Genomic DNA, 111081 nt, shown 5'->3' with positions numbered 1-111081 from the left:
ATTGCAGGAAGCTTGCAAAATACGCCGTCAAAAGCCCCACATCCCGCAACCGCTCCTGCGACAGAATGAACCCATCATCAAACAGGAACATCAGCACCAGGCGCGAACGGCCGATGTTGAACATCAGCGAACAGTATTGGCGGCTGGCGCCATCAGGCGCGTCCGCCGTATCCGGCAGGAGGGCGAAGTGCGGCTGGAAGAGCAGCATGCATTTTTCGAGTTCCGTCGCACGGGCGAAGCCGCCGACGAAGGCATGCGCCAGGTTGGTGACGAGATCGAACGGCCAGTCCGAGGAGACGACGAAGTCGAGGCCAGCCTCCTGCACCAGGTCTGCTCGCGCCAAGAGATAGTGCGACGCGCCAACATAGTCCGTCAGTGCGCGCAGCCCGGGTTGCAACCGTCCCGTGTTCGATATCTCGCAGAGTTGTGCGATCAGTTCGTCGCGTGAAGAGAGGTTTGTCGCTGCTATACCAACGAAGTTTGCCTTGTGCGTGTCGCTCTTGAGAGCCTGCAATATATGCATGTCCATTGGCAAAACCCCGCGGCTGTAAACCACCTACGACAGAAGCTTGATCCGCATGCTCCCGAACAAATTACGACCTCTCCGCGAATCATCCAAGATTACGATAGGTGGCACAATTCACCATCTCCGAGTTCTTGGGATTTACATTTTCTGCATTTCGTGCCCTGATTCGCGCACAAATTCCGCTTGTTAAGGAATTATTAAATTAAAGTGATTCGGGGAACTCTGACAATACGATTCGCGTAAAACGCGTGGTCATATCAGCCCTCTGTCAAGTTCTATCCTCAGAAATCTTCATGCCCGCATTCGAGCGATGGTAAAATATGACTGGATAGCTGTGCAGCGCATGGGCAAAAGAAAAAGGCCGGTTGCCCGGCCTTTCTTTATGCGGCGGCGTTGTCGACCGCCCATTTTCTAAGGATTTTCGCGGCGCGTTCCTCGTTGATCTCGACCATACGCGCCAATTTGCGTTCCGGGCCTTCCTTGACGCGACGATTGAAGTTGCCGTCGTCGTCGCCGAGGCTGAGCAGGTCCTCGGTGCTGTCGAAACCGAAGTCCGAACCGAAGCCATCCATGAGCGCACCACCGGTGCCCACGCCTCCTGCCGGAGCGAAATCCGGAAGTTCGAGACCCGCGCTTTCCGGCGAGGTGTCGCCGATGACCGCCGTACCATTGCCCGTTACGCTGCGGATCATCGGGCGGACGCCCATCCAGATCACCAGGAAAGCGACTGCGACGAAGGCGAGAGAGTTGATGATGCCCGCAAGGTTGCGGCTCAGCATATCCATGACCCGGACGCCGCTGCCGGTCTCCTCGAGAAGCTGGTTCTCCAGGAAGTCCATAGCCGTGACGGTCACGACATCGCCACGGTTGGCGCTGATGCCGGCAGCCGATGCCACGATCTTCTGCATCTCTGCGAGATAGGCGTCGACCTTCGCCTGATCCGCGGGCTCACCGACCATCTGGGCAATACGGCCCTTGTTGACGACGACGGCGATAGAGAGTTTTTCGATCTTGTAGCTATTGCGCGTCGTAGCAGTCGTCTTGCTGTTGATTTCGTAGTTGGTCTGTTCTTCTTTCTTGTCGGACTTGTCTTGCGATTCCGGACCGGTGGCGCCGCCGGAGTCGGGCGCTGCCTGCGGAATGTTCTGCTCGACGGTGGTCGCGTTGTCGGACTGCTTCTGCTGCGACTGAGAGGCTTCCTTCGTCGTCCGGATGGAGCGCTCGACCTTCGATTCCGGATCGTAGGTCGTTTCCTGGATCTGCTGGCTGTCGGTGTTCAGTTCGGCCGTAACGCTGGAGCGGAAGTTATCCATACCCAGGAAAGGTGCGAGCGCCTTGTCGATATTGGTTTCAACTTCGCCCTGGACGTTCTGAACGATGTTCAGCGAACGGTTCAGCGAACTGTTGCTGGCTTCGTCACCGGAAGCGAGCAGTTGCCCAGCCGAATCGAGGATCGTGACATCACCGACATCGAGGCCGGGAACGGCTGACGCAACAAGGTGGCGGATCGACGTTGCTGCATTCCGGCCGGCGGCAGCGCTTGCGCGGATCATGACGGACGCTGTCGGCTTCTGTTCGGCTTTGCGGAAGTTGCCGACCTCGGGCATGACGATGTGAACACGAGCAGCTGTGATGCCGGAGATCGACTGGATCGTGCGACCAATTTCACCTTCGAGCGCGCGAACCCGCGTGACTTCCTGCATGAATGAGGTTAGGCCGAGCGAGCCGACATTGTCGAAGAGTTCGTAGCCTGCATTGGCGCTGTTCGGGAGACCCCGCTCGGCGAGCAGGAGACGCGCCTTGCCGGTCGTGCCGGCGGGAACCGTAATGCTGGAGCCGTCGGTTCCGACCTGGAACCCAATATTCGCTTCGGCGAGTGCTATGCTGATCTGATTCAGATCAGGGGTATCAAGCCCGACATAAAGCGTTTCCTGGGCGGGTTTGTTGACCAAAAAGGCTGCCGCCAGGATCAGCGCGACTGAAACGACGCCCACGCCGGCCAGCGCCAGCAGGCGATTCCGCCCTAGCGAACTGAAGTTCTTAAAGATTTGAACTAATTGATTTAACAGATTCATTCTGTTCTCGCACGACCGTCACAGACAAAGCGGGCTTATTGCCTCATCTCGACGATAAATGCCGAAACTTGTGCGAGCGTTTCGTGGGGAGGTGCGGAGTAGAACCCGGATTAGAAGAAGTCGAAGTCTCCGGCTGCCTTCGCCAGAGGCTGAACGTTGCCATGATACATGGAGCCGCCTAGCGCCCGCTGCATTTCGCTGAGTTTCACCAGGCTCAATGCCGTCGCGACATCGACCGCCCAGTCCTGCGGGATTTCGCCGGTGATGGTGTCGATGAACTCTGCAAGACCGCGCGTCTTCTGCACGGCAAGATCGATTCCCTGCATGACCTTCATACTCTCCGGCGAGTTCAGCAGTTCGGCACCGCCCCCGACTTCGAGGAGCTGCGGCTCGATCCGCTCGATCAGATAGGCGACGTCATGCAATTCCGAGACGATACGCATCAGGACATCAGGCAGGGCTTCAGCGGGCGACGGCTGCTCTGTCATTGCATTCACAGTCATTAATAGGTCCTCGCCCTCAGAAGAATTCGATGCTGGTTTCGACAGGTTTCTGCGGAGCGGCCGGACGCTGCTCAAGCGCAACAGTTCTCTGCGTTTCCGCACCGGTGAGCGGATACTGTCGAGCCCGCCCGGAGACCGGCCAGTATTCGAGCTTGCGCCCGTGCTCACCACCAGTGCTGGAGCTGATGACGGGAATGCCTTCATCCTTCAGGAACTGCACAGCAAAGGCGGCGTTCTGTTCGCCGACATTCGAGAATGTCGAGATCGTCTTCGCTCCACCGAAGATCTTGGCCTCCAGGCGGTCGCGGCGCGCGCCCTGCTTCAGGAGGCCGTTGATCAGCAATTCCATCAGATGGACACCGTAACGCGTGGCGTCTCCGCCCGTCATCGGCGTGTTTCCTGTCCCCGGCAGGAGGAAATGATTCATTCCTCCAATGCCTGCCACGGGATCTCGCAGGCATGCAGCCACACACGATCCAAGGATGGTCGTCAGTACCGCATTCGGATCATTCAGGACCTTCCATTCGCCCTGGATGATATTAACGCGGCGGGCTGCTACGTCGAGATTCATTTCAATGCTCCAAATACGGCTTCGATCGCCGCCTTCATCTTCTCGATCGTGAAGGGCTTGGCGAGAACGTTGTTGGCGCCGAGCTGCGCCGCCTTTGTGACCAGCGCACGATCGCCCTGCGCCGTCAGGATGATGAAGGCCGCCTTCTTGGTCGCCGGGTTGGCGCGAACAGCCTGCAGGAAGCCGAGGCCATCCATCTTCGGCATATTGAAGTCGGAGATGACAAGATGATGCGGCTGCTGGGTCATGATCTTCAAGCCCTGCTCGCCATCGCCGGCAGCGGTGATCTGCTTGAAGCCGAGCTGGGTCAGCGCGTCGCTGAGCAGCAGTCGACTGGTGACCTGATCGTCGACGATCAGAACTTTGATTTTCTCTGCGATTGACATTAGTCTGTTCCTTCCTTTCGGGCGGCTGTCATTTTCAAGATTTCTTCGCCGATGCCATTCAGCGGCAACTGTTGTTCGACGGCACCGAGCTCGTAAGCAACCCTCGGCATGCCGTAGACCACGCTTGTCTTTTCGTTCTGACCGAGCGTGCGCGCGCCGGCATGGCGCATCTTCAATAGACCGGCGGCACCGTCACGTCCCATGCCGGTCAGAATCACGCCGACAGCATTGCGGCCAGCCAGTTCGGCAACCGAATCGAATAGCACATCAACGGACGGCCTGTGGCCGTTCACGGGATCACGTTCGATGAGGCGGCAACAAGGCGCATGGGCGTTGGCAACCTGCAGGTGGCGTTCGCCACCGGGTGCGAGGTAGATTCTGCCTATCTCCAGACGCGCGCCGTCGGTCGCTTCCTGCACGACCGGCGCACAGAGCCGGTTGAGGCGTTCGGCAAAGCTCTTGGTGAAGGTTGGCGGCATATGCTGCGTGATCACCGTCGGAGGGCAGTTCGCCGGGAATTTCTGAAGCACCGCAATCAACGCCTCGACGCCACCGGTCGACGAACCGATCGCAACGATCTTGCGGCCAACGCGGAAGTCGGCAACAGCAGGCGGCGGTGCAGCCGGTGCCGGCTGGGTGTATTGGCGCCGCTGCGAACGAGCGGCCGCCTTCACCTTTTCGGCAAGGTCGCCGAAAGGGCGTGCGTCGCCCGGAAGCGGCTTGCCGACACAGTCGAACGCGCCGATCTCAAGTGCCGCCAGCGAGGCATCGGCGCCGCGATGGGTCAGCGTCGAGACCATGATGACCGGCATCGGACGCAGCCGCATGATCTTCTCGAGAAAGTCGAGGCCGTTCATGTTCGGCATCTCGATATCGAGCGTCACAACGTCGGGATTGAGCTTCTTGATCGCCTCGCGCGCCTCGAGCGCGTCGCCTGCCTGGCCGATGACGCTAACCTCCGGATCGGCGCTCAGCACGGCAGTGATCAGGCCGCGCATCGTGGCAGAGTCGTCGACGACGAGAACTTTAGCTGGTGCGCTCATGCCTTCCTCCCCACGCCCTTGGTCGTGTAGCGGTAGGTGGTGATGCCGATGTTGTCGAAGACGTGCTTGGCGTCGCCGGAAACGCGCTCGGAATGGCCGATATAGAGATGACCGCCTTCCGGCAGCAATTCGGCAAAGCGTGACCAGATCTTCATCTGCGTCGGTTCGTCGAAGTAGATCACCACATTCCGACAGAAGATGACATCGAACTTGCCCTTGAACGGCCACTGCGCCATCAGGTTCAACTCATTGTAGGTGATCAGACGCTTGACGCGGTCATCGACCTGGAACTTGCGCCGTCCCTGGACCTCGACCTCGCTGAACCACTGCTTGCGCATGGCAGGCGAGACGGTTTCGAGGGCATTTTCGTCATACGCGCCGGCACGGGCGATCGCCAGAATCTTCGGATCGATATCGGTCGCCAGAATCTTGAAGTCGTAGTCGGCAACGTTCGGCATCATCGACAGAACGGTCAGCGCGATCGAATAGGGCTCCTGACCATCCGAGGAGGCTGCCGACCAGATGCGGACCCGGCCGCCCATCTTTGCACGATGCAGCAGGTCCGGCAGAACATGATCGCGCAGGTGCTCGAAGTGATGGTTCTCGCGGAAGAAGCGTGTGAAGTTCGTCGTCAGATGCGACAGCATTTCACGACGAGGGGCAGCACCTGCCGGCGACGAAACGAGCGCGCAATATTCGCGAAAGCCCGACAGGCCGAGATTGCGAATGTGCTTCGATAGACGCGAGTAGACGAGCGATGCCTTCGTCTCGTTCAGGTAGATCCCCGCATCCGAGTAGATCATCGCGGCAATTTCCATGAGGTCGCGGCGGGTCAGCGGGTATTCGCCGCTCGCCAGCACCTCGTCGGGGCTTCCCTGCCGCGTGTCTCTTGCACTCAGGACATTCATGCAGCTTCGCTTTCCGTCTCGGGGAAAATGGCTTCTAGTTCGAGCAGGCAGATCATGCGCTTGTCGATCGCCAGGATGCCGCGGGCGAACTGGCGCTGCAGTTCCGATGCGATCTCCGGTGTCGGCCGCACGTTGTCTTCGGTAACGGTCAGAATGTCGGACACAGCATCGACCAGCAGGCCGACGACCTTCCGGTGAACCTGCGCAACGATGATGACGTGGCGTTGCGTGGGCACCGCCGGCTTCATGCCGAGACGGGCGGATAGGTCGATGATCGGCAACACCGCACCGCGCAGGTTGATCACGCCCCTCATGTAGGATGGCGAGTGCGGCATCGCCGTTGCCGGCGTCCAACCGCGAATCTCGCGAACCGACATGATATTCACGCAAAACTCCTGATCCCCGACGCGGAACGCGATCAATTCGCGGTCCCCCTCGTGCAGATTTTTCACGGCGTACGACATAACCTTATCCCACCGCTGCCAGCGATACTTCCTGCTTCAATGCTTGGCCGCGGGATGCACCCACGACGGCATCGACGTCCAGGATGAGCGCGACACGGCCGTCACCGAGGATAGTTGCAGCAGCGATGCCCGGAACGTGCGTGTAGTTCGCTTCGAGGCTCTTGATGACGACTTGGCGCTGGCCCTGGATGGCATCGACCATGAGGGCGCGCTGACCGCCGCCTTCGGATTCGACGAGAAGCGCAACGCCTTCCACCGGATTGGCCTGGGTAGCACGGAAGTTCAGAATGCGACCGACATCGACCAGTGGGCAGAAGCTGTTGCGGATCGAGATCAGGCGGTGGCTGGCGCCGAAGGAGTGGATCGCGGAGGCTTCCGGCTGCAGCGTTTCGACGATCGCCGTCAGCGGCACGACCAGCGTCTGGCCAGCAACGGTGACGACCATGCCGTCGAGAACCGCAAGCGTCAGCGGCAAGCTCATGGTGAAGACGGAGCCCTGCCCCGGCCTGGAGGTGATGTTGATGCGGCCGCCGAGCGCCTGGATCGAGCGCTTGACGACGTCCATGCCGACGCCGCGGCCGGAAATGTCGGAGATCTTGTCTGCCGTGGAGAAGCCCGGCAGGAAGATCAGGTTGTCGATTTCCTCGTCCGTTAGGTTGGCATCGGCCGGAATCAGCTCGTTGGCGATCGCCTTCTGCTTCACCTTCTCGCGATTGATGCCTGCGCCATCGTCGGCAAGCTCGATAAGGATGCGACCCGAGCGGTGCTTTGCCGTTAGGCGAACCGTACCCTCGACATTCTTACCGTTGGCGGCCCGCTTCTCCGGCGTCTCAATGCCGTGGTCGACGGCGTTGCGGATCATGTGCGTCAGCGGCTCGGCCAGCTTGTCGATGACCGTCTTGTCAACTTCGGTGTTCTCGCCTTCGGTGATCAGGCGGATCGTCTTGCCGGTCATGTCGGCGATTTCGCGGACGATACGCGACATGCGCTGGAAGACCGGCTTTACCGGTTGCGCGCGGATCGCCATGACGGAGTCCTGGATCTCGCGGGTGAGCTGCTGCAGCTCTTCGAGGCCCATGTTGATCGAGGACGTCCCGGTCGTATCGTTTTCGATGACGCTCTGTGAGAGCATCGCCTGATTGATGACGAGCTCGCCGACGAGGTTGATGAGGCGGTCGACGCGGTCGAGATCGACGCGGATCGTCTGGCCGGCGCTTGCTGCAGCGGCATTGTTGTTCTGGGCGGCGGCAGCCGCGCTTGCAGCGGCGGCGGCAGCAGATTCCTTCTTCTCGACACGGGCAGCGGCGGCAGCCATCTGCGTGACGTTGGTAGCCGTCTCGGCGGCAGCAACGGCAGCGGCGGTATCGGATTTCGGCTGTGCGGCCGGCACTTCGGCAGCACCGTCATCGAGGATGGAGAGGTCGAAGGGAACCGGGATCATCGGCAATTCTTCGACCTCGGCGGCGGCGGCCTTTGCCTCGATAGGTGTGATCTGCAGATCGCAATCCCACTCGGCGAATTCGAAGACGGTACGGATCGCGTCTTCGCCCTTTTCCGTCTTGAGCGTCACGTTCCAGTAGAAATAGGCCGCTTCCGGATCGAGATCATCGAGACCGGGCAGCGCATCCATGTTGCAGTAGCAGCTCATCTCGCCGAGACGGGAGAGGTCACGCAGCAGCAGGGTCGCGTCATTGCCTTTGGAATAGAGGTCCGAACGCGGCTTGAACGTGATTTCGTAGGCAGGCAGATCGGAGCCGGCTTCTTCCTCGCCGCCAAAATCATCGAAAGAGAAGGGAATCGGCTGGAAGCCGCTATCGTCGGTCGGCTTCGGCGCCGGAGCAGCGGCAACAGGTGCGGCGACGGGCGCCAGCTTCGCAGCCGGGGCTTCCACGGCAGCAGACGGCGTCGGCAGCTCGCCGTTGGCGAGCGCTTCCAGTTCCTTCACCAGGCCGCGGCTGCGGCTCTCATCGACGCTGCCGCCGTCGCGGGCAGCGTTGGTCAGATCGGCCAAGACGTCTGCCGACTTCAGCATGACCTTCAGGACATCCTGTGTCGGCTCAAGCTTGTTGGAACGAACGCAATCAAGTGTGGTCTCGAAGACATGCGCGAAGGCGACGAGATCATCCAGACCAAAGGCGCCAGCGCCGCCCTTGATCGAATGGACAGCACGGAACACCGCGTTGACGGTTTCCGGATCGCGATCGCCATCATTCATTTTCAGAAGACCGGATTCCAGTTCGGCGAGCTGTTCCTCGCACTCCTGGAAAAAGATCTCTTTGATTTCGTTCATATCCATAGGCGAAAATCCTAGGTTTAAGCAGTTACGCGCTCAATGGCGTCGATCAGCTTGGCAGGGTCGAAAGGCTTGACGATCCAGCCGGTGGCACCGGCCTGGCGCGCGCGGTTCTTCTTTTCCGCATCGCTTTCGGTCGTCAGGACCAGAATTGGGATCGCACGATACTTGTCGTTGCGGCGTACGCCCTCGATGAAGCCGAAACCGTCAAGGCGCGGCATGTTGATGTCGGTGACGATGACATCAGGATTGGATTCTTCCAGGACCTCGAGGCCCTCGACGCCGTCTTCGGCCTGGATCGTCTCGAAGCCCGCGTTGTTGAGGGTCACGAGAAGCATGTTCCGAATGGTCCGTGAATCATCCACGGTAAGCACTTTTTTCTTCATTGCCGGATCTCCTTGGCGAGCAGATGGTGGATATCGACACCAATCAGCTGCATGGTTTTCTGAAATGCGTCCGAAACCTTGCTGAATGTGAAGGCGAGCTTGTCCTGGTCCCAGGTCTTTGCCGCGGCCATCAGGACCTGCGCGCTCAATGCACCGACGCGTTCGACTGCAGAGGCGTCGATGGCCAGCTCGTTGCCGCGCAACGAAGCAAGCTTGTCACGAAGCGAGGTCGCTTCGTTTAGATCAAGCACCGCTGACAGGTTCAGCGTCTTCCCAGTTTTCCTTGCCGCCATCAGCTCTTCCTTGTCTCCTGGTTCCCGCTCAACGAATGCGAGCAGGGCTCATATACCGGTCTGTTAGTAAACAATCCGCCCTCCGACCGAGGCGACGGGCTGCACAAATCCGAAGTCCTCGTCGTCAGCCACGACATCGGCAGAGCGCCTGACATCGACGGCCGGGGATAACAGCGGTGCCGGGCGCGCGGGCTCGGCATTCTGCCGGGCAATGCGAAATTCGCGGATCGCCTGGCCAAGTTCGACGATGACGGTGTGCAGGTAGTCCGCACCGTTAGCGGAACGCGTTGCGCAAGCCGCGTTGTCGGTCATCTGCACGCCAAGGCCCTTCACGTTATCCGTCACGACATCGAGGCCAGCGGCGTGCTCGCTTGCCTGATTTGCGACCGCCGCAATCGCCGTGTTGATCTCACTGACCTGACGAACGATGCTACCGATCGAATCTTGAGTCCGTCCGACCATCTGGACGCCGGCATCCACCTGCGATTTGGTTGTGCTCACAAGGGTCTTGATCTCGCGCGCGGCGTCCGCCGAACGCTGCGCCAACGCGCGCACTTCTTGGGCCACGACAGCAAAGCCACGCCCAGAGTCGCCTGCACGGGCAGCTTCAATGCCGGCATTGAGCGCCAGGAGATTGGTCTGGAAGGCGATTTCGTCGATTGCACCGATAATCTGGCCGATTCTCTCGGCGGACTGTTCGATATCCGCCATAGCAGCAATTGCGCGTCCGACGACTTGGCCGCTTTCCTCGGCTGCCGCGCGTGTCGAAGCCGAAGCCTGCTCGGCGGCGCGACTGCCTGCGGCACCGTGGCGGACGCTTTCCGAGAGATCGGCAAGCGCGGCGGCAGAGAAGAGCAATTGCTGGGCATGAGCCGACGCATTGCCGGCGAATTGCTTCGACGCATCGCCGAGCGTCTGCACGGATGTTCCAGCAACCGCGGTCTTTTCGGCGATCGCCTGAAACTCGGACTGGACGGCATCGAGCGCGCCGTTGAGCGCCAGCGCGATGTCCTGGTGGGTGCCGTCTTCCTCGACGGTTGCTCGAACCGTGAGGTCACGGGCGGCAAGGCCATTGATCACATCGGCGAAAACGCGAGTGATTTCGGCTTTGTCACTGTTGCGCTGATCGGCGAGCGCGCGTTGCTGGGTCGCCCGCAGGGCATTGAAGCGCAGGGATACAGCAATCTCGACGTCTACGATCACGAGGCGAATGATTGCCGACATAAGGTCGGAAATTTCCTTGGCCCGGCGACGGCTGCTCGGCAGGAAGGAACGGCCGGCCAGCTCGGTCGCAAGGCCACCGATGACGTGCTCGAGAACGACGCCGTGGCCTGCGACATGCCAGCGCGGGTCGAGGCCCATCTTGCTTTCGGAATCGGACAGAACCTTCACGCGCTCGGCATAGAGACTGTCGAAGCGTGCATCCGTCAAAACATCCCAATGCGAGGACTGCAGGTCGTGGAGCCGCTCGACCTGGCGCTCACTTTCAAAATTGCGTGCAGCGTCGGGAAAGGACTGAAACCGCTGGAAAAGATCACGCAGTCCGGCGGTCAGGTGTTGCTGAAGATCGACGCGATGGCGCCGAACCAAATCGCAATGCTCGGCATCGAGACCGGCGAAGCGCAGTCGGTCACGCAAGCTGCCTGCCTGCGCGCCCCTAGCCTGATCTGATGGCATTTCCTGCCCCAACGCCTGTCCCCAACCACATGGCGGGCGCGAGCCCGTCATTAACCTGTCGCTCCGGCGGCAGCACTGCTGATTGGTGGCTTGCCTCCGGCGGGCTGCCGGCGGCCTGAAGCCTCCCGATCAGTAGATTCTGCTTCGGAGCTGCTTGATGAGATGGATTCCGGATCGACCGGTACGGCGGTGCGGCGTCATGCCTGGTGGGAACGAGTGAGTTTTCCCATTCCGACGTGTCATGCAATGTTTATGGTTAATTCCTTGCCTGAAGGTTAATGCGTATTTTATGAATGTCGACTTTCCAGCAGGCCCTAATAACCATCCACGAATTACTGGGCTTGCGTTGCATCGCTGCTACAAGTTCGACGCAAGCTTTGTGTTATACGCCCAGAAATAACCGTGACATGACGTCAGAAGGATTGGGCAATGATTGTTCTCGGATTGGGGTCGTGCTTCCTCGCACTTGCTGTTCTCGTAGCCGTTGCGGTGCTTGACCAGATCGAAGCGAGCCGCGGCCAGGTTGCCCTGCGCGTCCTTTGAATTTCCATAACCAGCCAGTACACGCGCCCGGCACGCCGGCGCGCTAAACTTCGCCTCTACCATTGTGTTTGCGTTCAGCGGAACTTCCGTTCATGTCTGCCAGACTTGGCCTCTTTATCATTCTTGGCGTGACGCTCTGGCGAGTGATCACCCTTCATTTCGACACAACCGATCTGTTCGTCGATGAGGCGCAATACTGGTTCTGGTCGCAGCATCTCGATTTCGGCTACTATTCTAAGCCGCCGATGATCGCCTGGGTCATTCGAGCGATGACGGAGCTCGCGGGATCGACCGCGATCTATTGGATCAGGGTGAGCGGACCGCTGATCCATATGGCGACCGCGATTATGCTGATGAAGACAGCCAAGCGCTTTGTCGGCTCTAAAATCGAAGGCTGGACCGGCGCCACCTTCATCACTGTGCCGGGCGTTGCGCTGTCGTCGGTGTTCTTTTCCACCGATGTTGTGCTTCTCTTCTTCCTGACCGCCGCGCTATGGGCCTATTTCGGCCTGACCGAGAAGCGCTCCGTAGGCCTCGCCCTTCTCATGGGATTTGCATTCGGCTGCGCCTTCCTATCGAAATATGCGATCCTCTTTGTCGTTCCCGGCGGGCTAATCGCGCTCATTCTGCTTCCAAGCGCGCGCATAGCCTGGCGTGATTTTTTCTTGTCCGTCATCGTTGCGCTTGCGGTCGCTACGCCGAACCTCTGGTGGAATCTTGCCCACGACGGCACGACCGTCCGTCACACCACGAACATCGCACATTGGAGCAAGCTTGGTATCGATGTCGCCGGCGGCCTCGAATTCTTCGCGGCGCAATTCGGCGTCGTCGGGCCAATCGTTTTCTTCGCGATGCTCTGGGCCGTCGCGCGCGCCTTCAAGGGCAAGAACAATGAGCGAGAAGCGCTGCTGATCTGGCTGTCAATCCCCGTCGTTCTGCTGATCACGCTTCAGGCGCTGGTGGCCAAGGCCTATGCCAATTGGGGCGTCACAGCCTACATCGCGGGAACGATCCTTGCCGTGTGGTTGCTTGACCGCCTCTGGCCGAAAGGCTTACGCCTTTCGCTTGCGATAAATGGTGCGGCCAGCTTCCTGTTTCCTCTGGCTGCGGTCTTTGCGCACCAGCTCGTTCTGCCGAACGGAAACGAGATCATGAAGCGCTATCTCGGTCGCAGCGCGATCAGCCGCGAGGCTGGTGAGCTGGCGCGGCGGTCAGCCATCCCAATCATCGTCAGCGATAACCGCGATCTCCTTGCAGACATGTTCCATACGCTGCGAAACGATCCCGTTCGCATCTACGCCAAGCCGCCTGCCGGCGCACCCGACAACTATTACGAGCAGGCCTTTGCCCTGCCGGGCGAAGTTGCGGACGGCGTCCTCTTCGTGACCACGCATCCGGTAGACTGCGCGCAAACGCCCGAACTAATCCAGAGCTGGCTGCCGGTGGAAGGCTACTATCGCGGGAAAACGATCTTCGCTTACGGGATTTCGCCGACCTGCCTCGCCGGCAAGTAGACCGTCATCTCGGGGCGGACAGGAGGCCAAGACAGGTTCCCATCCCCTCGACCTCCACAAACACGACGCCGCCTTTTTCGAACGCGAGACGCAGCTGCGCCTCGGTTGCACGATGAATTTCGTGGTGTTTTCCTTCATAGTCACGGATGGTACTGCGCGACACGGCCGCATGCTCCGCGAGGTCGAGCTGCGTCCAGTCAAGCAATCCGCGAGCGGCCCGACACAATGCCGGGGTCAGAATTGTTTCCTTTGCGCCTTGACCCATGTTGCCAAACCACCCATATTGGTTGATATAGGTCATATATGTCATGTTTTAGACGGGATTTCCAGTTCGGGAGAAAGTGATGCCGCACGATACGCCTTTGATTTCGACGATCGTCGGAGGCCTCGTGCTTGCGTTCATCCTCGGCGCGCTTGCCAACAGACTCCGCATGCCCCCCTTGGTCGGATACCTCGTCGCCGGCGTGCTCGTCGGTCCGCATACGCCCGGTTACGTTGCCGATCAGAGCCTTGCGCCTGAACTCGCCGAGATTGGCGTCATCCTCCTCATGTTCGGCGTCGGGCTGCACTTCTCCCTCAAGGATCTCCTCTCCGTTCGCGGCATCGCGGTTCCCGGCGCCATCGTGCAGATTGGATTTGCCACGCTGCTCGGCTGGGGACTGGGCGCACTTATGGGATGGCCGACGGGAGGGAGTCTCGTCTTCGGGCTGGCCCTTTCCGTCGCTTCGACAGTCGTCCTCTTGAAGGCGCTGCAGGAGCGACGGCTGGTCGAGACCGATCGCGGCAAGATCGCGGTCGGTTGGCTGATCGTCGAGGACCTCGCAATGGTTCTGGCGCTCGTCCTTATTCCGGCGGCTGCCAGTATCGGCGGCGGGGAGCACGCGACGGCCGAGCCTCTTTCCGCCGCGCTCAGCCGGCTCTTCGGCCTCGATTTCGGCATCGGCGGCATCATTGTCATGACCCTGGTCAAAGTCGCGCTGTTTGTCGGGCTGATGCTGGTTTTCGGACGGCGTGTCATTCCCTGGACGATGCACCGCATCGCGCACACCGGATCCCGTGAACTCTTCCGCCTTGGCGTCCTTGCGATCGCTCTTGGCGTTGCCTTCGGCGCCTCCAAGATGTTCGGCGTATCGCTGGCTCTCGGCGCCTTTTTTGCAGGCATGGTTCTGGCCGAAAGCGAGCTTAGCCATCGCGCCGCGCAGGAAAGCCTGCCACTTCGCGACGCCTTCGCGGTTCTCTTCTTCGTCTCGGTCGGTATGTTGTTCGATCCAAACATCCTAATCGAGAAGCCGCTGCCGCTACTTGCCACCGTCTTCATCATCGTCATCGGCAAATCGATCGCCGCCTTCCTGATCGTCCTGCTGTTCCGCAAGCCCGTCGGCACGGCGCTGACGATTTCGGCGAGTCTCGGGCAGATCGGCGAATTCTCCTTCATCTTGGCAACCCTGGGCGTTTCCCTTGGCCTGCTGCCCGAGGAGGGACGCGACCTCATCCTCGCAGGCGCGATCATCTCGATCATCCTCAATCCGCTGCTCTTCTACGGCTGCGACCATCTGCGTCCCATGCTGGAGCGGACAAGGCGCGAAGAGCCTGTCGCCGAACAGACGGCAGAGAAGCTACCAGAACCGGCTGACGAGACCGCTGCAGAGGAGGACGAGATGCACCCGACGGCGCTTCGGGGGCATGCGATCCTTGTCGGCTATGGCCGTGTGGGCAATATCGTTGGCCAAAACCTGAAATCGTCCGGGACGCCTTTCCTCGTGATCGAGGACTCCGACAAGCGCATCGGTGAACTGCGGGACCAGGGAATGGAAGCAATCAGCGGCAATGCGGTGTCGCGTGAGGTGCTCGACCTTGCCAATATCGCCGGCGCCCGCAGTCTCGTCATCGCCATCCCCAATGCCTTCGAAGCCTGCGGCATCGCCGAGCAGGGCCGCGCCATCAACCCTTCCATCCTGATCGTCGCACGCGCGCATTCGGACGCCGAGGTCGACGAGCTGAAGGAATATGGTGCAGACACCGTCATCATGGGCGAACGGGAAATCGCCATGGGCATGGTTGACCGGCTCGCCCAAGTGCATCATGACAGTGTGCGCTATGAAGACGAAGCCGAGACTGCTACAATTGTAGCTGAGGAAGCGCCTTCTCCCGATAAAGAATGAGAGACTTTTGCGCCGTTGAGCCGGTACGAGGTTGAAAATCCCAACGATTACGAGATGAGGCTCGACGCGCGCCGCATAGGCAGCCGCGTTGCAATTTCTCTCGTCGTTGCCATTTTCGCCTATCTCGGTCTGCTGCTCGGCGGCAACCTCGTCATCGGTTCGACGCGCGGCCCGAATTCAGTTTCTTCGTCCAGCAAGGACAGCCAGCCGCCACAGGTAAGTGCGCGAGACGTTGTTCGCGGCATCTTAACCGCCGAGCGCAAGGCGGCCCCCAAATATATTCCTTTTGACTCCGGCAACGCGGCAGTAAGCGCAGCGCCTGGAATCGCGCTCCTCTCAACCGGGGAGCCCACATATCCCGTCGCCTTCCACCCGCAGCTTCGTGCTGCCGACGGCAAGGCTTACGATTCGCACGGCCCGCCAGCGGCCGCGGCATAAATGCACGCCAATCCGGCGCTTTCCATTGCTTTAAAGACACGCCACCTGCGCGAGGAGCGCAGGCTCAAGCGTTATCAAGGATAAACAACAACATGCGTAATTCACCATGGCTGGTGTTCACCTATTCGGTGATCATTTTCCTCGGCATTCTCATCGCTTTGCCGAACGCACTGCCGCAGTCGACGCTCGACCGCTTGCCTTCGTGGTTGCCACACAACCGAGTTTCGCTCGGTCTCGACCTTCGCGGTGGCTCGCACCTTGTTCTCGAAGTCGACGAAGCGGACCTGACCCGTGAGCGTCTGCAATCGCTCCTGCAGGACGCCCGTCGCGTGCTTCGTGAGAAGAATATCCAGACGAAGTCGATCGTTCGCAACCAGAACCAGATCGTCGTCACGTTGACCGATCCGGCCCAGAGCGACGAAGCCGTCACGCAGCTGAAGACCCTCGGCAACGCGATTGCCACCGGCCTCAGCGCCGGCCAGTCCGATCTCTCGGTGACGACAAATGGCGGTAGCATCATCGTCGCCTTCTCGCCGGCCGGCATCGCCAGCAACGTCGATTCTGCGGTCCAGCAGAGCCTTGAAGTCATTCGGCAGCGCGTCGACCAAGTGGGCGTTGCAGAACCGACGATCCAGCGTATCGGCGGAAACCGCGTGCTGGTGCAGCTTCCTGGCGCACAGGATCCGTCCCGTCTTCGCCAGCTTCTCGGCTCGACGGCGAAGATGTCCTTCCACATGCTCGCCCCGAACAACCAGCCTGGACCGGGCGTGACGATGCTGAAGGACGAGGAGGGCAACAGCTATCAAGTTCTCGATCGCGTCGAGATCTCCGGCGACCGCCTCTCGGATGCCCGCGTCAGCTTCGATCCAAACACGCATGAGCCGGTCGTCAGCTTCCGCTTCGACAGCGCCGGCGCAACCCGCTTCGCAGACATCACCCGCCAGAACGTCGGCAATCCCTTCGCCATCGTTCTCGACGACAAGGTTCTGAGCGCACCTGTCATCCGTGAACCGATCACCGGCGGCTCCGGTCAAATCTCCGGCAACTTCTCGGCTGACAGCGCAACCACGCTTGCCGCCATGCTGCGCGCCGGTGCGCTGCCTGCCAAACTCACCGTCATCGAGGAACGCACCGTCGGTGCCGACCTTGGTGCGGACGCTATCCGCATGGGTATCTACTCCGGCATCGTCGGCTTTGCGCTGGTCGCAGCCTTCATCTTCATCCTGTATGGCACCTGGGGCTTCCTCGCGAACTTCGCGCTGCTCATCCACACCATCTTGACCTTCTCTGCGCTCACGCTTGTCGGAGCGACGTTGACGCTGCCCGGTATCGCCGGTGTCGTCCTCGGTATCGGTCTTGCGGTTGACGCGAACGTTCTCATCAACGAGCGCATCCGCGAAGAAACGCGCAAGGGCAAGAGCGCCTTCGCCGCGATCGACACCGGCTTCCGCCGCGCCTATTCGACCATTATCGACGGCAACATGACGGCGCTGATCGCAGCGGCGATCCTGTTCTGGTTCGGCACTGGTCCGGTCCGCGGCTTTGCCGTGACCATGGCGCTTGGCCTCATCATCTCGATGTTCACGTCAGTCGCGTTCGTTCGGGTGACGATGATCGAGATCACGCGCCGTCGTAAGCTGAAGGTTCTGAACATCAGGCCCCTGATACCGATGATGTTCAACCCTTACGGTCGCCACATCCAGTTCATGAAGGCTCGCTTTTTCGGCGTGACGGTCTCGGCGCTTCTGTCGATTGCCTCGGTCATTCTCTTCATCCATCCCGGCCTCAACTACGGCGTCGACTTCCGCGGCGGCATCCAGATGTCTGTGAAGACGCAGGAGGCCAGTGATCTCGGTCGCTTCCGCGAGGGCTTGAACAGCCTCGGCCTCGGCGAAGTCTCGCTCCAATCCTACGGCGACAACAACACCATGGCGGTGCGCGCGCAGAGGCAGGATGGCGGTGAAGAAGCCCAGACAGCAGCCGTCGAGAAGCTGAAGGCCGAGATCATCAAGATCGACCCGTCGGCAACCGTGACCGGCACAGACGTCATCGGTCCGAAGGTCAGCGGCGAGCTGGCCTGGGCCGGCATCCTGTCGGTCGTCATCGCCAGCCTGGCGATGCTGTTCTACATCTGGTGGCGCTTCGAATGGCCATTCGCTGTGGGCGCCATCGTCACGCTGATCCTCGACGTGACCAAAGCGATCGGCTTCTTTGCGCTGACCGGCCTCGACTTCAACCTGACCGCTATCGCCGCCATCCTGACGCTGGTTGGCTATTCGGTGAACGACAAGGTCGTGGTCTATGACCGCATGCGCGAAAACATGCGGCTCTACAAGTCGATGCCGCTGCGCGAGCTGATCGACCGGTCGATCAATGAGACGCTGGCACGAAGCCTCTACACCAACGCGACGGCGTTCCTGGCCCTGCTGCCGATGGCGATCTGGGGCGGCAGCGCGGTCGAAAGCTTCGCTGTTCCGATGGTCTTCGGCATTCTTGTTGCCGGTGCTTCGTCGGTCTTCATCGCAGCGCCGATCCTGCTTTTCCTCGGCGACTGGCGCCGTCGCCACGGCAAGGCTGTCGCTGCGACAGACACCGCGGCGGAGATCATCCCCCCGGAAGAAGGCCAGCCGCGCAAGACCGTTGGCTAAATACCGTGCTGAAGTGAAACGAAATGAGGGCGCCGGTTGCAAAGCCGGCGCCCTCAGCGCGCCAAGAGTCTCGGTGCAAGCGCCTACATGAACAAGCCGCCGACCCTCCAGCGATTCCCCGAGGTTCTGGACGCACTGGACAGTTTGGATTTGCAGCCGCGTGGAGATAGCCTAATTCTTTAGGCGGAACCTTCAAGGCAAACTCCAATTATGACGCCATGACGTTTATAATCGCACTGATTCTGGCGTTTACATCGCCCTCCAAGCCATCCGGACTGTGCTCAATGGTATCTGGCATTCATCACGTGACCCTTATCACCCGAAAGGTCCAGGCAAACGTGGATTTCTACGCGGGATTTCTCGGCATGCGGCTGGTCAAGCAGACAGCCGGTTTCGAAGACGCCACACAACTTCATCTCTTTTACGGAGACGCCAAAGGCAGTCCCGGTTCGCTGGTGACCTTCCTGGTATGGGAAGACGGATCACCCGGGCGCGTCGGCCACAGCCAGATCGGTGAACTGTCGCTTGCCATCGACCCAGCCAGCATCGGTTATTGGCTGACCCGCTGTATGAGTTTCGGGCTTCGCTCGCAAGGTCCGGCCGATGAGTTTGGTGAACCGGTCCTGCGCCTGAAGGATCCCGACAACATCATCGTCAAGCTCGCAGGAGCCCGCGATCTGAAATCTTCGGCCGTTTGGGATGGCGCGGGCGTGCCGGTGGAGCACGCCGTTCAGCGCGTGCGCGGCGTTACCATGCTGACGGAAACGCCGGCCGAAAGCCGCGACTTCGTGGAGCGCCATTTCGGCTACCGTTTCCAGGCCAACCGCGGCAACATCGATCGGCTTGTGTCAGAATCGGGCGATATCGTCGACATCCGCAATGCGCAGGGCTTCTGGTCCGGCGCTCCGGGTCCTGGGACTGCCGACCACGTCGCGTTCCGTGCCACCAGCGAAGAGCAACTTCACAAAGTGCATGATGCCTTGAAGGAGAGCGGCGCGTCGGCGACGAACCTGCACGATCGCAAATACTTCGAATCGCTCTATGCCCGCGAGCCGGGCGGAACGCTGATCGAACTGGCGACCGACAAGCCCGGCATGACGGTTGACGAGCCGCAGGCCACGCTTGGCACCAAGCTTTTCGTTCCCAAGGACCCGATCACCGATCTCAAGGATCTGAAGGTCGTGCTTCCGCAGTTTTCGATGCCCGGCGAGCCCCGTATCAATTATCGCGATCTGCCCTTCGTCCACCGCTTCTATACGCCGCCAGACCCCGACGGCAGTGTCTTCGTCCTGTTGCACGGCTCGGGCGGCAACGAGACGACACTGATGCCCCTGCTGCACGAGGCGGCCCCGCGAGCCACACTGCTTGGCGTGCGCGGACGGGCGACCGAGGAGGGCATTCCGCGCTGGTATAAGCGCATCACGCCGTTCTCCTTCGACCAGGACGACATCAAGAGCGAAGCCGAAGCCTTCGCCGCCTTCATCGAGGGCGCCGTGTCATCATATGGCCTAGATCCGAAGAAGATCGTCTATGTCGGCTATTCCAATGGTGCGAACTTGCTCAACTCGCTTCTCTATCTGCATCCGAATCTGGTACACAAAGCGGTTCTGTTGCGCTCCATGCCGGTCCTGAAGACGTTTCCGCACGCCGATCTCAAGGGTACGGATCTTCTGGTCATCAGCGGCAAGACGGATGCTTACGGCAAGTATGCCAGCGAGCTCGAAGCGCGACTGAAGCAATCGGGAGCGACCGTCGATTCGGACGTCATCTCCGGCGGACACGACCTCGGCGACGCAGACATTCCGATCATCCAGAAATGGCTGTCACAGCAGAGCAACTAACATGGACAGGCTCGCAGCGCCGGCACGCCGTCTCAGGCGCGGCGAGCCCTTTCCTCAGGTACGTCGCGCGCGGAACCGCCGGCAATTCCGCCCTCTCGCATTGTCCGGAATGCAACGACTGAAAGAAAGCGCGAGCAAGCCTCCGTCAATTCTCGCTGAACGATCGCGAACAAATATCTCTGGTTCCCGACGGTTGCACTTTTCTGCTTCGTGCCGCGTTTGAACGGTGATCGCGGCGCACCGGCGCATTTCGGTTATTTGTAATTCAGGAAAAATCTGACGCTCGTTTCTCCAGGGATCTAGAGCCGCTCGCATCATCTATTGCGAGACACATATGGAAAAGTATTTGTTAAATTAAACTAAGAATTTTATACAATAAATGTCGCTTCAATTACACAACAAAACTCTATTCTCACCCTATGTATATTATTTTTCATACAATTATGAGTTTTTGAGAATTATTGCGACTTGCAATATCCACCGATTTTAAGATTTATCTTTTACATCTATATTTAGATTATCTTATTCTCTACAGACGGCAAGAAATTACCACATTCGTCTGCGAACTGCTCCATCTGTTCTATTTTGCTGCAGCGCAAAATGCTCCTTGCCGAAGCGGGGTCCCAGCCCTATCCTCGCTTCGACATCGATCGCAGAAGGGGAAATTGAATGCCTCCTCGACCCGTGGACATCAGCCTGATCATCTCGTCGAGAAATCGAGCCTATGGACTGACGAACTGCCTGGATGCCGTTTCTGTTGCCACCCGCCAGGCAGACTATCTGAGACTTGAACTCGTCTTCGTGGATAATGGATCCACGGACGAGACGTCGGAAGTCGTGCGCCGGTGGGCGTCGACCGCTCCAATCAAGACCAACTTGATCTATGAAGCGAAGCCGGGCCTTGCTGTCGCCCGCAACACGGGCCTGAACGCCGCGAGAGGCCGCATCCTCGCCTTTACCGACGACGATTGCGAGATCTTCCCCGACTATTTCAGCACGCTTGCGGCGCTTTTCAGCTCGGATACGGAGATGGTCATGCGCGGCGGGCGGATCGAGCTTGGCGATACACGCGACCTGCCGGTGACGATCAAGCCTGAAATGGAACCTGCGGTACTGACCAGCGACCTGCATGCCGGCGGCTTCGTTCATGGCGCCAACATGGCGTTTCCCTATGCGCTGGTCGAGAAGATCGGCCTCTTCGATACTCGCTTCGGGGCCGGGTCGCCGTTCCGCTCCGGCGAGGACACCGATTATGTGCACCGAGCCTTCAATGCCGGTGTGCGTGTCGAATATCTGCCGGATTTTGCCGTCAAACACTTCCATGGGCGTCGCGAGCTCGCGGACATCAAGCGCCTCCAAACCGGCTATGCCTTCGGCAACGGAGCGCTATACGCCAAATATCTCTTCGATCGCCGCTCAAACATGCGCGGCATGCTGCGCTGGGAAATCCGCCAGGCGGTCATGGAAGCCATGGGGCGCCGAAAACCCAACGAGGAACTTGGCCTGACTTACCGCAGCCAGCTTCGTGACAACCTTACCGGCATGCTCGCCTACTGGCGGGCTCCAAAGGCAAAGCAGCCCGCCTGAGGCGCTCTCCTCGCCGCCAGCAGAATCAACGCGCGAACCTTCGCGAGCCAAATTCGATTGGATAATGCATGGCCGATACGGCAATTGCCCACGCCGAGCTTAAGAAGAAAACCGCGCTCTCCGTCCTGTGGTCGGTCATCCGCGTGGCCTGGAGCACGATCGCAACCTTTGTGATCTTCGTCATCCTTGCGCGCATTCTCGGCCCCGGCGACTTCGGTACCTTTGCGCTTGCAAGTCTGTTCGTGGAAATCGGCCGCGTGCTTGCCTATGCGGGCCTCGGCGATGCCGTCACGCGCCAGCTCGATCTCGACGAGGAGCTAGCCGACACGGCCTTCTGGGCGACGATCGCATTCAGCGGCATCGTTGCTTCGCTGGTGTTCTTCTTTGCGCCCTACTACGGCGATCTAGTGCGCGACCCGTCGGTATCAGGCATCCTTCGCTGGCTCGCGCCGCTGCTTCCGATTTCCTCTCTGGCGGTTATCCACAATGCCCGCCTCGCCCGTGAATTCGGCCACAAGAGCCTCGCCGGTCAGGCGATCGCCGCCAGCCTGCTCTCCGGCGTCACCGCCGTCGTCTGCGCCTTTCTCGGCTGGGGTGTCTGGGCGCTGGTCGCGCAGACCGCGGTCAACGCCGCCGTGACCGTCCTGCTTGGGTGGTTCTACTATCCCTGGATGCCGAAGTTCCGCTTCAACGTCTCGATGTTCCGCTCCGTCTTCCTCTTCAGCATCAGCCTCGTCGTCACCCAGCTGATGTGGATGCTGCTTGCCCGCGTGCAGGATATCTTCATTTCGCGCTGGTTCGGCCCGGTTGAAGTCGGCCGCTATCGCATTGCCTGGCGGCTGATCGAGCTGATCGGCCAGGCGGTGCTTGCGCCGATCGGCAGCGTATCGCTCGTCACGCTGTCGCGCCTGCAGAACGATCACACCGCCTTCCGCAGCGCCTATAACAAGATCGTCGGCGCAGCGGCGCTCGGAACCATCCCGCTGTTGCTCGGCTTCGGCGCTCTGTCGAACGACATGATCGCCCTGCTCTTCGGCGACAAGTGGGGCAATGCGGGTGATATCGCCACCGTGCTCGTGCTGATGTCGGTTCCCTTCGTCATGAACTTCTTTGCCTCGTCGGCGCTTTCTGCGGTCAACCGGGCGGAATCGATCCTTTCCGTCGCAGCCCTACAGCTGGTGACGACGCTGATCCTCACCTGGCTGCTCGTCCCCTATGGCGTTGTCGCTGTTGCGGCGGGCTACACATTGCGTGCCTGGCTGACGATGCCCTATCAGCAATATGTGCTGGCGCGATACGCGCATATCGACGCAAAGAGCACGCTGAAGGCCGTCGCCCTGCCCTTCTGCGGCGCGGCGCTCATGGCCGTCTGCGTCTGGTTTGCGCATCCCGTCATCCTGGCGCACGTTCACAACCGCTGGCTGGCGCTCGGCCTTAGCATCGGTCTCGGCGGAGCGATTTACCTTGCCTTCCTGCCGATCTTCGGCCGCTCGGTCATCCGCCCCTACATCGCGCTTGCCATGTCCCTCAACCCATTCCGCAAACAGGCCGAAGCATAGCCGCTTGCATGGACCTCTTGTCCGTAAACAAGGAGCATTTAATGGAATCCAATATTACGATCATCAACCGCCTTCAGGGCGTGATCGCCAATTGCCTTTCCGATCTCTTTGATCCGTCGGAGCGTTTTGCGCTTCTCGACTTTCCGAATCATTACAACATCGGCGACAGCGCCATCTGGCTCGGTGAACTTGCCTATTTCGACCGCAAACGCACGCGGCCAACCTATGTGACCGAAATCCCGACCTACGACGAAGGCCGGATGCTTGGCGCAATCGGTAGCGGCCGCATCTTTCTCCACGGTGGCGGCAATTTCGGCGACATCTGGGCCGGCTACCGCCAGTTCCGCGAAGGTCTGCTCAACAAGCACAAGGGCCGACCGATCGTGCAGATGCCGCAGACCATCCACTTCAAGGAGCAGGCCAACATCGACAGCACTGCGCGGGCGATCGAGCGCCACGGCCAGTTCACGCTTCTCGTCCGCGACCAGCGAAGCCTGGAATTCGCCCAGCGCTGGTTCCCATGCGAAACACGCCTTTGCCCTGATATGGCTTTCTGCATCGGTCCGGTCACTCGCCCGGCGCCGCAGCATGAGCTGCTGCTCAATCTCCGTGAAGACCAGGAGGTCGGCGCCGCACAAGACCTGACCGCTGCAACATTGCGTCCGGGCACGGTGAAATCGGACTGGCCCGATGAGCCTGCCGATTTCCAGCGCCAGACAAAGCATGCCGCAATCTTGAAGGGGCTGCTGACCGGTCGTATCGGCGGTCGCGCGCGGATGACCGAGCTTGCCTATCGCGAGCGGGCGCAACAGCGCTTCGACCGCGGCGTGGCCCTGCTGAGCTCCGCGCGCCAAGTCATCACCGACCGCATGCACGGCCATATCATGTGCGTGCTTCTGGGTGCCGACCATTGCGTTCTCGACAATAGCTACGGCAAGACGAGCAGCTTCATCGAGGCGTGGGGTACCTGCAACAGCGACAAGGCAGAGCTTGCCTCGACGGTCGACGAGGCGCTTGCCATTCTCGATGCGCGTCGGGTCGCCCCGGCCGCGGTCGCCTGATTGAAATCAGCCTCGCCGGGCAACCAAAATCCCGGCGAGCACCACAATGCCGCCGATCGCCTGCATTGGGCCGATCGGCTCGCTGAGCAGCACCCAGGCGAGGATCGCCGCCACGACCGGCTGCAGCAGCAGTGTCAGCGAGGAGAAAGCTGCGGGAAGATAGGCAAGCGCGTAAGCGATGGCCATCTGCCCGCCGGCATGACTGACGAAGGCGAGACCGAAGACGATCGCCCAACCATAGGCCGTCGGCGGCAGCATATGGCCTTCGTAGAAGAAGCCTAACGGAAAGATGCAGACAGCGGCCGATGCGGTGCTCCAGAGCATGATCCGGACCGTATCGAAGCGGCTGCGGAGCTTGCCGATCGCCAGGATGTAACCCGCATAGAACACGGCGGCGATCACCGCCACGCCATCGCCGCGCAGATCGCCATTGCCAAGCGCTGCGGGGCCGCCCTTTAGGATAACCACGCCGGCCAGCGCCAACATGAGGCCGAGAACGAAGACGCGGGTAACGACTGCGCCGAAAAACAGAAAGCCGATCACCGTGACGAAGACGGGGGCAAGATTGGCGAGCAGCGTTGCGTTGGCGACCGATGTCATGGTGATGGAGAGGTGCCAGGCGGCAAGATCCATGGCAAGGACGACGCCAGGCAGGATCAGCAGGGCATAATCCGACAGCTTTTCTGGCTTCGGCCCGGCATCCTTGCCCTTGGCAAGCGAGAAGATGAAGATCGTGATCAGGGCCAGCGCCACCCGCCAGAAGGCCGTTGCCATCGGCCCGACTTCCGACAGCCGCACGAAGATCGGCGAGCCGCCGATCGCCGCACCGCCGAGGATCAGGGCGGCAAGGGCAAACCGGTTGGATGCGGGGGTTTCAGCGATACTGGCAGCGGCTTGCGACACATGTCTCTCGAATGCTTTCTAACCGCCTCAAGACTGGCGGCGAGCAAGGGACCTATCAGAAGCTGTGGCGAGCGGATAGCCGAGGAACGGCAAGGGCAGACAAACGCGCAATCTTAAATGCCTGCCGATGCGAATTTGCAGCACCGTACAAGTCAGCCTGAGATGACGGTCGAGAATTCAGGCGTCCCGCCGATGGTGTTGCTGACCGTACAGATCTCTTCCGCCGCATGCGCGATCTTCACGCGCGTTTCCTCATCGAGGTCGCCCTTGATCGAGAACGCGACGTTGAATGTCTGGACGCGCGACGGACCCTCGCTCGCCTTCTCGCCGGTGACGTCGGCCGTAATCTCGGTGATCCGGTCGAGAAGGCCCATCTGGCTCGCAGCGATGCGCGCGCTCAGCACAAGGCAGGCCGACAGCGACGCATAGAGGAGATCCAGCGGATTGAAGCCCGGTTGCGACGCGCCGGTAACGATATCGAGCTCACCCTTGGTGGCCGAGGTGATATGCGGAAAACCGGTACGACCAAGAACGGCGGTTGCGCCAACGGGACGGGGACGGGCCTTGAGGTCGGCCATGGGGAAATCCTTTGGTGATGATAGCCCGTTCTAGATAGGCATTTTGAATGGCCGCAACAACGCGCTTCTGGTCTGGCGGCGCGAGGAAAACAGACCGTCCCAAGTGATTCGGCCGGCTCCAATCTGCCCGCTCGTCAACCTCAGTTTCCCATCCCGATTTCTGAGGATAGCCCCGCGTCAGCTTCAAAGAGCAATATAAGGGTGCACTAAAACAGAAACGACTCATTGGAGTTATCCATGCGAGCACTTGCGGCTGTTCCTGTTGCACCCAGCGTGATCATCGATGCCGAGCCCTTCGGTTATGTCAGAAAGGTCTACGTCGACGACGAGCCCTGCTGGGGCTTGTTCGACTCAGATGGCGACGTGATCTTCGTCGGCGATGCGCCCAGCGATTGCCACAGTTATGCGGCCAAGGAACAGATCCGCATACAGATCATCCACTGAAACTCTGCGCGATGTCCGCGCAACGGTGACGCGGGCGAGCGACACGAAGACGACAGCGCACCCAGCACGGAAATCTGCGCTAACAGACCGTCCGGCAAGGCGATCACGCCCTGCCAAACGTTGCATTGGGCGGTATCAGCGGTAAGACGGCGCCGATGGTGTGACGACCACCTTCCCGTTGGAGAAAATGATGAAGGCGAAAAGCAGTACGCCGACAAGGGTGATAATCGACGCTAGAGCGACAAGCGGCTCCATGGCCGTATTGCCCTGAAGCATGAGGTAGAGCGCCGGCACCATCAGGGCGATGCCAGCCGTATACACGTAGTACTGGATCATGGCGATGCGCTTCTCGGCCTTCTGGGGATTGAGCGCATGGTAACCGCCAAAGATCGCCATGGTCACCCACCCCAGGAGATTACAGTGCGCATGCGCGCCGATGACGCTATGATCCTGTGAAATCGCCATGTTCAGACCCATGACGATGCCGACGATCAGAAATATCACTGCAGTCTTAAAGTATAGCTGCGAGATGCGTGGCATAGAGTACCCCCTCCGTTTGCGTCGATAGTATTATCATTGCTCAATAGAATTGAGAACGGCCGGCCTTCGAAGATTTAACCTTCGACAAACTATCATGTTACCATCCGGCAACTCCAACCGCGGAGCGGTATTGCCGGTTCGTTGCGGAGGCAGCACAGCCTCTGAACGGTAGCGCATTTTTAAGCACTTCCTTAAACTCATCTCGAATATACTGCCTTGTCGGCACATTCGCGGAGAGCGAGATGAGAGACATCTACAAACCCTTCGTCGCCAGCGACGACCCCGATCGGGACATCCGCTGCCAGGACGCGCTGCAGTTCGCCTTCCGCGACTTCGTCGCCGCATCGGTCGAAGCGGGCTGGAGCGAGCACGAAGCGCTCGAAGCCATCATCACGCTTGCGGACGACGGCCTCAGGCGGATCGGCGCCAATGACGACACGCAGACGCTGCTGGATGTGCTGCGACGGATGGCTTAAGCATCAATCAACACAAATTCTGTACGATGGTTATCGTGTCGCTCGGCTAAACGACGCGTCGGCGAAAAAGATGCCCTGCGATCGATCTGAAGCTAGTTTGGTACGAGTCTGAAAAAGTGGTGCCCAGAGCCGGAATCGAACCAGCGACACGCGGATTTTCAATCCGCTGCTCTACCAACTGAGCTATCTGGGCCAACCCGCTTCGCAGATGTTCCTTCCTGAGAAAGAACCGAGGACCTTGGTTCGCCCCGGAAGCGAGCGGGGTTATAGCATCTTGTCCGGACATGGCAAGCGCCAAATGACAGTTTTTTGAGAAGCCTTTGAATTTTCCAGATTCATCAACGAATTTAAGGGCTTCGCCCGTGGAAAACGAGCCTATTCCTCATCTTCGTAATCGGCCTTCGCCTCGTCGTCGGCAACGGGGATGGCATAAGAGCCGGAGAGCCAGCGCGAAAGATCGACTTCGCGGCAGCGGTTCGAGCAAAAGGGATAGTGTTCGCGGTGGGATGGCTTGCCGCATTCCGGGCAAGGGTGTGTCTTGCGCAGCGGTTCGACCTTGGCGGCTGTTTTCTTTTCGTCAGGCATGGAGCGGTCCCTTCGAGGATCAGCCCTCGGGCCACCGGCTATGCACGTCAAAGCCTTCACCGGTCAGCAGAAGGATGGTTTCATAAAGCGGCAGACCGACGACATTGGAATAGGAACCGACCATCTTCTGCACAAAAGTCCCGGCCAGCCCCTGGATGCCGTAGGCGCCCGCCTTACCGCGCCATTGACCGGAGGCGAGATAGTTCTCGATCTCGAAACCGGAAAGGCGCTTGAAGCGAACCTTGGTCTCGACGATCTTCTGGCGGATCTTGCGGTCTGGCGTCACCAGGCAGACGCCGGTATAGACCCAGTGGCTGCGGCCGGAAAGCAGATACAGCGCAGCCGATGCCTCGTCCGCGAATTCGGCCTTTCCAAGGATACGGCGGCCGACGGCGACGACGGTATCGGCGGACAGAATGTAGCTGCCCTTCCAGGTCATGTCGCCCTTGATGGCGGCAAGTGCTGCCTCTGCCTTTTCCGTCGACAGGCGCCGCGCCAGCGAGCGCGGGTGTTCCGACTTCTTCGGCGTCTCGTCGATATCCATCGGCATCAGGCGCGAGGGCTCGATCCCTGCCTGATTGAGCAGATCGACACGGCGGGGCGAGCCGGAAGCCAGAATGAGCTTGTATTTCAGCGCCATGGAACCTCGACCACCGGAAGACGGGAGCTAAAGCTTTCGAGCCTTGAACGGCCTACTTGAAGCGGTAGGTGATGCGGCCCTTAGTCAGGTCGTAGGGAGTCATTTCGACGAGAACCTTGTCGCCTGCCAGAACGCGGATACGGTTCTTGCGCATGCGGCCGGCCGTGTGGGCGATGATCTCGTGTTCGTTTTCGAGCTTCACGCGGAACGTCGCGTTCGGCAGAAGCTCGGTCACGATACCCGGAAATTCGAGGACTTCTTCTTTAGGCATATAGCGGTTTTCTTCCTGTCGGTTGAGATGACGGCGGTAGCCGCCCCAAATTTGCGCGGAAACTACACAATCAACGGGGGTTTGTGAACCTAATTGATCGCGTTTCCGTCATTTGTTTCACGCCGATTGCGCGGCGATGGTGTTTCTTCTAACCAGCCGGCTCTCGATCAGTTCGGTCAGATGATCACGGACCTCCCGGTAGCTATCCAGAATCTGCTCTCGTGTGCCCTGAACGACAGTCGGATCCATGGTCGGCCAATAGACGACTTCGATGGCATTTGACCGGGTCAGCTCCAGCGCGGCATGGTGCGCTGGAGGCGAGAGCGAGATGATCAGGTCGAAGTAGTCGTCCTCGAGCTCCTCCAGCGTGTGTGGATGATGCCGGCCGAGAGAAAGACCGATCTCCTCCAGTACGACGTCGACGAAGGGATCGCGCTCCCCAGCACGGACGCCCGCGGACCTGATATAGACATTCGCCGGCAACATGCTACGGGCGATCACCTCGGCCATGGGAGAGCGGATGGCATTCATTCCACACATGAACAGGATGGCGCCCGGCCGTGCCCCCTCGCCTGCCCCGACCGCCGGTTCCATCGCCGTCAGCCGCGCCAGTAGAGCACGCAGACCAGCGTGAACAGCCGGCGGGCCGTATCAAAATCGACCTCGATCTTGCCGTTCAAGCGATCCTTCAACGTCTGCGAGCCCTCGTTGTGAATGCCGCGCCGGCCCATGTCGATCGCCTCGATGCGGCTTGGAGAGGCCGAGCGGATTGCCTCGTAGTAGCTTTCGCAGATCAGGAAATAATCCTTCACGATGCGGCGAAACGGGGTCAGCGACAGGATGTGGGTCGCGACGGCACCTCCGTCCTCCGTCGTGATCGCGAAAACCAGCTTGGAATCGACCAGCGAGATATTCAGCCGGTACGGACCGCCGGAATGACCGATGGGCGTGAAGCTGTTTTCCTCGACAAGATCGAAAATGGCGACCGCGCGCTCGTGCTCGACGTCGGGCGTCGCTCGGCCGATGGTGTCGTCAAGGACGACGTCGCAAAGCCGGAAGTCGCCCGCTGCCATCTCTCACTTTTCCAGATTGAGGCGGATCGCAACCGATCGCGCATGCGCGTCCAGCCCTTCGGACACGGCGAGCGCGATGGCAGCAGGACCGAGCGTGCGCAGTTGCTCGCCACCAAGCCGCAGGATCGAAGTGCGCTTGACGAAATCGAGCACGGAAAGACCGGAGGAAAACCGGGCCGAACGGGCCGTCGGCAGAACGTGGTTCGAGCCGCCGACATAGTCGCCGATGACTTCAGGCGTATGTGCGCCGAGGAAGATCGCGCCGGCATTGCGGATACGAGGCAACAGTGCATCCGGATCGGCAACGGCAAGTTCTAGGTGTTCGGGCGCGATCCGGTTTGCCAACGCAATAGCGTCCTCCAGGGACTTCACGAGAATGATCGCGCCAAAGTCCCGCCAGCTTGCGGCAGCGGTCTCGGCGCGATTGAGCGTCTTCAGCTGCCGCTCGACGGCTGCTTCCACCAACTTCGCGAACTCGGCATCATCCGTCGCGAGGATCGCCTGCGCGCTCGCATCATGCTCGGCCTGCGCAAGCAGATCGGCGGCGATCCAGTCCGGATTGTTGTCCTTGTCGGCGATAACAAGCACTTCCGAGGGACCGGCGATCATGTCGATACCGACAGTGCCGAAGACCTGCCGCTTGGCGGCGGCAACATAGGCATTGCCGGGGCCGGTAATCTTGGCAACGGGCGCGATGGTCTCGGTGCCATAGGCAAGTGCCGCGATGGCCTGCGCGCCTCCGACCCGGTAGATTTCGGTGACGCCCGCGAGCTTGGCGGCTGCAAGCACGGCCGGGTTGACGGCACCTCCTGTTGCAGGAACGGCAATGACGATGCGATCGACGCCGGCGACCTTCGCCGGCACGGCATTCATCAGCACGGAACTCGGATAGCTCGCGGTGCCGCCCGGGACATAAAGGCCGACCGCCTCGATCGCGGTCCATCGGGAACCGAGGCCGACGCCAATGTCGTCCTCGTAGATATCGTCCTTCGGCAGCTGCCGGCGGTGATGCGATTCGATACGCAGGGCCGCAACCTTCAGCGCGCCGAGAACCTCGGCCGTAACCGCTTCGACAGCCGCGTCGATCTCGGCTTCGGTCACGCGCATCGGCGTTACGGCAAAATCGATCCCGTCGAACTTCTTCGAATATTCGGCAAGCGCCACGTCGCCGCGGGCCCTGACATCATCGATGATGGCGCGGACTGCCGTGTTCACGTCCTCGGAGACTTCGCGCTTGGTCGTCAGGAAGGCGGCAAACCGTTGCTCGAAGCCTTCCGATGCCTGATCCAGCCAGATTGCCAATGCGATATTCCTCTTTGATAACAGACGAACCAGATCTCAAGCGCCGGGATGACGCGGCTTGGATGCGGTTTCCCACGCCCCGCCGATATCCGCAAGCTGAACCTCGATGCATTCGACATCCAGCGCAATCGTTGCCGCGCCTGACAGCGCCAGCTCGACCGTGCCTTCCGGCCCCTCGCCTTTCTGCTCGAAGCGGATGGCAAGCAGCGACAGGACTTCGTCGCGGTCCTCGCGGTCAATGCCGGTCGAACGCACCGCAAGCACGCGCTTGAAGACGACAGCCGCGCGGCGGCGTTCGAAACCCTTGCGCTTCTTGCCGGCTTCCTCCCACACGAAGCGGTTGACCGCAGCCGAGAACTGACCCTCGCGCGGCGACCAGGCGATATCGGCGACCTTGAAGACGCTATCCTGCAAATGCGCGGAGACGACGGCAAGATCCTCGCTATCAAGTGCAACGAGCCTCAGATCAGTCATTCAGGCAAAACCCCATCGCCAATGCATCGCCGGAATGGCGATGCGTCTGACAACGGACATAAGGCGCGGCAACGCAATGCGCAACCGGGACAAAGGGTGAGTGACGCCCTTTTAGCTACTCGCTGACGCGCTCGACGATGGCGCCGCAGCGGGTGAGCTTTTCTTCCAGGCGCTCGAAGCCGCGATCGAGGTGGTAGACGCGGGAAACCATCGTCTCGCCTTCAGCGGCAAGGCCGGCAATCACGAGCGAAACGGAAGCGCGCAGATCGGTCGCCATGACGGGCGCACCCTTCAGCCGCGGCACGCCCTCGATCTTCGCCGTCTGACCCGACAGCGAGATCTTCGCGCCGAGACGCGCCAGTTCCTGCACGTGCATGAAGCGGTTTTCGAAGATTGTCTCGGTGACATGCGAGATGCCGGTCGAGCGCGTCATCAGCGCCATGAACTGCGCCTGCAGGTCGGTCGGGAAGCCCGGGAACGGATCGGTGACGATATCGACCGGCTTGATGCCGGCACCATTGCGGCGGATGCGCATGCCGTTGTTGGTCGGCGAAATCTCAGCGCCGGCGCGGCGGAGCGTTTCCAGTGCCGTGTCGAGGAGCGCGGCATCCGTGTTCTCGAGCGTGACATCGCCGCCGGTCATCGCAACCGCCATGGCGTAGGTGCCGGTCTCGATGCGATCCGGCAGGACGCGGTGGCGCGCGCCGGAGAGCGAAGTGACGCCTTCGATCGTGATCGCGCTCGTGCCGGCGCCCGTGATCTTGGCGCCCATGGCGTTCAGGCAGTTGGCGAGATCGACGACCTCAGGCTCGCGGGCAGCGTTGCCAATCACCGTTGTGCCGCGGGCAAGCGTCGCTGCCATCATCATCACGTGCGTCGCGCCGACCGAGACCTTCGGGAAGGTGTAGCGTGCGCCGATCAGGCCACCCTTCGGTGCGGTCGCGTTGATGTAGCCGCTGTCGATCTCGAGGTTCGCGCCCAGCGCCGCAAGGCCATCGAGGAACAGATCGACGGGGCGCGTGCCGATGGCGCAGCCACCCGGCAACGAGACGCGGCACTGGCCTTCGCGCGCCAGAAGCGGGCCGATGACCCAGAAGGAAGCGCGCATCTTGGATACCAGCTCGTAGGGAGCGGTGGTATCGACGATGGTGCGGCAGGTAAAGTGAATGGTGCGCGAGTAGGCGTCTTCCTGGCGCTCGCGGCGGCCGTTGACGGCAACGTCGACGCCGTGATTGCCGAGGATGCGCATCAGAAGCTCGACATCAGCCAGATGCGGCACGTTCTCAAGCGTCAGTGTATCGCTGGTAAGCAGCGAGGCGATCATCAGCGGCAGGGCGGCATTCTTGGCGCCGGAAATCGGAATGATGCCGTTAAGCTCATTACCGCCGACAATTCTAATACGATCCATGTGCGCTTACGGGCGATGCCCGCCTTTCTGAAAGGCTGTCTGTAAAAAGATGCGGGTGTTTAGACGAAATTAGCGGGGGCTTCAATTCGCCGTGAACGGAACATTACGATTCGTCCATTTTTGCGGCAGGCAGCCCATTCGTCTCATCCGCTTGCCCCGATCGGCGCGCACGGGTCTGCTGTTTGCGGCGGGACAAATTTTCACGAAGCTTTTCGGCGGCGCGCTCGCGGCGCAGGTTGGCCTGGCGCTCGATCTCCGCTTTGCGGCTGTGCTGGCCTTTTTTGGTGTTCTCGGTCATGCCGCAGGCTTATCCGAATTTGCGACAATTCAAAAGTGGCCGGGCCTCAATCTCTACAAAGATGGAAATTGCGGCTTGCGCTTATCATGAAGCTGTGGCAATAGGCCCCCCGTTCACGCAATGCAGCCGCATCGGTTGCGCGTCTGGTCCTCGCTGCCGTAGCTCAGTGGTAGAGCACACCCTTGGTAAGGGTGAGGTCGGTGGTTCAATCCCACTCGGCAGCACCAGTTTTCCTTAAAGAAATCATAGAGCGCGACCTTTTCCGGCTTTGCTGGGCAGCCTGCCTTTGTAGGAGACCCGGGATTATCCATGCTTTTATTTGACGCATTTCTGATCTGGAAGAAAGTAGCCCATTCGATACGGCGCAGTTTTGTTGGAAAGAAGAAGTTCCATTCCGCGAATGCCCGCTATGCATTCGAAACGATGCCTAAAAAACTACCTCGCATAGTGTGGATGTATTGGGACAAGCCGCTAGAGCAAGCGCCGCCAATTGTCCGCTATGCCGTGGATACCTGGATTAGGAAAAATCCATCTTGGGATGTGAGAATCCTGAGCGACGCAAACGCGGCCGAATTCGTCAACGTGCCACCTCCCAAAAGCAACCGCAAAATTCAGTGGCGGGCAGACTTAATCAGGGTCGCACTGCTGAGGGACTATGGCGGGGTTTGGGTGGACGCGACGACTTTTTGCGTCAAACCGTTGGACGAATGGCTGCCACCGTTGATGGAGAGTGGATTCTTCGCATTTCCTGACAGTTACCCCGGCCGGACAATGGGCATTTCTTTTCTTGCTGCGGAGCCGCAAAATTACCTTGTGAGCAAGTGGTTCCAGTTGATGGTGAGATACTATTCAAAGCGCGGCAAGCTCCGTCATTACTTTTGGGTTATGTACCTTTTTGAGTACATCATAAGGACTGACCGCAAAGCGCTCGCTATTTGGCAAGCCACCCCGAAACTCGCATCAAAGGGTCCTATTCTTTTGAAGCGTATTCTGACACAGCCAGACCTATTGGAGCCGATCCCCGACTACGTCGATACGACGGCGATCACATGGTTGAAGATCAGCTCTGATACCAAGCTCAGCAATCAAGAGGTCACGTATGCCCTCGAAAGCAACGCGGATATCGAACTCCGGAAAGTCGCTGAAACCGCTCCTCAGAACCGGTAGGGCGAACACCGCACATCGTGAAGCTTGCGTCGCGCGGGCTGCGCGGACTCACATCAACAGGCGGCTAAGATCCGGAATCGCTTTATAACTTCCGCTCGGGTTCGCGGACCCCGCGAAGTCGTTGGCTTGAAGACGAAATGCCTGCATCAGGCGTCGAAGTGCCAGTCCTTCGTCGGACGGCATGACAGATAGTCCGACGCATCGAGATCCTGGATCATCTGCCTCAGCGTTCGGACAGTCTCCTCAAATGTCGCAAGCTTCGCATCGGTAACGTCCACTTTCTTGCCCGTGGCGTCGTCGACTTCGAGCCATCGATGCTGACCACTTCGCATGGATACGACCAGAGACACATACTTCTGGCATTCCGCATTCAGCACATGCTTGAGGTCCTGCATCTCCGATCTCCAACGCTGACAGGAGCTAACTGACGTTGAGCCTCCATGGTTGCACAAAGCACCGCATTCGGCCAGTTAAAAGTGCAGGCATCTGATCTGTCACCGCTCAAGGGGAGATAACGCCTTGCGGGCGAAAGATCGGAAGACACGGGAGGCCCATGAACACAGCGGTCGACCGGCACACGGCGCACGAGTTTTCCCATTTGCGGGGTCTGAAAATATCGCTAAAATGCCTTCAGTATGAGGCCTTCGGGAGGAACACGGAGGCTGATCTATACGTTTTTGGCCTAAGCAATGGAGGAGCACGCCGATGGCCGCAGAGAAATGGAATGATCCTATTCATGTGGGATTTGAAAATACGGGCGCGCGCACGATCCTTGGTCCTCTAGACGCGCTGAAATGCCTGGCAGACCTTTGGCCAAGTGCTCGCGGATTGCGTTACCTGAAGGCAAGAAGCACATGCAGAGCCGCTCTTGATGGCCGCAAAACGGTCGAGGAGGCTCGCGCGGAGTTCGTCGCGGCGGCAGAGGAAGCAAAACTGAAGGTCCATTGATCGGGCGTTCCTCCTCCGATCCCCGGCAGATTGTCGACAACCTGTCTCAGAATAGGGCGACAGTTTATTTTTGGTTAACCCTTGGCCGCACTTGCTGTTACCGCCGCGAGGAAGCTGATTGCCATTCAGGCACGTCTCTCAATAGAACATCGGCAGCCATCATGATGATGGTCAGAGGCTCGTCACCCTCTGCGAAAGCAGACGAGCCTCGATTGCAATAAGCCGTCTCACGCCGGCTTCAGACGCCTTTTCCCGATCTTGTCCAACACTTTGCGCCCGAGCTTCTGGCCCGGCCCTTCGATGCGAGTGAAACCGAGGTAAGCCAGTGCATAGGCCAGCGGCAGGAGGGCGGCCACGACGATCGCAAAGCGTACCGGCGCCGAAATCTCAGCCCCGAAATGCCTGATCATGAATGCGGCAATCGGCTGCAGCAGCAGCAGATGGATCAGGTAGACACCGAACGAAAGCTCGCCCAGCCAATGGCAGAAGCGGTTTCCCATGACTGACGAAACGCGGTCGCCGAGCCTTCCAATAAGACCAGGCAACAGATGGTAGTGCACCAGCGCGAAGAAGCCGATCACGAGAAGCACGCGGATAGCGACCTTCGTCGAGGTCATGTCCCCGCCAATCGGAAGCATCACCAGAATGACAGCAAGCAAGCCATTCATGATGGTTTGCCGCTGCGACACGAACAAGCCGTTGGCGATCAACATACCGCACAGGAAGACGTGCATTTTCAGCGGTAGGAAAGACGGCATCGGAAAATCGACATGCGCGGCCTGGATAGCCTTGGCGATGAAGAAGGCAGCAAGCGCAACGACGGCGGCGCCCGGCAGCCATCTGGTTTTCCGCAAAAGCAGCATCACAATCGGAAAGGCCGCATAAAACTGCATCTCCAGGCCAAGGCTCCAATCCGGCAACGGCGTGCGGAACGCGTAGGCCGGATGCAGCCCAAATAGAAAGCTTGCATGGATAAGGAGATTGCGCAGGCTGCCATCCAGATAGCGCTCAGGCAACTGCGGACCATGCGCGAGGAAGGTGTCAATGACCATGCGGCTCTCATAGAGCTGCGGGCCCAACAGCAGCGCGATGCACAGCATCACATAATAGAGCGGCGCGATGCGGAAGAAGCGCTTCATCCAGAAGCCGAACCAGGTGGACGGTTTCTCCCAGGGATTGGCTGTCTCGCGCAGCTGATAGTGAAAGACCATCAGGAAGCCGGACAGCATAATGAAGAGGTCAACGCCCAAATCCGGCGACGAAAGGATCGGAAGGTGCCAGCCTGTCAGTTGCAGGCTGTGGCCCACGAGCACCCAAAGGGCGGCTAGACCACGCAGCCCGTCGAGGCATCCGATCCGCTTGCTCTCAATGATCATCGGGTATCCTTCTGGTTGAGGCTCAGCTTCGCGGAAGCTAACGCAATGTGCTGCAACGCACAACGCACAACCAGAAAAGTTGATCGGCCCTGCCTGGGAGAGAGCGATCTTGGCTACCCTATTTCATAGAATTCCAAACGAAACGGGGACGATCAACAGCGACCGTCACTCTGCACTTCAAGGTAGCCGACGCCGATAATGGTGCCGTCAAAAGACCGAATGAAGGATGGAACATAATGCGTTGTGGGCGCGGTGCAGGACACCGGCCCAGTATATTCGTTCATCGCCATCTCATCCTGCGGCAGAGCGGAATAGTCGCTCGTGATCTCGAGCGAAGCCGAAGCTGGCGTGATAAAGGTCCCTATTGCCAGCGCGAACGCCGGCACTCCCAGTCGAAGAAGTCTTTGCATGCGCTTCTCCCGTGTTTTGATTACAAGCATTAACTAATGAAAAGCGTTTTTAGTTCCAGTGCCGCCGCTACTACTTTCGCACAGTTAACTGGTCGTATTTTCGATTTAGCTAAATTGTATGATTTTACATGGCGGTAGGTGAACGCTTCCATGTGCATAGCTGCATGCTGTATGTGTGCGCCAAAACTGATGAGTTTTAAGTATTATATCTGGGTAGCCCGGCTAACGTCGCAACATCCGGCTGCGGACATAGCCCTTCCCCACGACGTCTTCAGCTATCTCAACGGCCCGCTCGACATGGCCTTTGTGCCGGACGAATCCCTCAAGAACGACGTAAGGTCCGAGGATCGACACAACGATTTCGCTGCTATCAATGTCATCGGCGGCGCTGAGGGCGCTTTCGACGGAGGCGCGGGTTGATGCGACGCTGTGGCCTTGCCCGCAGGCGTCACCGTGATCTTCCGTCGCCTGAAATCGAAGCACCATGATCGCCTCCGTGTGGCGAAATCAGTTACTGACCAACGCCACAGGGGAGTTTTAGTTGCACTGCATCAAGCTATACTTTGAGGAATCTCGCAGAGGCCATCGCACGCTACTTGGCGTCTCGACTTAGAGGGCCATATATACCAACGGTTTAGGGTAGGGGTTGCAACGATGAAAGTTCTGCTTCCGACAATTCTATCGGTCGCGATGCTATCGGGCTGTACCACGGACAGTTCGACCGAGGTACAGCCGATCCCGGGCAGCATCACCTATGGCGGACAACCGCGCACGAAGCTGACGAAATCGCCGCCCGGCAGTGTCATCTACAATTCCTTCTACGATTCGACCGGCAGCAGGGTTAAGGAAACCTATATCCTGCAGCCGGATCGCACCCTGAAGCTGACCCGACGTGTTATCGTGCCCGATTTCCCCTCACGAAACGGTTCTTGACAGCGGCGCCCTTCGAGAACATTCAAGGAACGTCGAATATTTCCGCGGTGCGATTCTCCGCCGAAGCAACCGGACGGCTGAATGTATCTTGAAAAGCTCAATCCCCAGCAGCGCGCGGCCGTCGAATACGGCACGATCACTGATGGCACCCATGTTGCCGGGCCGCTGCTCGTCATGGCCGGTGCCGGATCGGGAAAGACGAACACGCTGGCGCACCGCGTTGCCCACCTGATCGTCAAGGGCGCCGATCCGCGCCGGATCCTGCTGATGACGTTTTCCCGGCGTGCAGCCGCCGAGATGGCGCGCCGCGTCGAGCGCATCTGCGCCCAGGTGCTGGGCAGCAATTCCGGCATCATGGCGGATGCGCTTGCCTGGAGCGGGACGTTTCACGGGATTGGGGCTCGGCTCCTGCGTGAGTATGCCGAGCAGATCGGCATCGACCCCGCCTTCACCATCCACGATCGCGAAGACAGCGCCGATCTTATGAACCTCATCCGGCACGAGCTGGGCTTCTCGAAGATGGAGAGCCGATTTCCGACGAAGGGCACCTGCCTTGCGATCTATTCGCGCGTGGTCAATTCGGAAAGCGAGCTCAGCCTAGTGCTGCGCGACGCCTTTCCCTGGTGTTCGGCTTGGGAAAATCAGTTGCGGGAGCTCTTCGGCGCCTATGTCGAAGCCAAGCAGAACCAGAACATTCTCGATTATGACGATCTGCTCCTCTACTGGGCGCAGATGGTCAGCGAGCCGATCATCGCGGACGATATCGGCAGCCGTTTCGATCATGTACTGGTCGACGAGTACCAGGATACGAACCGCCTGCAGGCATCGATCCTGCTCGCATTGAAGCCCGGCGGGCAAGGCCTGACTGTCGTCGGCGACGATGCGCAGTCGATCTATTCCTTTCGCGCAGCCACCGTGCGCAACATCCTCGACTTCCCCTCGGCGTTCAGCCCGTCGGCCAATATCATCACGCTCGATCGTAACTACCGCTCGACCCAGACGATCCTCGCAGCGGCCAACGCAGTCATCGATCTTGCCTCGGAACGCTTCACCAAGAACCTCTGGACGGAGCGCCAGTCGGCCCAACGTCCAAGGCTCGTCACCGTGCGCGACGAAGCCGACCAAGCGCGATATGTTGCGGACAAGGTGCTGGAGAATCGCGAAGAAGGCGTGAAGCTCAAGCAGCAGTCGGTGCTTTTCCGCGCCTCCCATCATAGCGGCGCGCTCGAAGTGGAGCTTACCCGCCGCAACATTCCTTTCGTGAAATTCGGCGGGCTGAAGTTCCTCGACAGCGCGCATGTGAAGGACATGCTGGCCGCCCTGCGCTTCGCACAGAATCCGCGCGACCGCGTCGCCGGCTTCAGGCTGATGCAACTGCTTCCGGGCGTCGGCCCTTCGACCGCGCAGCGCGTCGTCGACCAGATGGCAGCGAATGCGAGCCCGATTCAGGTGCTTGCCGAACTGCCGGCTCCGCCCCGTTCCGGCGAGGATTGGACGGCCTTCGTTGCGATGCTGCAGGAGGTGAAGACAGGCAAGGCCGGTTGGCCGGCGGAGATCGGCCTCGTGCGCGAGTGGTATTCGCCGCACCTCGAACGCCTACACGAGGATGCCTCGACCCGCCAGGCCGACCTTCTGCAACTCGAGCAGATCGCCGGCGGTTATCCTTCCCGCGAGCGCTTCCTGACCGAACTGACGCTCGACCCGCCGGATGCGACCAGCGATCAGGCCGGCGTGCCACTGCTCGATGACGACTATCTAATCCTCTCCACGATCCATTCCGCCAAGGGGCAGGAATGGACGCGAGTGTTCATGCTGAACGTCGTCGATGGCTGCATCCCATCCGACCTCGCCGTTGGAACCCGCGCCGAGATCGAGGAGGAGCGGCGACTGCTCTACGTCGCCATGACCCGCGCCAAGGACAATCTCGATCTTGTCGTGCCGCAGCGCTTCTTCACGCACGGCCAGAACGCCCAGGGCGACCGGCATGTCTATGCGTCGCGCACCCGCTTCATCCCGGCGACACTGCTGCAGTTCTTCGAGGCGGTCGGCTGGCCGCAGGCCAGAACCGATGGCGGCGCCTCGCATCAGGCGCGACAGGTACGTGTCGATGTTGGTGCACGCATGCGCGGCATGTGGCGCTAAGGCTTGTATTAGAGGGCGAGCGGCGGCTCCGGAGGCCGGAAGAAGGCATCGATGGCGGCCTGATCGACCGCCTCTGGTGTCGCCGGCATCCAGTGTGGTTTACGATCCTTGTCGATAATGGCGGCGCGTATGCCCTCGTAGAAATCCGGGCTTTTCAATATCTGCTGGCAGGCGCCGAGTTCGCGGTTCAGGCATTCGGCAAGGGTCCTGCTTTGCCGACCCTGGCGCAGGAGACGAAGCGCAAGCTTCAGGCTGGTCGGGGAGCGCGTCTGGATGATCCGCAGCGTTTCGGCTGCAAAGTCGCCGGGCTCCTTTTGCAGTGCATGGCTGATTTCCTCGACGGTGCCGAAATGAAAGCTGCGCTCGATAAGGTCTCTGTTGCTTTTGACGGCGCTCGTTCCTGGATCGCTGGAGAGGTTCTTCAACACCGCCTCGACATCGCGCGGCCCCACGTTTCGCGGCAGCTCTGCAAGCGTCTCGACGATGTCAGGCAGCCGGAAGGAGGTGACGTGGTGGTCGGCCAGACCGGTATAGATGATATCAGCCGCGTCGATGGTCAGTCCCGTCAGCCCCATCCAGGTGCCGGCCTCACCCGGCGCGCGCGGCAGCAGCCACGTCGCCCCGACATCCGGAAAATAGCCGATCCCGGTTTCCGGCATGGCAAGCTTGGTTCGTTCGGTCACGACGCGGTGGCGGCCATGCGATGACAGACCGACGCCGCCGCCCATGGTGATGCCGTCCATCAGCGCCACATAGGGCTTCGGAAAGGTCGCGATGCGGTGGTTCAGGCGAAACTCTTCGCGCCAGAAGGTCATGGCCAGATCGGTGCCCGTGCTGCCGCTTTCGTGCAGCGCGCGGATGTCGCCACCGGCGCAGAAGCCACGCCCTCCTTCTCCCGATACGATCACGGTGGCGATATTGGCGTCCGCCGCGAAGTCGTCCATTGCAGCGGCAAAGGCGCGGACCATGTCGAGTGTCAGGCTGTTTAGCGCACGCGGCCGATTGAGGCGGATGATGCCGGCCGATGCACGCCGTTCGACAATCACCTCACTGTGCTGAACCTCGTCCCGCATGCTGACCTCCTCGCTTCCGCAGACATCGCTTCGCCGCAATCCGGAACCTCGCTTGGAGCGAACCGGCATTGCTGCGTGACGTCACCTTACCGCACTCGGCGGCATAGTCGATGGCCGCCGGCGGAGGTCAAGGATTGCTTTGGGTCTCAGAACGACGCGGCGGCGAGCGCCCGGTGGAGACTCTGGAGGTCGTCGGCGTTGCGGTTGAGCAGAAACTGTTCCCAGTCGAGCGCGCTTTGAACGATCGTCTCCAGCGAATCGTGCTTCGGCTTCCAGTCCAGAACGCGCTGGGCAAGGCCGGAGTCCGCGACGACGCTTGCGGCATCGCCCGGGCGTCTCGGCGCAATCTGTACCTTGAAGGAGTGCCCGTGCAGGCGCGTGACCATGTTGAGGACGTCGAGTACCGAATAGCCGGTGCCGTAGCCGCAATTGGCGACCAGCGAGCCGCTGCCACGGCGCAAATGCTGCAGAGCACTCAGGTGAGCCTCCGTGAGATCGCTGACATGGATGTAGTCGCGCACGCCGGTGCCGTCATGGGTCGGATAGTCGATGCCGTAGACATGAACGCCGCCGCGTTTGCCAAGCGCGGCCTCGCAAGCGACCTTGATCAGGTGTGTCGCTCCTGACGTGGATTGGCCGCTGCGTCGGAGCGGATCGGCGCCGGCGACATTGAAGTAGCGCAGCGCGACGTAATCGAAATCGTAGGCTGCCGCGGCGTCCCGCAGCATGAATTCCGTCATCAGCTTGGACTGACCGTAGGGATTTTCCGGCTTGAGCGGCGCGGTTTCCTTCACCGGTTCGGATGTCTTCTGCGGCCCGTAGACGGCGGCAGTGGAGGAGAAGACGAAATGGCGAATGCCGGCGGTGATCGCGGCGCTCAACAGCGCCCGCGTCTTACCGGAGTTATTGTCATAATAGGCAAGTGGATCGGCAACGGATACGGGCACGATCGCCGAACCGGCAAAATGGATGATGGCTTCGATGTCGTTCTCGATGAAGATTGTCTTCAACACCTGGGTATCGGACACATCGCCGAGATAGAAGCGCGCGCGCGGAGAGACCGCCCAGCGAAAGCCGGTCGAAAGATTGTCCAGCACGACGACGTCCTCGCCTGCATCCAGCAATGTCCAGACCATGTGGCTGCCGATGTAGCCCGCGCCGCCCGTGACCAAAATTGCCATGTCCTGCATCCCCGTTTTCATACACGCGGGTGCATCTGACGCCGTTTTTCCTTTCAGAATCTCCTATCGAATGCGCCCTCGGGGGCATCCGCGCCGGTAAGTTTGATGGCGTGGTTAGAGCCCGATTTCTACATCCGCTAGAATTTTATCGATGTGCCATTTCGGGGAGCTTCAGCGCCGTCGAAGCAATTCCGCAAGGTCTTCCCACAGGATCACTATCCCAATGGCGAGCAATCCACCGGGAATCAGGAAATACAGGATTCTGACGGGATTGACGGTGAAGAACAGCAGGTACAGGAGGCCGTAGACCCCTGAGATTACGAGAACCGTTCCCAGAACGAGGGAAATTATCTTCCTGACCAAGACCCACCCCCGAGCTAAACCCCTAAGGGAATTGCTACACCAAACATGCCCAAGCTGTATAGCCGGCACGTCTATGATCCGACCGTGGTTCGGAGGCCCGAGCAAGGAGACGAACCCAAACACGCGAATGGCACCTTCTTCCCTAGGAAATCGCGTCGCCCCAAGATACTGGTCTCGTTCTTGGCCTCGGACGGGGCGGCGGACCGCGCTGCGAGCCGGCGGATACGGGTTGAGAGACCTGCGCCTCAACTGGCTCGACAAAGCTGATCTGACAATCCCGAAGCCGGATGACGTCGTAAAGCTGAATTAGCGTGCACCAGCAAGTTCAGGACTGCCGCGACAGCAATTATAAAAGGTGGTAGCCTTCGTCACAGGTCGTCGCTCCGATTCCGGAGAAAAGACATGGGCACTCTTGACGAAAGACCTTCCATCGCGCCGTCTTCGATGGGACGGGCCATCATCGACGAAATCCATCATGCACCGGTTCTCGGGTTGATCGTTTTCGTGCCTGTCGTCATTCTTCTGGAACGGATTTTTCCCGATCGCCACACCCTGTTGTTCCTTGCTTCGGTCGTCGCGATCGTACCTTTGGCCGCACTCCTGAGCCGCGCAACCGAAGCGGTTGCGGCCAGGACCGGAGACGCAGTCGGCGGCTTACTCAATGCTACTCTCGGGAACCTGACCGAACTGGTGATCTCTCTCGCGGCCTTGCAGGCCGGTCAATATCTGTTGGTCAAGGCGTCGCTCGCCGGAGCGATCGTCACCAATACCCTGTTCATGCTGGGAGGTGCCTTCCTACTCGGGGGGCTCAAGCATCATGTTCAGGAATTCAATAGGGTCAACGCCCGCTTTCAGGCCTGCCTCCTGTTCCTTGCGACGATTGCGGTCCTGGTCCCATCTCTGATCAGCGAGGTGGACCAGCCTCCCGCACTCGACGTGTCCCAAAAGCTGAGCCTTGGATTGGCAATCCTTCTCATTGCCGTCTATGCGCTGGGTATGTTGTTTTCGTTGCGGACACACCGCGAGCTTTTCGCAAGCGTGAGCCACGCGGGCGAAGACGAAAAACCCTGGCCGCTTGGCCTGAGCATCGTGCTATTGGTTATCGTGACGCTGCTAGTTGCGCTGGTCAGCGAGATATTCGTCGGTTCAGTTCAGGCCGCCGCCGAGCACCTCGGGATGACGCCGGCATTTGTAGGTTTCATTGTCGTAGCCTTGGTAGGTGCAGCCGCCGAGATGACCACCGCGTTTTCGGCTGCCCGTGCAAATCGCCTGGACCTCAGTGTCGGCATTGCGCTGGGCAGCGCGGCCCAAATTGCCTTGTTTGTCGCGCCGATATTGGTGCTCGTCAGCTATTTCATCGGTCCGGAACCCATGACTTTGCAGTTTTGGCGGGGCGCAGTAACGATGATGATCGTCGCCACCTTGGCCGCCACCCTCTTGTCCAATGGCGGCCGTGGAGCCTGGTATGCCGGCGTCATGGCTCTGGCGCTTTATGCAATTTTCGCGTTCACGTTGTTTGTCTTGCCTCCCACGAATCCGTCGTGATGCCGCTGCCTTCCGAAAGCGGCAATCACCTCAGCAAGCGGGTTTACGAGCGCGTCGTCGTTCACTGCCCGTCTTCGCATGCCGTCCGATAGTCTCGCGAAAGGACCGAAAATGACCGTTTATGTGGCCGAAATCTCGGAGCGCCGTATCGTCGCCTTCGAAGCGGCGAACGATGTCGACGCGGCAACCCGGCTCACCGACAGGACACTCCTTCGAGATCTCCGAGTGCTGCAAAACCAGGGGCGCTCGCGTTGGGACGGCGTTTCGCAGATACGGCTATGGGAACCGTCGCCGCAGGAGCTTGAGATTTGGCAGGGGCGGTCCGTTGCCGCGACGGCGGTCCTGGTGACTGAAAACCTTCTCGGCCACCCTTTCCATAACGCAGCCCTGTGCAGCTGGACGTACTTGCTTGCAGGCACGGCAAGCATATCGCACGACTCGGGAGGCAAATGGCCATGGCGGTAAGCTCCAGGTCCCAAGCAAAACGAATGAGACGACTGTTCTTTGCCGCGCTGTTCCAGCAGGTTTCCATACTCTGGCCTATCTTCTCCGGAATCCTTGTCATCATGGTCGGATCCGGCATTGTCATCGGACAGATCGAGGGTTGGCGGATCGGCGAAACCTTTTACTTCACCTTCATCACGGGTCTCACGATCGGCTACGGCGACCTTGCACCCAAGCATACCGTGGCGCGGATGCTCGCCATACTGATCGGACTTTCCGGCATCGTCCTGACCGGCTTGGTCGCCGCCGCCAGCGTGCAGGCGCTTAACGCGGCAGGTCGCGACAAAGCCTCGTAAAACGAGGCCGCCCGCGGTTCATGAGCTGCCGCGTAGGCGCGGGCAACCCAGCCGCAGATGCTATCAAAGTTTCAGGATGTAATCGCACAGTCTGTCGGCCGCCATCTGGATCTGCGCCGGATCGCGCAGGAAGCAGGCGCGTAGGAAGAGCTCGCCGCCCGGCCCGAAGGCCGTTCCCGGTGCCAATCCGACGCCGATTTTGTCGACGATGTCGATGGCTGCCTTGCGGCTGTCTTTCACCCCGTCGATCTTCAGAAATGCATAGAGCGCGCCATCCGGCTTCAGCGTCTCGACACGGTTCGTGGCAATCAGCGCGTCGCAAAGGACGTCGCGGGAGCGCTTGGCCTTGTCGATGTTGGACCGCACGAATGCGTCGCCATCGTTCAGGGCGGCAACCGCCCCTCGCTGCATGAACTGCGCCACGCCGGAGGTCGAATACTGGATGAGGTTTTCGAGCACCTGGCCGGTTTGCGGCGGGGCAACGATCCAGCCGACACGCCAGCCGGTCATCGACCAGTTCTTCGAGAAGGAGTTGACGAACATCACCTTGTCGTCCGGCTCCATGACATCGAGGAAGGACGGTGCGCGGCCGCCGGCAAAGTAATAGCGCGCATAAATCTCGTCGGCCATGATCCAGAGATCATGCTTGCGCGCCAGCGCCAGGATGGCCACGAGGTCGTCCCTGGTTGCGGTCCAGCCGGTCGGATTGGACGGCGTGTTGATAAACAGCCCCTTCATCTTCGGCGTGATTGCAGCCGCGATACGGTCGAGATCGACCGCCCACCTGCCGCCCTCGAAAGTCAGTTGGACGCCGACTGAACGGGCGCCGGCAATTTCCAAGGCGGCCGCAATGTTCGGCCAGGCGGGCGTCAGGTAAACGAGTTCGTCCCCAGGCGACGTCATAGCCTGCACGGCAATCTGGATCGCCTGCATGCCGGAACCGGTGACGTAGAAATGCTCGACGGGCAGGGTGATGTCGAAATGCCTGGCATAGTAGTCCGACAGCGATTGGCGCAGCTCCGGAATGCCGCGCTGATAGGTATAGAAGGTCTCACCGCCCGACAGCGCGTCAATCGCCGCCTTGTTGATGAAATCAGGCGTCGAGAGATCTCCCTCGCCGACCCAAAGCGGCAGAAGGCCATCGCGGCCACGGGCATAATTGACGACTTCGACGATTCCACTTTCGGGCGCCAGAACGGCACGCGGGCTAAGGCTGCTGACAATCGACATGCATCACTCCGGTTTTCGCCTACATAAAGCAAACGCGGCGGCAAATCCCATGACAATCGGTGATGCGATATCGATTTTCGTGATGATTGGTCCCGCCGCAACGGCAGGACCAATTCTTAAACTCACGCGGGACGCTTGGCCAGCAGGTCGCGGATTTCCGTCAGCAGCGCCACATCGGCCGGCGGTGCGGCCGCCTCTTCGTTGGCCTCCTTGATCTTCAGCTGCTTGTCCACCTGCTTCTGCAGCGTATTCACGCCCTTGACCATCAGGAAGATGATCCATGCAAGGATGAGAAAGTTGATCAGCACCGTGATGAAGCTGCCATAGGCCAGAACCGCGCCCTGCTGGCGCGCGGCGCCCAGGGTCTGTGCGTTCACATTGGAAGACAGGCCGATGAAGTAGTTCGAGAAGTCGAACCCACCAAACACGGCACCGACGATCGGCATGATGACATCGTCCACCAGCGACTTGACGATGCCGCCAAAGGCACCGCCGATGATAACGCCGACAGCAAGGTCCATGACATTGCCGCGGGCGATAAATGCTTTGAACTCATTGAGCATTCGATCCGTCTCCCTCTGATGCAGTCGCACTGACAGGTCATTGTTTTCATTAGCTACATCTTCGATGCAATTATTCAATTGCCAATTACAATTTATCACCGCCCTCAGCGGTCTTTGACTTAAGGCCTAGGGCCCACCCGATGTTCAAAGCTTTGAAATTACCCTAATCTTGGAACTTCAGGAGACCGGCGCCGATGCGCTGGTGGAGGTTCGATGCTGCCAGGCTGGGTCATAGTCGCATCTGCTTTCGGCTATCTGCTGTTGCTCTTTGCAGTGGCGAGCCATGGCGATCGCAGGCGCCGGATGTTCGGCACGCCACCAGGCGGGCGACCGGTCGTCTATGCATTCAGTCTTGCGATCTACTGCACGTCCTGGACCTATTTCGGCGGCGTCGGGCTGGCATCGCAGCGCGGACTAGAATTCCTTGGCATTTATATCGGGCCAATCCTCGTCTTCACGCTCGGCATGCCGCTGCTGCGACGGATCATCGAGCTTGCCAAGGGCGAGAAGCTGACATCGGTCGCCGACTTCATTTCCGCGCGCTATGGCAAGAACCCGACCGTCGCGACCATCGTGGCACTGATTTCGCTCGTCGGCGCCATTCCCTACATCGCGCTGCAGCTTAAATCGGTATCGAGTACGGTAACGGCGATGCTCAACCCGTCGGATTACGGCATCGGCAGCGGCAATCTCTATTTTCTTGACCTGCCGCTGCTCGTAACGCTCGTACTCGCCTGCTTCGCGATCATGTTCGGCACACGCCACACGGATGCGACGGAGCACCAGGACGGATTGATCCTCGCCATCGCCATGGAGTCCGTCGTCAAGCTTTTCGCCTTCCTCACAGCCGGCGTCTGCGTCATCTGGTTCCTGTTCGATGGGCCCTCCGATCTCTGGGAGAAGGCGGCCGAGAACCAGCTCGCGCTCTCAGCGCTACACTACCAGACGCCGATCAGCCGCTGGGTCACGCTGATTCTGCTGTCGGCCTTCGCCATCATCATGCTACCAAGGCAATTCCACGTCACGGTTGTCGAGAATAGAACGGCGCGTGAGCTTCGACTCGCCGGCTTGCTGTTCCCGCTTTATCTCGTCGCCATCAATCTCTTCGTGCTGCCAGTGGCGATCGGTGGCCTGCTGACGTTCGGCGGCAACGGCAACGCAGACCTCTACATGCTCTCGCTGCCGCTTGCCGGGCAGATGCCGGTCGTCTCGCTGATCACGTTCATCGGCGGCTTTTCAGCCGCGACGGCGATGGTGATCGTCGCGTCGGTCGCGCTGTCAATCATGGTGTCGAACGACATCATCATGCCGATCTTCCTGCACCGAAAGCTGACCGACCGTACAGGACAGCGCAACGATTTCGCCAAGACGCTGCTCAACGTCAGGCGCAGCGCGATCTTCGCGGTGCTGCTGCTCGGCTACGCCTATTACCGCTCGACCGACAGCACAACGGGACTAGCCTCGATCGGCCTCCTTTCCTTCGCCGCAATTGCGCAGATGGCGCCAGCCCTTTTCGGCGGCCTTGTCTGGCGGCGGGCCAACGCGCGTGGCGCCATCCTCGGGCTGACATCGGGCTTCGTGATCTGGGTCTACCTGCTGTTCCTGCCCTCGCTTGGCGGACCGGACTATTCGGGCGTTGCAAGCGCCGTGCTCGGCTTCATCTTTCCCGGCACGACGATCTTCACGGGTAACGCTGCTGATCCGCTGGTCAACGCCACGGTGATGAGCCTGCTCGTCAATACGGCCTTCTTCGTCATCGGTTCGGTGACCCGCAATGCGCGACCGCTCGAACGCATCCAGGCCGGAATCTTCGTCAAGCGGCAGTCCCGTACGCAGTTTGCGACGCGCGGCTGGAAGACCCGCATCAGCGTCGGCGATCTGAAGGCAACCGTCTCGCGCTATCTTGGCGAGGAGCGCATGAAGCGGTCGTTCCAGACCTACCAGCAAAATTCGGGCCGCGATCTTGAGGATGAGCAGCCGGCCGACATGGCGCTCATTCACTTTACCGAACAGCTGCTCGGCAGCGCCATCGGCTCCTCGTCGGCCCGACTCGTGCTGTCGCTGATCCTTCAGAAGGTGGAAGACGCCTCCGCCGATACCGCCTGGCTGCTCGACCAGGCAAGCGAGGCGCTGCAATATAACCAAGACATGCTGCAGACCGCACTGTCGCAGATGGACCAGGGCATCGCGGTCTTCGACAGCTCGAACAACCTGACGATCTGGAACCGGCGTTTCCGGCAGTTGCTCGACCTGCCGGAGAATGCCGGACAAGTGGGTTTCCCGCTTGCCGACATCGTGGCAATCCTCAGCCAGCGCGGCGATGTTCCGGCCGGCGAGGTCAACCAGACCGTTCGCCACTTCCTGACGCTGGACAAGCCGTTCGCACTTGTGCTTGGCGGCGGCGAGCGCATCATCGAAGTCCGCTCCAATGCCATGCCGGACAAGGGCATCGTCGCAACCTTCACCGACATCAGCCAGCGGGTCGCCGCCGACCGGGCCCTGAAGCAGGCGAACGAAACCCTGGAACAGCGCGTCGCCGAACGCACGGCAGAGCTCACCCGCGTCAACCACGAACTCGGCGAGGCGCGGGCCGCGGCGGATGAAGCCAGCCTCGGGAAGACCCGCTTTTTCGCCGCCGCCGGCCACGACATTCTGCAGCCGCTCAATGCCGCCCGGCTCTATTCCTCGGCGCTGGTCGAGCGCATGGGCCAATCCGAAAGCAGTGCGATCGTTCGCAACATCGATTCCGCGCTGGAATCGGTCGAAACCATCCTTGGCGCCGTGCTTGACATTTCGCGCCTTGACACCGGAGCGATGCGGCCGCGCCTCGCCTCCGTGCCGCTTTCCGATCTGCTGGAGCGAATCCAGACGGACTTCGCGCCGATCGCCCGCGAAAAGAAGCTGAAGCTGGTGGTCATGCCCACCTCGCTGCGGGTTCGCTCCGACCCCAACCTGCTTCGCCGCCTGGTGCAGAACCTCGTCTCCAACGCGATCAAATACACGATCGACGGCAAGGTGCTGGTCGGCGCGCGCCGGCGCGGAAGTCAGGTCGTCATCCAGGTCATGGATTCTGGGATCGGCATTCCGCCGTCGAAGTTCCGGACCGTCTTCAAGGAATTCGCCCGGCTCGACGAAGGCGCCAAAACGGCCTCCGGCTTGGGGCTCGGCCTCTCGATTGTCGATCGTATCGCGCGCGTCCTCAACCATCCGGTGGAACTGCACTCAACACACGGCAAGGGCACGGATTTCCGGATCGTCATGCCGCGTGATGCCTCGCGGCTTGCCGAGCGCGTCGGCGCTGCCCAACCGATGGAGCATTCGGCGCAGAGCCTCAAGGGACTGAAGGTCCTGTGCGTCGACAACGAGCCGCATATTCTGGAAGGCATGCAGCTCCTGATCAGCGGCTGGGGCTGCGAGGTTCGATGCCTGGACTCGCTACGGGCGGTCCGCGCGCTTGATACGCGCCAAGCACCGCCCGATGTGATTATCGCCGATTATCACCTTGGCGACGACACCGGCATTTCGGCCATCGTCACGCTCCGGGAACGGTTCACGGCGTTCATTCCGGCCCTCATCGTGACGGCAGACCGCACACCCGAGGTTCGTGCCGAAGCCGAGCGGCACGGTATCGGCATCCAGCACAAGCCCGTGCGCCCGGCAGCGCTGAGGGCCTATATCACGCAGATTTCCGCTCAGAAGCGTACGGCGGCGGAGTGACATCCATGTCCTTCGTCATCATGTCGGTCACGAGGCTGCGCACCCGTTCCGCGCTCGGCACCTCGCCGAACAGAATGCGGTAGATAATCGGCGCAACGACCTGATCCATCACGGCGTCGACTGGCGGAAAGCTTTCGCCGCGTGCAAGCGCCCGCTCACTCAGCAGTTCCATCTGTTCTCGCGTGAAGGCGCAGCACTTGCAGGCATTGGCATTGTCTTGCGCGGCCAACACGTCGCGGATCATCTCGCGTCCGACGTCGGAGGACATTTCTTCGGCATATTGTTCCGCCCAGGCTTCGAGGTCTCCCCTGCCGCTGCCGGTGTCGATCGGTTGCATATCGGGGCGCAGGCGTTCGACCGCCACGTCAGCCAGTAATTCCTGCAGGTCGCCCCAGCGACGGTAGATCGTCGATGGGGTGACGCCGGCCTTTGCGGCAATCAGCGGGATCGTGACATCCGCGCGCTCCATGCCCGAAAGCAATTCGCGGACCGCCTGATGCACCGAAGCCTGCACCCTGGCACTGCGGCCACCCGGCCGGAGATTTTCCTTTGTTGCCATTTCTAACGTCCTGTCTTCCCGCCCGGCGCATGGTTCAAAATCTTTGACCGATCCATTAACGCAAATTATTTGCTTTTAGTGTCGGATCGACCTACATGGCTAACGCAACGAATTAGCTTTAAGAGGCTTATATATGTTCCGCGCCGCCAATTCCACAACGACCTCGCGCAATCCGATCCCTTTCCACGCGATCACGCTCGCGACCTTCTTCGGCGCTTCGGCAGCGCCTACACCACTCTACCGGATCTATCAGGAAAACCTCGCGCTCTCTCCGGTGCTGATCACGGTAATCTTCGCGGTCTATGCCTTCGCGCTTCTTGCCGCATTGCTCATCGCCGGCTCGATCTCCGACCACCTTGGCCGCAAGCCGGTGATCTTCACGGCCCTCGTCATGGAGATCATCGCCATGGCGCTGTTCGTCGTTGCAAGCGGCCCAGGCTGGTTGATTGCTGCGCGGATTGTGCAGGGCCTGGCGACGGGCATCGCCGGCGCGTCGATCGGCGCAGCGCTCGTCGACGTCGACCGCGCGAAGGGACAGCTCGTCAACTCCATCGCACCGCTCTCAGGCATGGCCGTTGGCGCCATCGGCACCAGCGCCTTGATCCAATACGGACCTTTCCCGCTTCACCTCGTCTACGCCATCCTGCTCGCTGCCTTCATCGGACAGGCCGGCGCCATCTGGGCGACCCGCGAGACCGGCGGCCGGCGGCCGGGATTCTGGAACTCCCTGAAGCCGACAATTTCGATCCCACCGCAGGTCAAGCGTCCGCTCACCCTGGTCACGCCGATCAACATCGCAAATTGGACGCTCGGCGGCTTCTATCTCTCGCTGGTCCCCTCGCTGGTCGCCAGCACAACCGGCAGCCGGGCGCCGCTGACGGGCGGAGCGATCGTAACGGCGCTGATGGTCTCGGGCGCGGTTGCGGTCTATCTCAGGCGCGGCACGTCCGGTGCGGCCAACCTCGGTTTCGGCACGACCGCGACCACGCTTGGCATTCTGACCGTCGTCGCCGGCGTCCACCTCGGCAACGTACCGCTGCTGCTCGTCGGCACGCTCCTGGCGGGCGCCGGGTTCGGCACAAACTTCCTTGGTTCGATCGGCACGATCATGCCGCTCGCCAAGGCCGACGAACGCGCCGGTCTGCTGTCCGCTTTCTATATCCAGAGCTATCTGGCTTTCAGCCTCCCGGCCATCCTCGCCGGCTTTCTGGCCAAATCGCTTGGCTACCAGCTGACTACTGATCTTTATGCAACGGCGATCATTCTGGTGACGGGAGCCGGACTGCTCGGCCTCCGCGCCGAACGCAGCAGGGCTGCAAGGCTGCCGGCTTGAACTAGAGGTAGCTCGTCACCGCTGGCTCGTTCCACCAGTTGTCGTGGCGCCCATCCATGTAGCGGATGGGCAGCGCAGCAAGCTCCTCCGGAGATATGTTGTCGAGGCAGGCGATATTGATCGAAACATAGTCCCCGCCGATCTCGGGGATATGCCCGTGCCCGTAGGCATGCAGGCCACATGTCGGGCAGAAGCGGTGGTGGCCGCTCATCGTTGCGAACTGATAGTCGGCGGCCGCCGTCTCCTCGCATAGCAGACGGAAATCCTCGGGCTTCACGACCGCGCCCCAATAGCGCCGCTTGCCGCAGACCGAGCAATTGCAGCGGCCGGTGCCGGCCTGGAGATCGGCATCGACCTCGTAGCGGATTTTGCCGCAGTGACAGCTGCCCGTGTAGGTCTTTTTCATGGAAATTCCTCCTCCGGCCCTTTGCAATGGCGCCCGATCATGACAATATGTTGTCATGCTTGACGAGATACACAAACGACAACATGTTGTCAAACAAAATCGCCCGAAGCGGACTGCCGGAGGCGATGCCTTCTCGCTATTTGCTATCACCGCATTGCGGCTCGCAGGCCGGCTAACCGCCGCCGGCGACGACTTGGCGAGGCCGACCGGGCAGACGAGTGCTCGCTGGCAGGTGCTTGCAGGCGCGCGAAGTGGCGCGCATTCCGTGGCGCAGATCGCCCGGCTGCTCGGGATTGCCCGGCAGGGCGTGCAACGGCTGGCGGATACACTCGAAGGTGACGGGTTGATCAGCTACGTCGACAACCCGCAGCATCAGCGCGCCAAACTGGTTAGATTGACCGATGAAGGCGAAACCCGCCTCGCCGCGATCGACATAGCGCAGGCGGAGTGGGCCGATAGGCTCGGGCAGTCGTTCACATCAGCCGAACTCGATGCGGCCCGAGCCGTCATGACCAGGCTGATCGAAACTCTCGACGCGGAAACCGGGAAGGCATAGGCCGGCTATGGCGCCTAGTCGGCCTGAAGCAATTAACCTATGGATATCTGCCGGAAAGAACGCGAGCAGTCGCCGGGTTTCCCCCCTAAGCCGGCGGCTATCGTATATAGAGCAACGCAAGATTAGGCGCCGTGGCCAGGCTGCGGCCCGTCGGAATTCACATTGGCTGCATGCGCTTCAAGGATGGCGGCGGCTATGACTTTCTGAAGCTCGTAGACCAGTGTGCGTGACCGTTTGCGATCCAGATCCTGCGCCGCCTTCGCAAGATTCAATCCCTCGTTGAGGACTATATGGTGAGCTCGCGTCAGCGCCCAACTCTCAATATCAAGACCTATCATTCGGAATCTCCGCCAAATCATTCAGCATCAACGACATTCACCGAATCACGATACGCAGAGCACTTACGCAGCAAGAAGAATCATAGTTGCAATATTTTGCAAATAACATTTTCGGAAGAATAGGCGCCGGATGCGAAATTTCTTCTTGAGCTGCGATAGATACAACCGCACCGCCTCTGAGCCTGCACGAACTGAATCCAGGCTCTGCCCACAAATACTCGGCGAAGCTTGCACGGACCTGCACACCATGGCGCGCATTTTGATCGATCTCCCGTAAGCGCACGGGAGATCGGAGGGCGCGGTAATCAGACCTTGGTGGCGGCGGGCGCCTTGTTGCGCTCCAGCAGCGCCTTCACCGTAACGTCGTTGATCTTGCCGCTCGGCTCCTGGCCGATCGATTTCTGGAAGTTCTTGATCGCCGCGACCGTCTTCGCGCCCATCTCGCCGTCCGGCTGGCCGGCGTCGAAACCGTTGTTGTTGAGGATCGCCTGGATGTTGCGGATCGCTTTCTTCATGTCGACGGTCGAGGTCTTCGTGGCATTGCCGACCCACTCATCCGGGACGTCCACGCCATTCGCCTTGCTATCGAGCGGTGCAGCCTTCCAAAGGTCGGCCTTGGCGCGCGCCTTTTCGAGCTGATCCGGCTTCATTGCGTTGGCGACCTCGTCACGTTTCTGTGACGCGTCCTTGTCGCCGCCCTTGGCGGCAATCGCGAACCACCTGTAGGACTCGGTCAGATCCTGCGCGACGCCATTGCCGCGGGCGCAAAGGATCGCCAGATTGAACTGGCTGTCGGTGATGCCGAGATTGGCTGCCTTGACGAACCAGTCCGCAGCCGTCTTGTAGTCCTGCTGGCCCAGCGCGCCGGAGGCATAGAGCACGGCGAGATTGTGCATCGCGCTGGCGTTGCCCTGGTTTGCCGCCTGCTCGTAATACTGCTTCGCCTTCGCGACATCGCGATCGACACCCGTGCCCTTCTCGTAAATGTTGCCGAGACGGTATTCTGCCGGCGCGAAGCCCTTGTCCGCAGCGAGCCGATACCAATTTGCCGCCTCCTTCGGATCGACGGCGATGCCGGCGCGGCCTTCGCTATAGCGAGCGCCGATCTCAAAGAGCGCCAGCGCATCGCCGTTCTTGGCGGCATCGGCGAGCGACCTCGGCTGCACGACATCGGGAACAGCAATACCCGCTGTTTCCACGGCCGCGGCGGCGGGCGCAGCCGCCATCCCTGCGGCGACCGGGGCCGCGTCCTTGGCAACGAATCCGGACGCGTCCTGCAGAGCGCCGGATGGCGCAAGCGGGGTGGCCGCGTCGCCGCTCAGCGGTGCGGTTGCGGTCAGATGGTCGGGTGCTGCCGGCGCGCGTACCGGATCGGCGCTTGCAAGCGGCGGGACCGGGGCTTCTGCGGCCGGGACTTCCGGAGCGGTCGCTTCGGCCTGGTCCGGTGCCGTTTCGCTGTCGGGCGGCAGGGCGTTGCTGGACGAATCCGTCAGCAGGGCAACTTTGGCGGACGGCGCCGGTTGGCCGCTTGTCAGCGTGCGGGCCAGCGGGAACGCCATGATCGCCAGCAGCACGGCGCCGACGGCAAGCAGGATCGGGCGCCGGAAGCGCGAGAAGGCACTACCCTTCACGGCATCCTTGTCCTTTGCCTTCTTCTCGGCCTTGACGGGCTTGGCGGCCGGTTCGGTTTCCAGCGCTGCAGCCTGCGCGGCGCGGCGGGCAGCCGCAATATAGTCGGCGCGCTCGTTTTCAGTCGCCGGCTTGACGTTCGTCCGCGCAGCGTTCTGGCTGGCACGTACACGCTCCAGGATCTTCTTGATGTCAGGCGCACCCGAGCCCGGCTCCAGTGGCTCGTTGGCGGCTTCCGGCGGCATCACGTCGACGGGATCGATGGAAGGAGCGGGATCAATAAGGGTGCGTTCAGCGGCAGGGGTCTCTGCCTTTGCCTTCTTGCTCGGCAGCAGACGCTTTCCGAGGCTGGAAAGCAGGCTGCCCTTCGAGGGGCCTGTGGAAGATGCCGGCTTGGTCGCGGCCTCAATCGCGATCGCACTGGTGTCGGTTGCAGCCATGACCGGCACGGCGGGCGCTTCATCGGCGACTTCGGGCTGACGGCTTGCCGGGGCGCGGGTTCCGAACACCGCCGGTTTCTGCGCGTCTTCGGCGCCAGCCTGCATTATTGCGTAGGTATCGACTGCGAAATCGACATCGGCGGCAGGCATTCTCAGCGCCGGCCTTGCGATAGCGCGGTCTTCCATCATGTCCAATCGCTCGGCGATCTGGACCAGGGTTTCGTGCAGGGCCTGGAAGGTCTTGTGCGTGCGCTCGTCGCTGCTGCGGCTGAGATCCTCGAGTTGGCGCAGATCTTCGGCAAGCGCATTGAGCGCCGACATATCGGCCGCAGCCGGCGCGCCGCCTTGCAGGGCGCCGCTTCTCGCATAGGCCTCGACCACCGCTTCGGCCGCCTGGCGGGCAGCCTCGATGATATATTCGTCGCTAGTCGCCATATAGTCTTCGATCGCGCCCATGCGGCGGTCGAAATCCGCCGGCAGCTCGGCCGCGGGCCGCGGCTCGCTCATCAGCGCCGACAGGTTTGCGATCTGGTCCTCAAGATTCTTCAGCGCATATGGATCGGCCGCCGGTGCAGCGGTGCTTTCCTCCAGGCGCGCGACGATGTCGCTGAGCCTGCTTTCGATGCGGCGGAACGCGCTGTCGTCCACCGGAGCGGCGACAGGCTGGAGCGGCTGGAAATCCATTTCGTCAATACGGCGCGCAAGATAGTCCAGGCGCTGCGCGAGCACGTCGTTGACCGAGCCAACCTCGAGCGCATCGATCTTACGCGAGATGTCGGCAAGCGCACCCGTCAGCTCCGGCTGCGGTGCAGCCTTGTGGCTCTGCTCGAGCAGGTAGGACAGGTGCTCCAGGCGCTCGTCGAGGCGCGAGGTCGCCTCGGCATTGGCGAGTTCCTCGACGCGCAGCGTCAGGGTTTCAAGCCGATCGGCCAGGCCATCGGCCGGCGCCGCGCGGCTCGCGACGCTATGACCCATCATATCGATCTGTTCGCCCAGGGCGTTCAGGCGGCCTTCGAGGCGATGCATCATGGCCGGATCGCCGCTGCCGGCGGCGCGACCGGTTGCCGCGATGGCGCGGCTGATTTCATCGAGCCGGCCATCGACCGCTGCAAACTGCTCGGCCATCGCCCGATCGTGCGGCTGGATCATGCTGCCGAACTGCTCCATCGCCGTTGCGATGGAGATAAGCTTGTCTTCCAGCGCGCGAACGGCGGGGCTTTCGCCCATGCCGCCGATATGGCGCTTGATATCATCGAGCCGGTAGGCAAGCGCCACCAGCTCTTCCTGCAGACCGGCCGTGTCGAGTGCATGCAACTGGTGCTCGAAACCGTCCCAGCGGGTTTCCATGTGGCGGATTGAATCTTCGCGTGCGAGCCCGTCCATCAGCGAGCGCAGCTCTTCGAACTCGCCGCGCAACCCTTGCGCCTCGGGCGCAGTGGAGCGACCGGCAAGCTGATCGATGCTATTCGCAAGGCGGCTCATGTCGGCGCGGATGTCATCGGCGAAGCGGCGGTCTTCCGCCCCGACCTTGATGCTGCGGATCTCTTCGCGCAGCGCGTTCATTTCGCGCGTCACGCCATCGGAGATGTCGCGCTTCAGGTCCTGGCGAAGATTGACGAGCGCCTGCGCGATCTCGGTCATGGTGTCTTCGGCGGCGCGGTGGGCCGGTTGCGGCGCGGCGGAACGCGGCGCGCGTTCGGCAACCGGGAGCGGCGCACGCGGAGAGGCCGACGGCTCCCGCGTGTACGGTGCGGGCTCGCGCCCCGTCGGGCGTTCGCGGCTTGCCTCCAGAATGCGCTGGCGCTGGCGAATTTCAGCGAAGGGATCCGGCCGCGCTTCGGCGGCATAAGGCGCGCGGGCGGCATAAAGATCGGCGTAGCTCTCGCGCTCCGGCGCCGCTGGACGCTGGCGCTGGTCGCGAGCACCAGTGCCGATCAGCCCCTCGATCCTCGCCTCCAGGCCTTCGATGGTGCGGTTCAGCGCATCGAGCGACGCCCTGTCGGAATGCCGTGGGGAATTTGATCGCGATCCGTTCATCTTCTTGCTCGCTTCGTCTGTCCGAACCCTCGTCAGGGCCGATCATTGGCTTTTCCGTCAGCGCCGCACCGGAATGCGGACGAGAGCACCATTCATGAAGGGATAATCAATTAGACTTTCCGCAACCTGTACGGCGTAGCGGCATTCCATGGAACGCGAGACTGGAAAAAGGAATGCAGGTCGCCAATGCTCAGACCGCACCTTTCACGAAACGTGGTAAACAACCCGTTAACCAGCGTGAGATTTTTTTAACTTTTCAGGATTTTGAGCCGGTTTCCGTGCTGAAACCGGCCGACATCGCTTCGCGTGCAATCGTAGGCGGCAAAGCCATGTTAGTCCGATATCAGAACGATTCCGTCCATGGCCGCAACTCGATTTCCTGCGACCATGCGCTCCTATGCTGCAACAGGACATCGATGTAGCTTTGCGCAATGGCATCGGGATCGAGCGTCGCATCCGGCTTGGCCGGGTCTTCCTGACGCATCCTTGAACGGATGGCGCCGTCGATGATGAAGTGGGCGACGTGAATTCCCTTCGGCCCCAGCTCGCGGGCAGCGCTCTGGGCAAGGCCGCGAAGCGCGAACTTGCCCATGGCAAACGCGGCGGACTGGGCATATCCCTTGATGCTCGCCGTCGCCCCGGTAAACAGGATCGCGCCATGCCCATGCGGGATCATGCGCTTTGCAGCCTGCTGGCTGACCAGAAAGCCGCCATAGGCGCTGATTGCAATTGCCTGTTCGACAGCAACCGGGTCGAGCTCGGTCAAAGGACCGCGCAGGCGGCCGCTGGCGTTGTAGACGACGACCTCAGGATCGCCAATCGCAGCCGCGGCGTCGTCAAAGAGTGCTGCGACGGAAGCCGGCTGCGCGGCGTCCGTGGCAAAGGTCCTTGCGCCGGTCTCACCGGCCAGTTCGTTCAGCTTGTCGATGTTGCGCGCTGCCAGCGCGACCTTGACGCCACGCGCCGTCAGTTGGCGCGCAAGCGAGGCACTGAGGCCTGGCCCTGCACCGACGATGAGAGCCGAGCTGTAAGGAAACTCAGTCATGCCTGTCGTCCTCCGGATCGATGTCGCCGAAATCCAAACCGCAGAACACGGCATCAAGCTCGCCAGCGGATTTTACACCCGCCGCGCCTTGATCGTATTCATCACGAAGCTGGTCTCGATACTATCGACGCATTTCAGCCGGGCAATCTTTTCCTTGATGAAACGCTCATAATCCTCGAGCCCCGAACTCATCACCTTCAGCACATAGTCACGCGATCCGGTGACCAGATGGCACTCGAGCACCTCGTCCCATCCGCGAACGGCGCTCTCGAACATCTCAATCTCGTCCTCGTGCTGGCGGCTGAGCCTGACGGAAGCCAGTGCCGTCATCGTCCAGCCGTCGACGGCTGGATCGACGAGCGTCGTGTAACCCTGGATGATCGCCGCGTCCTCCAGCCGGCGTAGGCGACGAAGGCAGGCGGATGCGGAGAGCCCGACACGCTCGGCGAGCTCGTTGTTTGGAAGGCGGGCATCGCCCATCAATTCCCTAAGGATCTTCCGGTCCATATCGTCAGCAATTTTCTGCGTCACAACTCTTCATTCTCCGCAATAAGTTGCATCAGAGAGCACAGGTGCGCTGCAAATAGCAAGAACAGTCCTCGCGTTCTGATATAATTTGCGAGCATCACGCGCATCTCTTGAGGAGACGACAATGACCGCACCACACCCTTCCAAGACTCATATCGGCAACCACGCCCTGCATCCCGAAACGCAGATGCTGAACTATGGCTACGACCCGGAACTGTCGGAAGGGGCGGTGAAGCCGCCGGTGTTCCTGACATCGACATTCGTCTTCAAATCCGCCGAGGATGGCCGGGATTTCTTCGATTTCGTATCCGGCCGCAAGGAGCCACCTGCCGGCAAGGGTGCGGGGCTCGTCTATTCCCGATTCAATCATCCCAACAGCGAAATCGTCGAAGACCGGCTTGCCGTCTATGAGCGTACAGAAAGTTGCGCGCTCTTCTCATCCGGCATGTCGGCCATCGCGACGACGCTGCTTGCCTTCGTGCGCCCGGGCGACGCCATCCTGCATTCCCAGCCACTCTACGGCGGAACCGAGACGCTGCTGGCAAAGACGTTCCTCAACCTCGGCGTCGCGGCTGTCGGCTTCGCCGATGGCGTCAGCGAAGCGTCGGTTCAGGCCGCCGCCGAAGACGCCATGGCCAAGGGCCGGGTGTCGGTGATCCTCGTCGAGACGCCTGCCAATCCGACGAACAGCCTCGTCGAGGTCGCGATGATCCGCCGTGTCGCCGACGCGATCGGCAGAAAACAGGGCCACACGCCGATCGTCGCCTGTGACAACACACTGCTTGGCCCTGTCTTCCAGCGGCCGATCGAACACGGCGCCGATATCTCGCTCTATTCGCTGACCAAATATGTCGGCGGCCATTCGGATCTGATCGCCGGCGCGGCGCTCGGCCCGAAGGCCGTCATGAAGCAGGTCAAGGCGTTGCGCGGCGCCATCGGCACGCAGCTTGATCCGCACTCCTGCTGGATGCTCGGCCGTTCGCTGGAAACGCTGCAGATTCGTATGGAGCGGGCCAACAACAATGCCCGCGTCGTTGCCGACTTCCTGCGCGAGCATCCGAAGGTCGACGGGATTCACTATTTGCCCTATCACGACGCCAGTTCGCCAGTTGGGCGCACCTTCGCGGCGCAGTGCAGCGGTGCGGGATCGACCTTCTCCTTCGACATCAAGGGCGGCCAGCCGGCATCCTTCAAGTTCCTGAACGCCCTGCAGATATTCAAGCTGGCGGTCAGCCTGGGCGGCACGGAATCGCTCGCCAGCCATCCGGCAACGATGACCCATTCCGGCGTGCCGGCCGAGGTCCGCCAACGGATCGGTGTCCTGGAATCAACCATCCGCCTGTCGATCGGCATCGAGCATCCGGACGATCTCGTCGCCGATCTGCAACAGGCGCTGGACGCGGCGTGAATTTAACGGCGGCTTAGGCGGCCGCCGTTTCCCTCACATCGTCGAGCAGGAAATGCGCGACGATGTACTTCGTCGTGTAGTGGCGGCCGCTGTCGGAAATATTGTCGACGCTGCCGCCATCGGCAGGGTGCCAGCGATGGTAGTGCGGACTGGTGGTGATCAGCGTGATCGCCTTGCCGGCCCTCTTGCCGTCGAGCCGGAAGCGCATTTCGGCCAGCGGCCAGATGCGCTCATAGTCATCCATTGAAATGCGGACTTTCAGTGCCTTGCGGCTGACCGCTTCGCTGTGCGTGCCGTCCTCATGCTCCACCGCCGGCAGCTCCAGCGTGACTTCCTCGGCTCCGTCCAGGATGGAATTGAACTCTTCCGGCCACATCCGTCTCATAAAATCGCTCCTCCAAGCTCTTTCCTCGGTCTGCCCGCGAAGTCTAGCGCGTCTTCGTTCGGACGCAACCCGGTTGCGTGGCTGTTGCGTGGCGAGGAGGCCGGTGGCCACCCTGATCCATCGAGGCTCCTTCGGAGCACCTCAGGATCAGGGCGGAGCAGCGGTGGCGCAGGATTGGAGACGGTACGCCCAGAGCAAGGAAATCGTCGGCGACTTTTGACGCCGCACTAACGACCGGCCTTAATCCCTCAAAAGGCGCGCCAACGACCAGCCCTCATCCTGAGGTGCTCCGCAGGAGCCTCGAAGGACGAGGGCGGGTGATTGCTAGAATGACAGAGCGGTGACCGCGCATTTGCCTTTCAGCTCGCGACCCGCGTCTTACCGATAGGCTTGTTCGAGCTTCGCGATATCGAGTTTCACCATGCCGAGCATGACCTCGGTGACGCGCTTGGCGCGCTCCCGATCCGGATCAGCGATCATCTCGATCAGCGCCCGCGGAACGATCTGCCAGGAAAGGCCCCAGCGATCCTTCAGCCAGCCGCACTGCTCTTCGACGCCGCCTTTTTTCAGGAAGGCGTTCCATATCCGGTCGATCTCCGCCTGCGTTTCGCATTCGACCGAGATCGAGAAAGCGTGGTTGAAGGCGTCGAGCGGGCCGGCTTCCATCGCGACGAAATCCTGCTTCCCGAGCTTGAAGTCGATGATCTTGACGCTGCCCGGAGGGCCGCTCGGCGTTTCCGCCGGCAGGATGGTGGTGCGCCCCATCGACGAATTGGGAATGGTCGCCACATAGAATTCGACGGCTTGCTGGACGTCCTTCTCGAACCAGAGATTCGAACTGACCTTGAGCATGGATTTGTCCTCCTCGTAGGTGCTCTGACGAAATGTTCGACAGCCCTGGGACGTTCCCCGCCCGCCATTCCCGACACCGTGTCATCACAAATTCGAGGATCTGCGAAATTTGACGTTTACGCAAACGTCAATATTTTGTAAGAGACTCTCAAATGCCGGCCTCGACCGGCGTGCCGAATTGGAGGAATTCGAACAATGCCAGTCTACAAGGCCCCGGTTAACGACACGCTCTTCGTGCTGAACGACGTGCTCGGCCTGGAACGCTACAACAATCTCCCGGGGTTTGCCGATGCGACGCCTGACATGATCGAGGCGATTCTCGGCGAGGCTGCGAAGATTGCCGAAGAAGTGCTCTTCCCGCTGAACTATTCCGGCGACCAGGAAGGCTGCGTCCGCCGCGAAGACGGTTCCGTCTCCGTGCCCAAAGGCTTCAAGGAAGGCTACGACGCCTACTGCCAGGGCGGCTGGACGGGACTTGCGGTCCCCGAGGAATTCGGCGGCCAGGGCCTCCCCTATACGTTGCACGCCGCCGTCGGTGAATATACGTCGGCCGCCAACATGTCGCTGATGATGTATCCGGGGCTGACCCAGGGCGCGATCGCCGCAATTGTCGTCCACGGCTCGGACGAGCAAAAGCAGACCTATCTGCCGAAGATGGTCTCCGGCGAATGGTCCGGCACCATGAACCTTACCGAGCCGCATTGCGGGACCGATCTCGGCCTCCTGCGCACCAAGGCCGTGCCTCAAGGTGACGGCAGCTACAAGATCTCGGGCCAGAAGATCTTCATCTCCGCCGGCGAGCACGACATGACCGGCAACATCGTGCATCTGGTGCTGGCGCGCATCGAAGGCGCGCCTGATGGCACCAAGGGCATTTCGCTGTTCATCGTGCCGAAGCATCTCGTCAAATCGGATGGCACACCGGGCGAGCGCAATCAGGTCTCCTGCGGCGCGATCGAGCACAAGATGGGCATTCATGGCAACGCCACCTGTGTCATGAACTATGACGAGGCGACCGGTTTCCTCATCGGCGCGGAGAACAAGGGCCTCAACGCCATGTTCGTGATGATGAACGAAGCCCGCCTCGGCGTCGGTCTACAGGGTCTGGCGATCGCCGAAATCGCCTATCAGAACGCCGTCAACTATGCCCGCGAGCGCATCCAGGGCCGCTCGCTCTCCGGCCCGAAGGCGCCTGATAAAAAGGCTGACCCGATCATCGTGCATCCCGACATTCGCCGTTCGCTGATGACGATCCGCGCCTTCAACGAGGCAGGCCGCGCCTTCCTGCTCTGGACGGCGCTGAAATCCGACATCGCCCACCGCTCGGCGGACGAGAAGGAGCGCCAGACTGCCGATGACATTCTGGGTCTCGTCACCCCGATCCTCAAGGGCGTCCTGACCGACAAGGGCTTCGACCACGCCGTCATGGCCCAGCAGGTGTTCGGCGGCCACGGCTACATCGAAGAGCACGGCATGAGCCAGTATGTGCGCGATGCCCGCATCGCCATGATCTACGAAGGCGCCAACGGCATCCAGGCGCTCGATCTGGTGGGCCGTAAGCTCGGCCTGAACGGCGGCCGCGCCGTCATGGCGCTCTTCAAGGAGATCGGCGATTTCTGTGAAGAGAACCGCGACGACGAGAAGATGACGTTCTTCACCAAGAACCTGAAGAAGGGGTTGAACGACGTGCAGTCGGCGACCATGTGGTTCATGCAGCACGCCATGGCCAAGCCCGACAATGCCGGCGCGGGCTCGACCGACTACATGCACCTCTTCGGTCTCGTCGTCCTTGGCTATATGTGGGCGAAGATGGCAAAGGCTGCCGAGGATGGCCTTGCAAGCGGCGACGACGCCCGCGAAAGCTACCTTCGCAACAAGCTCGTCACGGCCCGTTTCTTCATGGAGCGGATCATGCCGGAAACGGCGCTGCGCAAGGCCCGCATCGAGACCGGCGCAGAAACGATGATGACCTTGGCCGCCGAGGCTTTTTGAGTTCAACGGCGCCCGACGCCGATAGGGAGATGAGACAATGACCAAGGTTTTCATTTACGACCACGTGCGCACGCCACGCGGCCGCGGCAAAAAGGACGGTTCGCTGCACGAGGTGCCGTCGGTGCGCCTTGCCGCCAAGACGCTGGAAGCGATCCGAGACCGCAATGGACTCGATACAGCAACGGTCGACGACATTATCATGGGCTGCGTCGATCCTGTCATGGAAGCCGGCGCGGTCATCCCGCGCGGGGCGGCCTTCGAGGCCGGCTACTCGACCAAGGCGCCTGGCATGCAGATATCCCGCTTCTGCGCTTCCGGCCTCGACGCCGTGAACTTCGGCGCGGCGAAGATCGCGCAAGGCGCCGATGACATCGTCATTGCAGGCGGCGTCGAAAGCATGTCGCGCGTCGGTCTCGGCATGTCGGGCGGCGCCTGGTTCATGGACCCGTCGGTGAACTTCCCGGCCTACTTCATGCCGCAGGGCGTCTCGGCCGACCTGATTGCCACCAAATACGGCTTCTCGCGCGACGACGTCGACGCTTACGCGGTCGAAAGCCAGAAGCGGGCGGCAAACGCCTGGGAGAAGGGCTACTTCAAGAATTCCGTCATCCCGGTCAAGGACCAGAACGGCCTGACGATCCTTGCCCATGACGAGCACATGCGTCCCGGCACCGACATGCAGGCGCTGGCAAGCCTGAACCCCTCCTTCCAGATGCCCGGCGAGATGGGTGGCTTCGAAGCCGTCGCGATCCAGGCCCATCCGGAGATCGAGCGCCTCAATTACGTCCACCACGCCGGCAACTCCTCTGGCATCGTCGACGGCGCGGCCGCCGTGCTGCTCGGCTCCAAGGCCGGAGGCGAAAGCATGGGCGTGAAGCCCCGTGGCCGCATCAAAGCCTTCGCCAATATCGGCTCCGACCCGGCGCTGATGCTGACCGGCCCGGTCGACGTCACCGAAAAGCTTCTGAAGCGCACGGGCATGACGCTTGCCGACATCGATCTCTTCGAACTCAACGAGGCCTTCGCCGCCGTCGTGCTGCGCTACTGCCAAGCCTTCGAGATCCCGCACGACAAGATCAACGTCAACGGCGGCGCGATCGCCATGGGCCACCCGCTCGGCGCCACCGGCGCGATGATCCTGGGCACGGTGCTGGACGAACTGGAGCGCCGCGACCTGAACACCGCGCTCGTCACGCTCTGCATCGGCGCCGGCATGGGCACCGCGACCATCATCGAACGCGTCTAAGGGAGAGAGACGATGACCTACAAGAATTTCACCGTCGAAACTGACGCAGACGGCATTGCCCTTGTCACCTGGGATATGCCTGGCAAATCCATGAACGTCTTCACCGAGGAGGTGATGGACGAGATGGACGCCATCGTTGATGCGGTCGTCGCCGACAGCGCTGTCAAGGGCGCGGTCATCACCTCCGGCAAATCGAGCTTCTCAGGCGGCGCGGACCTCTCGATGATCAAGTCGATGTTCTCGCTCTACCAGCACGAGAAGGCCGCCAACCCCGATGGCGCCGCGCAGAAACTCTTCGATCTCGTCGGCCGCATGACCGGCCTCTTCCGCAAGATCGAAACCTCGGGCAAGCCGTGGGTCTCGGCGATCAATGGCACCTGCATGGGCGGCGCCTTCGAGATGTCGCTCGCCTGCCATGGCCGCGTCGCCTCCAATGCCAAGTCGGTGAAGATCGCCCTGCCCGAGGTCAAGGTCGGCATCTTCCCGGGCGCTGGCGGTACGCAGCGCGTCTCGCGCCTGGCGGACGCCCAGTCGGCCCTGCAGATGATGACGACAGGCCAGTCGCTGACGGCAGCGCGCGCCAAGGCGATGAACCTCGTCCATCAGGTGGTCGAGCCGGATCAGCTGATCCCGTCCGCGAAACAGATGATCAAGGATGGCTTGAAGCCGGTCGCCCCCTGGGACGAAAAGGGCTTCAAGGCGCCAGGCGGCGGCATCTGGACGCCGGCCGCGGCCCAGCTCTGGCCGGCAGCTCCGGCTATCCTGCGCCGCGAGACATCAGGCAACTATCCGGCAGCACTCGCCATCCTGAAATGCGTCTATGAAGGCCTGCAGGTGCCCTTCGACACCGGTCTTAAGATCGAGCAGCGCTATTTCACCGAGATCCTGCAGACCAACGAAGCCTTCTCGATGATCCGTTCGCTCTTCATCTCCATGCAGGAGCTCGGCAAAGGGGCCCGCCGCCCCGCCGGTGTTGCAAAGACGGAGCTGAAGAAGGTGGGTGTCGTCGGCGCCGGTTTCATGGGAGCCTCGATCGCCTATGTGACCGCCGCCGCCGGCATCCCCGTCACCCTTATCGACCGCGACATGGAAGCGGCGACCAAGGGCAAGGGTGTCGGTGAAGGCCTGGTAAGGGATGCAATCGGTAAGGGACGCCTTACGCAGGACGAGGGCGCGGCGCTGCTGGCGCGCGTCGTCCCCTCCGCAGACTATGCCGATCTGAAGGATGCCGATCTCGTCATCGAAGCCGTCTTCGAGGATCGCGAGGTCAAGAAGGCCGTAATCGAGGCCGTCGAGGCAGTGCTGCCGGAAGGCGCCATCTTTGCCTCCAACACTTCGACGCTGCCGATCACCGGCCTTGCCAAGAACTCCAAGCGTCCGCTCGATTTCATCGGCGTGCATTTCTTCTCGCCGGTCGAGAAGATGATGCTGACGGAAGTGATCCTCGGCAAGCAGACCGGCGACAAGGCGCTCGCCGTTGCGCTCGATTACGTCGCCGCCATCAAGAAGACGCCTATCGTCGTCAACGACACGCGCGGCTTCTTCGTCAACCGCTGCGTCTTCCGCTACATTCACGAAGCCTACGACATGCTGATCGAGGGCGTCCCGCCCGTCATGATCGAGAATGCCGCCAAGATGGCCGGCATGCCGGTCGGTCCGCTGTCGCTGAACGACGAGGTCGCGATCGATCTCTCGCAGAAGATCCTCAAGGCCACCGCTGCCGATCTCGGCGAGGCCGCCGTCGATCCGAAGCACATGGCACTGGTCAACAAGATGGTCGACGAACTCGATCGCCGCGGCCGCAAGAACGGCAAGGGCTTCTACGACTATCCGGCGAAACCGGCCAAGAAGTCGCTTTGGCCGGAGCTGAGGACTTTCTACCCGCAGAAGAAGGCGGAAGAGGTCGATGTCGACGTGCTGAAGCAGCGTTTCCTCGTCACCATCGCGCTGGAAGCAGCGCGCACCATCGAGGAAGACATCGTCACCGATCCGCGCGAAGCCGACGTCGGCTCCATCCTCGGTTTCGGCTTCGCCCCCTACACCGGTGGCGTGCTCTCCTACATCGACGGCATGGGCGTGAAGGCCTTCGTGGAACTTTGCGAGAAACTTGCGGCAACTTACGGCGCACACTTCAAGCCGACGGCGCTGCTGAAGGACATGGCCGCCAAGGGCGAGACCTTCTACGGCCGCTTCGACCCTTATGCGAAGGAGAAGGAGGCGGCGTGAGCTGCCTCTCCCTGTGCGATCGCTATTTTTGATTGCAGCGCCACAGAACGACACGCCAGGCTAATTTTCGACACGATCCCAGCCAAAGCTCCCTTCGCCAAACGACGACCGAGGCGCAATGTCTGGTATCCTGACCGCGATCATACTGGCAACGGTTTCGGCGAAAGTGCCGTCTGGCTTTTCCAATGGCGATGTTCTTCTCTCTGATTGCAGAGGCTCGCGCCAGCGGCTGGATGGACAAGTGGAACAGGGACGATTACTTGGCCCGCCGTAACTTCGTGGATGCCGTTCCCACATCGAAAGCGATGATGAACTCCGCTTATTTTGCCAACTCCGTCGGTGCGAATTTCTGTATTCCGGTTGGGACCACGGCCGCAGCCATAAGCGACATGCTGTGCACATTCCTTGAGGAGAACCCGGGTGTCCGCGATGCCGCGGGCGACGACCTGATGATGACGCTGGTCGAAGGCAAGTACCGCTGCCCTTTGCCATAGGCGCGCTTAGGACGCCGGCAAACGCCAATCGTTCCGCCCGATCATGCGCCAATGCTTCAGCCGTAGGGGTGATAGAAGCGGTTAAGTCAGTCCGCAGCCGGAACCGGGCAACTCATGTCGCCTTCCTCGCATTTAGATAGGCCTTCAGCTCTTTGGTGCGCGATTGGGTCAGCCCATCCAGGCACGTCGAATAGACCATTGGATAGACGCTGCCTCCTGCCACGCGGGAACTGGAAGACGTGCACTCGGCGTCTCGGAAGGCGACCCAGCTTCGCTGTGCCGAGACAGCCAGTTCCAGTCGGATTGCGACAGGACCTAAACTGTTGCACGGTCGCAAATCACTCTTTGGCGATAGACGCAGCGATCTTCTCCGCCTCGAGCCCGATTTCCCGGAGCAGGCCGGTCGGTACGGCGGTGAAGCCGCAAAAGTAGAGGCCGTCATTTGCCGGATGAAGCTCGCCGCGGGCGGGGCCGTCGGCGCCGCCAAATCTCCCTTCGAAATCGGGCAGAAGCGCATCGAGCCCCGCCCGGTAGCCGGTCGCCAGGACGATCGCGTCGAACATGCCGGATCGGCCGTCCGCGAAATGCACACGCCGCTCCTCGGATTTCGTCACTGCGGGGAACACCTTGATATCCCCCGACCGGATGCGCTCGATCGTTCCGATGTTGATCAGAGGTATGCGGCCCCTTTCGACGATGCCGGTCAGTGGTCCCCGTTTTGCCCTTTCCAGTCCGAATTTCCCGAGGTCGCCGAACCGCAGGCGCAGGATCGGCGCATTCACCGCATCGACCAGGCGATAGGGAAGGAACCGCTGGGCTATGGCGATGCTGGCGCTCGTCAGTCCGAACAGTTCAAGCGGCACGACATTGATCGGGCCGCGAACGGACATCCCGACATCAAGGCCGGCCTCGGCGCATTCAAGGGCGATCTCGCCGGCCGAATTGCCGAAGCCGACGACGAGGACGCGCTCAGCCGCAAGCGCCGCGGCATTCCTGAACTCCGAGGAATGGAGAAGCTTGCCCGCAAACAGCTCCTGTCCTTCCCAGGTCGGCCTTATCGGCGCGTTTGCGAGCCCGGTCGCGACAATGACGTTGCTCGCCTGGAATGTCCCCTCGGAACTCTCCACGGTCCACGCCTTGTCCTTGCGGATCGTCGTCGCGCGCACGCCAAACCTGACCTCGATGTCGTTCGAAGAGCTATAGGTTTCGAGATACTCGATAACCTGCAGCCGCGACGGATACTTTGGGAACCGCCGCGGCATCGGCATTCCCGGCAGGGCCGAGTGCATCTTGTGAGTATGCAGCCGAAGGCGATCATAGTGGCGGTGCCAGGCGGCGGCGAGCGTATCGCCCTTCTCAAGCACGACAAACGAGCGTCCACGCGCATGCAGCGCCACGGCGCAAGCCAATCCTGCCGGTCCGGCGCCGATGATGATCGTCTCTGCATCCGTCATAGAGGTCTCGAAGCAGCCAGAAGTCTACGTAACTACACAGTGGATTAGCCGCGCCGGGCCGCCTCAATCGCCGCGACGTCGATCTTCCTCATGGTCATCATCGCATCGAAAGCGCGCTTTGCTTGCTCCCCGCCTGCCGCAAGCGCTTCCATCAGCACCCGCGGCGTGATCTGCCAGGACACACCCCATCGGTCTTTGCACCAGCCACACTCACTCTCCTGGCCGCCATTGCTGACAATAGCGTTCCAGTAGCGGTCGGTTTCTTCCTGATCGTCAGTTGCGATCTGAAATGAGAAGGCTTCGTTGTGTTTGAACGTGGAACCGCCGTTCAAGCCGATACAAGGAATACCCGCGACAGTGAATTCAACAACCAACACGTCTCCTTGCTTACCGTCCGGATAGTCCCCCGGTGCACGAATGACGGCACCCACGGCGCTGTCGGGAAAGGTTTCAGCGTAGAAGCGGGCAGCAGCCTCAGCGTCTTTGTCGTACCACAGGCAGATCGTGTTCTTTGCCATTGCGCGGGTCCCTTTGCTCTTCATTTCCCATCTCCTCCCTGAAGTAAGGAGCAAACCGTCTTTCTCCACCCCATGTAAGCCATTTCACGCGGAGCCAACTGCCGAGCATAGAAAAGACCTATCCGCAAAAACCGTTAAAGCCGCGCATCACCGCTAGCGTGGTTGGCGCGAGAAAACATGGCGGCAAGCCCGCGTGGAAACGCATGGCAAGCGGCCTGTTCCTGAAGAGACTTCTTGCCCTGCCCCTGGCCGAGGTGCTTGCCGTTGTCGAAGCCATGAACTGGGAGGAAGGGCTTGTCGGCGATCAGGAAAAGGCGTGGCCGGGCGACTGCGTGATGACCCAGCTTGCGGCTAGCGAATGCGGTCGCGCCCGGGCATGCCGCGGCAGACTGACGGCGGCGCAGATGCAGCCCGAGGCGCTATCACCGCTATTTCCCACCTTGCACGCGAGCCGACGAGGACGGAACGACGCCCTCCGGAGGCGGCACGGCGCCAGCCGGAACTCAGGCCACGGCTCAGCGCCTTTCCTGGCCTGCTGGCCGCACCGAAATGCTGACGTTGAAGGTGGCCGCCCCGGCGAACCCGAGCACCCCGGGGCGAGGCGCTAGCAGGGGCCGGCCACCGGCATTCGTTGTGGTGTCGTCAGCTGCGCAGGCCGGGCGCTTCCTGGCCGGTGCGGGCAACGTATTCGGTGTAGCCACCGCCATATTGGTGGATACCATCGGGCTTCAGTTCCAGCACGCGGTTGGAAAGGGCTGCGAGGAAATGCCGGTCGTGCGAGACGAACAGCATGGTGCCCTCGTATTGCGACAGCGCCTTGATCAGCATTTCCTTGGTGTCGAGATCCAGATGGTTCGTCGGCTCGTCCAGCACCAGCAGGTTCGGTGGATCGAAGAGCATCTTGGCCATCACGAGCCGGGCTTTCTCGCCACCCGACAAAACCCTGCACTTCTTCTCTACGTCGTCACCGGAGAAACCGAAGCATCCCGCGAGCGCTCTCAGCGGTGCCTGCCCAGCTTGGGGGAAAGAATCCTCCAGCCATTCCAGCACCGTTCGATCTCCGTCGAGCAGATCCATGGCGTGCTGGGCGAAGTAGCCCATCTTGACGCTGGCGCCGAGGGCGACGCTGCCCTGATCCGGTTCGGTGGAACCCGCCACCAGCTTCAAAAGAGTCGACTTGCCGGCGCCGTTGATGCCCATGATGCACCAACGCTCCTTGCGGCGGACCATGAAGTCCAGGCCTTCATAGATGGTGCGGCTGCCGTACTTCTTGTGGACGTTCTTCAGGTTGATCACGTCTTCGCCGGACCGTGGTGCCGGCAGGAAGTCAAAGGCGACTGTCTGGCGGCGCTTCGGCGGCTCGACACGGTCGATCTTCTCCAGCTTCTTGACGCGGCTCTGCACCTGCGATGCATGCGAGGCGCGCGCCTTGAAACGCTCGATGAACTTGATTTCCTTGGCCAGCATTGCCTGCTGGCGCTCGAACTGCGCCTGCTGCTGTTTCTCGTTCTGCGCCCGCTGCTGCTCGTAGAAGCCGTAATCACCGGAGTAGCTGTTCAACGAGCCGGCGTCGATCTCGATGATCTTGCCGACGATGCGGTTCATGAACTCGCGATCGTGCGAGGTCATCAAAAGCGCACCGTCGTAGGTCTTCAGGAATTCTTCCAGCCAGATCAGGCTCTCGAGGTCCAGGTGGTTGCTCGGTTCGTCGAGCAGCATGACGTCAGGGCGCATGAGGAGAATGCGGGCGAGCGCCACGCGCATTTTCCAGCCGCCCGACAGCGCGCCGACGTCGCCGTCCATCATTTCCTGGGTGAAGCTGAGACCAGCCAGCACTTCGCGCGCACGGCCCTCGAGCGCATAGCCGTCCAACTCCTCGTAGCGCGCCTGGACTTCGCCGTAACGCTCGATGATCCGGTCCATCTCGTCGAGCTTGTCCGGATCGATCATTTCCGCTTCGAGCGCGCGCAGTTCAGCCGCGACGACACTGACGGGCCCGGCGCCTTCCATGACCTCGGCCACGGCGCTGCGGCCAGCCATCTCGCCGACATCCTGATTGAAATAGCCGATCGTCACGCCCTTTTCGGCGGAGACCTGGCCTTCGTCAGGCTGTTCCTGCCCGGTGATCATACGAAAGAGCGTCGTCTTGCCGGCACCGTTCGGGCCGACGAGACCGATCTTCTCGCCTTTGTTGAGGGCTGCGGAGGCCTCGATAAAGAGGATCCGGTGACTGTTCTGCTTGCTGATATTCTCGATACGAATCATGTCTGCGTGGAGTCCGAAAGCGTTGCTGTGCCCCTCCGTCATGCGTGCTGGGGCCTTTTGCGGCTCTCGCTAGCACGTTCAGAACGTCATGGCCAATCCCGGGCCATACAAAGAGTTCGATGCATCCGGAAAGCGCCCTGACAACGATGCATGAAGGGTGCTCAATCGACGGGGCGCAACATCAACGGGCCTGAGAACTTTTCCACAATGTCCCTCAGCCTCTTGATAAGGAGATCCACGATCATTTATGCGTTAGCGGCGCGCCGGCAGGCGTTTCGTATGTCAGGGATTGTCACATCATGGAAATTTTCACATCTGCCGGCTTGCTGGCGCTTCTGCAGGTCATCCTCATCGACCTCGTGCTTGCCGGCGACAACGCCGTTGTCATCGGCCTCGCCGCGGCGGGGCTGCCGACTGACCAGCGCAAGAAGGCGATCCTCGTCGGTATTCTTGCCGCCACTGTACTGCGTATTGCGCTTGCCAGCGTCACGGTCCAGCTTCTCGAGATCATCGGCCTGCTGCTTGCCGGTGGTATTCTCCTGCTCTGGGTCTGCTGGAAGATGTGGCGCGACCTGCGCAACGGCAGCGGCAGTGACGCGGAAGGAGCCGAAGGCGGCGCGGCGCCAAAGAAGACCTTCTACCAGGCGGCCAGCCAGATCGTGATCGCCGACGTGTCTATGTCGCTCGACAACGTCCTCGCCGTCGCCGGAGCGGCCCGCGAGCATCCGACGGTCCTTGTGATCGGCCTGATCCTGTCGATCGCCATGATGGGCATCGCGGCGAACTTCATCGCGCGCCTGCTCAACCGCTACCACTGGATCGCGTACCTCGGTCTGGCCATCATCGTCTACGTGGCGCTGAGCATGATCTATCGCGGCTCGCTCGAGGTCTGGCCGCATCTCGCCCCGGTCGCCCGGGCCGCTTTGGGCTAAGCCCATCCATGACAGGCATGCCGGGCCATCCGGTATGCAACGCCCCAACTCAGGGGCCGTTCACGAGTTGCAAGATGAGGCGGCGGATATTGCCGCCCTCGCTCATCTCGGCCTTGTCGAAGTCGCGGCCGCGCTGTCGCTGCAGCGCGGAGAGTTCACCGAGCCGCTTCGTCAGCTCGACCCGGATCTTGCGGCAGTCGGGGTCATTGTCGGCGGACAGCCCGACGCTCATCGCCTCGATATCCCTGACCATTTCCTTGATGTAGTCCCCATGCACCCGCTCATGCGTTTCGATGCCGGCAACGAAGGTGGCCCAGCTTGCCTGAGTGGCCATAGGAAGTTTTGTGGTGGGCTTCGGCAGCGTATAGGTGATGATCAGCTTCGGCCGCGCCACCGCCAGGACGCAGGCATCGCCACGGCGCTCGTATTTTCTCGTCCAGGTCAGCTTGAACGTCGTATGCGCCACCGCGCGACTGCCGCCAAGCTCGGGAGCGTGCTCGCCGATCGAATCGTAGAGCGCTGCGCCGGAGCTGCCGGTCACCGCATAGGTCTGCACCTGTTCAACCGGCTGCCATTCCGCCTTTGCCGCAAAGGGCTGCAGGACCCAAGCAGCCAACAAGCAACGAACCAATCCTGCCTTCACGCGAATCCCCCAGATCATGCCGTGTCGACCCTAGTCGGCGGGTGCGTCGCATTCAACCGCGACGGCTCGAGCATAACGATGGATCCTGTGAGGCTCGCCCTCTAACGGTCTGCCATAAAACCCAAAAAAAGCCTGAATATTCGAGAGTGATCACGCTATCGGGCGGATTGCACGTCGCGTATCGAAATCCTCTGGCAACGATTTCACCGTATGATGCGCCATTCGAACGGGATGTAAGAACGCCTGCCTGTGGGGGCAGTTCATAGATCGGGGTCTGCTGTGACAATCTATCTGCCTATCGCAGAATTGTCGGTGAACATCTTCATCATTCTCGGTATGGGGGCGGCCGTCGGCTTTCTCTCCGGAATGTTCGGTGTCGGCGGCGGCTTCCTGATCACGCCGCTCCTGATCTTCTATAACATTCCGCCGGTCGTTGCCGTCGCCACCGGCGCCAACCAGGTCGTCGCCTCCTCCATCTCGGGCGCCATCACACACTTCCGGCGTGGAACGCTCGATGTGAAGCTTGGAACCGTGCTACTCGTTGGCGGCCTCTCCGGCGCGACCGTCGGCATCTGGATCTTTTCGCTGCTCAGACAGATCGGCCAGCTCGATCTCATCATCTCGCTGCTCTACGTCATCTTCCTCGGCACGGTCGGCGGGCTCATGCTGCTCGAGAGCGTCAATGCCATGCGTCGCGCGGCAAAGAACGTGCCACCAACGCCGCGACGCCCCGGCCATCACCATTGGGTGCACAAGCTGCCCCTCAAGATGCGGTTCAAGAAATCGAAGATCTTTCTGAGCGTGATCCCTGTCGTCACGCTCGGCTTCGGCATCGGCATCCTGACGTCGGTCATGGGCGTCGGCGGCGGCTTCATCATGGTGCCGGCGATGATCTATCTCCTGCGCATCCCGACCAATGTGGTCGTCGGTACGTCGCTGTTCCAGATCATTTTCGTGACCGCCTATACGACGGTCGTGCAGGCCGCCACCAACTTCTCGGTCGATATCGTGCTCGCCTTTATCCTGATGATTGCCGGCGTGATCGGCGCCCAGTATGGCGTGCGCGTTGGACAAAAGCTGCGTGGCGAGCAGCTGCGTGCGCTGCTCGGGCTTCTCGTGCTCGCCGTCGGCCTCCGCCTTGCCGTTGCGCTGGTCGTAACGCCAGCGGATGTCTACTCCGTGGTCATGGGAGCGAATTGATGCACCGCTTCCTCGCCGCTCTGCTATTTTGCGCCACGACGCTGCCTGCTATCGCGACCGCGCAAATGCTGCTCCCGGGCCAAGCCACGCAGGCGACCGCCGAAGGGCTTGAAATCGGCACGTCCACCAGCGAAATCGCCATCACTTCGGATTTTCGCGGCGCAGACCTGACGATCTTTGGAGCCGTGACCAACACCGACAGCCTGCTTTTGGCGATCGGCCAGTATGATGTGGTCGTCGTTCTTGAGGGCCCGCGCGAAGACGCGACCGTGCGCCGGAAGGAGCGGGTGTTCGGCATCTGGGTCAATACGCGGTCGATGACCTTCGAAGCGGTGCCGCACTCCTATTCGATGTCGAGCTCGCGCATGCTTGACGACATCACCACGCCGCTTGACCTCACGGACAGGGGGATCGGCATCGATCACATTCCGCTGACGCCGGTCGGCTTCGTCGGCAATGCCAGCAATCTCGGCGAATTCCGGCAAGCCTTTCGCCGGCTGCAGGAAAGCGGCGGCCTCTACGATCGCGATCCAAGCGGCGTGCGTTTCGTCAGCTCCAGCCTTTTCAAGGCAAGCCTGCGGTTGCCGGCAAATATTCCGAACGGCGTGCATACCGTACGCGCCTATCTCTTCAAGAGTGGCAGCTTCCTCACCGAGAAGTCGGTTCCGCTGCGCGTTATCAAGACAGGGATCGAGCAGATGATTACGGACGCGGCGCATGCGCAGCCGATCGCCTATGGCCTGCTCTCCGTCTTCCTCGCGCTCATCACAGGCTGGGGTGCCAGCGTGGTGTTTCGCAAGGACTGATCAGGCCGATTTCGCCTTTCGGGCGACAAGATCGAGATAGGCTTGGGTCAGGCGTGCGAGTACGGACGGCGTTTCCGGAGGCAACTTCTTGCCGAGATGTTTGGCGCGCAACTCGTCCATGAATTCCTCCCAGAGCTTTTCACCTCCGGTCTCCAGAAGCTCGGCGCGAATGGAGAGCTCCTCTGAAACCGGAAGATATCTGCGGCCCCAGGCCCCCATATGGGCGAAGATCGGCACCAGCTGGATCGCCATTTCAGTCAGACTGTAGATTGCCTTTTGCTTGTGCGTCGGATCGTCCGCACGCGTCAGCAATCCCCTGTCGACCAAGCGGCGCAGGCGGTCGGCCAGAATGTTCGAGGCAATCCGCTCCTCCGAATTCTGCAGCAGCTCGCGGAAGTGGCGCCGACTGCCGAACATGATGTCGCGGATGACGATCAGGCTCCAGCGATCGCCGAGCACCTCCAGCGTCAGATTGATCGGGCAGCCGGAGCGGTGAGCATCGTCCATAAGGTTCTCCCAAAAACTGCTTGCATTTTGCCATCAGTCAATCTAGCTTTCAACCGATTGTTAATCGCAACCAGTTTCGAGGAGGACGAGAGATGAGAAAGCTTATCGTTTGGAATCTGATGACGCTTGATGGCTATTTCGAAGGCACGAAACCGTGGGATATCGACTTCCACAATCTTGCCTGGGGTCCGGAGCTGGAGCGCTATGCCGAGCAGTTTGGCGAGGAAGGCGACCTGCTCGTCTTCGGCCGCAAGACATATGAAGGTATGGCCGCCTATTGGCCGACAGCCGATAGCGAGGAGAAAATCAAGGCATACATGAACGGCATCGCCAAGATTGCCGTATCGAGGACGATGACGGCGGCCGACTGGAACAACACGCGCGTCGTCAGCGACCCTGTCGCAGAACTGAAGAAGCTGAAGAGTGAAGCGGGCAAGACGATCTTCATCTTCGGCAGTGCCAAGCTCGCGGATTCGCTCCTGAAGGAGGGGCTGGTGGATGAGATCCGCATCTGCCTTGTCCCCGTTATCCTCGGCGGCGGCAATCCGCATTTCAAGCCGGCCAGCCAGCAGCTTCCACTGAAACTGCTCGATAGCACGACGACCAAGAGGGGCGCGGTGATCCTGCGCTATGAACCGGTCAGGGCGTGACCGTCGATGGCTGCGGCAATTCCGCAGCCATACCAGGCTTGATCATTCCTTCGGCAGCTCGCCTCGTCGCTCGAGTGCCGTCTTGCGGATGGTCTCGGCAATCTCCGGACTGCTGCTCGACAGCATCTGAAAGTCCACGGCATAGAGCGACAGCAGCGACACTTCGGTTGCAGCGCTGACCGTCGCTGAGCGCGGTTCGCCACTGATCAATGCCATCTCGCCGAAAAAGCTTCCGGCACTAAGTTCCACCGGATGGTCGGGTGTCGCCACGCTTACCCGCCCCTCGACGATGAAGAACATCTGATCGCCAACATCGCCCTTGCGGCAGATCACTGCACCCGCGGGCACGATACGCGGCCGCAGCGCCCGCACGATTTCGATCAGCGCTGCCGAACCAAGCTTCTTAAACAGGGGTACCGCCGCGACCAGCTGCCAGTTGCGAACGAAGTCCTGGCGACGGACCTCTTCGTAGAAACCAGTGGCGAGGATGCCGGCCCAAAGCGCAAAAATACCGATGCCGCTCATCATCACCAATCCAGCCAATATCCGGCCTGCCAGGCTTTGCGGGATCTCGTCGCCATAGCCGGTCGTCGACAGCGTCACGACCGCCCACCACATCGCCTGCGGAATGCTGCCGAACCTATCCGGCTGGACATCGCGCTCTATGACATATCCGGCCAGCGCCGCGCCGAAGAGAACGATGCCGAAGACCGACGTCACGCCAAGCAGATTGCGGGATTCGTTTGCAACCACCTTTGCCATTAGCCTGAAGAAGGTCGAATCCCGCAGCGGCTTGAGAAGCCAGATGGCGCAATACAGGCTTCGATCGCGCGAGGCGACGAATAGGAAGGCCGCCATGGGGACGAAAACAGCAAGCAGGTCGATCACGAGGGCGGCGTTCCCACCCGATACGCGACTGCGACGCCGCGCAAAAAGCGTGCCGCTCAGTTGCAGGACATAGACGACCCAGATTGCAGCGAGCGCGGCTTCGACCCCGAGCCTGCTCTCTGCAGCGAGATCGGGCGTCGTGAGCACGGCCACCGCCAGAAGCCCAATCGCAGTCAGCAGCGCATTGAACGACGAAGAGATCTTCGAGAAAGGCAGTGCCGACATTCAATACCCCACGAACCGCTGGCACTCTTAGAATAAATGCCCTGCGGCCAAGCGCAACGGGGAGCGCTCGCCCCGCGGAAAAGACACGACACGCGCTGGCACGCAACTCACATTCGACTAAAAACCCCTCGTTAATATTTACGAGTTAGTAATCTCTCGGTAACGAGAGGTTCCCTGTAATGCGTATCCGTGCCCTCCCCGCCCTCGTGCTGCTGGCACTTGTAGCCGGCTGCGCCACGGCTCCCCGACAGACCCGAAACATCTGCGCCGTCTTCGAGCAGCGCGACGGGATGTTCACGAGCTGGCAGCGCGCAGCAGAAAAGACGGAGCGTAAATATGGTGTTCCGGTTCCGATCCTGATGGCGACGATGTATACCGAATCCGGCTTCCAGCCATATGCGCGACCGCCGCGCACCAAGCTGTTCGGCTTCATTCCATGGACACGGCCATCGACGGCCTACGGCTATTCGCAAGCACTTGACGGCACATGGGACCACTATCAATCGGCTACAGGAAGCTGGGCTGCCCGCCGCACCAACTTCGCCGACGCGATTGACTTCATCGGCTGGTATCACTCGCAAAACAGCCAGGTGACCGGCATCCCTCAGAACGATGCCTACGGCCTGTACCTCGCCTATTATTCCGGCCCGAAAGGCTACATGCGCGGCGACTGGCGCTCGAATGCGCAACTGCAGAAGACGGCGCAACGCTTTGCCAACATGGCGGCCACGTATCAGCGGCAATTGCAGGAGTGCAATTGATCGCTTCGAAGGAAACGAAGAAACCTAGTAAAAATGATATACAACGCCAAGGAGCGAAACAAAATTGGGGTGATCGGCATACAGCGGCAGTATTGTTTGACAATACATTCGCCGCCATGGGATTCTTTCCGAAATAGAATCGGGAGAATAAATGGCGGCGGAGCGCTACTTATACGATTACAGCTCGCATCGGGCCGTCATGTATGAGGTTGGCGAATATCTTTATCCGCTCTCCGGCAACAAGGCAGAGCACTGGATCTCAGGCGACTATATTTTCTCCATGAAAACCCAGGCCATTTCGTTCTGGATCCTGGGAAAAGATGTCTATGGCCATGTCGGCCAGGGCGAACTGACGCGCCAGCCCCTCTACTATTTCGGTGACTAAAGCGACGATGGTTGGAGCGACCCGTGCCGCCTAGGGGCTCACCCCACGAGGTTGCCAAACCTGACGGAGTAGATCCGGTCGCGGCCGAGAAGGTGGGCAATCAGCGAGGTCTGATCGAACAGCCCTTTCATCGCCTTGTGGCGAAGGTCGAGGCCGCCGGTCATGATGCCGAAGGCGGGCATCAGCAAGCGGGCACCGTCGGTGGCGAAACACGGGCGGCGGACCGATTTCTCGCGGCGCCGGACGGTCGCGGCGGGATGCAGGTGTCCGGCGATCTCGCCGTTCTGAAGCCCGCTTTTCGGCTCGTGGCGGAAGGTGAGGCCGCCGTAATGCATTTCATCGGCGGACGTGCCCGGCAAATCGACGGTGCCGTCGGGATCATGGTTGCCGTTGATCCAAATCCATTCGCGGCCGCGCGCCATTTTTGATATCAGGCTGCGGAACGCCTGGGGCAGATGCGCCGAGCCGACGCGGTCGTGGAAATTGTCGCCGAGCGACACGACCAGCTTCGGATCGTAGCGGCTGATGACGGCAGAGAGAACCGTCAGCGTCGCCAGCGTGTCATAGGGCGGAAGCAGCATCCCGCGACGGGCAAAGGCCGCGCCCTTCTCGAGGTGCAGGTCGGAAACGACGAGGATGCCAGCATCGGGCATATAGAGCGCGCCGAGCGGATCACAAACCGCAGCAACGCCATGCACGGATGTCTCGACGCCCGGTAGCGCTGCCAGTCCGTTCAGTTCGCACGCGAGCGCCAGGCGGTTCATCACGTCTCGTATCTTTCCAGTGTGTGGGCGGCGCTTCTCGGCGTCGCCCACTCGTCCTTATGTTTGATTGCTTGTGTTTGGATCCTCGGGCTTGACCCGAGGATCCAACACAAGCAGCTCATGCTTCTCCTCAAGCGGAGGAGGATCCCAGTGCCTCAGCGATCAGGTCGTCGGCGGCTTCCGCCAGAACCGCGTCGTGCGCCTCGCCATGCACCGGTTCCTTGCCGATCTCCAGCATGACGGGCACCGCCAGCGGCGAGATATGGTCGAGCGCACGATGCGTGATGTGGCCCTTGATTCGCCTCAGCATATCGCCAAGCCGAGAAATATCCAAAAGGCCGCTCGCCGCATCATACCGCGTCGCCTGCAGCAGAATGTGATCCGGCTCGTGGGTTCTCAGCACATCGTAGATCAGATCGGCCGAGACCGTCACCTGCCGTCCGGTCTTTTCCTTTCCCGGGTGACGGCGCTCGATCAAGCCTGCAATCACGGCGCAATTGCGGAAGGTGCGCTTCAAGAGGAAAGATTCGGCGAGCCAGCTCTCAAGATCGTCGCCCAGCATGTCTTCGTCGAAGAGGTCGCCGAGGCTGAGCCGGCCGTTGCGGATCATCACCCCCATATCCTCGAAGCCCCATATGCCGAGCGAATAGTCGGTTGCAACGAAGCCGAGAGGCTTGGCGCCGGCCCGCTCGAGCCGCCGCGTCAGCAGCATGCCGAGCGTCTGGTGCGCCAGCCGCCCCTCGAAGGGGTAGATGACCATGTAGCATCGGCTGCCGCGCGGGAACGTCTCGATCAGCAACTCGTCGCGCTTCGGCAGTATCGACTTTTCCTGCTGGATCGCCAGCCAGTCGCGCACCTGGTCCGGCAGGCGGCGCCAACGGTCCGGGTCGGCGATCATCGAGCGCACCTGGTCCGCCAGATAGGTGGAAAGCGGAAACTTGCCGCCGGCATAGGACGGGATCTTCGGATCCATCGAGAAGGCCTGCGAGGCGAGCGCCTCGTTCTCGCGGATGCCCTCGAAGCGGAGCACCTTGCCGGCGAAGATGAAGGTGTCGCCGGGCGAGAGCTGCTCGAGGAAGTATTCCTCGACCTTGCCCAGCGTCGCGCCGCCGCGGCCGAGCCTACCGCCTTCGCCACGCTTGACCATGCGCAGATTGAGCATCGGGCTTTCGACGATCGTGCCGAGGTTCAGCCGGTATTGCTGGGCGACCTGCGGATTGGAAACACGCCAGCGGCCTTCCTTCGTCTTGCGGATGCGGGCATAGCGCTCATAGGTGCGCAGCGCATAGCCGCCAGTCGCGACGAAATCGACCACGCGCTCGAAGGTCTCCCAGGAAAGATCGGCGTATGGCGAAGCGCTCTTGATCTCATCGTAGAGTTCCAGCATGTCGAACGGCTCGGCGCAGGCCATGCCGAGCACATGCTGCGCGAGTGCGTCAAGCGCGCCCTTGCCGACCGGCGGCGTGTCCTGCGCGCCGATATAGTTCGCGTCGAGCGCGGCCTGGCACTCCATCACCTCGAAGCGATTGGCGGGAACGAGGATCGCCTTCGAGGGCTCGTCCATGCGGTGGTTGGCGCGGCCGATGCGCTGGGCAAGCCGCGAGGCGCCCTTCGGCGCGCCGACATGGACGACGAGGTCGACATCGCCCCAGTCGATGCCGAGGTCGAGCGTGGAGGTGGCGACGACGGCGCGCAGCCGGTTGGCCGCCATCGCCGCTTCCACCCTTCGCCGCTGGGCGACATCGAGGGAACCGTGATGCAGTGCGATCGGCAGGTTCTCCTCGTTCACCGTCCAGAGCTCCTGAAACAGCATTTCGGCCTGCGACCGGGTGTTGACGAAGAGCAGTGTCGTGCGGTGTTCGAGAAGCTGCCGGTAGACATCGGGGATCGCGTATTTCGCCGAATGGCCCGACCAGGGGATGTGCTCTTCGGTGGAAAGAATTGAAATGTCGGGCTTGGCGCCGCCTTCGACGATCACCAATCCGGCGTGACGGTCCTTGCCTTCCCGCTGCGCGACCAGCCATTTCTGCAGGTCCATCGGCTCGGAGACCGTGGCCGAAAGGCCGATCGTCTGCAGAGCGGGTGCAAGCCGGCGCAGGCGGGCAAGGCCAAGCGAGAGCATGTGGCCGCGCTTGGACGTGACGAGCGAGTGCAGCTCGTCGAAGATGACATATTTCAGGTCCTTGAAGAAGCGCTCCGCCTCGCGATTGGCAAGCAGCAAGGCCACTTGCTCCGGCGTCGTCAGAAGAATATCGGGCGGGTTCAGTTTCTGGCGCTGGCGCTTGGCAACAGGTGTGTCGCCGGTGCGGTTCTCGACCGTCACCGGCAGCCCCATCTCCCCTACCGGCTTCATCAGGTTCCGCTCGATATCGACGGCAAGCGCCTTGAGCGGAGAGATGTAGAGCGTGTGAACGCCGGTGAAGGCGGAACCGGGCGGGATCCTGCCCCGGCGGGTCAGGTCGGTCAGCGAGGGGAGGAAGCCGGCAAGCGTCTTGCCGGCACCGGTTGGCGCGATCAGTAGCGTGCTTCCCCCGGCCTCGGCGCGGGACAGCAACTCCAGCTGATGGGCACGCGGGCACCATCCCTTGTCCGCGAACCAGCGGGTGAAAGGCGGAGGCAGGGCAGCGCGGGCTTCGGAATCGATCTGGTCCACGGCGCTAAAGGTAGTGCACCGACCGCCGAAATAGAATGGCGGATCTAGAGCAGGATGTCGAAAAGTGTAAGTGGTTTGCGGCCGAAATACCCGCTCTATGTCTTTGAAGCAAATCAGGATTCAGATCTCAGACCAGATCATCCCAAGATCATCCTGATCTAGAGGAAGCGATGCGGATGGAAGGGCTTGGGATCGGCGAAGGTGTCGTTGCCTGACATCTGCTCTGCCAGCAGTCGGCCGCTGGCGGGGCCGAGCGTCAAGCCGTGATGGGCGTGGCCGAAATTGAACCAAAGGCCGCGATGGCGTGGCGCCGGACCGATCACCGGCCGCATGTCAGGCAGGCAGGGGCGCAGGCCGAGCCAAGGCGTCGCCTCTACCGGCTCGCCGAGCGGGAACAGCGCGCGCGCATGAGCCTCGTCGCGGCTTAGCTGGATGGTATTTGGCGGCGCATCGGGCGCAGCGAATTCGATGCCTGTCGTCAGCCGGATGCCGCGCGCCATCGGCGCCAGCACGTAGCCGGCCTCCTCGTCGACGACGGAGTGGCCGAGCGGCTGGCCTTCGCGCTGCGCATAGTGGCGGTGGTAGCCGCGCTTGACCGCCAGCGGCAAGGGATAGCCGAGCTTGCGGAAGATCAGGCCGGATTGCGGGCCGAGGGCGACGACAACCTCGCCAGCTTCGATGATCTCGCCTTCGGCCGTGGTGATCGACCAGCCATTCTTCTCTTCCCGCAGTGCGGAGGCATCCGCGCGGACCATCTTGCCGCCGGCCGTCGTAAAGAGGTTCGCATAGGCCGCCGTCAGCGCTTGCGGGTCGGTCACCGTCTTCGGATCAAGCCAGTGCACGCCGCCGGCGATGCGAGTGCTGTTCGCGGCGAAGGCAGGCTCCAGCGCCAGAAACTCGCTTCCATCAAGAATGCGGATCGTCAAACCATGTGCGGAGAGGCTTTCGGCCTCCGCACGAGCAGCCTCGAAGCGGCGAGGACTCTTGAAGAACGACACCCAGCCGCGTTCGCGGATGAGATCTGAAGCGCCGGCACGGCCAATCAGCTTGTCGTGCTCGGAAACGCTGGCCTCGATCAACGGCAGAAGCGCCCGTGTCGCCTTCTCTAGATTGGTCGGCGAGGAATGCCACCAGTAGCGTGCCAGCCATGCGGCTATGCGCGGCAGGAAGGCGGGATCGTAACGGACGTCCGATGAGCCGTTCAGCGCATACTTGGCAATCGCGCCGAGCTGCCGCGGGAAGGCATAGGGAACGACGGAGGAGCGCTCGATAAGCCCGGCATTGCCGTAGCTGGTGCCGCCGCCCGGCTCGCCGCGATCGGCAAGCACGACGGAGCGGCCGCGATCCTGCAAATGAATGGCCGCACTGACGCCGACGATGCCGGCACCGAGAACGAGGATATCTGTTTTCATCGGATGGACTTGGTCAAAGGGCGCGGAGGCTTGCGGCCTCCGCGCGATTGGATCGGCAAGCGATCAGTAGATATCGAAGGGGAAGTACTTCTTGGTGATTTCCTTGTACTTGCCGCTGGCGACGAGCGCGTCGATCGCCTTGTTGAAGCGCTCCTTCAGCTCGGTCTCGCCCTGGCGGATGCCGATACCGGCCTGCGTTTCCGTGCCCGGCACGTCGCCGAGCAGCTTGCAGCAATCCTTGCCGGCCTTGTTCAGCCAGTCGACCACCACGAACTTGTCGGAGATCAGCGCATCCATGCGGCCGTTCTGCAGGTCGGCCACGGCTTCATCCTGCGTCGGGTACATCTTCGCCTCGGCGCCGCCCTTGGCGTAGACGTCGTTGGCGTAGTCGGCCTGCGTGGTCGACCCCTGCGCACCGACGACCTTGCCCTTCATGTCCTCGACGCTGACGCCCTTCAGCGCGCTGTCCTTCGGCACGGCGACCGCGAGCGGCGTCGTGTAGTACTTGTTCGTGAAGTCGATCTGCTTCTTGCGCTCATCAGTAATGCTCATCGACGCGATGATGGCATCATACTTCTTGGCCAGAAGCCCGGGGATGATGCCGTCCCAATCCTGCGCGACGATCGTGCACTTGGCCTTCATCTCCTCGCAGAGCGCATTGGCCATGTCGACGTCGAGACCCTTCAGGCTGCCGTCGGATTCGACGTAGTTGAAGGGAGGATAGGCGCCCTCCGTTGCGATGCGGATCGTATCCTCGGCAGATGCGATGTGCGTCGCTGCAAGCCAGGCAGCGGCCGTCAGGAAAATCGTCTTTCTCATTGCTGTTCCCTTATTGGAATTGTTTTTGCCCAACAACTTCGACTTTAGCGAATCCTTGCCGCTTCACAACCCCAGACGTGTGCAACGCCCTTTCTATTCGATCCCTCGCATATGCCTGCTTGACATCACTGATAATCATGGATACTTTTTATCCACGAATTGAGGGGATGGTGCGATGAAACTGGGTGATGGCGTCGAGCAGGCGATACACAGCGTCGCGATGCTGGCCGGTCTGTCAAAAGGCGGCGTGCTTTCAGCCGCCGCGCTGGCGGAATTCCATGGCGTCTCGACGAGCTATCTTCTGAAGCACCTGCAGGCGCTTTCGGGTGCCGGCATCGTGAGCACGGTTCCCGGGCCGAAAGGCGGATACAGGCTGGCGAAGCCGACGGAAGAGATCAGCCTCCTCGATATCGTCCTCGCGGTCGAAGGGCCGGAGCCGGCGTTCCGTTGCAGCGAGATCCGCCAGCGCGGACCGGACCAGTTGCCGGCGCGCTACTTCACGAAGCCATGCCAGATCAGCGCGGCGATGCTGAGGGCCGAGCGCGTCTACCGCGCCGAACTCGCCAAGACCAGCATCGCCGACATCAGGGCGCAGCTCGCTGCTGATGACGACGGCGGCATTGCCGCCCGCGGCTGCGCCTTCCTTGAAATGAATGAACGCAGAGCGGCTCGCTGAGCCGCCCAACCCAAAAGGAGAATGAGCATGCAAGCACGTTTCAATTTCGCAAAGGCTTCGCCGGACGCTTACAAGGCCGTTGCCGCCCTCGAGCAGTATGTTCAGACATCCGGCCTCGAGCGCCGTTTCATCCATCTGATCAAGCTGCGCGCCTCGCAGATCAACGGCTGCGCCTACTGCGTCGACATGCATGTGAAGGAATCCCGGCACGACGGGCTGAGCGAACAGTGGATCAACCTGATGTGCGTGTGGCGGGAATCGCCGGTCTATGACGCCAAGGAACGCGCCCTCCTCGGCTGGGTCGACGCCGTTACTCGCATCGCCGAAACCGGTGCACCGGACGCCGACTTCGAAGCCCTGAAGACCCACTTCACCGAAGAAGAGATCACCAAGATCACGCTCGCAATCGGCACGATCAATGTGTGGAACCGGCTAGCCGTCGGCTTCCGCTCGCAGCACCCGATCGACAAGCCAGCACAGGCTGCATGACAATCGCGTTTCCCCTCTTCCCGTCCGACGGGGAGATGGAGCGTGTTTAGAGCGCGATATAGCGATCGGCGCGGTGGTTGATCGCCACGAAAAGGTTCAGCACCACCGCGCCGAGAACCGAATAGAAGACCACGGGCGGGGTGGCGACGAAGAAAGCAGCGGCCAGCACGCAGAGGTCGATCGCCATCTGTACGAGGCCGGCGCGGATGCCGAAGCGCTCCTGCACGTAGATGCCGAGAATGCCGACGCCACCGAGACTGGCGCGGTGGCGATAGAGCGCCAGAAGGCCGAACCCCAGCAAAAGACCACCGAGAAGGGCTGCCCAGGCCGGGTGGATGGCGGAAATGGCCATGACCTTCGGCTGCAGGCTGGTCATGAGGGATGTCAGGCCGATGGCAATGAAGGTCTTTACCGTGAAGGCCATACCGAGGCGTGTCCAGGACAGATAGAAGAACGGCAGGTTGAGCAGGAAGAAGGCGAGGCCGAAGTTTACCCCGAAGGCATAGTGGAGCAGGAACGCGATGCCGGCCGTGCTGCCGGTCAGCAGACCCGCGCTGGCCAGCATATAGAGCCCGAGCGCCGCAATGAGGCTGCCTGAGAAAATGCCTTGAACATCTTCGATGAGGGTATGGCGGGTGGCGCTGGTGTTCCAGAAGCCGAGAGCATTGAAAAGTTGTGCCATCGTGATCCCCAAACGGCAAACGAGTCCAGCGCACTTGGAGAGATCAGAGCGGGACAAAAGTGATAATGAATGATGCCGGGCGTTTTCGGGCTCTTGCGAGCGCCCCCGTGCTGCGGCGAATTGCGTAGGATTATCAGGCGATTTTGCACTGCAATCAAGTGAAATACGTAAGTAATGCTGACCTATAATCACTTCGCAAGAATCGTTCCGCTATGCCGCCTTGCGCGTAAGGAACAGAATGCCTGAAATAACGTTTGCGCCATCTTTGCGAATGGCCGTCTTGCTGACGGCGCTGACATCAAGACCATAGCGGGCGCAGAGGGCGCGGACGTAGCTTTCGGAATGGGCGTAGCGCAGCGACGGCGCGAGATGGAAGCCATCTCTCCCGGCGGCATCCTCGACCGAAAAAGCGAAATCGGCGCCCGGTACAACAAGCGCTGAAACAACCTTGAACACGCTCTCGAGATTGCCGAGGTACATCAGCACATCCGCCGCAGTGACGAGGTCGGCACGATGCATCGCGCTTTCGGCAAAGAGACCCGTCGCCTCCGGCACCAGCGACAGGTCGGCCTGTGCCAGGTGATCGTAGACATGCTTGTCGGCCGCCTTGGCAAGCATGTTCTGCGACAGGTCGAAGCCCTCGAGACGCGCAACGCGATCGCGGATCTCCGGTCCCAGCAAGCCAGTGCCGCAACCGAGATCAACGGCGAGCTTATACTGCCTGCCGGTTGTGGCAACGAGTGCCGCAAGCTTGGCCGGGACGCTATAATCCAGTTTTTCCACGAGCGAGGTCTCGAAACGATCCGCATAGTCGTCGAACAGCCGCTCGACATAGCTGCTCGGCGGCTGGTCCGGCGTCTCGACATCGCCAAACAGAGCGAGCTTGAGTTCGGCGCCGAAGATATCGTCCGGACTGACCTCCAAGGTCTGCCGATAGGCTTCGATCGCGCCGACCTTGTCGCCAGCCTTCTCACGGTAACCCGCGAGCCGATACCAGCCGGCCGCCCAGCGCGGCGCAAGCTCCAGCGCCTGCTCCATCAATTCGGCGGCCGCATCCGGCTCGCCGCTTTCGTCGAGCATCTTGGCGTAATCGGCGCGGCGATCGGCGATGACGTCGCCTGAAGTGAGCTGGTTGGGCTGCATGGTGAAGACCTGTTGGGATCGGTCCGCATTTGGCGGCGGCCACAAAAAAACTCAAGTCCTATTTCAAAGGCGGAGGCGCCAGATCTGAAAAAGGCTTGCGAGCGACGATTCGCGCCCGTATTTCAGGGATAAACAGGAGATGGCGCATGTCCGATCAGGTGAACAAGTTTCTCGGCGATTCCGTCGGCCGTACATTGGTCAAGCTTTTGGTCGTATCGCTGATCGTCGGCTTCATCATGGCCGTGTTCGGCTGGGCGCCTCTCGACTTCATCTATGGCTTGCGCAATTTCGTTCTGGAAGTCTGGCATCGCGGCTTCTCCGCTCTTGGACGCGTTGGCGACTATCTGCTGCTCGGCGCAACAGTTGTCATTCCCGTCTTCCTTCTCATCCGTCTCTTCAGCTATCGGCGGTAACATGACCTCTCTCATTCTCTCACGGCGCGGCCTGCTGCACATGTCCGGCCTCGTATTGGTTGCCGGTGTTGCGAGCTGTACCACCGCGCCCCAGCTATCCTCCAACCCATCAGACGGCCAGGACGAGACGGCGGACGCATTGCCGCTCGTCAACCAGTTGCGCGCCAAGAGCGGCTTGCCGCCGCTTTCGGCAGATTCCGCGGCTAAGGATGCGGCGATGTTTCAGGCAAAGCGCATGGCGTCTGCCGGCAGGATGAAACACGTGATGGGCATCGGCGACGGCTTCGCACCGCGCGTCAAGGCAAGCGGCGTGCAGATGCCGGCCGCGGAAAACATCGCAGCCGGGCAGCAATCGGTGCCATCAGTCGTAACCGCCTGGATCAACTCTCCGCACCACTTGGAAAACATGCTCGGTCGCTATAATGGCTTGGGCGTTGCAGTGGCGCACAATTCCGCTTCCAGAAACGTCCCCTACTGGGCCATGGTGCTTTCCGGCTGAGGCGATTCTGCCTCGCCTCTCAGAGGCAGACATGGATACGCACGGTCACGAGAACAGGCTGGCATTCGACGTGACGCACCGGCTGGTGCTGTCGATCGCGATCCCAATGACGCTCGGCTTCATCACCACGCCGCTGCTCGGCCTCGTCGGCACCGGCGTCGTTGGGCACATGGGCCAGCCGGACGCTCTGGCGGGGCTGGCGATCGGCGCCATGCTCTTCGACCTGATTCTCGGCAGCTTCAACTTTCTGCGTGCCTCTACTACCGGTCTGACGGCGCAGGCCTTCGGCAGGCGTGACCGGCATGCTCAACAAGGCGTTTTCTGGCGAGCGCTGATCTCGGCGCTCGGCTGCGGCGTGGGGCTTCTCTGTCTTTCGCCGCTGCTTCTCGCAGCCGGGCTGAAACTGATGGGACCGGAGAGCGCCGTCGCCGCCGCGACAAGCACCTATTTCTCCATCCGCATCCTTGCCGGGCCGGCGGCACTCGCCAATTATGCGATCCTCGGCTTCGTGCTCGGCCGCGGCCAGGGCAGCGTCGGTCTTCTGCTGCAGACCATCATCAACGGCATCAACATCGTGCTGGCGATCTTCCTTGGTCTCTGGCTCGACTGGGGCGTGGCGGGCGTCGCCTGGGGCACGATGGTCGGCGAGACGGCCGGTGCCGTCGTGGGCCTGTTGATCGTCCTCAGCGGCTTCGATCGCACGGACCGGCCGACGCGTGCGGAAATCTTCTCGCGGCAACGGTTGGCCGAACTCTTCGCGCTGAACCGCGACATCCTGATCCGCACTTTTGTGCTGCTTGCCGCTTTCACTGTCATGACAAGGATCGGCACGAGCTTCGGGGCGGTGACGCTTGCTGCCAACGCCGTACTGATGAACTTCTTTTTGCTCTCCGGATACTATCTCGACGGGCTTGCCAACGCGGCCGAACAGATCACCGGGCGAGCGATCGGCGCGCGCTACCGGCCGGCCTTCGACCGCGGCCTGAAGCTGACGGCGCTCTGGTCCTTCGGGCTTGCCGGTATAATCTCGGTGTTCTTCCTGCTGGCCGGTCCCTGGCTGATCTCCGTGCTGACCACATCGCCGGAGGTGCAGCAGGCGGCCGAAACCTACCTGCCCTGGGCCGCTGTCACCGGGCTCACCGGTGCGCTGGCCTTCCTGATGGATGGCGTGTTCATCGGCGCCACATGGTCGACCGACATGCGCAACCGGATGCTGATGTCGTTTGCCGGCTATCTCATGGCCCTGGCTGTCTTCGTGCCGCTGTTTAGCAACCACGGCCTATGGCTGGCGATGAACGGCTTCCTGCTGTTTCGCGGTGTCTTCCTGGCGATGCTCGTCCGGCCCCGGGCCGATCAAACGTTCCGCGCCGCCCAGTAATCCGTCCTCGCATCCCTGAGATCGCGGATCGATCTCACCTGCTCGCGATCGAGCAGTTTCGAGAGACCGCGAACGATGGTGCCCGGCAGGCCCGGCCCTTCGTAAACCATGCAGGAATAGAGCTGCACGAGATCGGCACCGGCCTTGATCTTTTCGAGCGCCGTTTCGGCCGATGAGACGCCGCCGACGCCGATGATCGGCAGAGCCGGGCCGACGCGCTTGCGCATCTTTGCCAGAACGACGGTCGATTTGTCGAACAGCGGCTTGCCGGAAAGCCCACCTGCTTCCTTCGCCTGACGCTGATCCCTAAGGCCGTCGCGGGAAAGCGTGGTGTTCGAAACGATCAGACCGTCCAGCGCGTGCGACAGCGCCTCTGTGGCGATGTCGTCCAGGCCCTCGGCCGTAAGGTCGGGAGCAATCTTCAGGAAGACCGGGATCTTTCTGCCTGCCTTTTCTGCTTCGGCATCGCGGGCGGCAAGCACCGCCGACAGCAGCGCGGCAAGGCTTTCGCGCGCCTGCAGATCGCGCAGGCCCGGCGTGTTCGGCGAGGAAATGTTGGCGGTAAAATAGCGCGCAACAGAATAGAAACGGCGGATACCGAGGACATAGTCGCCGATGCGGTCCTCGCTGTCCTTGTTGGCGCCTATGTTGACGCCGATCATACCGTTGCCGCGGATGGCCGACAGGCGCGCGAAGGCTGCGTCGTGGCCTTCGTTGTTGAAGCCGAGGCGATTGATGACTGCTTCATCCTCGACCAGCCGGAAGATGCGCGGGCGCGGATTGCCGGGCTGTGGCTTCGGCGTCACGGTGCCGATCTCGGTAAAGCCGAAGCCGATCTTCAGCAGCGCTTCCGGCACCTCGGCATTCTTGTCATAGCCGGCGGCCATACCAATCGGGTTGGCGAAATCCAGCCCGGCAACGCTCTGGCGCAGGCGCGGATCGGGGGCGATCCGGCAGGCTGGAACGGCACCTGCCTTCAACGCGGCAATTGACATGCCGTGCGCGGTCTCCGGATCCAAAAGGAAGAGACCCTTGCGGGCTGCTTGCTTGAAGAGATCGATCATGGCTGAAGGTCCGGAAAGATATGCTGGCCGGCGGCATCGAGCGGCAGCGGCTTTTCCCATAGAACGGCTGAGAGCGGCAGATCTGCATAGAGATGCGGGAAGAGATCGCCGCCGCGTGAAGGTTCGAAAACGAGCTTGTCGCCCAACTCTCTGCCATCGACGGCCACGAGCAGAAGTCCCGTCTGGCCGACGAAATAGAGTGCCGCCGTCTGCCTGACCTGGGCGGCCGTCGAGAAGTGGATATAGCCGTCCGTGAGGTCGATCGCGGCGCCCCGGAAGATGCCGGCTGCCCTCGCCTCCTGCCAGAGCGTTTCCGTCACGATCTTGTAAAGCGTGGGTGTCAGGGTCATGATGGCCTCAGATTGGCTGGTCTTTCCCGGGCTTTGCCGCAAAGCGACGGCGATGTCCACGCCTCGCCGTAAAAAATGCGGCGGCCACCGAAATTTCCGGAGGAAACCATGAGACATATCGCACTCGGCCTTTTCGCGCTTCTTCTGCCGCTCGGCGTCCACGCGACCGAAGCCGAAACGTCCCGCTTCCAACTGGAGCGCAGCGGCGAGCACTTCGTACGCCTCGACCGACAGACCGGCGCCATGTCACTCTGCGAGGAGAAGGACGGCACTCTCGTCTGCCGAATGGCTGCCGATGAGCGCGCCGCTTATGAACAGGAGCTTGACCGGCTTTCGGCCCGCGTCACGGCGCTGGAGAACAAAAGCATCGTCAATAAGGCCCTGCCCTCAGACGCGGAAATCGACCGCTCGATCGGCATCATGGAGCGCTGGATGCGCAGCTTCATGGGGATAGTCAAGGAATTCCAAAGCGAAGAGGAGCGTAACGCCCTTCCGCAAAAGACATGATTTGGTATAGTCATATCAGAATGGCGGCATGTATCGTGGGAGCACGAGGCATGACGCGGCGATCGATCTCTTGGGAGGGAGCCATCGATGCAGGAACAAACAATCATCATCGCCGACGACCATCCGCTTTTCCGGGATGCGCTTCGCCAGGCGGTGATCGGCATGGAAGGCCATCCTGAGATCGTCGAAGCCGGCGATTTTGCCGCTGCACGGATAGCCGCTGGGAAGCACCCTGAAGCGGACCTGATGCTGCTCGATCTGTCGATGCCTGGCGTCAGCGGCTTCTCCGGCCTGATGGCGCTGCGCTCCGAATTTGCCGGACTGCCGATCGTCATCATCTCTGCAACCGACGACACGACCACGATCCGCCGCGCACTGGAACTCGGCGCATCCGGTTTCATCTCCAAATCCTCGGGGATCGAGGACATTCGCCGCGGCATCCAGACCGTTCTCGCCGGCGATATCGCCACACCGGAGAGCTACAGTGACGGGCAGGAACAGGACCCTGACGTCGCCGACCTGATCCACCGGTTGCATACGCTGACACCGCAACAGAGCCGCGTGCTGACGATGCTGGCGGAAGGCCTCCTCAACAAGCAGATCGCCTATGAGCTCGGCGTTTCGGAGGCGACGATCAAGGCGCATGTCTCGGCCATCCTGCTCAAGCTCAATGTTGATAGCCGCACGCAAGCGGTGATCCAACTCGGCAAGATCAACATGGCCATGGTCGCCTGAGACCGAGACAGGATTTTATTCCTTTCTTCTCTTTACTCCCGCTGGGCTTGCGGTTAATATTTTGCCGTTGAAGGATGGCGCACGCGCTCAGGAATCAGGCGACATGCTGTCACACGAGCAGATCTGGGGAGCGATCGACAGGCTTGCCGAACGGCATGACCTGACCCCATCGGGCCTTGCCCGACGCGCGGGGCTCGATCCGACCTCCTTCAACAAGTCCAAGCGACTGTCTGCCGATGGGCGATTGCGCTGGCCGTCGACGGAATCGATTGCCAAGGTGCTGGATGCAACGGGCGCCAGCATGGAGCAATTTCTGACCTTCATGCGCCCGACAGGCAGCTTTTCCAGCCTTCCGGATGGCACCTTCCCGCCGCAGGGCAGCTCGATCCCGCTGCTCGGCTTTGCGCAGGCCGGCGCCGGCGGCTTCTTCGATGACGGCGGCTTTCCGGCCGGGCAAGGCTGGGACGTCGTGGAGTTTCCCGCGGCACCATCCCAGAAAGCAGGCGTCTATGCGCTTGAAGTCCAGGGCGAAAGCATGATGCCGCTCTACCGCGACGGCGACGTGCTGATCGTCGAGCCGGGCGCGCAGGTTCGCCGCAACGACCGCGTCGTCGTCAAGACACGCGAGGGCGAAGTGATGGCCAAGTTGCTGTTGCGTCAGAGCCCTCGATCGATCGAATTGATGTCGCTCAACCCCGAGCATCCGAACCGGACGATCGAACTTTCCGATGTGGATTGGATCGCCCGCATCATCTGGGCCAGCCAGTAGGAAGATATTCCATGCCTCCCGCGGCAATTCTCACAGCTGTTGCAGGGATCGGAATTGTCGCGGGCCTGATCGCGGCCGGTGGACAGCGGCTCCGTACGGCCATTGATCCGGAGAAGACGGCCGCGCCGACGGCACTCACTGCGCCGCCCGCCGCCCCCGTTGCTCAATGGATCACAAATCCCGAAGCCAGCATGCATGCGCGGCCTGTCGACGACGCCAGTCAATTCTACCCAGCAGCCATCGACGGCAAGCCGCTTGAGCGCGTCGCGGCAGCGGAGCCAGAGCAACCGGCAAAAATTCCCGAAGACAACGGCGTGAACCTCGTTCGCCCGGTCGCGGAAAGCGCCGGCGTCCTCGCGTTTGGCGACCGCCGCCTGCAGCTTGCCGACATCAATCCCACACCGGCGGACAAGACATGTACCGACAGCAAAGGCCGGGAGTGGCCATGCGGGATGCTGGCAAAAACCAATGTGCGGCTGTTTCTGCGCCTCAGAACTGTGCGCTGCGATCTCGACAGCGCCGAGTGGACCGGCACGGTCACCGCCGCCTGCAGGATCGGCACGCAGGACATTTCGCAGTGGCTCGTTGAAAATGGCTGGGCAGAGGCAGACAGCGGATCAGCGCTTGCCGACGCCGGCGAGACGGCAAGGCGGACAGGCAAAGGCATCTATGGAGATGACCCTCGCAGCATCGCGGAAACCGGCACACCTGAGAATCTGCCGTCCGATCCGCCGCCTGACGGCTTGTAATGTCGCCGTGCAGTTCCTAGACTCTGGGCTCGTTTCAGAGGGAACATCGAGATATGAACAAGCCGCTTTCCGCCCATGATGCATTGATCTACGTGATGGTGATGGCATCCGCCGTCGACAGCACAATGAACGATCGCGAGATGGAGCGCATCGGCCAACTGATCGGCTTCCTGCCGGTTTTTCGTGATTTCGATGACGAGAAGCTGATTTCTGTTGCGCGCGACTGCGCAGCGCTGCTGGCCGGGTCCGAGGGCCTCGACATCGTGCTCGAAACCGTTAAGGACACGCTGCCCTCGCGCCTCTACGACACAGCCTATGCGCTCGCGGTCGAAGTCGCCTCCGCCGATCTCTCGGTTAAGGCGGAAGAATTGCGCCTGCTCAGCCTGCTGCGTGACCGCCTCGGCCTTGACAAGCTGACTTGCGCCGCTATCGAGCGCAGCGCGATCGCGCGCTTTCGCAAGGGCTAACGCATGTCTCCCGAAAGTGGTAACCGGTTTCGGGATAAAGACATGCGCAAAAACAAAAACTAAAGCGCGGCGAATCTGAAAGAGCGCGGCGCGCTAGTACAAGCCGTACGGGAAATAGCGCAGATAGATTTCCTGCAGGCGGCCATTGCGCGATAACGCCGCAAGCGCGTGGTCCAGCGCTGCGGTCAGAACATCGTCTTTTTGACGCAGCATGATCGTCATGCCCTCGCCGAGAAACTGCTCGGAGAGATAGGGCCCGTCGAACAGAGCGCAGCACTTCGCCGAAGCCTGTGACGAAACCCAGAAGGAAAGCTGGAGAGAATCCGCGAAGGCGGCCTCCACCTTGCCGTCCTTCAGTGCCGCAAGAAGGGCGTCCTTGCTGTCGAAGGGTACGGCCTTCACCTTCGGGAAATAGGCCGCCAGCATGGCCTCGTGCGCAGTCGCCTTGACGATGCCGACTGAATGCTCGGTCAAAGCGCTCGCATCTCCACCCTTGATGGGAGCCTTCAGATTTCGAACAAAGCGAGCGGGCAACATCAGATAAGGCCGCGAAAACGCGAATTGCCGCCGCAACTCTTCGCTGACCGCAATGCCCGCGATGACGGCATCGCCTTGCGAGGCGGCGAGCGCAGCATTCAAATCAACAAACGGCAGCGCCTGGATCTGGCATTTGCTTGCGATCTCCAGTTCGTTGCAGATCTCGCGGGCGAGATCGACGTTGAAACCGCCAAGCTTGCCATTCTGATCCGTAAAGTTGAACGGCGGAAAATCGATCGTCGTCAGGAACCGCAGCCGTACGAGCGACGAAAGATCCGGCTTTGCAAGCCGCTCCCTGGAATCGAAAAGCAGCGGCAAGTTTGGCGTCACCTGTTGGGCAAGCAACGAGAACGGGCAAAAAAACACAACCAGAGACAGCCAAAAGCTGCTTAGCCCCTTAAGATTTGGGGATGCCAGTTTAAATTGCACCATTATGATCGGCCTCGGGGACAAGCATGCACTGCCATTCTGGAAACCGTGTATCAGAGTCATGCGTATCGGGGAATATGTGCCGGGCGGGGTCGAAAGCCGCGCGCTCTTGGATGATCGTTCTATTCGCCGTGACGCGCCGCCAACAGCGCGCGGCCACGGATCCCTACCAGCAGGAAGCAGAGGTTTTGCTGCAACTCGGCAGCCGAAAGTCGCCCACGCAATGCAGGTCGTCCGTCACAATGGCACGAGCATCGAGCAGGAGCTCCTTGCAAGCGGCTCCATCGATACCGACAGCGACTATGCGTCGCTGGCGCGCGCTTCGCCTTCCGTTTCAGTTCCCTCATCAACGACGACAAGGCACTCGACAGCCAGCTCCTGCAGGCTCGCTGCGTCCGGCTGAACTACATCAGCAAGGGCATGCTGGCGATTGTGCCGGAGGCCCGAAACCACGCCGCGCGCTCGCAGGCGTTCGAGACGAAGCCAGGACTGGCCGACAGCATCATCGTCACGACACCCGTGGCTGGTGATGATGCGCGAGCCAGCGCGTCTCCTGCGCGAGATGGGTGCGGGTGGCTTCCTGATGTTCCAGTTGCTGATCGCAGGCATGCTGCTTTCCTCGCTCACCCATCCCTGGCTGATCATGCTTCTGGTCAAGAGCGCCGGCTATCTGGCGCTCGGCTTTCCACCGCCGGGCGCAATGAAGGCGCGCTCTTCCTCCTCGATCTTAGCAATATGGCAGCAAGCTACGGGCTCTTTCTGCTACATGGCAGGGTCGTGATGCTGCGTGAGGAAAAGCGCAACATCGGCTGGCTCTGGATCTATGTCCCACTCTATTGGCTGATGATATCAGTCGCAGCATGGCGTGCACTGCTCGAGCTGCCTAGAAAGTCTTTCTTCTGGGACAAGACGCCTCATGTCCCCGTCAGCACCAGTGAGAAGTTGCGCCGCGCTTAGTGTTACTCGTCCCTAAGCGGCAGGACCGATATTTTTCCGGGGACAGGCCGCAAGCGTTAGGAGCGCATTAAGCAATGTCCCATTCTATTCGCCGGGACGACGCCGGCTCGCGGGCCGATTGCATGATGCGCATGTCGAACCTTTTGGGCATCCCGTATCCTGCAACATGCCCTGCCTCTCAAAATTCTTCCATAGCCGGCCTGCCATCGGCCGGATCAAGCGACTGGACATATCCATGCTGAAGAACCTCAAAATCCGGACGAAGATCATATCCGTCGTCGCGCTTCTCGGGGCGATCGCGCTCGGGGGCCTCGTTTACGTCATCACCGAATTCCGTGGCGCCGACGCCACCTACAGCGCCTTCATCGACCACGAGGCGCTGGCCGCCATGCTGGCATCACGCGCCAGCGCTTCGGCAAACGCAGCCGTGCTTCAGGTGACGCTGATCGCCGACCTCAAGCCGGACACGCCAGCCTTCGACACCGCAGTCGCAACGCCAAGCAAGATGCCGCAGGCGCGCGATCGCCTCGAACAAGCGGCAGCCTTGGTTCCGAGCCGCAAGCAAGCGATCGATGACATCCTAGTCGGCATTGGTGAGATGGAGGCGCTTTCCGGCAAGGTCGTCGACCTCGCCAAGGCAAAGGACAGCGCGGGCGCGCAGCTTGCGGCCAGCATGCTCAACGCCAAGCTGAACATGGTCACTCCGAAGATGATCGCCAACAATGATGCGCTGATGGCATTGCTGGACGATGGCGGCGACGCGCTGTCTGCTACTGTCAACCAGCGCATCACTCTCTGCTTCGCGCTGATCAGCCTCGCCATACTAGGCGCGCTCGGCCTTGCTGTATGGGTCGCTCAAGCGGGGATCACTGCCCCGATGGCCCGTCTGCGTGACCGGATGACACAGCTGGCGCGGGGTGATACGCAGAGCGCCGTAGACGGCCTCGATCGCCGCGACGAAGTCGGCCAGATGGCCGGCGCCGTTGCCGTCTTCCGCGACAACGCCGTCGAACGTATCCGGCTCGAGGGCGAGGCCGAAACGAATCGCAATCTCAGCGACAGCGAGCGCCGCGAACGGGAAGCGCAGCGCGCAACCGAGACCGCAGACCTCTCACGCGCTGTCGGCGCACTTGGCGACGGCTTGCGCCGGCTGGCCGCCGGCGACCTCGCATCACGGATCGATATGGCTTTCGTCGGCGACCTCGACACCCTCAGGCAAGACTTCAACAACTCTGTCCTGCGGCTGAACGACACCATGCAGACTGTCGGCGCCAACGCCCGCGCCATCACCGCTGGCGCCAGCGAAATCCGCGCCTCGGCAGACGAGCTTTCAAAGCGCACAGAGCAGCAGGCAGCTTCCGTCGAGGAGACGGCCGCCGCACTCGAGGAGATCACCACCACGGTGAAGGATGCCGCCAGACGCGCCGAGGAAGCACGCGGGCTCGTGGCACGCACGCGCGCGGGTGCCGAAAAGTCCGGTCAGGTCGTGCGCAAGGCAGTCAACGCCATGCAACAGATCGAGCAGTCCTCCGCGGAGATCGGCAACATCATCGGCGTCATTGACGACATCGCCTTCCAGACGAACCTTCTCGCACTTAACGCCGGGGTCGAAGCGGCCCGCGCCGGTGAAGCCGGCAAGGGCTTTGCCGTCGTTGCCCAGGAGGTGCGCGAACTCGCACAGCGCTCGGCCAACGCCGCCAGGGAGATCAAGTCGCTGATCACGACGTCGGGCGATCATGTCCAGACGGGCGTATCGCTTGTCGGCGAAACCGGTAAGGCGCTCGATGCCATCGTTTATGAAGTCCAGGAGATCAACCAGCACGTCGACGCGATCGCGGAGGCGGCTCGCGAGCAATCGACCGGCTTGCACGAGATCAACACGGCCGTGAACACGATGGACCAGGGAACGCAGAAGAATGCGGCCATGGTGGAGGAAAGCACGGCTGCGAGCCACAAACTCGCGGCGGAAGCGGCGACGCTAAACAATCTGCTCGACCAGTTCAAGCTCACCGGCACCGGCGGCTTCAGCGCGACCGTTGCCGCGGCGCCGCTGCCGATCCATTCAGCGCCGCGCCCGGCCGCGCCGCCGATCGCAGCCAGAAAGGCGCCGGTCCGCATCGCCACTCCGGGTGTCACACGCGCCTCCAACTCGCCAGCCCGGGCACTTGGGCAAAAGCTTGCAAGCGCCTTCGGCACTGGCAGTGCGCCGTCCGGCGCGAGCGACGACCCCGACTGGACGGAATTCTGATCCAACCAAAATGATGAAAACACAAGGGCGGCTCATTGCCGCCCTTCTTCAATTATCGCTTCTGACTTCAAGCAGTAGGCCATGGCTTCACTGCAGGGCGCGCAAACGCGCGCCGAGCGGCCATTCAAAAAACAGAGCTCAGGCAAACCCGAGCGGGATCTGTTCTACCTTGCGGCCGCGACCATAATCGCGCTCATAGGATGCACGATCGTCATCGCGCGCCGACGTAAGGGCCACTTCCGGCGCATGGTAGCCATCCGCATAGGTGCCGGTATCGCCATTGTCCCGGATTTCGCGCTTTGCCGTGAAAATCTTCAAAAGCATGCTGCCTCCTGATCATGCCGACAACGACCAAGGGGTCGTCTGCGTTCCCGTGATATCGGAGAATAGTTAAAAATTAACTATGTTTATTAGAAAATTGTCAACTACGCAGTTTCCTTCGAGCCTACCTCTTAGGGACATCTCTCCTAGTGCTCCAGGCAAACAAGCAGGCTGCCGACGTGGGTCGTTGCATTTCCGCGGCAAGGGCGTAAATCAGCGGCAGTTTAAGACCCAGGAACCGGTCCCTCGCGGTGTCGGCGTCTTTTTTGTATCTGTCATGGTGTTATGCCGATGCATGCTAGAGTTATGGTGATGTTTCCAGTCTACAACGGTGCTACGACCCTGCGGGAGAGTTTGCAGTCCGTTGCGGATCAGGACTTCGGTGATTTCCGCGCCATGATCCTCAACAATTGCTCGACGGATGAGACATTACATGTGGCGCAGCGCTTCTGCGAGGAAGATGCGCGCTTTTCCGTCATATCAAACGCAACCCATCTGAGTGCCGAGGCCAATTTCGCCAAGGCCGTGAAGCTGGGCGCTGAAGCCGCAGAGTATTTTTGCCTTCGGGCCGCCGACGATCTTTCCTCTCGGGATTTCCTGGGAAAGCTGGTCGAGGCTCTCGACGCCGACGACGCAAAGTTGCTCGCCGCCTGCTCGACAAAGAGCTTCAACGCCAAAGGCTTCAAGCTGAAGAATCCAGCAGCCAACATATTCAGGTTTCAGGAGTCGTATGCAAAGGGTCGCGTACCACGCAACCTGACATTTCCGTCCGAGTGGATCTACGGCATGTTTAGATCGCGGTCAGTCGATATATTGATGGCGCGTTGGTACGAACTAGGCAATCCTTGGGGCTTCGCCTCCTACGTCCTGTCGGAATTTGTCGTTCGCGATCTGGTCGCCTATGTCCCTGGCCCCACCCTGGACTTCAGGGAAGGATCGGGTTCCGAGGAAAAGTATGGGGCGAAGGGGTTTCGTGATAGGCTTTCCCAACGACTGACATACACCCTTGGCTGCTACCGCCTGGTCGACAAACTGCCACCGGCGGGTCTTTTGACGAAAGCGAAGTTTTTCAGGATGTGCTGGAACGATGCACGGCGGAAAACGCGCTATAAGCTGCTTTGGATATTCTAGGAGTCCTGTGTCTTTCTCATGAACTACCCATTTCCCTCCGGCGCGCCGGATCTTGCGCGCTCCTTCCTCGATCGTCTCCGGACGGACTATGACACATTTCGGGTAACTCGCCGCGAGAGACGCAATCGAGCTGATGTGACCATCCAGCCGGTTCGCGAGGTCAAGTCGCTCACGTCAGCAGATGTGCCTCTTATTTTCGTCACGCATAACGATGTTGTTCTTCTTAACGCATTCATTCAACACTATCGCCAACTGGGCGTGACACGGTTCATCTGCGTTGACGACGTCTCGACTGACGGTACAAGAGAGGCTCTCTTGAATGAACCGGACGTTGATGTTTGGACCTCGCCCGTGAGATTTGGCCAAGCAAGGCGGGGCCGAAATTGGAGGGAAGGCCTGTTCTCCAAGTATGGCCTCGATCGGTGGTATGTGAACGTCGATTCCGATGAATTCCTCGTCTACGACGATTGTTTCAACCAACCATTACCAGCCCTTATCCGCATGCTGGAAGCGCAAAATCTCAAGCGGATGGCGGCGCCGATGTTGGATATGTATCCCAAGCTGAGTGAAGTCGGCGCGAAGTCTACGTCCATCGACAAGCCGTGGCAGTTCTCGCGCTACTTCGATGGCGACAGTTATGTTTCAACGCTCAAAAAGCGAGGCGTCAGTGTCAGGGGCGGGCCGCGGGGACGGAAGTTCGGAGAGGGCAACGAACTTATCAAGTATCCCTTGATCTTCTGGGACCGAACATGCCTCTTCGGAAGCAGCCTCCACCAGCCGTTACCTTATGGGCGCAACTTCCCGTCTGTCTGGGGCGTTATTTTGCATTTCAAGTTCTTCACCAATTACAAGACAAAGATCACCGAGGCGGCTGAGGGAAAACAGCACTACAACTCTTCCGAACACTACCAGAAGATGATGGATGTGCTTCATCGCGAAGGGGAAATAGATTTCAGCTACGATCAGTCAATTCGCTATGAAGGGCCACAGCAACTGATCGATCACGGCTTCATGACGAAGATCGACTTTCCACAGGGACGCTAGCTGTGTGAAGCCCGGAGTAGCTGTCTCTCCGGGCTTGCTCTCGTCAATGCCAGGTTTGATGGCCGGTACCAATCGTCGATATCACGCCGCGCGCGATGCCGCAGCGCTCCTGGATTTTGCCCTCCAACTGATCGTGCTTCCCGGCAATCTGATCAAGATCATCGTCGGTGAGTTTGCCCCACTGCTCCCGCAGCGACACATGCGCTACGACGAACGGAACGACGCTCCTCCCCGAGCCACTCGCTTTATGTAGCGAGGATCGGCGCTATAGCTTCGGCCGTTCGTTGACTTTTGAATCCATCAAAGGCGCGAGGATCGTTTCGATCGTTGCGATGCGTTCCTTGCGCCGCTCGAGCCTTTTGTTGCGGCCCCTCTTCTCGTGGGCCGTGGCCTGCCGGCTTGCCTGCAGTTGCTCGATATAAACGGCATCGGCCTTTGTGTTTGAAAGCCGGTCGAAGATCCAACAAAACGAAGAGGGAAGCTCGCCGACCTGATATTGCGGGCTGTCGGTTGCGCGATCGTCATCAAGAATTTCTTGGAGGACAACTTGATCCCATATGTCGGGATCCTGGTCGCACCGTTCTTTCCACACTTCCAACAGGCGCAGCGTCGCCGGAGTGTCATGCAGCAGGATGGTTGCTGAAATCAACCGGTCCGCTTCTCGATAGACCGCCAGATCGCAGTTGTAGGTCGCCAAAGCCGGCCAAGGATCTCGGTGAAACACTGCGTCCACGTCTACATAAAGCAATGGGCCGCGATGGTTCCTACGCGCCTCGAGGAGAAAGGTGGGCTTCAGCGCTGCGTTGCGGACCCAACTGCCGGTACTGTCCACCGCAGTTGTGTGAACGGGCAACCCAAGGCGTTGGGCGGATGCTACCATCCGTGCGGCCTCATGCTCATAGAACGAATTTGACGTATAGAAGCCGACAATTTCCCCATGCATGGCCGGGGATATAATGATCTGCGAATCGATCGGGAACGGTACAATATGATCACGATACTTGGATTTGGACGCGCTAAATAAATCGATGAATCGATAAAGTAAATTGGAACTCATTTTTGTGGGGATCCATTAAACTTGGAGGAGGGCCTGCAAATGCCCGGCTACCTTGATCGCGCGATGCTCGCAAGGCAAATTTTCTTGATCAAAAGAACCCCGCAACCATTGTGAGGGCTATGTAACGCCTTTGCCACGCAGTGTCTTTTCCTGGAGCAATCAACCAGACAGCACCTGCCAGCTCTCCCGCAAGTGAAGGACTGGTTGACCCCGCGGCAACCTTGCCACCCATTCGACGACGAAGATGGACTGTTCCCTTCTAGGACCTCAGTCCGAGGATACAAGGACTTTGGTCCTAAACAATGGAACGACAGGAACTCTTGGATGTTCCGACCGTTAATTGCGCGGAGGAGTCCGATCTGCTGGCCTCCCCGATCAACAGGCGGAGGCGACGCACTTGCGAAACGGCCCGGTTCTATCCTCGCTTCTCATGTCTCCTGCCGCCGCATTCGGGCAGTCGACGGATCTTGAAGCAACCTGTCGATCAGTCGCCAAAGGCCTTTTCATGATGGAGAAGCTTGCCGTCGGAACTGTTCAGTCCTTTCCGGAACTGAAGCCGCCGGGCATGAGGATGACCTATTCCACTCGACAAGCTACTGCGCCCGCCGACCTGACCGACACATTCGAATGCGAGTTCGACAAGACCGACAAGCCGCATCACCTCGTGAGGTTCTGCGTATCCAGCACGTGCTATTTGCCGAACGAGGCCGACGGCGACCGGAAGCGCCGTTTTGACGAGGCGCGAATTCTGCTGGAGCGGTCAGAAAAATGACGCTCCGGCTAGCTCGGAGGAAAGAAGGCATGACCGCGGGCCAACGAGAATGGATCAATGAACACGACGATCAGCCGGCCGCAGTCCTCCTGCATGCGGTGAAGATCGCGTTCAAGGCGCACGCGGAACAGACCGACAAAGCCGGCGGGCCGTATTTCCTACATTGCAAACGAGTGGCGGATGCTGTCGAGGGTGAAGAGGAGCGCGTTGTCGCGTTCCTGCATGACGTTGTCGAAAAAGGACCTGGTTGGACTCTGGATCGCTTGCGGGACGAAGGTTTCAGTTCGGCGGTCATCGAGGCTATCGACGCACTGACCAGACGACCCAAGGAAGGTGATGACGAGTTCGTCATGCGGGCCCTGAGAAACGCGCTCGCCCGTCCGGTCAAGGTCGCCGATCTCAAGGACAATCTCGCGCAGGCCGAGAAGATTGGATCGGACCCAGGCAAGTATGAGAAAGGACTGAAAATCGTCGCGCAAATGTACAATCATCCCGCCGGAACCTGATCAATCGGCGGTGGTGACACGAGTCTCGTGACTGGGTGACTGGCTCCAGTTGGATCGCACCAAATCGTGCTGTCCGCAAGCGGGCAGTTCCAAGCATCATTAGACCGCTGAGCGCCGCCAATACCGGACCTAGGCTCGCCTGCAATGGATGACCGAACTGGGCCCGTGAGCGGACGAGCGTCTTGCGGTCAAACTTGTGGGAAAGCGGCCGTTCAAATGGGAAACTCTAGGCGCGGATTTGCGCGAGTCGGTATTCTCCGCACCCGAGAGTGAACATGCAAAAGCTATGCGGCACGGGCCGCAGCTTGCGCTATCAATGCTTCGTCCTTGGTCACGCCCCCTTTGAAAGCGTCTCTGGTTACCAGTTTTCCGACATAGTCGATAAACGCCTGGCGCGGCTCCAGCGTCTGGAGACCAAGGCCCCAGCCAATATGGGAGCCGACGTAGATATCCGCGGCGGTGAACCTGTCTCCCGCAATGAAGGGATGTGCCTGGACCGCGCGCTCCAATTCACGCAGCGTCCGCTCATAGCTGCCATAACCGAAGAAAAACTCCTGCTCCGGCGCCGGCACGAATTTGGCGCGATGATTGGTGACGGCCTGTTCGATAGGACCGGCGGCGAAAAACATCCAGCGATAATAGTCGGCGCGCTCTTCCGGAGTAGGCGCAAGGCCGGCTTTCGGAAAGGTCTCCGCGAGGTATGCGATGATCGCGGCGCTCTCGGTCACGGTGCGGCCATCGTGCACGATCGCGGGCACCTTGCCCATTGGATTGACCTCAGTGAAGAATCGGACCCGCTCGTCATTGGGATCGCTGGACACCGGCCGTTCAAGAGCCGCACCACCCCACTCATCAAAGGCGCTGGTCTTTTGATAGTCGATGACTACTGTCTCGTAAGGCTGGCCTACCTCCTCCAGCATCCAGCGCACAATACGCCCGCGCGAGTTCGGATTGGTGTAAAATTTGAGTGTCATGTTCAATCTCCTGATGGATGGGCGATGCCGGGTTCTGCATCGGCGCCTCAGGAGCAGAAAATAAGGACGGAGGGCGCCCATGCACTAGCAGACGGCGCCAGTAGACTTGTGAAAGGCGCCAAATGCAGTGCTGTATTCGCCAGACACTGTGACCACTGCCTCCGTCCCCGAGAGTCAGACATGCATCAAAGAGGTAGTTGCCGGTGCGCGATCTGGGTGGTGGCGATATGCCCTGCGCGACAAGCTGTGCCTGTGGATCGCTTCGCCATCTGTGATCTCCAACTGAAGCTAACGAAATAGCCATGACCAAAGTGCCTTCTGACCGATGCAAATTGCCGAGGCCATTCTGGCAGTCGCTAGAACAACTGGGACTGCGGCCTTCGGCGGTCCTGCGACTGGCCAGGCTTCCTGCGACGCTCCATCTCGACAGCTCCGCCATCATTAGCACCCCGCAGCTTTTCGCGATCTGGAAAGCCATCGAGGCGCTCTCCGAAGACCCGGCCTTCAGCATCAGGATGGTGAGTGAGACCGGCACCGCCAATCACAAACTTGCATTTCTGGTGGCGTCCTACGCTGCCGACTTTCGAGACGGCATGGCGCGGATCGCCCGCTTCAACCGCCTGTGCAGCCCTGACCGCCTTTGTTTCGAGGAGCGCGACGGCAAAGTGTTTGTGACGATCGAGTGGCCTGCGGGCACAGAACCGGAGCCGCCCCTGTCGGTAGACGCAAGCTTTGCCCTTTTGCTGGAACTCGGCCGACGCGGCACTGGCCGTCACCTGCGGCCAATCTCGCTGGAGGTGCGGCGGCCAAAGCCGGGATCGGACAGGCATGGCATTTTCTTCGACTGCCCGATCCATTTCGCTGCAAAACGCGATCACATGGTGCTGAATGCGGCGGATCTCGACCTGCCATTTCCCGGGCATAACCCCGAACTGCTCAAGATGCTGACCCCGGCGCTAGCGAACGCCGTGCGCGAGATTGAGGCGCAGGCGACACTCGGTGAACTGGTGAAAGGAGCATTGAAGCGCGCCATGGCCAGCGGCCGCCCGGATATTGCAGCCGTGGCGCACGCACTGGGGTTGAGCGAACGCACCCTGCAGCGGCGAATTAACGAGGAAGGCACGACATTCCGTACGCTTCTGACCGAAGCTAGACAGGAACTCGGTGCCCAGCTTCTCTCCGATCCCTCGATTGACACGGAAGAAGTGGCCTACCTGCTCGGATACCAGGACGCCAACTCGTTCTATCGTGCGTTCCGTGAGTGGGAAAACATGACGCCCGGCCACTGGCGTCGGATCATGTCTCCGTCGGCATGACTGCTTCCGGCGGCGTTTAAATAGAGCTCCACGACCGGGTTGAAGGCGCGTTGCGGACAACCCGGGTTTCGGCCCAGCCGGCGCGTACTTGACCCTCGCTTTCCTAATCTGAGGGTCACGCGTTCGAATCGCGTCGGGATCACCAATCTTTTCAAATAGATAAAGCGCATCTTTGGCCCGTATTCGTGCGCTGCAAATTCCGAGGCAATCCGCCCCCTGATTCCGAAATGATGTCGCCCCCCGGTTCCGAGAATTAGTCGCCCCCTGATTCCGAGATGATGCCGCCCCCGTTGGACGGCATCTGGCGTGGGTGTTCTGCTGGTGTGAAGTTTCTTCCTTCGACTGTGACGAGGAAGGAACGGGATGCCTGCGGAGAGACTGGAGATGCGGCGTGTCCGCAAGATATTGAGATATCGCTTCGAGCAAGGACTTGGCCACAAGTCGATTGCGGTGCGGGTTGGGGCTGCGCCCTCAACGGTGCGCGAGACGCTACGACGTGCGGCAGTTGCCGGGCTGACGTGGCCTCTGGGTGACGACGTCAGCGACGCAGTTCTGGAAGCGGCGCTTTACAAAGTGGCCGGGACAAAGACGGGGCACCGTCGCGCCCCTGAGCCGGACTGGGCGCAAGTCCATCGCGAGCTGAAGCGCAAGCATGTGACGTTGCAGATCCTCTGGGACGAATACATCAGCCGTCATCCTGATGGATATCGCTACAGTCGCTACTGTGACCTTTACCGCGGCTGGGCGCTGAAGCTGCCGGACGATGCGGCAGGATCATGCGGCCGGCGACAAGCTGTTTCACGATGCCTTGGGTTTCCATGTATACCGCCGCCCATGAGCCCGATCGCCAGGGAGGCATCCTTGGCTTCTAACGAAGACGCCAAGCGTCTCTCCGCGATACGTGCACGCTATGCCGAGGCCAGCACCAACTGGCAGCTAGGCAGCACCGGCACTGAGCTGATCGCCGTCATCGTGCCGAACACAAAGCCGGTCCACGTGGCGCAGTTGACCGTCGAGTGTGGCTACGTTGACCGCGACTTCCTGCTTCATGCCCATGACGATATACGTTTTCTCCTTGGACTGCTCCAGGATGCATTCAGTGAGATCCGGCGCTGGAAGCCTCGCCAGCAGCAACAGGCAGAGCATGTGCGTAAGAACGCCAATTACGCGGCCGAATGTGCGATGAGATCGAACGATCAGGTGTTCCGGCGCTTCCTGCTCGAAAAGAAGGGCGCGACCGAATTCAGCGACGCCGTCCGCGTGGACTCCCATGTTCGATACCTTCTGAAAATCGATAGTCGCAACGAATTGAACACCGACGCCGGCGCCCGTAACCGGTGGTTAGAGCTTCGCGCCGAATTTGATGCATGGACAGGAAGGTAAGCGATGGGACGTCGAGCCGTCATCAGGTCTACCGACATCACTACAACACTTGCTGCCCTCAAAGCGGCAGGAATTGTTCCGCTGGCAATGGACACATTGCCAGATGGTGGCATGAGGTGGCATTTTACGCCTCCGGGACAACCTGATGAGAGCGAGCTCGATCGGGAATTGAGGGAATTCGAAGAGCGTCATGGTCGAAATCGAGCTTAAGGGTATCCATACGGTAAAGTCGAAGGGCCGTGTCTACTATTATGCCTGGCGAGGCGCCCTGCCCTCAAAGGCTTTCCGGGCTCCTTCGAATTCATGAAATCCTACAACGAGGCAATCGCCGACAGACGGACGCCGGACGAAGGCAAATTCCTGTCGGTGATCACTCACTACAAGACCCACGAGTACGGAAAGCTCGCCGCTTCAACGAGGCGCGTTTGGTCACCATGGCTCGACCGGATAACAGAGCGCTTTGGCGGGCTTAGCATCGCGCAGTTTAATCGGCCCGAAAAAATCCGCCCTCACATCATTCGGTGGCGCAGAGAGTATTCCGAGACACCGCGAACGGCAGATTTCGCGCTGCAGGTTCTCTCACGGCTGCTATCTCATGCCGTCGATCCCATGGGTAAGATCGCTTCGAATCCGTGCGAAGGTATTAAACACCTATACAGTCAATCCAGGGCGGAAATCATTTGGACGGCCGACGACATCGCGCGGCTTAAAACCGAAGCCTCTGTCGAGGTTGCCCTTGCCGTTGACCTTGCGGCACATACCGGTCTGAGAGCGGGCGACTTGGTCCGATTGGCATGGTCGCACGTGGGGCGGGATGCCATTGTGATATCTACGGGCAAAAGCAGGCACCGCAAAGAAGCGGTCATTCCCCGCTACGATGCCCTCAATGAACTTCTAGACCGAATTCCGAAGCGCTCGCCCATCATTCTCACCAACAGCCGCAAGCGGCCTTGGACGCAAGACGGCCTCGCCAGCTCATTTTGGACCGCCAAGGTCGAGGCGCGGATGCAGGAGCGCGATCTGCACTTCCATGACCTGCGCGGCACAGCTGCGACCAACTTCTACACCGCCGGACTGTCAATCCGCGTCATAGCGGAAATCATGGGCTGGGAAGAAGACCAAGTGGAGAAGATTATTCGCCGTTATGTCAGCCGCGGGGCGGCGACACGCGAGGCAATTCGTCAGCTTAAAGAGGCGCGCGAACATAAAAAAATCGGATCGAAAAGCACGAACGACGAACAGGCGCTGTAAAACTGCCTGTAAAACCACGGTTTGTTCCGCGGTCGAAATCCTTATCTAACTTGTTGAAAGGTTGCTGGAGCGGGTGAAGGGAATCAATTTTGATCGTTATCTTGATGATTTATATAGATAACTACAAATAGTCATTTCCAAATACCGTAATTCATACCGCTCTCGCCCCCTATGTGGCGAAATGAACGCCCCTGGACGCCAATATCCATGACCCACGGACGACAACCTTGCAGGTGTTAAATAAGGTCCCTAAGCTCACAGCCCAGCTCGATGTCCGCAGATATTCCCAAAACTACCATTGCTCACAGAGGATAGAATGCAAGGTCAAGAGGCCCTCCCTCCGCAGCGCAAATGGCCCCTGCACTCTGATGAACAGTTCCAAAGTTTAGAAGCGACGCTGATCGAAACCACTTTCGATTTCTTACGCAAAGAATACGCCTCTCGCGACCAAGCTATCGCGGAGCGTCTTAGTGATCCAGCAATCGTCAATCGCGGAGAAATGCTCTTAAAGAATATTCTTGTGATGGTGCGCAGCATGACAGCGCAGGTAGACGGCGATGACACGCGAGTCGTCAGAGCAGAAGCCAAATCCGCATTACTGCAGCTAGAGAATATAGCAAAGTCACTAGATGAAATACCTGAGCACGTACAAGAGCGTTTCATGCACTACACGCGCCGCGTCGAGGGTCGCTTCTTTTCTACGGACGTATACAACTCCCTTTGGGAAGCTATCGTCTTTTTTAAGCGACAGTCTCGAGGGCAACGAGGGAGAGCAGCGGATTTAGTACTGCATATCGCGGCTGCAGAATGCATCACCGCGGTCGAGCACTTTCTCGGGCGGGCGCTATCGCGCTACTTTGAGGAGAACGATGCTAAATCAGCATTTCTCAATCCGGACTGCGCCCTCTGTGAAATAATTATTCGTCTCATTAATCCAAACCTGAGGCACTCGGAAATAAAGTCAGCGCTCAAGACGCACTATGCAAAGGCCCGACCGTCGACCGCAAAACCAGTCCACAAAAAGGCGCCCAGTTGGCCCTAATTTTGCGGATTGAGTGCTTGTAGCGCTTAGCTTCAAAGTAGTTATTAAAGATGACGCATTTCAACTGAAGGAAGCGTCATGAAAGACACCACATTTCCTAAGATTGGCTTTGTTCGCCTTTCGCAGATTCTCGGTCCAACTGGCCCCATCCCCGTTAGCAGATCCCTATTTCTGCAAAAGGTTCGTGACAAAGAGTGGCCGCAGCCAGTTCGGATTTCTGCTCGAGTAACGTGTTGGCGGGCTCAGGACATTCTTGACCTTGTTGATCGCTTGCCCGGCGAGATCACGTCCCGCTCAATGACAGACAGCGCCCCCCGTCCGTGCTTGGCCGACGGTTCTTGTCCTTCCGGATCCCCGCCGAACCGTTACCGACTCGTGTCCAAAATTGAGCGCGGGGAGGTGTAGGATGCGACATAAAATGAAGCGGCAACGGACCCTAGAAGCCAACCCATCCCGCACAACTGGAAACTCCGCCGTCGATGATCATGCCGCGTCGCCGCCTGAGAATGCGCAGGATGTGAAAGACGCTCTGAAAGTGCTGGAGCGACAAGGGGTGCTGACCGCACTGCGCGGGGCCAAGGAAGGAATTGAGGACCTTCTGCAAAACACCGATCAGGCCCTGTCTGTCAAACTGGCTGTTGTGTATGGAGCCGGTCTCATTGTCGAAGAAGACGATGACGAGTGGAACGCTCTTTGCGGTGCGACGGAGTGGGTCAAGCATCCTAAGGTCAAGCCCAATCGCGCGGATGCTTTAAGAGCAGTCTTACGTTTGGCTGTCGGCTTTGACGGAAGGAAGGCGGACAGTACGGTTCACCGGTACTACGGTCCCGGTAGGGACGATGGTTACCCATCGCCCCCCGGCCAGATCCGTACGTGCGGCACTACCGCATACGGCTCCTATCGGATGTTGTGACGGTG

115 protein-coding genes, 2 tRNA genes and 3 pseudogenes (1 of these 120 only partly in view) are annotated in these 111081 nt (G+C 60.6%); 56 read left to right on the top strand and 64 right to left on the bottom strand.

Annotation, left to right across the window (positions count from 1 at the left end; genetic code table 11):
* From FHT71_RS02700 to FHT71_RS02645, 12 genes are all read right to left on the bottom strand, one after another.
* Window positions 1-529, bottom strand: the 5' portion of a protein-coding gene (locus FHT71_RS02700) for a helix-turn-helix transcriptional regulator (RefSeq protein WP_132588318.1). 218 nt of this gene lie to the left of the window's left edge; the window shows 529 of its 747 coding nt (coding positions 1-529); it begins with the start codon at window positions 527-529; its stop codon lies beyond the left edge, outside the window.
* Window positions 530-906: 377 nt separating this feature from the next.
* On the bottom strand, window positions 907-2601 hold the full coding sequence (fliF, locus tag FHT71_RS02695) for a flagellar basal-body MS-ring/collar protein FliF (protein ID WP_007796545.1): 1695 nt from the start codon (window positions 2599-2601) through the stop codon (window positions 907-909).
* 110 nt (window positions 2602-2711) lie between these two features.
* Window positions 2712-3104, bottom strand: coding sequence for a hypothetical protein (locus tag FHT71_RS02690; RefSeq protein WP_007796543.1), 393 nt, complete (start codon window positions 3102-3104; stop codon window positions 2712-2714).
* A gap of 16 nt (window positions 3105-3120) precedes the next feature.
* On the bottom strand, window positions 3121-3675 hold the full coding sequence (gene cheD / locus FHT71_RS02685; protein WP_007796542.1) for a chemoreceptor glutamine deamidase CheD: 555 nt from the start codon (window positions 3673-3675) through the stop codon (window positions 3121-3123).
* Window positions 3672-4061: a response regulator gene (locus FHT71_RS02680; protein WP_007530058.1), complete on the bottom strand. Its 390-nt coding sequence runs from the start codon at window positions 4059-4061 to the stop codon at window positions 3672-3674. The genes cheD and FHT71_RS02680 overlap by 4 nt, the downstream gene beginning before the upstream one ends.
* The gene (gene cheB / locus FHT71_RS02675; protein WP_132588317.1) at window positions 4061-5104 is read right to left on the bottom strand and encodes a protein-glutamate O-methylesterase CheB; all 1044 of its coding nucleotides are present in this window, start codon (window positions 5102-5104) and stop codon (window positions 4061-4063) included. Before cheB ends, FHT71_RS02680 begins: the two co-directional genes overlap by 1 nt.
* Window positions 5101-6012 carry a protein-glutamate O-methyltransferase CheR gene (cheR, locus tag FHT71_RS02670; RefSeq protein ID WP_007796536.1) on the bottom strand — a complete coding sequence of 304 codons (912 nt, stop codon included), beginning with the start codon at window positions 6010-6012 and terminating at the stop codon, window positions 5101-5103. The genes cheB and cheR overlap by 4 nt, the downstream gene beginning before the upstream one ends.
* Window positions 6009-6476 carry a chemotaxis protein CheW gene (locus FHT71_RS02665; protein ID WP_132588316.1) on the bottom strand — a complete coding sequence of 156 codons (468 nt, stop codon included), beginning with the start codon at window positions 6474-6476 and terminating at the stop codon, window positions 6009-6011. The genes cheR and FHT71_RS02665 overlap by 4 nt, the downstream gene beginning before the upstream one ends.
* A gap of 4 nt (window positions 6477-6480) precedes the next feature.
* The gene (locus tag FHT71_RS02660) at window positions 6481-8772 is read right to left on the bottom strand and encodes a chemotaxis protein CheA (RefSeq protein ID WP_132588315.1); all 2292 of its coding nucleotides are present in this window, start codon (window positions 8770-8772) and stop codon (window positions 6481-6483) included.
* A gap of 17 nt (window positions 8773-8789) precedes the next feature.
* Entirely contained in the window at window positions 8790-9155 is a 366-nt protein-coding gene (cheY1, locus tag FHT71_RS02655) for a chemotaxis response regulator CheY1 (RefSeq protein ID WP_007530053.1), read from the bottom strand.
* A complete protein-coding gene (locus FHT71_RS02650; RefSeq protein WP_007796526.1) occupies window positions 9152-9448 on the bottom strand; it encodes an STAS domain-containing protein in 297 nt (98 codons plus the stop codon). The genes cheY1 and FHT71_RS02650 overlap by 4 nt, the downstream gene beginning before the upstream one ends.
* A 63-nt stretch (window positions 9449-9511) precedes the next feature.
* Complete coding sequence (locus tag FHT71_RS02645) at window positions 9512-11125, bottom strand: globin-coupled sensor protein (protein WP_132588314.1); 1614 nt, start codon at window positions 11123-11125, stop codon at window positions 9512-9514.
* 635 nt (window positions 11126-11760) lie between these two features.
* Here FHT71_RS02645 and FHT71_RS02640 point away from each other — a divergent pair.
* Window positions 11761-13182: a glycosyltransferase family 39 protein gene (locus FHT71_RS02640; RefSeq protein WP_132588313.1), complete on the top strand. Its 1422-nt coding sequence runs from the start codon at window positions 11761-11763 to the stop codon at window positions 13180-13182.
* A gap of 4 nt (window positions 13183-13186) precedes the next feature.
* Here the strand turns inward: FHT71_RS02640 and FHT71_RS02635 are convergent, their stop codons facing one another.
* Window positions 13187-13492: a transcriptional regulator gene (locus tag FHT71_RS02635; RefSeq protein WP_132588312.1), complete on the bottom strand. Its 306-nt coding sequence runs from the start codon at window positions 13490-13492 to the stop codon at window positions 13187-13189.
* Between the two features lie 34 nt (window positions 13493-13526).
* Between FHT71_RS02635 and ybaL the strand changes: the two genes are divergently transcribed.
* The 7 genes from ybaL to FHT71_RS02600 all read left to right on the top strand — a co-directional run bounded on the left by ybaL (window position 13527) and on the right by FHT71_RS02600 (window position 24478).
* The gene (gene ybaL, locus FHT71_RS02630; protein WP_132588311.1) at window positions 13527-15344 is read left to right on the top strand and encodes a YbaL family putative K(+) efflux transporter; all 1818 of its coding nucleotides are present in this window, start codon (window positions 13527-13529) and stop codon (window positions 15342-15344) included.
* A 54-nt stretch (window positions 15345-15398) separates the two neighbouring features.
* Window positions 15399-15782: a hypothetical protein gene (locus FHT71_RS02625; protein WP_132588310.1), complete on the top strand. Its 384-nt coding sequence runs from the start codon at window positions 15399-15401 to the stop codon at window positions 15780-15782.
* A gap of 92 nt (window positions 15783-15874) precedes the next feature.
* Window positions 15875-18430: a protein translocase subunit SecD gene (secD, locus tag FHT71_RS02620; protein ID WP_132588309.1), complete on the top strand. Its 2556-nt coding sequence runs from the start codon at window positions 15875-15877 to the stop codon at window positions 18428-18430.
* A gap of 218 nt (window positions 18431-18648) precedes the next feature.
* Window positions 18649-20271 carry a VOC family protein gene (locus FHT71_RS02615; RefSeq protein WP_183718848.1) on the top strand — a complete coding sequence of 541 codons (1623 nt, stop codon included), beginning with the start codon at window positions 18649-18651 and terminating at the stop codon, window positions 20269-20271.
* Between the two features lie 669 nt (window positions 20272-20940).
* Window positions 20941-21858, top strand: a complete 918-nt coding sequence (locus tag FHT71_RS02610) for a glycosyltransferase family 2 protein (RefSeq protein WP_132588307.1) — start codon at window positions 20941-20943, stop codon at window positions 21856-21858.
* Window positions 21859-21926: 68 nt separating this feature from the next.
* Window positions 21927-23417, top strand: coding sequence for a lipopolysaccharide biosynthesis protein (locus FHT71_RS02605; protein ID WP_007796503.1), 1491 nt, complete (start codon window positions 21927-21929; stop codon window positions 23415-23417).
* 41 nt (window positions 23418-23458) lie between these two features.
* A complete protein-coding gene (locus FHT71_RS02600) occupies window positions 23459-24478 on the top strand; it encodes a polysaccharide pyruvyl transferase family protein (RefSeq protein WP_007796500.1) in 1020 nt (339 codons plus the stop codon).
* Window positions 24479-24484: 6 nt separating this feature from the next.
* Here the strand turns inward: FHT71_RS02600 and FHT71_RS02595 are convergent, their stop codons facing one another.
* On the bottom strand, window positions 24485-25381 hold the full coding sequence (locus FHT71_RS02595; protein WP_132588306.1) for a DMT family transporter: 897 nt from the start codon (window positions 25379-25381) through the stop codon (window positions 24485-24487).
* Window positions 25382-25533: 152 nt separating this feature from the next.
* The gene (locus FHT71_RS02590; RefSeq protein WP_132588305.1) at window positions 25534-25959 is read right to left on the bottom strand and encodes an OsmC family protein; all 426 of its coding nucleotides are present in this window, start codon (window positions 25957-25959) and stop codon (window positions 25534-25536) included.
* Window positions 25960-26196: 237 nt separating this feature from the next.
* Here FHT71_RS02590 and FHT71_RS02585 point away from each other — a divergent pair, with 237 nt between their 5' ends.
* A complete protein-coding gene (locus tag FHT71_RS02585; RefSeq protein WP_132588304.1) occupies window positions 26197-26403 on the top strand; it encodes a hypothetical protein in 207 nt (68 codons plus the stop codon).
* Between the two features lie 135 nt (window positions 26404-26538).
* Here the strand turns inward: FHT71_RS02585 and FHT71_RS02580 are convergent, their stop codons facing one another.
* On the bottom strand, window positions 26539-26943 hold the full coding sequence (locus FHT71_RS02580; RefSeq protein ID WP_007796487.1) for a hypothetical protein: 405 nt from the start codon (window positions 26941-26943) through the stop codon (window positions 26539-26541).
* Between the two features lie 242 nt (window positions 26944-27185).
* On the opposite strand from FHT71_RS02580, the gene FHT71_RS02575 reads away from it, so the two are divergent.
* A complete protein-coding gene (locus FHT71_RS02575) occupies window positions 27186-27419 on the top strand; it encodes a hypothetical protein (RefSeq protein WP_132588302.1) in 234 nt (77 codons plus the stop codon).
* Between the two features lie 117 nt (window positions 27420-27536).
* On the opposite strand, the gene FHT71_RS02570 is transcribed toward FHT71_RS02575, so the two are convergent.
* The 10 genes from FHT71_RS02570 to FHT71_RS02525 all read right to left on the bottom strand — a co-directional run bounded on the left by FHT71_RS02570 (window position 27537) and on the right by FHT71_RS02525 (window position 33470).
* Window positions 27537-27612, bottom strand: a tRNA-Phe gene (locus FHT71_RS02570).
* A gap of 182 nt (window positions 27613-27794) precedes the next feature.
* On the bottom strand, window positions 27795-28004 hold the full coding sequence (gene yacG, locus FHT71_RS02565; RefSeq protein WP_183718846.1) for a DNA gyrase inhibitor YacG: 210 nt from the start codon (window positions 28002-28004) through the stop codon (window positions 27795-27797).
* Window positions 28005-28023: 19 nt separating this feature from the next.
* Window positions 28024-28644, bottom strand: a complete 621-nt coding sequence (locus FHT71_RS02560; RefSeq protein ID WP_007796473.1) for a Maf-like protein — start codon at window positions 28642-28644, stop codon at window positions 28024-28026.
* A gap of 52 nt (window positions 28645-28696) precedes the next feature.
* Window positions 28697-28915 (bottom strand): translation initiation factor IF-1, encoded by a 219-nt coding sequence (gene infA / locus FHT71_RS02555; protein WP_003545338.1) that lies wholly within the window; start codon window positions 28913-28915, stop codon window positions 28697-28699.
* A gap of 117 nt (window positions 28916-29032) precedes the next feature.
* Complete coding sequence (locus FHT71_RS02550) at window positions 29033-29509, bottom strand: low molecular weight phosphatase family protein (protein ID WP_132592453.1); 477 nt, start codon at window positions 29507-29509, stop codon at window positions 29033-29035.
* A 5-nt stretch (window positions 29510-29514) separates the two neighbouring features.
* Window positions 29515-29988, bottom strand: coding sequence for a UPF0262 family protein (locus FHT71_RS02545; RefSeq protein ID WP_007796467.1), 474 nt, complete (start codon window positions 29986-29988; stop codon window positions 29515-29517).
* Between the two features lie 3 nt (window positions 29989-29991).
* Entirely contained in the window at window positions 29992-31290 is a 1299-nt protein-coding gene (gene hisD, locus FHT71_RS02540; protein ID WP_183718844.1) for a histidinol dehydrogenase, read from the bottom strand.
* 36 nt (window positions 31291-31326) lie between these two features.
* Window positions 31327-31764, bottom strand: coding sequence for a DUF2948 family protein (locus FHT71_RS02535; RefSeq protein ID WP_007796456.1), 438 nt, complete (start codon window positions 31762-31764; stop codon window positions 31327-31329).
* 115 nt (window positions 31765-31879) lie between these two features.
* Window positions 31880-33172, bottom strand: a complete 1293-nt coding sequence (gene murA, locus FHT71_RS02530) for a UDP-N-acetylglucosamine 1-carboxyvinyltransferase (RefSeq protein WP_132592457.1) — start codon at window positions 33170-33172, stop codon at window positions 31880-31882.
* A gap of 103 nt (window positions 33173-33275) precedes the next feature.
* Window positions 33276-33470 carry a hypothetical protein gene (locus FHT71_RS02525; protein WP_037083322.1) on the bottom strand — a complete coding sequence of 65 codons (195 nt, stop codon included), beginning with the start codon at window positions 33468-33470 and terminating at the stop codon, window positions 33276-33278.
* A 152-nt stretch (window positions 33471-33622) separates the two neighbouring features.
* Here FHT71_RS02525 and FHT71_RS02520 point away from each other — a divergent pair.
* Both FHT71_RS02520 and FHT71_RS02515 read left to right on the top strand, forming a co-directional pair.
* Window positions 33623-33697, top strand: a tRNA-Thr gene (locus FHT71_RS02520).
* Window positions 33698-33779: 82 nt separating this feature from the next.
* The gene (locus tag FHT71_RS02515; protein WP_183718842.1) at window positions 33780-34637 is read left to right on the top strand and encodes a capsular polysaccharide synthesis protein; all 858 of its coding nucleotides are present in this window, start codon (window positions 33780-33782) and stop codon (window positions 34635-34637) included.
* Window positions 34638-34783: 146 nt separating this feature from the next.
* Here FHT71_RS02515 and FHT71_RS02510 read toward each other — a convergent pair whose 3' ends face one another.
* Window positions 34784-35032, bottom strand: coding sequence for a hypothetical protein (locus tag FHT71_RS02510; protein ID WP_007796446.1), 249 nt, complete (start codon window positions 35030-35032; stop codon window positions 34784-34786).
* A gap of 310 nt (window positions 35033-35342) precedes the next feature.
* Here FHT71_RS02510 and FHT71_RS02505 point away from each other — a divergent pair, with 310 nt between their 5' ends.
* On the top strand, window positions 35343-35585 hold the full coding sequence (locus FHT71_RS02505; RefSeq protein ID WP_007796443.1) for a DUF982 domain-containing protein: 243 nt from the start codon (window positions 35343-35345) through the stop codon (window positions 35583-35585).
* A gap of 227 nt (window positions 35586-35812) precedes the next feature.
* Here the strand turns inward: FHT71_RS02505 and FHT71_RS02500 are convergent, their stop codons facing one another.
* From FHT71_RS02500 to FHT71_RS02490, 3 genes are all read right to left on the bottom strand, one after another.
* Window positions 35813-36961: an acyltransferase gene (locus FHT71_RS02500; protein WP_132592461.1), complete on the bottom strand. Its 1149-nt coding sequence runs from the start codon at window positions 36959-36961 to the stop codon at window positions 35813-35815.
* A 152-nt stretch (window positions 36962-37113) separates the two neighbouring features.
* Window positions 37114-37371, bottom strand: a complete 258-nt coding sequence (locus FHT71_RS02495) for a hypothetical protein (RefSeq protein WP_007796438.1) — start codon at window positions 37369-37371, stop codon at window positions 37114-37116.
* Window positions 37372-37593: 222 nt separating this feature from the next.
* Window positions 37594-37857, bottom strand: coding sequence for a BON domain-containing protein (locus FHT71_RS02490; protein ID WP_007796435.1), 264 nt, complete (start codon window positions 37855-37857; stop codon window positions 37594-37596).
* Between the two features lie 168 nt (window positions 37858-38025).
* On the opposite strand from FHT71_RS02490, the gene FHT71_RS02485 reads away from it, so the two are divergent.
* Together FHT71_RS02485 and FHT71_RS02480 are read left to right on the top strand one after the other, a co-directional pair.
* Complete coding sequence (locus tag FHT71_RS02485) at window positions 38026-38304, top strand: hypothetical protein (protein WP_007796432.1); 279 nt, start codon at window positions 38026-38028, stop codon at window positions 38302-38304.
* A gap of 81 nt (window positions 38305-38385) precedes the next feature.
* Entirely contained in the window at window positions 38386-40446 is a 2061-nt protein-coding gene (locus FHT71_RS02480; protein ID WP_132592463.1) for an ATP-dependent helicase, read from the top strand.
* Between the two features lie 8 nt (window positions 40447-40454).
* Here the strand turns inward: FHT71_RS02480 and FHT71_RS02475 are convergent, their stop codons facing one another.
* The 3 genes from FHT71_RS02475 to FHT71_RS02465 form a co-directional block, all read right to left on the bottom strand.
* Window positions 40455-41519, bottom strand: a complete 1065-nt coding sequence (locus tag FHT71_RS02475) for an enoyl-CoA hydratase/isomerase family protein (protein WP_183718840.1) — start codon at window positions 41517-41519, stop codon at window positions 40455-40457.
* 146 nt (window positions 41520-41665) lie between these two features.
* Window positions 41666-42700 carry a UDP-glucose 4-epimerase GalE gene (galE, locus tag FHT71_RS02470; RefSeq protein WP_132592467.1) on the bottom strand — a complete coding sequence of 345 codons (1035 nt, stop codon included), beginning with the start codon at window positions 42698-42700 and terminating at the stop codon, window positions 41666-41668.
* A 171-nt stretch (window positions 42701-42871) separates the two neighbouring features.
* Window positions 42872-43063, bottom strand: a complete 192-nt coding sequence (locus tag FHT71_RS02465) for a hypothetical protein (protein ID WP_037083363.1) — start codon at window positions 43061-43063, stop codon at window positions 42872-42874.
* 402 nt (window positions 43064-43465) lie between these two features.
* Here FHT71_RS02465 and cax point away from each other — a divergent pair, with 402 nt between their 5' ends.
* The 3 genes from cax to FHT71_RS02450 all read left to right on the top strand — a co-directional run bounded on the left by cax (window position 43466) and on the right by FHT71_RS02450 (window position 45408).
* Window positions 43466-44608 (top strand): calcium/proton exchanger, encoded by a 1143-nt coding sequence (cax, locus tag FHT71_RS02460; protein ID WP_132592469.1) that lies wholly within the window; start codon window positions 43466-43468, stop codon window positions 44606-44608.
* 111 nt (window positions 44609-44719) lie between these two features.
* Complete coding sequence (locus FHT71_RS02455) at window positions 44720-45073, top strand: hypothetical protein (RefSeq protein ID WP_183718838.1); 354 nt, start codon at window positions 44720-44722, stop codon at window positions 45071-45073.
* Window positions 45074-45096: 23 nt separating this feature from the next.
* Window positions 45097-45408, top strand: coding sequence for a potassium channel family protein (locus tag FHT71_RS02450; RefSeq protein ID WP_183718836.1), 312 nt, complete (start codon window positions 45097-45099; stop codon window positions 45406-45408).
* A gap of 63 nt (window positions 45409-45471) precedes the next feature.
* Here the strand turns inward: FHT71_RS02450 and FHT71_RS02445 are convergent, their stop codons facing one another.
* Window positions 45472-46638, bottom strand: coding sequence for a pyridoxal phosphate-dependent aminotransferase (locus FHT71_RS02445; protein WP_183718834.1), 1167 nt, complete (start codon window positions 46636-46638; stop codon window positions 45472-45474).
* A gap of 122 nt (window positions 46639-46760) precedes the next feature.
* Window positions 46761-47201, bottom strand: a complete 441-nt coding sequence (mscL, locus tag FHT71_RS02440; RefSeq protein WP_007796399.1) for a large conductance mechanosensitive channel protein MscL — start codon at window positions 47199-47201, stop codon at window positions 46761-46763.
* Between the two features lie 213 nt (window positions 47202-47414).
* Between mscL and FHT71_RS02435 the strand changes: the two genes are divergently transcribed.
* Window positions 47415-50918 carry a PAS-domain containing protein gene (locus FHT71_RS02435; protein WP_183718832.1) on the top strand — a complete coding sequence of 1168 codons (3504 nt, stop codon included), beginning with the start codon at window positions 47415-47417 and terminating at the stop codon, window positions 50916-50918.
* Here FHT71_RS02435 and FHT71_RS02430 read toward each other — a convergent pair.
* Window positions 50878-51477 carry a TetR/AcrR family transcriptional regulator gene (locus FHT71_RS02430; RefSeq protein ID WP_183718831.1) on the bottom strand — a complete coding sequence of 200 codons (600 nt, stop codon included), beginning with the start codon at window positions 51475-51477 and terminating at the stop codon, window positions 50878-50880. The two genes, FHT71_RS02435 and FHT71_RS02430, sit on opposite strands and share 41 nt — an antisense overlap.
* A gap of 133 nt (window positions 51478-51610) precedes the next feature.
* Here FHT71_RS02430 and FHT71_RS02425 point away from each other — a divergent pair, with 133 nt between their 5' ends.
* Complete coding sequence (locus tag FHT71_RS02425) at window positions 51611-52810, top strand: MFS transporter (RefSeq protein WP_132592481.1); 1200 nt, start codon at window positions 51611-51613, stop codon at window positions 52808-52810.
* Window position 52811: 1 nt separating this feature from the next.
* Here FHT71_RS02425 and FHT71_RS02420 read toward each other — a convergent pair whose 3' ends face one another.
* Window positions 52812-53216: a GFA family protein gene (locus tag FHT71_RS02420; protein ID WP_007796389.1), complete on the bottom strand. Its 405-nt coding sequence runs from the start codon at window positions 53214-53216 to the stop codon at window positions 52812-52814.
* Between the two features lie 55 nt (window positions 53217-53271).
* Between FHT71_RS02420 and FHT71_RS02415 the strand changes: the two genes are divergently transcribed.
* Window positions 53272-53772 (top strand): MarR family transcriptional regulator, encoded by a 501-nt coding sequence (locus tag FHT71_RS02415; protein WP_132592483.1) that lies wholly within the window; start codon window positions 53272-53274, stop codon window positions 53770-53772.
* Window positions 53773-53894: 122 nt separating this feature from the next.
* On the opposite strand, the gene FHT71_RS02410 is transcribed toward FHT71_RS02415, so the two are convergent.
* From FHT71_RS02410 to FHT71_RS02395, 4 genes are all read right to left on the bottom strand, one after another.
* The gene (locus tag FHT71_RS02410) at window positions 53895-54110 is read right to left on the bottom strand and encodes a hypothetical protein (RefSeq protein WP_132592485.1); all 216 of its coding nucleotides are present in this window, start codon (window positions 54108-54110) and stop codon (window positions 53895-53897) included.
* A gap of 305 nt (window positions 54111-54415) precedes the next feature.
* Entirely contained in the window at window positions 54416-58216 is a 3801-nt protein-coding gene (locus FHT71_RS02405; RefSeq protein WP_183718829.1) for a peptidoglycan-binding protein, read from the bottom strand.
* Between the two features lie 343 nt (window positions 58217-58559).
* Entirely contained in the window at window positions 58560-59261 is a 702-nt protein-coding gene (locus FHT71_RS02400; protein ID WP_132592489.1) for an SDR family NAD(P)-dependent oxidoreductase, read from the bottom strand.
* A 72-nt stretch (window positions 59262-59333) separates the two neighbouring features.
* Window positions 59334-59792, bottom strand: a complete 459-nt coding sequence (locus FHT71_RS02395) for an Lrp/AsnC family transcriptional regulator (RefSeq protein ID WP_132592491.1) — start codon at window positions 59790-59792, stop codon at window positions 59334-59336.
* Window positions 59793-59913: 121 nt separating this feature from the next.
* Here FHT71_RS02395 and FHT71_RS02390 point away from each other — a divergent pair, with 121 nt between their 5' ends.
* Window positions 59914-61197, top strand: a complete 1284-nt coding sequence (locus FHT71_RS02390; RefSeq protein WP_132592493.1) for a cystathionine gamma-synthase family protein — start codon at window positions 59914-59916, stop codon at window positions 61195-61197.
* Between the two features lie 13 nt (window positions 61198-61210).
* Here the strand turns inward: FHT71_RS02390 and FHT71_RS02385 are convergent, their stop codons facing one another.
* Both FHT71_RS02385 and FHT71_RS02380 read right to left on the bottom strand, forming a co-directional pair.
* Window positions 61211-61582 carry a hypothetical protein gene (locus FHT71_RS02385; RefSeq protein WP_007796366.1) on the bottom strand — a complete coding sequence of 124 codons (372 nt, stop codon included), beginning with the start codon at window positions 61580-61582 and terminating at the stop codon, window positions 61211-61213.
* 378 nt (window positions 61583-61960) lie between these two features.
* On the bottom strand, window positions 61961-62434 hold the full coding sequence (locus FHT71_RS02380) for a VOC family protein (protein WP_132592495.1): 474 nt from the start codon (window positions 62432-62434) through the stop codon (window positions 61961-61963).
* Between the two features lie 195 nt (window positions 62435-62629).
* On the opposite strand from FHT71_RS02380, the gene FHT71_RS02375 reads away from it, so the two are divergent.
* The 4 genes and pseudogenes from FHT71_RS02375 to FHT71_RS02360 all read left to right on the top strand — a co-directional run bounded on the left by FHT71_RS02375 (window position 62630) and on the right by FHT71_RS02360 (window position 68392).
* The gene (locus FHT71_RS02375; RefSeq protein WP_007796360.1) at window positions 62630-64426 is read left to right on the top strand and encodes an acyl-CoA dehydrogenase C-terminal domain-containing protein; all 1797 of its coding nucleotides are present in this window, start codon (window positions 62630-62632) and stop codon (window positions 64424-64426) included.
* Between the two features lie 37 nt (window positions 64427-64463).
* A complete protein-coding gene (locus FHT71_RS02370) occupies window positions 64464-65672 on the top strand; it encodes an acetyl-CoA C-acetyltransferase (protein ID WP_007796359.1) in 1209 nt (402 codons plus the stop codon).
* A 12-nt stretch (window positions 65673-65684) separates the two neighbouring features.
* Entirely contained in the window at window positions 65685-67898 is a 2214-nt protein-coding gene (locus FHT71_RS02365; RefSeq protein ID WP_183718827.1) for an FAD-dependent oxidoreductase, read from the top strand.
* Between the two features lie 118 nt (window positions 67899-68016).
* Window positions 68017-68392, top strand: a pseudogene (locus FHT71_RS02360) (hypothetical protein).
* Between the two features lie 112 nt (window positions 68393-68504).
* Here FHT71_RS02360 and FHT71_RS32240 read toward each other — a convergent pair.
* From FHT71_RS32240 to FHT71_RS02345, 3 genes are read right to left on the bottom strand one after another with little or no spacing between them, the layout of a single operon-like run.
* Complete coding sequence (locus tag FHT71_RS32240; protein WP_348632828.1) at window positions 68505-68834, bottom strand: lysozyme inhibitor LprI family protein; 330 nt, start codon at window positions 68832-68834, stop codon at window positions 68505-68507.
* Window positions 68731-69846, bottom strand: coding sequence for an NAD(P)/FAD-dependent oxidoreductase (locus tag FHT71_RS02350; protein ID WP_183718825.1), 1116 nt, complete (start codon window positions 69844-69846; stop codon window positions 68731-68733). The genes FHT71_RS32240 and FHT71_RS02350 overlap by 104 nt, the downstream gene beginning before the upstream one ends.
* A gap of 44 nt (window positions 69847-69890) precedes the next feature.
* On the bottom strand, window positions 69891-70364 hold the full coding sequence (locus FHT71_RS02345; protein WP_037083359.1) for a VOC family protein: 474 nt from the start codon (window positions 70362-70364) through the stop codon (window positions 69891-69893).
* A gap of 203 nt (window positions 70365-70567) precedes the next feature.
* Between FHT71_RS02345 and FHT71_RS31195 the strand changes: the two genes are divergently transcribed.
* Window positions 70568-70972, top strand: coding sequence for a hypothetical protein (locus FHT71_RS31195; RefSeq protein ID WP_210294048.1), 405 nt, complete (start codon window positions 70568-70570; stop codon window positions 70970-70972).
* 34 nt (window positions 70973-71006) lie between these two features.
* On the opposite strand, the gene abc-f is transcribed toward FHT71_RS31195, so the two are convergent.
* On the bottom strand, window positions 71007-72629 hold the full coding sequence (gene abc-f, locus FHT71_RS02340; RefSeq protein WP_037083356.1) for a ribosomal protection-like ABC-F family protein: 1623 nt from the start codon (window positions 72627-72629) through the stop codon (window positions 71007-71009).
* A gap of 299 nt (window positions 72630-72928) precedes the next feature.
* Here abc-f and FHT71_RS02335 point away from each other — a divergent pair, with 299 nt between their 5' ends.
* Window positions 72929-73561 (top strand): TerC family protein, encoded by a 633-nt coding sequence (locus tag FHT71_RS02335; protein WP_007796345.1) that lies wholly within the window; start codon window positions 72929-72931, stop codon window positions 73559-73561.
* Between the two features lie 49 nt (window positions 73562-73610).
* Here the strand turns inward: FHT71_RS02335 and FHT71_RS02330 are convergent, their stop codons facing one another.
* The gene (locus FHT71_RS02330; protein ID WP_132592503.1) at window positions 73611-74222 is read right to left on the bottom strand and encodes a DUF922 domain-containing protein; all 612 of its coding nucleotides are present in this window, start codon (window positions 74220-74222) and stop codon (window positions 73611-73613) included.
* A gap of 261 nt (window positions 74223-74483) precedes the next feature.
* Here FHT71_RS02330 and FHT71_RS02325 point away from each other — a divergent pair, with 261 nt between their 5' ends.
* Both FHT71_RS02325 and FHT71_RS02320 read left to right on the top strand, forming a co-directional pair.
* Window positions 74484-75404, top strand: a complete 921-nt coding sequence (locus tag FHT71_RS02325; protein WP_007796342.1) for a sulfite exporter TauE/SafE family protein — start codon at window positions 74484-74486, stop codon at window positions 75402-75404.
* Window positions 75404-76210, top strand: a complete 807-nt coding sequence (locus FHT71_RS02320) for a TIGR02186 family protein (RefSeq protein ID WP_007796338.1) — start codon at window positions 75404-75406, stop codon at window positions 76208-76210. The genes FHT71_RS02325 and FHT71_RS02320 overlap by 1 nt, the downstream gene beginning before the upstream one ends.
* On the opposite strand, the gene FHT71_RS02315 is transcribed toward FHT71_RS02320, so the two are convergent.
* A complete protein-coding gene (locus tag FHT71_RS02315) occupies window positions 76211-76717 on the bottom strand; it encodes a helix-turn-helix domain-containing protein (RefSeq protein ID WP_007796335.1) in 507 nt (168 codons plus the stop codon).
* 92 nt (window positions 76718-76809) lie between these two features.
* Here FHT71_RS02315 and FHT71_RS02310 point away from each other — a divergent pair, with 92 nt between their 5' ends.
* Window positions 76810-77367, top strand: a complete 558-nt coding sequence (locus FHT71_RS02310; protein ID WP_132592507.1) for a dihydrofolate reductase family protein — start codon at window positions 76810-76812, stop codon at window positions 77365-77367.
* A gap of 42 nt (window positions 77368-77409) precedes the next feature.
* Here the strand turns inward: FHT71_RS02310 and FHT71_RS02305 are convergent, their stop codons facing one another.
* Entirely contained in the window at window positions 77410-78480 is a 1071-nt protein-coding gene (locus FHT71_RS02305) for a cyclic nucleotide-gated ion channel (protein ID WP_183718823.1), read from the bottom strand.
* 179 nt (window positions 78481-78659) lie between these two features.
* Here FHT71_RS02305 and FHT71_RS02300 point away from each other — a divergent pair, with 179 nt between their 5' ends.
* Complete coding sequence (locus FHT71_RS02300; RefSeq protein WP_007796329.1) at window positions 78660-79241, top strand: transglycosylase SLT domain-containing protein; 582 nt, start codon at window positions 78660-78662, stop codon at window positions 79239-79241.
* 151 nt (window positions 79242-79392) lie between these two features.
* Window positions 79393-79626, top strand: a complete 234-nt coding sequence (locus FHT71_RS02295; RefSeq protein WP_132592509.1) for a hypothetical protein — start codon at window positions 79393-79395, stop codon at window positions 79624-79626.
* A gap of 38 nt (window positions 79627-79664) precedes the next feature.
* Here FHT71_RS02295 and pdeM read toward each other — a convergent pair whose 3' ends face one another.
* From pdeM to FHT71_RS02275, 4 genes are all read right to left on the bottom strand, one after another.
* Window positions 79665-80390, bottom strand: a complete 726-nt coding sequence (gene pdeM, locus FHT71_RS02290) for a ligase-associated DNA damage response endonuclease PdeM (protein WP_007796324.1) — start codon at window positions 80388-80390, stop codon at window positions 79665-79667.
* 130 nt (window positions 80391-80520) lie between these two features.
* Window positions 80521-83043, bottom strand: coding sequence for a ligase-associated DNA damage response DEXH box helicase (locus FHT71_RS02285; RefSeq protein WP_183718821.1), 2523 nt, complete (start codon window positions 83041-83043; stop codon window positions 80521-80523).
* A 158-nt stretch (window positions 83044-83201) separates the two neighbouring features.
* A complete protein-coding gene (locus FHT71_RS02280) occupies window positions 83202-84455 on the bottom strand; it encodes an FAD-binding oxidoreductase (RefSeq protein WP_183718819.1) in 1254 nt (417 codons plus the stop codon).
* A gap of 63 nt (window positions 84456-84518) precedes the next feature.
* Window positions 84519-85274 carry an ABC transporter substrate-binding protein gene (locus FHT71_RS02275; protein WP_183718817.1) on the bottom strand — a complete coding sequence of 252 codons (756 nt, stop codon included), beginning with the start codon at window positions 85272-85274 and terminating at the stop codon, window positions 84519-84521.
* Window positions 85275-85449: 175 nt separating this feature from the next.
* On the opposite strand from FHT71_RS02275, the gene FHT71_RS02270 reads away from it, so the two are divergent.
* Together FHT71_RS02270 and FHT71_RS02265 are read left to right on the top strand one after the other, a co-directional pair.
* Window positions 85450-85950, top strand: a complete 501-nt coding sequence (locus FHT71_RS02270; protein WP_183718815.1) for an Rrf2 family transcriptional regulator — start codon at window positions 85450-85452, stop codon at window positions 85948-85950.
* Between the two features lie 27 nt (window positions 85951-85977).
* Window positions 85978-86439, top strand: coding sequence for a carboxymuconolactone decarboxylase family protein (locus FHT71_RS02265; protein ID WP_007796307.1), 462 nt, complete (start codon window positions 85978-85980; stop codon window positions 86437-86439).
* Between the two features lie 46 nt (window positions 86440-86485).
* Here FHT71_RS02265 and FHT71_RS02260 read toward each other — a convergent pair whose 3' ends face one another.
* On the bottom strand, window positions 86486-87121 hold the full coding sequence (locus tag FHT71_RS02260) for a YitT family protein (protein WP_007796304.1): 636 nt from the start codon (window positions 87119-87121) through the stop codon (window positions 86486-86488).
* Between the two features lie 210 nt (window positions 87122-87331).
* A complete protein-coding gene (locus FHT71_RS02255; protein ID WP_183718813.1) occupies window positions 87332-88264 on the bottom strand; it encodes a methyltransferase in 933 nt (310 codons plus the stop codon).
* Between the two features lie 146 nt (window positions 88265-88410).
* Between FHT71_RS02255 and FHT71_RS02250 the strand changes: the two genes are divergently transcribed.
* From FHT71_RS02250 to FHT71_RS02240, 3 genes are read left to right on the top strand one after another with little or no spacing between them, the layout of a single operon-like run.
* Window positions 88411-88677: a DUF6460 domain-containing protein gene (locus tag FHT71_RS02250; RefSeq protein WP_132592521.1), complete on the top strand. Its 267-nt coding sequence runs from the start codon at window positions 88411-88413 to the stop codon at window positions 88675-88677.
* Window position 88678: 1 nt separating this feature from the next.
* Window positions 88679-89176, top strand: coding sequence for a CAP domain-containing protein (locus FHT71_RS02245; RefSeq protein WP_132592523.1), 498 nt, complete (start codon window positions 88679-88681; stop codon window positions 89174-89176).
* Window positions 89177-89207: 31 nt separating this feature from the next.
* A complete protein-coding gene (locus FHT71_RS02240) occupies window positions 89208-90554 on the top strand; it encodes an MATE family efflux transporter (RefSeq protein ID WP_183718811.1) in 1347 nt (448 codons plus the stop codon).
* Here FHT71_RS02240 and FHT71_RS02235 read toward each other — a convergent pair.
* Together FHT71_RS02235 and FHT71_RS02230 are read right to left on the bottom strand one after the other, a co-directional pair.
* Window positions 90530-91618 carry a quinone-dependent dihydroorotate dehydrogenase gene (locus FHT71_RS02235; RefSeq protein ID WP_007796286.1) on the bottom strand — a complete coding sequence of 363 codons (1089 nt, stop codon included), beginning with the start codon at window positions 91616-91618 and terminating at the stop codon, window positions 90530-90532. The two genes, FHT71_RS02240 and FHT71_RS02235, sit on opposite strands and share 25 nt — an antisense overlap.
* Complete coding sequence (locus tag FHT71_RS02230; RefSeq protein ID WP_132592527.1) at window positions 91615-91968, bottom strand: DUF952 domain-containing protein; 354 nt, start codon at window positions 91966-91968, stop codon at window positions 91615-91617. Before FHT71_RS02230 ends, FHT71_RS02235 begins: the two co-directional genes overlap by 4 nt.
* A gap of 108 nt (window positions 91969-92076) precedes the next feature.
* On the opposite strand from FHT71_RS02230, the gene FHT71_RS02225 reads away from it, so the two are divergent.
* From FHT71_RS02225 to FHT71_RS02205, 5 genes are all read left to right on the top strand, one after another.
* The gene (locus FHT71_RS02225) at window positions 92077-92475 is read left to right on the top strand and encodes a hypothetical protein (RefSeq protein WP_007796280.1); all 399 of its coding nucleotides are present in this window, start codon (window positions 92077-92079) and stop codon (window positions 92473-92475) included.
* Between the two features lie 87 nt (window positions 92476-92562).
* Entirely contained in the window at window positions 92563-93210 is a 648-nt protein-coding gene (locus FHT71_RS02220) for a response regulator transcription factor (protein WP_007796276.1), read from the top strand.
* A gap of 103 nt (window positions 93211-93313) precedes the next feature.
* The gene (locus FHT71_RS02215; RefSeq protein ID WP_007796274.1) at window positions 93314-93979 is read left to right on the top strand and encodes a helix-turn-helix transcriptional regulator; all 666 of its coding nucleotides are present in this window, start codon (window positions 93314-93316) and stop codon (window positions 93977-93979) included.
* Between the two features lie 11 nt (window positions 93980-93990).
* Window positions 93991-94728 carry a thermonuclease family protein gene (locus tag FHT71_RS02210; RefSeq protein ID WP_183718809.1) on the top strand — a complete coding sequence of 246 codons (738 nt, stop codon included), beginning with the start codon at window positions 93991-93993 and terminating at the stop codon, window positions 94726-94728.
* Between the two features lie 53 nt (window positions 94729-94781).
* Complete coding sequence (locus tag FHT71_RS02205) at window positions 94782-95195, top strand: tellurite resistance TerB family protein (RefSeq protein ID WP_007796267.1); 414 nt, start codon at window positions 94782-94784, stop codon at window positions 95193-95195.
* Window positions 95196-95288: 93 nt separating this feature from the next.
* Here the strand turns inward: FHT71_RS02205 and FHT71_RS02200 are convergent, their stop codons facing one another.
* Both FHT71_RS02200 and FHT71_RS02195 read right to left on the bottom strand, forming a co-directional pair.
* Entirely contained in the window at window positions 95289-96164 is an 876-nt protein-coding gene (locus FHT71_RS02200) for a transporter substrate-binding domain-containing protein (protein ID WP_132592531.1), read from the bottom strand.
* A 297-nt stretch (window positions 96165-96461) separates the two neighbouring features.
* Window positions 96462-96770, bottom strand: a complete 309-nt coding sequence (locus tag FHT71_RS02195) for a hypothetical protein (protein WP_132592533.1) — start codon at window positions 96768-96770, stop codon at window positions 96462-96464.
* A 126-nt stretch (window positions 96771-96896) separates the two neighbouring features.
* On the opposite strand from FHT71_RS02195, the gene FHT71_RS02190 reads away from it, so the two are divergent.
* Both FHT71_RS02190 and FHT71_RS02185 read left to right on the top strand, forming a co-directional pair.
* On the top strand, window positions 96897-97118 hold the full coding sequence (locus FHT71_RS02190) for a hypothetical protein (RefSeq protein ID WP_132592534.1): 222 nt from the start codon (window positions 96897-96899) through the stop codon (window positions 97116-97118).
* A 235-nt stretch (window positions 97119-97353) separates the two neighbouring features.
* On the top strand, window positions 97354-99366 hold the full coding sequence (locus FHT71_RS02185; protein ID WP_183718807.1) for a methyl-accepting chemotaxis protein: 2013 nt from the start codon (window positions 97354-97356) through the stop codon (window positions 99364-99366).
* A 138-nt stretch (window positions 99367-99504) separates the two neighbouring features.
* Here the strand turns inward: FHT71_RS02185 and FHT71_RS02180 are convergent, their stop codons facing one another.
* The gene (locus FHT71_RS02180; RefSeq protein WP_007796256.1) at window positions 99505-99690 is read right to left on the bottom strand and encodes a hypothetical protein; all 186 of its coding nucleotides are present in this window, start codon (window positions 99688-99690) and stop codon (window positions 99505-99507) included.
* A gap of 282 nt (window positions 99691-99972) precedes the next feature.
* On the opposite strand from FHT71_RS02180, the gene FHT71_RS02175 reads away from it, so the two are divergent.
* Both FHT71_RS02175 and FHT71_RS02170 read left to right on the top strand, forming a co-directional pair.
* Window positions 99973-100818, top strand: coding sequence for a glycosyltransferase family 2 protein (locus FHT71_RS02175; protein WP_183718805.1), 846 nt, complete (start codon window positions 99973-99975; stop codon window positions 100816-100818).
* An 18-nt stretch (window positions 100819-100836) separates the two neighbouring features.
* Window positions 100837-101862: a glycosyltransferase family 2 protein gene (locus tag FHT71_RS02170; protein WP_183718803.1), complete on the top strand. Its 1026-nt coding sequence runs from the start codon at window positions 100837-100839 to the stop codon at window positions 101860-101862.
* Window positions 101863-101905: 43 nt separating this feature from the next.
* Here FHT71_RS02170 and FHT71_RS02165 read toward each other — a convergent pair whose 3' ends face one another.
* Window positions 101906-102061, bottom strand: a complete 156-nt coding sequence (locus tag FHT71_RS02165; RefSeq protein ID WP_183718801.1) for a CsbD family protein — start codon at window positions 102059-102061, stop codon at window positions 101906-101908.
* Window positions 102062-102127: 66 nt separating this feature from the next.
* Entirely contained in the window at window positions 102128-102919 is a 792-nt protein-coding gene (locus FHT71_RS02160; RefSeq protein WP_132592540.1) for a putative nucleotide-diphospho-sugar transferase, read from the bottom strand.
* Window positions 102920-103349: 430 nt separating this feature from the next.
* Here FHT71_RS02160 and FHT71_RS02155 point away from each other — a divergent pair, with 430 nt between their 5' ends.
* Together FHT71_RS02155 and FHT71_RS02150 are read left to right on the top strand one after the other, a co-directional pair.
* Window positions 103350-103691, top strand: a complete 342-nt coding sequence (locus FHT71_RS02155; protein WP_132592574.1) for a hypothetical protein — start codon at window positions 103350-103352, stop codon at window positions 103689-103691.
* A 29-nt stretch (window positions 103692-103720) separates the two neighbouring features.
* Entirely contained in the window at window positions 103721-104197 is a 477-nt protein-coding gene (locus FHT71_RS02150) for an HD domain-containing protein (RefSeq protein ID WP_007796246.1), read from the top strand.
* A gap of 284 nt (window positions 104198-104481) precedes the next feature.
* On the opposite strand, the gene FHT71_RS02145 is transcribed toward FHT71_RS02150, so the two are convergent.
* Entirely contained in the window at window positions 104482-105171 is a 690-nt protein-coding gene (locus FHT71_RS02145) for a glutathione S-transferase family protein (protein ID WP_132592542.1), read from the bottom strand.
* A 302-nt stretch (window positions 105172-105473) separates the two neighbouring features.
* Here FHT71_RS02145 and FHT71_RS02140 point away from each other — a divergent pair, with 302 nt between their 5' ends.
* From FHT71_RS02140 to FHT71_RS02110, 7 genes and pseudogenes are all read left to right on the top strand, one after another.
* Complete coding sequence (locus FHT71_RS02140) at window positions 105474-106487, top strand: AraC family transcriptional regulator (protein ID WP_132592544.1); 1014 nt, start codon at window positions 105474-105476, stop codon at window positions 106485-106487.
* A gap of 384 nt (window positions 106488-106871) precedes the next feature.
* Window positions 106872-107286, top strand: a pseudogene (locus tag FHT71_RS02135) (IS21 family transposase); the annotation flags it as partial.
* Between the two features lie 35 nt (window positions 107287-107321).
* The gene (locus FHT71_RS02130) at window positions 107322-107870 is read left to right on the top strand and encodes a hypothetical protein (RefSeq protein ID WP_183718799.1); all 549 of its coding nucleotides are present in this window, start codon (window positions 107322-107324) and stop codon (window positions 107868-107870) included.
* A gap of 190 nt (window positions 107871-108060) precedes the next feature.
* Window positions 108061-109121, top strand: a pseudogene (locus FHT71_RS02125) (site-specific integrase).
* A gap of 316 nt (window positions 109122-109437) precedes the next feature.
* On the top strand, window positions 109438-110163 hold the full coding sequence (locus FHT71_RS02120) for a hypothetical protein (RefSeq protein WP_183718797.1): 726 nt from the start codon (window positions 109438-109440) through the stop codon (window positions 110161-110163).
* 78 nt (window positions 110164-110241) lie between these two features.
* On the top strand, window positions 110242-110568 hold the full coding sequence (locus tag FHT71_RS32235) for an AlpA family phage regulatory protein (protein WP_183718795.1): 327 nt from the start codon (window positions 110242-110244) through the stop codon (window positions 110566-110568).
* Window position 110569: 1 nt separating this feature from the next.
* The gene (locus tag FHT71_RS02110) at window positions 110570-111076 is read left to right on the top strand and encodes a hypothetical protein (RefSeq protein WP_183718793.1); all 507 of its coding nucleotides are present in this window, start codon (window positions 110570-110572) and stop codon (window positions 111074-111076) included.
* Window positions 111077-111081: the final 5 nt, after the last annotated feature.

Origin of the sequence: Rhizobium sp. BK060 (assembly GCF_014193145.1) — a bacterium.
In the GTDB taxonomy this organism is placed as follows: domain Bacteria; phylum Pseudomonadota; class Alphaproteobacteria; order Rhizobiales; family Rhizobiaceae; genus Rhizobium.
Note: the sequence above shows the minus strand (reverse complement) of the source record. Positions and strands in the feature narration are given on the sequence as shown.

Bases quoted from the DNA above. Each gene is read 5' to 3' on its own strand.
- ybaL (WP_132588311.1), top strand. From the start codon at position 13,527: ATGCCGCACGATACGCCTTTGATTTCGACGATCGTCGGAGGCCTCGTG.
- FHT71_RS02455 (WP_183718838.1), top strand. From the start codon at position 44,720: ATGACCGTTTATGTGGCCGAAATCTCGGAGCGCCGTATCGTCGCCTTC.
- infA (WP_003545338.1), bottom strand. From the start codon at position 28,915: ATGCCTAAAGAAGAAGTCCTCGAATTTCCGGGTATCGTGACCGAGCTT.
- FHT71_RS02195 (WP_132592533.1), bottom strand. From the start codon at position 96,770: ATGCCTGCGATCAGCAACTGGAACATCAGGAAGCCACCCGCACCCATC.
- FHT71_RS02215 (WP_007796274.1), top strand. From the start codon at position 93,314: ATGCTGTCACACGAGCAGATCTGGGGAGCGATCGACAGGCTTGCCGAA.
- FHT71_RS02425 (WP_132592481.1), top strand. From the start codon at position 51,611: ATGTTCCGCGCCGCCAATTCCACAACGACCTCGCGCAATCCGATCCCT.
- FHT71_RS02635 (WP_132588312.1), bottom strand. From the start codon at position 13,492: ATGACATATATGACCTATATCAACCAATATGGGTGGTTTGGCAACATG.
- FHT71_RS02580 (WP_007796487.1), bottom strand. From the start codon at position 26,943: ATGCCACGCATCTCGCAGCTATACTTTAAGACTGCAGTGATATTTCTG.
- FHT71_RS02480 (WP_132592463.1), top strand. From the start codon at position 38,386: ATGTATCTTGAAAAGCTCAATCCCCAGCAGCGCGCGGCCGTCGAATAC.
- mscL (WP_007796399.1), bottom strand. From the start codon at position 47,201: ATGCTCAATGAGTTCAAAGCATTTATCGCCCGCGGCAATGTCATGGAC.
- galE (WP_132592467.1), bottom strand. From the start codon at position 42,700: ATGGCAATTTTGGTCACGGGCGGCGCGGGCTACATCGGCAGCCACATG.
- FHT71_RS02605 (WP_007796503.1), top strand. From the start codon at position 21,927: ATGGCCGATACGGCAATTGCCCACGCCGAGCTTAAGAAGAAAACCGCG.
- FHT71_RS02375 (WP_007796360.1), top strand. From the start codon at position 62,630: ATGCCAGTCTACAAGGCCCCGGTTAACGACACGCTCTTCGTGCTGAAC.
- FHT71_RS02560 (WP_007796473.1), bottom strand. From the start codon at position 28,644: ATGGCGCTGAAATACAAGCTCATTCTGGCTTCCGGCTCGCCCCGCCGT.
- FHT71_RS02525 (WP_037083322.1), bottom strand. From the start codon at position 33,470: ATGACCGAGAACACCAAAAAAGGCCAGCACAGCCGCAAAGCGGAGATC.
- FHT71_RS02300 (WP_007796329.1), top strand. From the start codon at position 78,660: ATGCGTATCCGTGCCCTCCCCGCCCTCGTGCTGCTGGCACTTGTAGCC.
- FHT71_RS02330 (WP_132592503.1), bottom strand. From the start codon at position 74,222: ATGATCTGGGGGATTCGCGTGAAGGCAGGATTGGTTCGTTGCTTGTTG.
- FHT71_RS02295 (WP_132592509.1), top strand. From the start codon at position 79,393: ATGGCGGCGGAGCGCTACTTATACGATTACAGCTCGCATCGGGCCGTC.
- FHT71_RS02415 (WP_132592483.1), top strand. From the start codon at position 53,272: ATGCTTGACGAGATACACAAACGACAACATGTTGTCAAACAAAATCGC.
- FHT71_RS02265 (WP_007796307.1), top strand. From the start codon at position 85,978: ATGCAAGCACGTTTCAATTTCGCAAAGGCTTCGCCGGACGCTTACAAG.
- FHT71_RS02160 (WP_132592540.1), bottom strand. From the start codon at position 102,919: ATGAGTTCCAATTTACTTTATCGATTCATCGATTTATTTAGCGCGTCC.
- FHT71_RS02645 (WP_132588314.1), bottom strand. From the start codon at position 11,125: ATGCCATCAGATCAGGCTAGGGGCGCGCAGGCAGGCAGCTTGCGTGAC.
- cheY1 (WP_007530053.1), bottom strand. From the start codon at position 9,155: ATGAAGAAAAAAGTGCTTACCGTGGATGATTCACGGACCATTCGGAAC.
- FHT71_RS02275 (WP_183718817.1), bottom strand. From the start codon at position 85,274: ATGAGAAAGACGATTTTCCTGACGGCCGCTGCCTGGCTTGCAGCGACG.
- FHT71_RS02380 (WP_132592495.1), bottom strand. From the start codon at position 62,434: ATGCTCAAGGTCAGTTCGAATCTCTGGTTCGAGAAGGACGTCCAGCAA.
- cax (WP_132592469.1), top strand. From the start codon at position 43,466: ATGGGCACTCTTGACGAAAGACCTTCCATCGCGCCGTCTTCGATGGGA.
- FHT71_RS02315 (WP_007796335.1), bottom strand. From the start codon at position 76,717: ATGGACGATGCTCACCGCTCCGGCTGCCCGATCAATCTGACGCTGGAG.
- abc-f (WP_037083356.1), bottom strand. From the start codon at position 72,629: ATGATTCGTATCGAGAATATCAGCAAGCAGAACAGTCACCGGATCCTC.
- FHT71_RS02140 (WP_132592544.1), top strand. From the start codon at position 105,474: ATGACCAAAGTGCCTTCTGACCGATGCAAATTGCCGAGGCCATTCTGG.
- pdeM (WP_007796324.1), bottom strand. From the start codon at position 80,390: ATGAACCGCCTGGCGCTCGCGTGCGAACTGAACGGACTGGCAGCGCTA.
- FHT71_RS02270 (WP_183718815.1), top strand. From the start codon at position 85,450: ATGAAACTGGGTGATGGCGTCGAGCAGGCGATACACAGCGTCGCGATG.
- FHT71_RS02280 (WP_183718819.1), bottom strand. From the start codon at position 84,455: ATGAAAACAGATATCCTCGTTCTCGGTGCCGGCATCGTCGGCGTCAGT.
- FHT71_RS02205 (WP_007796267.1), top strand. From the start codon at position 94,782: ATGAACAAGCCGCTTTCCGCCCATGATGCATTGATCTACGTGATGGTG.
- FHT71_RS31195 (WP_210294048.1), top strand. From the start codon at position 70,568: ATGGCAAGCGGCCTGTTCCTGAAGAGACTTCTTGCCCTGCCCCTGGCC.
- FHT71_RS02345 (WP_037083359.1), bottom strand. From the start codon at position 70,364: ATGGCAAAGAACACGATCTGCCTGTGGTACGACAAAGACGCTGAGGCT.
- FHT71_RS02420 (WP_007796389.1), bottom strand. From the start codon at position 53,216: ATGAAAAAGACCTACACGGGCAGCTGTCACTGCGGCAAAATCCGCTAC.
- FHT71_RS02170 (WP_183718803.1), top strand. From the start codon at position 100,837: ATGAACTACCCATTTCCCTCCGGCGCGCCGGATCTTGCGCGCTCCTTC.
- FHT71_RS02220 (WP_007796276.1), top strand. From the start codon at position 92,563: ATGCAGGAACAAACAATCATCATCGCCGACGACCATCCGCTTTTCCGG.
- FHT71_RS02550 (WP_132592453.1), bottom strand. From the start codon at position 29,509: ATGGAACCGGCGGTCGGGGCAGGCGAGGGGGCACGGCCGGGCGCCATC.
- FHT71_RS02430 (WP_183718831.1), bottom strand. From the start codon at position 51,477: ATGGCAACAAAGGAAAATCTCCGGCCGGGTGGCCGCAGTGCCAGGGTG.
- secD (WP_132588309.1), top strand. From the start codon at position 15,875: ATGCGTAATTCACCATGGCTGGTGTTCACCTATTCGGTGATCATTTTC.
- FHT71_RS02150 (WP_007796246.1), top strand. From the start codon at position 103,721: ATGACCGCGGGCCAACGAGAATGGATCAATGAACACGACGATCAGCCG.
- FHT71_RS02545 (WP_007796467.1), bottom strand. From the start codon at position 29,988: ATGGCAGCGGGCGACTTCCGGCTTTGCGACGTCGTCCTTGACGACACC.
- FHT71_RS02245 (WP_132592523.1), top strand. From the start codon at position 88,679: ATGACCTCTCTCATTCTCTCACGGCGCGGCCTGCTGCACATGTCCGGC.
- FHT71_RS02390 (WP_132592493.1), top strand. From the start codon at position 59,914: ATGACCGCACCACACCCTTCCAAGACTCATATCGGCAACCACGCCCTG.
- FHT71_RS02590 (WP_132588305.1), bottom strand. From the start codon at position 25,959: ATGGCCGACCTCAAGGCCCGTCCCCGTCCCGTTGGCGCAACCGCCGTT.
- FHT71_RS02625 (WP_132588310.1), top strand. From the start codon at position 15,399: ATGAGGCTCGACGCGCGCCGCATAGGCAGCCGCGTTGCAATTTCTCTC.
- FHT71_RS02305 (WP_183718823.1), bottom strand. From the start codon at position 78,480: ATGTCGGCACTGCCTTTCTCGAAGATCTCTTCGTCGTTCAATGCGCTG.
- FHT71_RS02260 (WP_007796304.1), bottom strand. From the start codon at position 87,121: ATGGCACAACTTTTCAATGCTCTCGGCTTCTGGAACACCAGCGCCACC.
- FHT71_RS02535 (WP_007796456.1), bottom strand. From the start codon at position 31,764: ATGACTGATCTGAGGCTCGTTGCACTTGATAGCGAGGATCTTGCCGTC.
- FHT71_RS02230 (WP_132592527.1), bottom strand. From the start codon at position 91,968: ATGACCCTGACACCCACGCTTTACAAGATCGTGACGGAAACGCTCTGG.
- FHT71_RS02615 (WP_183718848.1), top strand. From the start codon at position 18,649: ATGACGTTTATAATCGCACTGATTCTGGCGTTTACATCGCCCTCCAAG.
- FHT71_RS02385 (WP_007796366.1), bottom strand. From the start codon at position 61,582: ATGAGACGGATGTGGCCGGAAGAGTTCAATTCCATCCTGGACGGAGCC.
- FHT71_RS02640 (WP_132588313.1), top strand. From the start codon at position 11,761: ATGTCTGCCAGACTTGGCCTCTTTATCATTCTTGGCGTGACGCTCTGG.
- FHT71_RS02110 (WP_183718793.1), top strand. From the start codon at position 110,570: ATGCGACATAAAATGAAGCGGCAACGGACCCTAGAAGCCAACCCATCC.
- cheR (WP_007796536.1), bottom strand. From the start codon at position 6,012: ATGAATGTCCTGAGTGCAAGAGACACGCGGCAGGGAAGCCCCGACGAG.
- FHT71_RS02410 (WP_132592485.1), bottom strand. From the start codon at position 54,110: ATGATAGGTCTTGATATTGAGAGTTGGGCGCTGACGCGAGCTCACCAT.
- FHT71_RS02190 (WP_132592534.1), top strand. From the start codon at position 96,897: ATGGCAGCAAGCTACGGGCTCTTTCTGCTACATGGCAGGGTCGTGATG.
- FHT71_RS02665 (WP_132588316.1), bottom strand. From the start codon at position 6,476: ATGTCGTACGCCGTGAAAAATCTGCACGAGGGGGACCGCGAATTGATC.
- cheB (WP_132588317.1), bottom strand. From the start codon at position 5,104: ATGAGCGCACCAGCTAAAGTTCTCGTCGTCGACGACTCTGCCACGATG.
- fliF (WP_007796545.1), bottom strand. From the start codon at position 2,601: ATGAATCTGTTAAATCAATTAGTTCAAATCTTTAAGAACTTCAGTTCG.
- FHT71_RS02255 (WP_183718813.1), bottom strand. From the start codon at position 88,264: ATGCAGCCCAACCAGCTCACTTCAGGCGACGTCATCGCCGATCGCCGC.
- FHT71_RS02680 (WP_007530058.1), bottom strand. From the start codon at position 4,061: ATGTCAATCGCAGAGAAAATCAAAGTTCTGATCGTCGACGATCAGGTC.
- FHT71_RS02500 (WP_132592461.1), bottom strand. From the start codon at position 36,961: ATGATCATTGAGAGCAAGCGGATCGGATGCCTCGACGGGCTGCGTGGT.
- FHT71_RS32240 (WP_348632828.1), bottom strand. From the start codon at position 68,834: ATGACGGCCTCTACTTTTGCGGCTTCACCGCCGTACCGACCGGCCTGC.
- FHT71_RS02585 (WP_132588304.1), top strand. From the start codon at position 26,197: ATGCGAGCACTTGCGGCTGTTCCTGTTGCACCCAGCGTGATCATCGAT.
- FHT71_RS02690 (WP_007796543.1), bottom strand. From the start codon at position 3,104: ATGACTGTGAATGCAATGACAGAGCAGCCGTCGCCCGCTGAAGCCCTG.
- FHT71_RS02175 (WP_183718805.1), top strand. From the start codon at position 99,973: ATGCCGATGCATGCTAGAGTTATGGTGATGTTTCCAGTCTACAACGGT.
- FHT71_RS02210 (WP_183718809.1), top strand. From the start codon at position 93,991: ATGCCTCCCGCGGCAATTCTCACAGCTGTTGCAGGGATCGGAATTGTC.
- FHT71_RS02600 (WP_007796500.1), top strand. From the start codon at position 23,459: ATGGAATCCAATATTACGATCATCAACCGCCTTCAGGGCGTGATCGCC.
- FHT71_RS02225 (WP_007796280.1), top strand. From the start codon at position 92,077: ATGAGACATATCGCACTCGGCCTTTTCGCGCTTCTTCTGCCGCTCGGC.
- FHT71_RS02660 (WP_132588315.1), bottom strand. From the start codon at position 8,772: ATGGATATGAACGAAATCAAAGAGATCTTTTTCCAGGAGTGCGAGGAA.
- FHT71_RS02650 (WP_007796526.1), bottom strand. From the start codon at position 9,448: ATGGCGGCAAGGAAAACTGGGAAGACGCTGAACCTGTCAGCGGTGCTT.
- FHT71_RS02130 (WP_183718799.1), top strand. From the start codon at position 107,322: ATGAGCCCGATCGCCAGGGAGGCATCCTTGGCTTCTAACGAAGACGCC.
- FHT71_RS02335 (WP_007796345.1), top strand. From the start codon at position 72,929: ATGGAAATTTTCACATCTGCCGGCTTGCTGGCGCTTCTGCAGGTCATC.
- FHT71_RS02235 (WP_007796286.1), bottom strand. From the start codon at position 91,618: ATGATCGATCTCTTCAAGCAAGCAGCCCGCAAGGGTCTCTTCCTTTTG.
- FHT71_RS02475 (WP_183718840.1), bottom strand. From the start codon at position 41,519: ATGCGGGACGAGGTTCAGCACAGTGAGGTGATTGTCGAACGGCGTGCA.
- murA (WP_132592457.1), bottom strand. From the start codon at position 33,172: ATGGATCGTATTAGAATTGTCGGCGGTAATGAGCTTAACGGCATCATT.
- yacG (WP_183718846.1), bottom strand. From the start codon at position 28,004: ATGCCTGACGAAAAGAAAACAGCCGCCAAGGTCGAACCGCTGCGCAAG.
- FHT71_RS02155 (WP_132592574.1), top strand. From the start codon at position 103,350: ATGTCTCCTGCCGCCGCATTCGGGCAGTCGACGGATCTTGAAGCAACC.
- FHT71_RS02445 (WP_183718834.1), bottom strand. From the start codon at position 46,638: ATGTCGATTGTCAGCAGCCTTAGCCCGCGTGCCGTTCTGGCGCCCGAA.
- FHT71_RS32235 (WP_183718795.1), top strand. From the start codon at position 110,242: ATGAAAGACACCACATTTCCTAAGATTGGCTTTGTTCGCCTTTCGCAG.
- FHT71_RS02200 (WP_132592531.1), bottom strand. From the start codon at position 96,164: ATGGTGCAATTTAAACTGGCATCCCCAAATCTTAAGGGGCTAAGCAGC.
- FHT71_RS02490 (WP_007796435.1), bottom strand. From the start codon at position 37,857: ATGGTGCTTCGATTTCAGGCGACGGAAGATCACGGTGACGCCTGCGGG.
- FHT71_RS02350 (WP_183718825.1), bottom strand. From the start codon at position 69,846: ATGACGGATGCAGAGACGATCATCATCGGCGCCGGACCGGCAGGATTG.
- FHT71_RS02575 (WP_132588302.1), top strand. From the start codon at position 27,186: ATGAGAGACATCTACAAACCCTTCGTCGCCAGCGACGACCCCGATCGG.
- FHT71_RS02400 (WP_132592489.1), bottom strand. From the start codon at position 59,261: ATGACTGAGTTTCCTTACAGCTCGGCTCTCATCGTCGGTGCAGGGCCA.
- FHT71_RS02320 (WP_007796338.1), top strand. From the start codon at position 75,404: ATGCACCGCTTCCTCGCCGCTCTGCTATTTTGCGCCACGACGCTGCCT.
- FHT71_RS02240 (WP_183718811.1), top strand. From the start codon at position 89,208: ATGGATACGCACGGTCACGAGAACAGGCTGGCATTCGACGTGACGCAC.
- FHT71_RS02180 (WP_007796256.1), bottom strand. From the start codon at position 99,690: ATGCTTTTGAAGATTTTCACGGCAAAGCGCGAAATCCGGGACAATGGC.
- FHT71_RS02185 (WP_183718807.1), top strand. From the start codon at position 97,354: ATGCTGAAGAACCTCAAAATCCGGACGAAGATCATATCCGTCGTCGCG.
- FHT71_RS02365 (WP_183718827.1), top strand. From the start codon at position 65,685: ATGACCTACAAGAATTTCACCGTCGAAACTGACGCAGACGGCATTGCC.
- FHT71_RS02310 (WP_132592507.1), top strand. From the start codon at position 76,810: ATGAGAAAGCTTATCGTTTGGAATCTGATGACGCTTGATGGCTATTTC.
- FHT71_RS02505 (WP_007796443.1), top strand. From the start codon at position 35,343: ATGGCCGCAGAGAAATGGAATGATCCTATTCATGTGGGATTTGAAAAT.
- cheD (WP_007796542.1), bottom strand. From the start codon at position 3,675: ATGAATCTCGACGTAGCAGCCCGCCGCGTTAATATCATCCAGGGCGAA.
- FHT71_RS02370 (WP_007796359.1), top strand. From the start codon at position 64,464: ATGACCAAGGTTTTCATTTACGACCACGTGCGCACGCCACGCGGCCGC.
- FHT71_RS02510 (WP_007796446.1), bottom strand. From the start codon at position 35,032: ATGCAGGACCTCAAGCATGTGCTGAATGCGGAATGCCAGAAGTATGTG.
- FHT71_RS02515 (WP_183718842.1), top strand. From the start codon at position 33,780: ATGCTTTTATTTGACGCATTTCTGATCTGGAAGAAAGTAGCCCATTCG.
- FHT71_RS02450 (WP_183718836.1), top strand. From the start codon at position 45,097: ATGAGACGACTGTTCTTTGCCGCGCTGTTCCAGCAGGTTTCCATACTC.
- FHT71_RS02485 (WP_007796432.1), top strand. From the start codon at position 38,026: ATGAAAGTTCTGCTTCCGACAATTCTATCGGTCGCGATGCTATCGGGC.
- FHT71_RS02435 (WP_183718832.1), top strand. From the start codon at position 47,415: ATGCTGCCAGGCTGGGTCATAGTCGCATCTGCTTTCGGCTATCTGCTG.
- FHT71_RS02405 (WP_183718829.1), bottom strand. From the start codon at position 58,216: ATGAACGGATCGCGATCAAATTCCCCACGGCATTCCGACAGGGCGTCG.
- FHT71_RS02120 (WP_183718797.1), top strand. From the start codon at position 109,438: ATGCAAGGTCAAGAGGCCCTCCCTCCGCAGCGCAAATGGCCCCTGCAC.
- FHT71_RS02145 (WP_132592542.1), bottom strand. From the start codon at position 105,171: ATGACACTCAAATTTTACACCAATCCGAACTCGCGCGGGCGTATTGTG.
- FHT71_RS02495 (WP_007796438.1), bottom strand. From the start codon at position 37,371: ATGCAAAGACTTCTTCGACTGGGAGTGCCGGCGTTCGCGCTGGCAATA.
- FHT71_RS02610 (WP_132588307.1), top strand. From the start codon at position 20,941: ATGCCTCCTCGACCCGTGGACATCAGCCTGATCATCTCGTCGAGAAAT.
- FHT71_RS02250 (WP_132592521.1), top strand. From the start codon at position 88,411: ATGTCCGATCAGGTGAACAAGTTTCTCGGCGATTCCGTCGGCCGTACA.